Source organism: Arthrobacter sp. 1088, from assembly GCF_031455315.1.
In the GTDB taxonomy this organism is placed as follows: Bacteria; Actinomycetota; Actinomycetes; order Actinomycetales; family Micrococcaceae; genus Arthrobacter.
This window is the reverse complement of record NZ_JAVDSM010000002.1, coordinates 57,672-172,453: the sequence shown is the minus strand read 5'-3', so window position 1 is coordinate 172,453 and position 114,782 is coordinate 57,672. Positions and strand designations below refer to the sequence as shown.

At 62.0% G+C, this 114,782-nt stretch carries 106 protein-coding genes and 1 tRNA gene (2 of these 107 cut by a window edge); 68 read left to right on the top strand and 39 right to left on the bottom strand.

The genetic code is table 11. From position 1 onward, the window contains the following. The 3 genes in view from J2Y41_RS03745 to J2Y41_RS03735 are tightly spaced (at most 39 nt apart) and all read left to right on the top strand, a layout consistent with a single transcriptional unit that may run on beyond the window. Positions 1–917 carry the 3' portion of an FAD-dependent oxidoreductase gene (locus J2Y41_RS03745; protein ID WP_309926245.1) on the top strand. The gene continues 742 nt to the left of window position 1, outside the view, so the window shows 917 of its 1,659 coding nt (coding positions 743–1,659); its start codon lies off the left edge, out of view; its stop codon occupies positions 915–917. Beyond that, a complete protein-coding gene (locus tag J2Y41_RS03740; RefSeq protein ID WP_309926242.1) occupies positions 914–1,204 on the top strand; it encodes a Dabb family protein in 291 nt (96 codons plus the stop codon). Before J2Y41_RS03745 ends, J2Y41_RS03740 begins: the two co-directional genes overlap by 4 nt. Positions 1,205–1,243: 39 nt before the next feature. Next, positions 1,244–2,584, top strand: coding sequence for an MFS transporter (locus J2Y41_RS03735; RefSeq protein WP_309926240.1), 1,341 nt, complete (start codon positions 1,244–1,246; stop codon positions 2,582–2,584). Here the strand turns inward: J2Y41_RS03735 and J2Y41_RS03730 are convergent. From J2Y41_RS03730 to kynA, 3 genes are read right to left on the bottom strand one after another with little or no spacing between them, the layout of a single operon-like run. Beyond that, entirely contained in the window at positions 2,571–3,428 is an 858-nt protein-coding gene (locus J2Y41_RS03730) for a PaaX family transcriptional regulator C-terminal domain-containing protein (protein ID WP_309926238.1), read from the bottom strand. The genes J2Y41_RS03735 and J2Y41_RS03730 overlap by 14 nt on opposite strands. Further along, positions 3,425–4,663 (bottom strand): aminotransferase class V-fold PLP-dependent enzyme, encoded by a 1,239-nt coding sequence (locus tag J2Y41_RS03725; protein ID WP_309926236.1) that lies wholly within the window; start codon positions 4,661–4,663, stop codon positions 3,425–3,427. Before J2Y41_RS03725 ends, J2Y41_RS03730 begins: the two co-directional genes overlap by 4 nt. 36 nt (positions 4,664–4,699) lie before the next feature. Continuing rightward, positions 4,700–5,569, bottom strand: a complete 870-nt coding sequence (kynA, locus tag J2Y41_RS03720) for a tryptophan 2,3-dioxygenase (protein ID WP_224164337.1) — start codon at positions 5,567–5,569, stop codon at positions 4,700–4,702. Positions 5,570–5,700: 131 nt separating this feature from the next. Here kynA and J2Y41_RS03715 point away from each other — a divergent pair, with 131 nt between their 5' ends. From J2Y41_RS03715 to J2Y41_RS03690, 6 genes are all read left to right on the top strand, one after another. After that, positions 5,701–6,207, top strand: coding sequence for an HAD domain-containing protein (locus J2Y41_RS03715; protein WP_224090180.1), 507 nt, complete (start codon positions 5,701–5,703; stop codon positions 6,205–6,207). 179 nt (positions 6,208–6,386) lie between these two features. After that, on the top strand, positions 6,387–7,592 hold the full coding sequence (locus tag J2Y41_RS03710; RefSeq protein WP_224090181.1) for an inorganic phosphate transporter: 1,206 nt from the start codon (positions 6,387–6,389) through the stop codon (positions 7,590–7,592). Beyond that, positions 7,589–7,810 carry a hypothetical protein gene (locus J2Y41_RS03705; RefSeq protein ID WP_216925815.1) on the top strand — a complete coding sequence of 74 codons (222 nt, stop codon included), beginning with the start codon at positions 7,589–7,591 and terminating at the stop codon, positions 7,808–7,810. The genes J2Y41_RS03710 and J2Y41_RS03705 overlap by 4 nt, the downstream gene beginning before the upstream one ends. 92 nt (positions 7,811–7,902) lie before the next feature. After that, complete coding sequence (locus tag J2Y41_RS03700) at positions 7,903–8,901, top strand: hypothetical protein (protein ID WP_309926231.1); 999 nt, start codon at positions 7,903–7,905, stop codon at positions 8,899–8,901. Beyond that, positions 8,898–9,827 carry a hypothetical protein gene (locus tag J2Y41_RS03695; protein WP_309926228.1) on the top strand — a complete coding sequence of 310 codons (930 nt, stop codon included), beginning with the start codon at positions 8,898–8,900 and terminating at the stop codon, positions 9,825–9,827. Before J2Y41_RS03700 ends, J2Y41_RS03695 begins: the two co-directional genes overlap by 4 nt. 13 nt (positions 9,828–9,840) lie before the next feature. Beyond that, positions 9,841–10,386: a dihydrofolate reductase family protein gene (locus J2Y41_RS03690; protein WP_224164342.1), complete on the top strand. Its 546-nt coding sequence runs from the start codon at positions 9,841–9,843 to the stop codon at positions 10,384–10,386. A gap of 22 nt (positions 10,387–10,408) precedes the next feature. Here the strand turns inward: J2Y41_RS03690 and J2Y41_RS03685 are convergent, their stop codons facing one another. Continuing rightward, positions 10,409–10,873: a hotdog fold thioesterase gene (locus tag J2Y41_RS03685; protein ID WP_223932901.1), complete on the bottom strand. Its 465-nt coding sequence runs from the start codon at positions 10,871–10,873 to the stop codon at positions 10,409–10,411. Between the two features lie 160 nt (positions 10,874–11,033). Here J2Y41_RS03685 and polA point away from each other — a divergent pair, with 160 nt between their 5' ends. The 4 genes from polA (at position 11,034) to rpsA (ending at position 17,861) form a co-directional block, all read left to right on the top strand. Continuing rightward, positions 11,034–13,676, top strand: a complete 2,643-nt coding sequence (gene polA, locus J2Y41_RS03680; RefSeq protein WP_309926713.1) for a DNA polymerase I — start codon at positions 11,034–11,036, stop codon at positions 13,674–13,676. An 81-nt stretch (positions 13,677–13,757) separates the two neighbouring features. Further along, complete coding sequence (locus J2Y41_RS03675) at positions 13,758–15,098, top strand: GNAT family N-acetyltransferase (protein ID WP_309926224.1); 1,341 nt, start codon at positions 13,758–13,760, stop codon at positions 15,096–15,098. A 48-nt stretch (positions 15,099–15,146) separates the two neighbouring features. Next, positions 15,147–16,181 carry a polysaccharide deacetylase family protein gene (locus J2Y41_RS03670; protein WP_309926222.1) on the top strand — a complete coding sequence of 345 codons (1,035 nt, stop codon included), beginning with the start codon at positions 15,147–15,149 and terminating at the stop codon, positions 16,179–16,181. Between the two features lie 204 nt (positions 16,182–16,385). Then, on the top strand, positions 16,386–17,861 hold the full coding sequence (rpsA, locus tag J2Y41_RS03665; RefSeq protein ID WP_216925808.1) for a 30S ribosomal protein S1: 1,476 nt from the start codon (positions 16,386–16,388) through the stop codon (positions 17,859–17,861). Positions 17,862–17,973: 112 nt separating this feature from the next. Here the strand turns inward: rpsA and J2Y41_RS03660 are convergent, their stop codons facing one another. Further along, positions 17,974–18,201, bottom strand: coding sequence for a GNAT family N-acetyltransferase (locus tag J2Y41_RS03660; RefSeq protein ID WP_309926220.1), 228 nt, complete (start codon positions 18,199–18,201; stop codon positions 17,974–17,976). Continuing rightward, positions 18,191–18,877, bottom strand: a complete 687-nt coding sequence (locus J2Y41_RS03655) for a YigZ family protein (RefSeq protein WP_309926218.1) — start codon at positions 18,875–18,877, stop codon at positions 18,191–18,193. Before J2Y41_RS03655 ends, J2Y41_RS03660 begins: the two co-directional genes overlap by 11 nt. A gap of 22 nt (positions 18,878–18,899) precedes the next feature. Here J2Y41_RS03655 and coaE point away from each other — a divergent pair, with 22 nt between their 5' ends. The 4 genes from coaE (at position 18,900) to J2Y41_RS03635 (ending at position 24,808) form a co-directional block, all read left to right on the top strand. Continuing rightward, positions 18,900–20,141 carry a dephospho-CoA kinase gene (gene coaE, locus J2Y41_RS03650; protein WP_309926216.1) on the top strand — a complete coding sequence of 414 codons (1,242 nt, stop codon included), beginning with the start codon at positions 18,900–18,902 and terminating at the stop codon, positions 20,139–20,141. A 29-nt stretch (positions 20,142–20,170) separates the two neighbouring features. Next, the gene (uvrB, locus tag J2Y41_RS03645; protein ID WP_224090213.1) at positions 20,171–22,267 is read left to right on the top strand and encodes an excinuclease ABC subunit UvrB; all 2,097 of its coding nucleotides are present in this window, start codon (positions 20,171–20,173) and stop codon (positions 22,265–22,267) included. A gap of 166 nt (positions 22,268–22,433) precedes the next feature. Further along, positions 22,434–23,462 carry a TerC family protein gene (locus J2Y41_RS03640; RefSeq protein WP_224090214.1) on the top strand — a complete coding sequence of 343 codons (1,029 nt, stop codon included), beginning with the start codon at positions 22,434–22,436 and terminating at the stop codon, positions 23,460–23,462. A 29-nt stretch (positions 23,463–23,491) separates the two neighbouring features. Continuing rightward, the gene (locus tag J2Y41_RS03635) at positions 23,492–24,808 is read left to right on the top strand and encodes an MFS transporter (protein ID WP_309926212.1); all 1,317 of its coding nucleotides are present in this window, start codon (positions 23,492–23,494) and stop codon (positions 24,806–24,808) included. A 46-nt stretch (positions 24,809–24,854) separates the two neighbouring features. Here the strand turns inward: J2Y41_RS03635 and J2Y41_RS03630 are convergent, their stop codons facing one another. Genes J2Y41_RS03630 through J2Y41_RS03615 form a run of 4 tightly spaced genes read right to left on the bottom strand, consistent with a single transcriptional unit; the run spans position 24,855 to position 30,701 of the window. After that, positions 24,855–26,204, bottom strand: a complete 1,350-nt coding sequence (locus J2Y41_RS03630) for an alpha/beta fold hydrolase (protein WP_309926210.1) — start codon at positions 26,202–26,204, stop codon at positions 24,855–24,857. Continuing rightward, positions 26,197–26,709, bottom strand: coding sequence for a GNAT family N-acetyltransferase (locus J2Y41_RS03625; protein ID WP_224090217.1), 513 nt, complete (start codon positions 26,707–26,709; stop codon positions 26,197–26,199). Before J2Y41_RS03625 ends, J2Y41_RS03630 begins: the two co-directional genes overlap by 8 nt. 29 nt (positions 26,710–26,738) lie before the next feature. Then, positions 26,739–28,121, bottom strand: a complete 1,383-nt coding sequence (locus J2Y41_RS03620) for a CoA transferase (RefSeq protein ID WP_309926205.1) — start codon at positions 28,119–28,121, stop codon at positions 26,739–26,741. Positions 28,122–28,166: 45 nt separating this feature from the next. Continuing rightward, the gene (locus J2Y41_RS03615; protein ID WP_309926203.1) at positions 28,167–30,701 is read right to left on the bottom strand and encodes a DUF3516 domain-containing protein; all 2,535 of its coding nucleotides are present in this window, start codon (positions 30,699–30,701) and stop codon (positions 28,167–28,169) included. A gap of 70 nt (positions 30,702–30,771) precedes the next feature. Here J2Y41_RS03615 and J2Y41_RS03610 point away from each other — a divergent pair, with 70 nt between their 5' ends. From J2Y41_RS03610 to J2Y41_RS03540, 15 genes are all read left to right on the top strand, one after another. After that, complete coding sequence (locus J2Y41_RS03610; RefSeq protein WP_309926201.1) at positions 30,772–31,551, top strand: trans-aconitate 2-methyltransferase; 780 nt, start codon at positions 30,772–30,774, stop codon at positions 31,549–31,551. Positions 31,552–31,708: 157 nt separating this feature from the next. Then, positions 31,709–32,089 carry a GntR family transcriptional regulator gene (locus J2Y41_RS03605; RefSeq protein WP_216925843.1) on the top strand — a complete coding sequence of 127 codons (381 nt, stop codon included), beginning with the start codon at positions 31,709–31,711 and terminating at the stop codon, positions 32,087–32,089. Between the two features lie 65 nt (positions 32,090–32,154). Then, positions 32,155–35,082, top strand: coding sequence for an excinuclease ABC subunit UvrA (gene uvrA, locus J2Y41_RS03600; protein WP_309926198.1), 2,928 nt, complete (start codon positions 32,155–32,157; stop codon positions 35,080–35,082). Positions 35,083–35,193: 111 nt separating this feature from the next. Then, positions 35,194–35,910, top strand: coding sequence for an HAD hydrolase-like protein (locus J2Y41_RS03595; RefSeq protein ID WP_224090223.1), 717 nt, complete (start codon positions 35,194–35,196; stop codon positions 35,908–35,910). Next, positions 35,897–36,565 (top strand): lysophospholipid acyltransferase family protein, encoded by a 669-nt coding sequence (locus J2Y41_RS03590; protein ID WP_309926194.1) that lies wholly within the window; start codon positions 35,897–35,899, stop codon positions 36,563–36,565. Before J2Y41_RS03595 ends, J2Y41_RS03590 begins: the two co-directional genes overlap by 14 nt. 43 nt (positions 36,566–36,608) lie before the next feature. Continuing rightward, positions 36,609–38,630, top strand: a complete 2,022-nt coding sequence (gene uvrC, locus J2Y41_RS03585) for an excinuclease ABC subunit UvrC (RefSeq protein WP_309926192.1) — start codon at positions 36,609–36,611, stop codon at positions 38,628–38,630. 87 nt (positions 38,631–38,717) lie between these two features. Beyond that, positions 38,718–39,641 (top strand): RNase adapter RapZ, encoded by a 924-nt coding sequence (rapZ, locus tag J2Y41_RS03580; protein ID WP_224164358.1) that lies wholly within the window; start codon positions 38,718–38,720, stop codon positions 39,639–39,641. Next, positions 39,641–40,657, top strand: coding sequence for a uridine diphosphate-N-acetylglucosamine-binding protein YvcK (yvcK, locus tag J2Y41_RS03575; protein WP_309926190.1), 1,017 nt, complete (start codon positions 39,641–39,643; stop codon positions 40,655–40,657). The genes rapZ and yvcK overlap by 1 nt, the downstream gene beginning before the upstream one ends. 13 nt (positions 40,658–40,670) lie before the next feature. Continuing rightward, entirely contained in the window at positions 40,671–41,651 is a 981-nt protein-coding gene (whiA, locus tag J2Y41_RS03570; protein WP_018777554.1) for a DNA-binding protein WhiA, read from the top strand. Positions 41,652–41,826: 175 nt separating this feature from the next. Further along, positions 41,827–42,450 carry a superoxide dismutase gene (locus tag J2Y41_RS03565; protein ID WP_216925790.1) on the top strand — a complete coding sequence of 208 codons (624 nt, stop codon included), beginning with the start codon at positions 41,827–41,829 and terminating at the stop codon, positions 42,448–42,450. A 270-nt stretch (positions 42,451–42,720) separates the two neighbouring features. Next, positions 42,721–43,731: a type I glyceraldehyde-3-phosphate dehydrogenase gene (gene gap, locus J2Y41_RS03560; protein ID WP_224090226.1), complete on the top strand. Its 1,011-nt coding sequence runs from the start codon at positions 42,721–42,723 to the stop codon at positions 43,729–43,731. Positions 43,732–43,740: 9 nt separating this feature from the next. Beyond that, a complete protein-coding gene (locus J2Y41_RS03555) occupies positions 43,741–44,967 on the top strand; it encodes a phosphoglycerate kinase (RefSeq protein ID WP_224164359.1) in 1,227 nt (408 codons plus the stop codon). Between the two features lie 75 nt (positions 44,968–45,042). Further along, entirely contained in the window at positions 45,043–45,858 is an 816-nt protein-coding gene (gene tpiA, locus J2Y41_RS03550; protein WP_224164360.1) for a triose-phosphate isomerase, read from the top strand. A 36-nt stretch (positions 45,859–45,894) separates the two neighbouring features. After that, positions 45,895–46,152: a preprotein translocase subunit SecG gene (secG, locus tag J2Y41_RS03545; RefSeq protein ID WP_216925786.1), complete on the top strand. Its 258-nt coding sequence runs from the start codon at positions 45,895–45,897 to the stop codon at positions 46,150–46,152. Between the two features lie 165 nt (positions 46,153–46,317). Continuing rightward, a complete protein-coding gene (locus tag J2Y41_RS03540; RefSeq protein ID WP_224090228.1) occupies positions 46,318–46,713 on the top strand; it encodes an RNA polymerase-binding protein RbpA in 396 nt (131 codons plus the stop codon). Here J2Y41_RS03540 and pgl read toward each other — a convergent pair. From pgl to tkt, 6 genes are read right to left on the bottom strand one after another with little or no spacing between them, the layout of a single operon-like run. After that, positions 46,666–47,484 (bottom strand): 6-phosphogluconolactonase, encoded by an 819-nt coding sequence (gene pgl / locus J2Y41_RS03535; RefSeq protein WP_309926184.1) that lies wholly within the window; start codon positions 47,482–47,484, stop codon positions 46,666–46,668. The genes J2Y41_RS03540 and pgl overlap by 48 nt on opposite strands. Continuing rightward, positions 47,474–48,415, bottom strand: a complete 942-nt coding sequence (locus J2Y41_RS03530; RefSeq protein WP_224090231.1) for a glucose-6-phosphate dehydrogenase assembly protein OpcA — start codon at positions 48,413–48,415, stop codon at positions 47,474–47,476. The genes pgl and J2Y41_RS03530 overlap by 11 nt, the downstream gene beginning before the upstream one ends. Continuing rightward, positions 48,412–49,968, bottom strand: a complete 1,557-nt coding sequence (gene zwf, locus J2Y41_RS03525; RefSeq protein ID WP_224090233.1) for a glucose-6-phosphate dehydrogenase — start codon at positions 49,966–49,968, stop codon at positions 48,412–48,414. The genes J2Y41_RS03530 and zwf overlap by 4 nt, the downstream gene beginning before the upstream one ends. 15 nt (positions 49,969–49,983) lie before the next feature. Continuing rightward, on the bottom strand, positions 49,984–51,615 hold the full coding sequence (locus J2Y41_RS03520) for a glucose-6-phosphate isomerase (RefSeq protein WP_309926180.1): 1,632 nt from the start codon (positions 51,613–51,615) through the stop codon (positions 49,984–49,986). Positions 51,616–51,621: 6 nt separating this feature from the next. Continuing rightward, positions 51,622–52,740 carry a transaldolase gene (tal, locus tag J2Y41_RS03515; protein ID WP_224164362.1) on the bottom strand — a complete coding sequence of 373 codons (1,119 nt, stop codon included), beginning with the start codon at positions 52,738–52,740 and terminating at the stop codon, positions 51,622–51,624. Between the two features lie 22 nt (positions 52,741–52,762). Beyond that, a complete protein-coding gene (gene tkt, locus J2Y41_RS03510; RefSeq protein WP_309926178.1) occupies positions 52,763–54,889 on the bottom strand; it encodes a transketolase in 2,127 nt (708 codons plus the stop codon). A gap of 430 nt (positions 54,890–55,319) precedes the next feature. Here tkt and J2Y41_RS03505 point away from each other — a divergent pair, with 430 nt between their 5' ends. Continuing rightward, entirely contained in the window at positions 55,320–56,282 is a 963-nt protein-coding gene (locus J2Y41_RS03505) for a heme o synthase (protein WP_224090238.1), read from the top strand. Between the two features lie 706 nt (positions 56,283–56,988). On the opposite strand, the gene J2Y41_RS03500 is transcribed toward J2Y41_RS03505, so the two are convergent. From J2Y41_RS03500 to J2Y41_RS03490, 3 genes are read right to left on the bottom strand one after another with little or no spacing between them, the layout of a single operon-like run. After that, on the bottom strand, positions 56,989–57,933 hold the full coding sequence (locus J2Y41_RS03500) for a COX15/CtaA family protein (RefSeq protein ID WP_309926175.1): 945 nt from the start codon (positions 57,931–57,933) through the stop codon (positions 56,989–56,991). 31 nt (positions 57,934–57,964) lie between these two features. Further along, positions 57,965–58,729: an ABC transporter permease gene (locus tag J2Y41_RS03495; RefSeq protein WP_309926173.1), complete on the bottom strand. Its 765-nt coding sequence runs from the start codon at positions 58,727–58,729 to the stop codon at positions 57,965–57,967. Beyond that, on the bottom strand, positions 58,726–59,691 hold the full coding sequence (locus tag J2Y41_RS03490) for an ABC transporter ATP-binding protein (protein WP_309926171.1): 966 nt from the start codon (positions 59,689–59,691) through the stop codon (positions 58,726–58,728). The genes J2Y41_RS03495 and J2Y41_RS03490 overlap by 4 nt, the downstream gene beginning before the upstream one ends. A gap of 109 nt (positions 59,692–59,800) precedes the next feature. On the opposite strand from J2Y41_RS03490, the gene J2Y41_RS03485 reads away from it, so the two are divergent. The 6 genes from J2Y41_RS03485 to J2Y41_RS03460 are packed head-to-tail and all read left to right on the top strand — an operon-like array spanning position 59,801 to position 64,952. After that, positions 59,801–60,622, top strand: a complete 822-nt coding sequence (locus J2Y41_RS03485; RefSeq protein WP_396133434.1) for a helix-turn-helix transcriptional regulator — start codon at positions 59,801–59,803, stop codon at positions 60,620–60,622. After that, entirely contained in the window at positions 60,622–62,085 is a 1,464-nt protein-coding gene (sufB, locus tag J2Y41_RS03480) for a Fe-S cluster assembly protein SufB (protein WP_223932865.1), read from the top strand. The genes J2Y41_RS03485 and sufB overlap by 1 nt, the downstream gene beginning before the upstream one ends. 2 nt (positions 62,086–62,087) lie before the next feature. Then, positions 62,088–63,401, top strand: a complete 1,314-nt coding sequence (sufD, locus tag J2Y41_RS03475; protein WP_309926168.1) for a Fe-S cluster assembly protein SufD — start codon at positions 62,088–62,090, stop codon at positions 63,399–63,401. 18 nt (positions 63,402–63,419) lie between these two features. Then, the gene (locus tag J2Y41_RS03470; protein WP_216925772.1) at positions 63,420–63,776 is read left to right on the top strand and encodes a non-heme iron oxygenase ferredoxin subunit; all 357 of its coding nucleotides are present in this window, start codon (positions 63,420–63,422) and stop codon (positions 63,774–63,776) included. Between the two features lie 44 nt (positions 63,777–63,820). Continuing rightward, positions 63,821–64,606, top strand: coding sequence for a Fe-S cluster assembly ATPase SufC (gene sufC, locus J2Y41_RS03465; protein WP_224090246.1), 786 nt, complete (start codon positions 63,821–63,823; stop codon positions 64,604–64,606). A 13-nt stretch (positions 64,607–64,619) separates the two neighbouring features. Further along, positions 64,620–64,952 (top strand): metal-sulfur cluster assembly factor, encoded by a 333-nt coding sequence (locus J2Y41_RS03460; RefSeq protein ID WP_224164367.1) that lies wholly within the window; start codon positions 64,620–64,622, stop codon positions 64,950–64,952. Between the two features lie 90 nt (positions 64,953–65,042). Here J2Y41_RS03460 and J2Y41_RS03455 read toward each other — a convergent pair whose 3' ends face one another. Next, positions 65,043–65,942, bottom strand: a complete 900-nt coding sequence (locus tag J2Y41_RS03455; RefSeq protein ID WP_309926164.1) for a neutral zinc metallopeptidase — start codon at positions 65,940–65,942, stop codon at positions 65,043–65,045. A 61-nt stretch (positions 65,943–66,003) separates the two neighbouring features. Here J2Y41_RS03455 and J2Y41_RS03450 point away from each other — a divergent pair, with 61 nt between their 5' ends. Further along, a complete protein-coding gene (locus J2Y41_RS03450) occupies positions 66,004–67,395 on the top strand; it encodes an AMP-binding protein (protein WP_309926161.1) in 1,392 nt (463 codons plus the stop codon). After that, positions 67,367–68,605 carry a thiolase family protein gene (locus tag J2Y41_RS03445; RefSeq protein ID WP_309926159.1) on the top strand — a complete coding sequence of 413 codons (1,239 nt, stop codon included), beginning with the start codon at positions 67,367–67,369 and terminating at the stop codon, positions 68,603–68,605. Before J2Y41_RS03450 ends, J2Y41_RS03445 begins: the two co-directional genes overlap by 29 nt. Before the next feature lie 57 nt (positions 68,606–68,662). Here the strand turns inward: J2Y41_RS03445 and J2Y41_RS03440 are convergent, their stop codons facing one another. The 3 genes from J2Y41_RS03440 to J2Y41_RS03430 are packed head-to-tail and all read right to left on the bottom strand — an operon-like array spanning position 68,663 to position 70,717. Continuing rightward, entirely contained in the window at positions 68,663–69,292 is a 630-nt protein-coding gene (locus J2Y41_RS03440) for an energy-coupling factor transporter transmembrane protein EcfT (protein ID WP_309926157.1), read from the bottom strand. A gap of 24 nt (positions 69,293–69,316) precedes the next feature. Next, positions 69,317–70,069 (bottom strand): ABC transporter ATP-binding protein, encoded by a 753-nt coding sequence (locus tag J2Y41_RS03435; RefSeq protein ID WP_309926155.1) that lies wholly within the window; start codon positions 70,067–70,069, stop codon positions 69,317–69,319. Positions 70,070–70,102: 33 nt separating this feature from the next. Next, positions 70,103–70,717, bottom strand: a complete 615-nt coding sequence (locus tag J2Y41_RS03430; protein WP_223946046.1) for a biotin transporter BioY — start codon at positions 70,715–70,717, stop codon at positions 70,103–70,105. Positions 70,718–70,995: 278 nt separating this feature from the next. Between J2Y41_RS03430 and J2Y41_RS03425 the strand changes: the two genes are divergently transcribed. Then, positions 70,996–72,594, top strand: a complete 1,599-nt coding sequence (locus tag J2Y41_RS03425) for an ABC-F family ATP-binding cassette domain-containing protein (RefSeq protein ID WP_224090256.1) — start codon at positions 70,996–70,998, stop codon at positions 72,592–72,594. Between the two features lie 33 nt (positions 72,595–72,627). Here the strand turns inward: J2Y41_RS03425 and J2Y41_RS03420 are convergent, their stop codons facing one another. The 4 genes from J2Y41_RS03420 to J2Y41_RS03405 are packed head-to-tail and all read right to left on the bottom strand — an operon-like array spanning position 72,628 to position 74,742. Next, positions 72,628–73,113: a YbaK/EbsC family protein gene (locus tag J2Y41_RS03420; RefSeq protein ID WP_309926150.1), complete on the bottom strand. Its 486-nt coding sequence runs from the start codon at positions 73,111–73,113 to the stop codon at positions 72,628–72,630. Beyond that, complete coding sequence (locus tag J2Y41_RS03415; protein ID WP_309926147.1) at positions 73,097–73,969, bottom strand: SURF1 family protein; 873 nt, start codon at positions 73,967–73,969, stop codon at positions 73,097–73,099. Before J2Y41_RS03415 ends, J2Y41_RS03420 begins: the two co-directional genes overlap by 17 nt. Beyond that, positions 73,970–74,245, bottom strand: coding sequence for a hypothetical protein (locus tag J2Y41_RS03410; protein WP_224090264.1), 276 nt, complete (start codon positions 74,243–74,245; stop codon positions 73,970–73,972). Beyond that, positions 74,242–74,742 (bottom strand): DUF3099 domain-containing protein, encoded by a 501-nt coding sequence (locus J2Y41_RS03405; protein WP_309926711.1) that lies wholly within the window; start codon positions 74,740–74,742, stop codon positions 74,242–74,244. Before J2Y41_RS03405 ends, J2Y41_RS03410 begins: the two co-directional genes overlap by 4 nt. Positions 74,743–74,895: 153 nt before the next feature. Here J2Y41_RS03405 and J2Y41_RS03400 point away from each other — a divergent pair, with 153 nt between their 5' ends. The 3 genes from J2Y41_RS03400 (at position 74,896) to J2Y41_RS03390 (ending at position 78,290) form a co-directional block, all read left to right on the top strand. Next, positions 74,896–75,621 carry a beta-ketoacyl-ACP reductase gene (locus J2Y41_RS03400; RefSeq protein WP_309926143.1) on the top strand — a complete coding sequence of 242 codons (726 nt, stop codon included), beginning with the start codon at positions 74,896–74,898 and terminating at the stop codon, positions 75,619–75,621. 125 nt (positions 75,622–75,746) lie between these two features. Continuing rightward, complete coding sequence (locus J2Y41_RS03395; RefSeq protein WP_224164377.1) at positions 75,747–76,499, top strand: SDR family oxidoreductase; 753 nt, start codon at positions 75,747–75,749, stop codon at positions 76,497–76,499. Positions 76,500–76,787: 288 nt separating this feature from the next. Beyond that, entirely contained in the window at positions 76,788–78,290 is a 1,503-nt protein-coding gene (locus J2Y41_RS03390; protein ID WP_309926139.1) for a sugar ABC transporter ATP-binding protein, read from the top strand. Positions 78,291–78,367: 77 nt separating this feature from the next. Here J2Y41_RS03390 and J2Y41_RS03385 read toward each other — a convergent pair whose 3' ends face one another. Next, on the bottom strand, positions 78,368–78,736 hold the full coding sequence (locus J2Y41_RS03385) for a hypothetical protein (RefSeq protein WP_224090277.1): 369 nt from the start codon (positions 78,734–78,736) through the stop codon (positions 78,368–78,370). A gap of 328 nt (positions 78,737–79,064) precedes the next feature. Continuing rightward, positions 79,065–79,514, bottom strand: coding sequence for a hypothetical protein (locus tag J2Y41_RS03380; protein WP_224090279.1), 450 nt, complete (start codon positions 79,512–79,514; stop codon positions 79,065–79,067). A gap of 191 nt (positions 79,515–79,705) precedes the next feature. Here J2Y41_RS03380 and J2Y41_RS03375 point away from each other — a divergent pair, with 191 nt between their 5' ends. Further along, complete coding sequence (locus J2Y41_RS03375; RefSeq protein ID WP_309926134.1) at positions 79,706–81,244, top strand: SpaH/EbpB family LPXTG-anchored major pilin; 1,539 nt, start codon at positions 79,706–79,708, stop codon at positions 81,242–81,244. Positions 81,245–81,249: 5 nt separating this feature from the next. Here the strand turns inward: J2Y41_RS03375 and serB are convergent, their stop codons facing one another. Then, positions 81,250–82,143, bottom strand: a complete 894-nt coding sequence (gene serB / locus J2Y41_RS03370; RefSeq protein ID WP_224090281.1) for a phosphoserine phosphatase SerB — start codon at positions 82,141–82,143, stop codon at positions 81,250–81,252. A 111-nt stretch (positions 82,144–82,254) separates the two neighbouring features. Between serB and J2Y41_RS03365 the strand changes: the two genes are divergently transcribed. Genes J2Y41_RS03365 through J2Y41_RS03355 form a run of 3 tightly spaced genes read left to right on the top strand, consistent with a single transcriptional unit; the run spans position 82,255 to position 84,745 of the window. Continuing rightward, complete coding sequence (locus J2Y41_RS03365) at positions 82,255–83,052, top strand: ABC transporter ATP-binding protein (protein ID WP_224090283.1); 798 nt, start codon at positions 82,255–82,257, stop codon at positions 83,050–83,052. A gap of 6 nt (positions 83,053–83,058) precedes the next feature. Then, complete coding sequence (locus J2Y41_RS03360; RefSeq protein ID WP_224090293.1) at positions 83,059–83,844, top strand: sulfite exporter TauE/SafE family protein; 786 nt, start codon at positions 83,059–83,061, stop codon at positions 83,842–83,844. Between the two features lie 7 nt (positions 83,845–83,851). Continuing rightward, positions 83,852–84,745, top strand: coding sequence for an RNA methyltransferase (locus J2Y41_RS03355; protein ID WP_224090295.1), 894 nt, complete (start codon positions 83,852–83,854; stop codon positions 84,743–84,745). A 36-nt stretch (positions 84,746–84,781) separates the two neighbouring features. Here J2Y41_RS03355 and J2Y41_RS03350 read toward each other — a convergent pair whose 3' ends face one another. Further along, complete coding sequence (locus tag J2Y41_RS03350) at positions 84,782–86,167, bottom strand: NAD(P)-binding protein (protein WP_309926127.1); 1,386 nt, start codon at positions 86,165–86,167, stop codon at positions 84,782–84,784. Between the two features lie 56 nt (positions 86,168–86,223). On the opposite strand from J2Y41_RS03350, the gene J2Y41_RS03345 reads away from it, so the two are divergent. The 3 genes from J2Y41_RS03345 (at position 86,224) to J2Y41_RS03335 (ending at position 87,911) form a co-directional block, all read left to right on the top strand. Then, a complete protein-coding gene (locus tag J2Y41_RS03345) occupies positions 86,224–86,364 on the top strand; it encodes a hypothetical protein (protein WP_309926124.1) in 141 nt (46 codons plus the stop codon). Between the two features lie 83 nt (positions 86,365–86,447). Continuing rightward, positions 86,448–86,705, top strand: a complete 258-nt coding sequence (locus tag J2Y41_RS03340) for a type B 50S ribosomal protein L31 (RefSeq protein ID WP_223932840.1) — start codon at positions 86,448–86,450, stop codon at positions 86,703–86,705. 87 nt (positions 86,706–86,792) lie between these two features. Next, positions 86,793–87,911, top strand: coding sequence for a lipoyl protein ligase domain-containing protein (locus J2Y41_RS03335; RefSeq protein ID WP_396133433.1), 1,119 nt, complete (start codon positions 86,793–86,795; stop codon positions 87,909–87,911). Positions 87,912–87,936: 25 nt separating this feature from the next. Here J2Y41_RS03335 and pepN read toward each other — a convergent pair whose 3' ends face one another. After that, positions 87,937–90,540 (bottom strand): aminopeptidase N, encoded by a 2,604-nt coding sequence (gene pepN, locus J2Y41_RS03330; RefSeq protein ID WP_309926118.1) that lies wholly within the window; start codon positions 90,538–90,540, stop codon positions 87,937–87,939. A 4-nt stretch (positions 90,541–90,544) separates the two neighbouring features. After that, complete coding sequence (locus tag J2Y41_RS03325) at positions 90,545–91,609, bottom strand: putative sulfate exporter family transporter (RefSeq protein ID WP_309926117.1); 1,065 nt, start codon at positions 91,607–91,609, stop codon at positions 90,545–90,547. A gap of 110 nt (positions 91,610–91,719) precedes the next feature. Between J2Y41_RS03325 and J2Y41_RS03320 the strand changes: the two genes are divergently transcribed. From J2Y41_RS03320 to J2Y41_RS03310, 3 genes are all read left to right on the top strand, one after another. After that, positions 91,720–93,276 (top strand): circularly permuted type 2 ATP-grasp protein, encoded by a 1,557-nt coding sequence (locus J2Y41_RS03320; RefSeq protein ID WP_223946004.1) that lies wholly within the window; start codon positions 91,720–91,722, stop codon positions 93,274–93,276. A gap of 70 nt (positions 93,277–93,346) precedes the next feature. Next, the gene (locus J2Y41_RS03315; RefSeq protein WP_216925742.1) at positions 93,347–94,273 is read left to right on the top strand and encodes an alpha-E domain-containing protein; all 927 of its coding nucleotides are present in this window, start codon (positions 93,347–93,349) and stop codon (positions 94,271–94,273) included. After that, positions 94,270–95,121, top strand: a complete 852-nt coding sequence (locus J2Y41_RS03310) for a transglutaminase family protein (protein ID WP_224164385.1) — start codon at positions 94,270–94,272, stop codon at positions 95,119–95,121. The genes J2Y41_RS03315 and J2Y41_RS03310 overlap by 4 nt, the downstream gene beginning before the upstream one ends. 75 nt (positions 95,122–95,196) lie before the next feature. On the opposite strand, the gene J2Y41_RS03305 is transcribed toward J2Y41_RS03310, so the two are convergent. After that, positions 95,197–96,648 (bottom strand): SDR family NAD(P)-dependent oxidoreductase, encoded by a 1,452-nt coding sequence (locus J2Y41_RS03305; RefSeq protein WP_309926111.1) that lies wholly within the window; start codon positions 96,646–96,648, stop codon positions 95,197–95,199. Positions 96,649–96,723: 75 nt separating this feature from the next. Next, on the bottom strand, positions 96,724–98,136 hold the full coding sequence (gene glgC / locus J2Y41_RS03300) for a glucose-1-phosphate adenylyltransferase (RefSeq protein ID WP_309926108.1): 1,413 nt from the start codon (positions 98,134–98,136) through the stop codon (positions 96,724–96,726). Between the two features lie 93 nt (positions 98,137–98,229). On the opposite strand from glgC, the gene glgA reads away from it, so the two are divergent. After that, on the top strand, positions 98,230–99,426 hold the full coding sequence (gene glgA, locus J2Y41_RS03295; protein ID WP_309926106.1) for a glycogen synthase: 1,197 nt from the start codon (positions 98,230–98,232) through the stop codon (positions 99,424–99,426). A 121-nt stretch (positions 99,427–99,547) separates the two neighbouring features. Here glgA and J2Y41_RS03290 read toward each other — a convergent pair whose 3' ends face one another. Together J2Y41_RS03290 and J2Y41_RS03285 are read right to left on the bottom strand one after the other, a co-directional pair. Next, positions 99,548–101,671: an acyl-CoA dehydrogenase gene (locus tag J2Y41_RS03290; RefSeq protein ID WP_309926104.1), complete on the bottom strand. Its 2,124-nt coding sequence runs from the start codon at positions 101,669–101,671 to the stop codon at positions 99,548–99,550. Positions 101,672–101,717: 46 nt separating this feature from the next. After that, the gene (locus J2Y41_RS03285; RefSeq protein ID WP_309926101.1) at positions 101,718–102,518 is read right to left on the bottom strand and encodes a TetR/AcrR family transcriptional regulator; all 801 of its coding nucleotides are present in this window, start codon (positions 102,516–102,518) and stop codon (positions 101,718–101,720) included. Here J2Y41_RS03285 and J2Y41_RS03280 point away from each other — a divergent pair. The 6 genes from J2Y41_RS03280 (at position 102,517) to J2Y41_RS03255 (ending at position 108,037) form a co-directional block, all read left to right on the top strand. Continuing rightward, complete coding sequence (locus tag J2Y41_RS03280; RefSeq protein WP_309926098.1) at positions 102,517–103,923, top strand: acetyl-CoA C-acetyltransferase; 1,407 nt, start codon at positions 102,517–102,519, stop codon at positions 103,921–103,923. The genes J2Y41_RS03285 and J2Y41_RS03280 overlap by 2 nt on opposite strands. A gap of 9 nt (positions 103,924–103,932) precedes the next feature. Further along, positions 103,933–105,273, top strand: coding sequence for a 3-oxoacyl-ACP reductase (locus tag J2Y41_RS03275; protein WP_309926096.1), 1,341 nt, complete (start codon positions 103,933–103,935; stop codon positions 105,271–105,273). Then, positions 105,270–106,196, top strand: a complete 927-nt coding sequence (locus J2Y41_RS03270; protein WP_309926094.1) for a MaoC/PaaZ C-terminal domain-containing protein — start codon at positions 105,270–105,272, stop codon at positions 106,194–106,196. The genes J2Y41_RS03275 and J2Y41_RS03270 overlap by 4 nt, the downstream gene beginning before the upstream one ends. A 71-nt stretch (positions 106,197–106,267) precedes the next feature. Next, complete coding sequence (locus tag J2Y41_RS03265; RefSeq protein WP_309926092.1) at positions 106,268–107,209, top strand: glycosyltransferase; 942 nt, start codon at positions 106,268–106,270, stop codon at positions 107,207–107,209. Positions 107,210–107,243: 34 nt separating this feature from the next. After that, positions 107,244–107,696, top strand: coding sequence for an SRPBCC family protein (locus tag J2Y41_RS03260; protein ID WP_309926090.1), 453 nt, complete (start codon positions 107,244–107,246; stop codon positions 107,694–107,696). A gap of 56 nt (positions 107,697–107,752) precedes the next feature. Next, complete coding sequence (locus J2Y41_RS03255) at positions 107,753–108,037, top strand: hypothetical protein (RefSeq protein ID WP_309926087.1); 285 nt, start codon at positions 107,753–107,755, stop codon at positions 108,035–108,037. Positions 108,038–108,115: 78 nt separating this feature from the next. Here J2Y41_RS03255 and J2Y41_RS03250 read toward each other — a convergent pair. After that, positions 108,116–108,198 (bottom strand) — tRNA-Leu (locus J2Y41_RS03250). Positions 108,199–108,466: 268 nt separating this feature from the next. Here J2Y41_RS03250 and J2Y41_RS03245 point away from each other — a divergent pair. Then, positions 108,467–109,771, top strand: a complete 1,305-nt coding sequence (locus J2Y41_RS03245; protein ID WP_309926085.1) for a M20/M25/M40 family metallo-hydrolase — start codon at positions 108,467–108,469, stop codon at positions 109,769–109,771. Between the two features lie 28 nt (positions 109,772–109,799). Then, a complete protein-coding gene (locus J2Y41_RS03240; RefSeq protein WP_309926083.1) occupies positions 109,800–110,960 on the top strand; it encodes an acyl-CoA dehydrogenase family protein in 1,161 nt (386 codons plus the stop codon). A gap of 17 nt (positions 110,961–110,977) precedes the next feature. Here the strand turns inward: J2Y41_RS03240 and J2Y41_RS03235 are convergent, their stop codons facing one another. Further along, the gene (locus tag J2Y41_RS03235) at positions 110,978–111,211 is read right to left on the bottom strand and encodes a DUF5703 family protein (protein WP_216925728.1); all 234 of its coding nucleotides are present in this window, start codon (positions 111,209–111,211) and stop codon (positions 110,978–110,980) included. A gap of 39 nt (positions 111,212–111,250) precedes the next feature. Between J2Y41_RS03235 and J2Y41_RS03230 the strand changes: the two genes are divergently transcribed. The 4 genes from J2Y41_RS03230 to J2Y41_RS03215 all read left to right on the top strand — a co-directional run. Further along, complete coding sequence (locus J2Y41_RS03230) at positions 111,251–111,508, top strand: hypothetical protein (RefSeq protein ID WP_223932823.1); 258 nt, start codon at positions 111,251–111,253, stop codon at positions 111,506–111,508. Positions 111,509–111,783: 275 nt separating this feature from the next. Then, on the top strand, positions 111,784–113,463 hold the full coding sequence (locus J2Y41_RS03225) for a sugar transferase (RefSeq protein WP_224090328.1): 1,680 nt from the start codon (positions 111,784–111,786) through the stop codon (positions 113,461–113,463). Between the two features lie 103 nt (positions 113,464–113,566). Continuing rightward, complete coding sequence (locus J2Y41_RS03220) at positions 113,567–114,676, top strand: Gfo/Idh/MocA family protein (protein WP_224090338.1); 1,110 nt, start codon at positions 113,567–113,569, stop codon at positions 114,674–114,676. After that, positions 114,673–114,782, top strand: the 5' portion of a protein-coding gene (locus J2Y41_RS03215) for an NAD-dependent epimerase/dehydratase family protein (protein ID WP_224090340.1). 910 nt of this gene lie beyond the right edge of the window; the window shows 110 of its 1,020 coding nt (coding positions 1–110); it begins with the start codon at positions 114,673–114,675; the stop codon falls past the right edge of the window. Before J2Y41_RS03220 ends, J2Y41_RS03215 begins: the two co-directional genes overlap by 4 nt.

The window sequence follows — 114,782 nt, the reverse complement described above, 5'->3', positions numbered from 1 at the left end:
TCCTCGCCACCGGAGGTTTCGAATGGGACAAGGCTTTGGCGGACTCGCTCCTGGCTTCACGCTTGTACATCATGTGCTCGCCGCCCTCCAACACTGGAGACGGCCTAAAAATGGCGCAACGGATCGGTGCCCAGACCAGGGCAACCCGTGAAGCGTGGTGGGCGCCCATGTCCATTACGGGCGACACCCGCGACGGCGCACCCATTGGCACATTGCTCCGGTTTGAACGTCAGGGACCGGGCTCGCTCATGGTCAATCGCCACGGCCGCCGCTTTGCCAACGAATCCCAGAACTACAACGATCTCGCCCGCTGCCTGCAGTCGTGGGATTCGCCCAACAACCAGACCCTGAATACTCCGGCCCACGTGGTCTTCGACTACAGCTACCTGGAACGCTATGGGGTCCTCGCGCACAGGGCGGGCCAGCCCACGCCGAATTACCTGATCGAGGCGCCCACCCTGGAAGAACTGGCATTGAAGATCGGCGTCCCCGCAGGGAACCTGAAGGCGACGGTCGAACGCTTCAATGAGTTCGCAGTCAAGGGAGAGGACCCCGACTTTGGCCGGGGCGAAAGTGCCTACGACAAATACTGGGGAGACGACGATTGCCCCTGGCCAAACCCCTCGCTCGGTCCGCTGCAAACCGGCCCGTTCTACGCGATGGAGGTGGTCAATGGTGCGTTTGGCAGCAATGGTGGCGTGGCGACGGATGGCCTCGCGCGTGTACTGGACGTGGACGGACAACCAATTCCTGGATTGTTCGCCGCAGGAAACACTGCAGAAAATGCCTACGCTGCGGGCTATCCCGGAGCCGGCGCGACCCTGGGACCCATCATGACCATGGGGTACCTGGCAGGCCGGACCCTGGCAGGCCAATCCGCGGAGTATGAGGCTGTCCCGGCGGGGGTGGGCGCATGATCCGCCACACGGTCTTGTTCAAGTTCAAACCGGATTTCCCGCCGATGGACAAAGCAGCCTGGATCGAGGGCCTTGACCGGATGGAGGGCAACATTCCGGGGCTGCTGAAGCTCACCCACGGCTCGGACATCCTCCAGCAAGGGCGCTCTTTCGACTACGCCATTGTTGCCGATTTCAATGCGGTGGAAGAAATCGAGGCCTACAACACCCATCCCCTGCATGAGCCCCTCAAGAAGTATTCGTTCCCCAACAGCGAGCAGATCATCGCCGTCGACTTTCCGCTGTAGCCCTGGCCGCAGCACGTTGCCATTCAAAGGAGAATTGCCATGTTAAGCACCACCCGCCAGCCGCAAAAACTGCAAAAAACACCACGGAAAGCCGCACTTGCCTCGTTTCTGGGCAGCACCCTGGAGTACTACGATTTCTTCATTTACGGTTCCGCTGCCGCGCTGGTCTTCGGTCCGTTGTTTTTTCCGTCCGAGGACCCTGCGGTGGGACTCATAGGCGCGTTCGCCACCTTTGGAGTCGCCTATGTTGCCCGGCCGGTAGGCGGCCTGGTCATGGGCCACTTCGGCGACAAACTGGGCAGGAAGAAGATCCTCCTCATCACGCTGGGCGTCATGGGCACGGCGTCCCTTGGCATCGGGTTCCTGCCCAGTTACAGCCAGATAGGCGTTTGGGCTCCCATCCTGCTGGTGGTCGGCCGCCTGGCGCAAGGCTTCTCGGCGGGTGCAGAGTCCGCGGGCGCATCTACCCTCACCCTGGAGCACTCCCCGGAAGGCCGCCGTGGCTTCTTCACGAGCTTCGTCATGACCGGCTACGCCTCGGGGATGGTCCTCGCAACGCTGGTGTTCATCCCCGTAGCTGCGCTGCCTACCGAAGCACTCATGAGCTGGGGCTGGCGCGTCCCGTTCTGGCTGTCCATCGTGGTGCTGGCAATCGCCTACTGGGTCCGCACGCACTTGGACGAGACGCCGGAATTCGAGGAATCAAAGGCCAGTCAAGTGGTTGCGCCCATGCCACTCCGGGAGGTCCTGCGCTTCCAGTCAGCAGACGTGATCCGGGTGGTGGGCATGTCCATCATGTCCGTCATGCAGACTATTTTCACGGTCTTCGGCCTGTCCTACGCCACAGGAACTGCGGGTTTCGACAAAGCGTCGATCCTCACCGTCAACGCCGTTGCGATTGGTTTGTCCATGTTCGTGATGCCCTTGACTGCAAAGCTCTCCGACAAAGTGGGGCGCAGGCCGCTTCTCCTCACGGCTGCCCTCGGCTGCTCGGTTACGATTTTCGCCTACTTCGGTGCGTTGTCCACGGGCAACATCCTGCTGGTCTTTGCTGCGGCTTTCGCGAACATGACGTTGTTGTATTCCTGCTTCAACGGCATCTGGCCAGCCCACTTTGCCGAGCTGTTTGCGGCTCCGGTCCGCTATTCAGGAATGGCTTTGGGCAACCAGCTGGGCCTGGTGGTGGCTGGATTTGGCCCACTGATCGCAGGCATTCTTTTGGGAAAGGGACACGATGGCTGGCTACCTGTAGCGGGCTTCGCGGTCCTCTGCATGGCGATCGCCGGCGTGGCCGCCTTCTACTCCCGCGAGACGGCACGAACGCCCATCAAGGAGCTCGGCGAGCCATACTGGCGCGGAGTGGCCGCTAGGAAACAGTAACCGCGGTACTTCCCTGCAAGGTGCGGCGCACGAAGTCCGCACTTGGTTGTGCGTAGGCGTCCATAATCTGCTTGAACAACGCAGTTCCTTGGGCCCCGGGCCAGTCTTCGGGCAGGAATGTCCCGGGCAGCCCGGGGTCGAGGTAGGGGATGATCCGCCAGCGGTCAATGCATTGGACATACCTGGCAAAGGCGCCGGCATCGATGCCGGCGCCGTCCCGGGCGGGCACGGCAGACCCGTGCTCGCGGATGAAATCCTTGTAGAGTTCCGCTACCGCGTCCAGATCCCACCACTTCGAGGCGGCATCCTCCAGGCTGCCGCCCACCAGCGGGGTTTTCGTCACGAAGAGGGTGGCCATTCCCCGGAGTTCGAGGTCGGCGAGGATTTCCTCCACCTCGCCGCGAAGGGTATCCGGGCAGATCCACAGGCCGGCGGCCACCGTCCCGCAACCAATCCAGTGGAGCCTGCGCCGCAACTGGTGACGCTTCTCCCGCTCCGTCTCCGGAATCGAAAAGGAAACGAGGCACCACGGATCGGACGGTGACATGCTGGTGGGGTTGTAAATCCTGCGGTCGCCGCGGGCCAGCATGGATGCCGCTCCTTCGGTCAGCGTGAAACCAGGGATCCCGTCGCGCGTCTCCTGAAGGACAACGTCCTTCTTCCGCAGGCGGCCCAGGGCAGTCCGGGTCACTGTTCCGGACGTGCCAAGGGCCTCCATGAGGACGACGATGTCCTTGGCCGACATCCAACCGCCCGCTTCCCGCAGGTACAAGCCGATGACGGTTCGCAGCAACGACGTGGTACTCCCGGGACGGGAGTCCATATCGTCAAGAACGGCACTCACAGCAGTTCGGCGAGGGCGTCGCGGATAGCTGTCACTCCCAGCTCAACCTCGGCGTAGCTCGTGCTCAAGGGAGACAACCCGATGCGCAGGCCATGCGGGGGACGGAAATCTGGAATGACGCCCCGCTCCCACAGCTTCGCCGTCACATCGGCAAACAGTGGGTGGTCCACCGTGACATGCGACCCACGCTCGGCAGCGTCGCGGGGGCTCACGATTTCTACTCCAAGTGGAACCAGGAGCTCGTCCGCGAGGGCGATCGCGTACTCCGTGAGTTTGACCGACTTCTCCCGGACCGAATCCATGCCCACAGAGGCGATCAGCTCCACCATGTCCTTGATCGGCTGCATGGCAAGAACAGGAGGAGTACCCGTGATGAACCGCCGGATTCCCTCGGCGGGACGGTATGAATCCGTCATGCCGAATGGATTGTCCGCGCCCATCCACCCCCAGATGGGCTGCTGGAGAAGGTTCTGCCGTGAGGCGTTGACATACGCGAATGCGGGGGAGCCCGGACCACCGTTGAGGTACTTGTAGGTGCAGCCAACGGCCAGGTCGACGTCCCAGGCATCAAGGTCCAACGGCACGGAACCTACGGAATGGCACAGGTCCCAGAGCATGAGGGCACCTGCGGCATGCACCTTGCCGGTGATTGCCTTCGCGTCTGCAAGGAACCCGGAGCGGTAGGCCACATGGCTAAGAACCACGACGGCGGTCCGCTCGCCAAGGAGCCCGTCAAGGTCCGCCGCACGAACGCCGCTTGCGGGGTTGGTGGCGATCCATTTGATGCTTGCCCCGCGTTCCTTGGCGATCCCTTCGATGATGAAGCGGTCCGTGGGAAAGTTGTCCCTGTCAATGATGATCTCGTCACGGCCAGGCTGGGCATCTACCGCTGCCCGGATCAGCTTGTACAGCATGACCGAGGTGGAGTCGCCCACGGTGACCTGCCCGGGAGCGGCACCAAGCGTCACTTCGCCGATGCGGTCGCCCACGCGCGTAGGCTCATCCATCCACTGTTCGTCCCAGCCGCGGATCAGCCGGCTGCCCCAGGCACCATGGACAAAGGATTGGAGGTTCGCTGCGGTTGCCTTAAGCGGACGTCCGAGCGAGTTGCCGTCGAGATAAGCGGTGAGCTGGCCGGCGTCGGGCGTGTAGAAGGCCTCACGCTGGGCGGCGAGAGGATCTGCGGCGTCCAGCTCGGCCGACGTTGGCCGTTGGGTCTGCTGGGCAGTAGTCATGGTTCCCTCCTTGGGAAAGGCTTGGCGGGTGTTTGCTTAGTTGCCGATCTCAGTACGGACGGCGTACAGCTCGGGGAAGAAGGTGAGGTCAAGGGCGCGTTTGAGGAAGTCGACACCTGAGGAGCCGCCGGTGCCCACCTTGAACCCGATGGTCCGCTGGACGGTGCGCAGATGCCGGAACCGCCAGGCCTGGAAGTTGTCTTCGATGTCCACGAGGTCTTCGCAGGCCTCGTACAGTCCCCACTGGGTATCGTCCGATTCGTAGATCTTCTGGAAGACCGGAACCAGATCCTTTCGGAACGTCCAAGGCTCACTGGTGTCCCGCTCCAAAATGTCGGCCGGGATGTCGTATCCGGCCCGGGCGAGAACCGCCAGGAAGGCGTCGTACAGGGTGGGTTCATCCAGGAGCCGGCTGAGCAGCGCATGTGCTTCGGGGTCGCTTTCGAAAACGCGCAGCATGCCCCTGTTTTTGTTGCCCAGCAGGAATTCAACCCCGCGGTATTGATACGACTGGAAACCTGAGGAACTACCCAGGAATCCGCGGAACTGTGCATACTCGCGGGGCGTGAGCGTGCCCAGGACCGACCACTGTTCTGTCATGGTGCGCTGGATGGCCTTGACGCGGGCGATGCATTTGAGCGCCTTGCCAAGGTTGTCCTGGTCAAAAAGCCTGCGGGCTTCCAGGAGCTCATGCAGGACGAGTTTGAGCCACAGCTCACTGGTTTGGTGCTGGATGATGAACAGCAGTTCGTCGTGGTGCTCAGGCTGGCTGAGCGGATGCTGCGAGTTGAGCAGGTGGTCCAGGTCCAGATAACCGCCATAGGACATTGCGTGACGGAAATCGGTGCGCACTGAATCTTCTATGTGGCGGACACTTTGGGGGGAATGGACTGGGGGCTTTTCCATATCTTCGAGATTATCACTTCCATGACGAACGTCAAGAAAATGATTTCGCCCGCACGTTCTTTCCCCTGACGTTCGCCCCTGTGCCGTACGCTGGGCTTGATAGACCGGAACGCGGGGAAGGGAGGACGGCCATGGCCTCCAACATGCCGGTGTCCATATATTTGGACGTCGACGGCGTGGTGAACCCGTTCGGCCCCCAGGGCGTCACTGATTGGGGTGGTGAATGGAAAATCGCCGACGCCGGCATCCTTGACGTCGCGTTCGCGCCCGAGGCAGTGGCCGAACTCAACGAGCTGGCAGAGCATCCCTTCGCCCGCTTTGTATGGCTCACCACCTGGGAACGCCTTGCCCCGGAGTTTCTCTGTCCTGCCATTGGACTGAAGGGCGAGGATTGGCCTGTCCTTACCAGCCAGGGGTGGGACCAAAGCGCGGAATGGTGGAAACTCGGGGCGCTCCAGAAGGACCTGGCCGCGATGGGAGCCGAGCGCTTCGTGTGGCTGGACGACCAACTTGGCCAGGAGTCAGACGCCCGTTCCTGGGCTGAATACCACCAGGACCGTGTGCTTTGCATCTCACCGGATCCACGCAAGGGACTCTCCCGCCGCGATCTTGCCGCCGTCCGTACCTTCCTCGGTTGACCGAAGCGACGGTACCTGTTTGGCCGCTCGGTGGTTGGCACGTAGGATTCTTAAGGTTTCAAGCCCGCCGGATAGAGTGCGGCAAGTCCAGTCAGGTGAACAATGGCTGAACTATGCTGTGCATGGCAGGTATGGGGAAGTGGAACTGCTGAACGTCGACTCTGCAGATTGGGCAACAGGTGGAAATCACCTTCATGGTCGCGCTTGTCATAGCGTTGGCCCTATTCTTTGACTTCACCAACGGCTTTCACGACACAGCCAATGCGATGGCTACGCCTATCGCTACGGGGGCGATCAAGCCCAAGACGGCGGTTGCCCTGGCAGCCGTGCTCAACCTTGTTGGGGCGTTCCTTTCAACCGAAGTGGCAAAAACCATTTCCGGGGGACTCATCCGGGAAGGCTCGGACGGTATTCACATCACACCGGACATCATCTTCGCCGGCCTGATGGGTGCAATCCTCTGGAACATGGTCACGTGGCTCAAAGGCCTGCCCTCCAGTTCCTCGCACGCATTGTTCGGCGGCCTCATCGGCGCCGCGGTGGTGGGTATCGGACTTCACTCCATCAACTTTGAAACAGTGCTGCAGAAGGTGATCCTGCCAGCTGTCTTTGCACCCCTCATCGCCGGGGCCGTGGCGTACCTCTGCACCCGCCTGGCCTACGCGCTGACCTCCCGGCACGACCCCGAAACGGGTGACAAGCTCACGCAGAAGCGCGGTGGTTTCCGGACCGGCCAGATCTTCACGTCCAGCCTCGTAGCCCTCGCACACGGCACCAACGATGCCCAGAAGACCATGGGCATCATCACCCTGGTCCTCATTGCGGGAGGCACGCAGGCTCCGGGATCCGGTCCGCAGTTCTGGGTCGTGGCTGCTTGTGCTTTGGCCATCGCCATCGGCACTTATGCTGGCGGCTGGCGCATCATCCGCACCATGGGTTCAGGCCTGACCGAAGTAAAGCCGGCGCAAGGCTTCTCGGCCGAGACCAGCACGGCCTCAGCCATCCTGGCTTCTTCCCACCTGGGTTTCGCGCTCTCCACCACGCAGGTCGCCTCCGGTTCCGTCATTGGCTCAGGTCTGGGCCGAAAGGGCACCTCCGTTCGCTGGGGCACTGCCGGCAAGATCGCTTTGGGTTGGCTGTTTACCCTGCCGGCGTCGGCCATCGTGGGCGGGCTTACCGCGCTCCTGGTGAACATCGGTGTCGTGGGCGTCGTCATTGCCGCGGTCGTCGGTAGCGCCGCCGTCGTCTTCATGTTTGTTGCGTCGCGTAAATCGCATGTTGGCCACCACAACGCAGTGGAAGTCGAAGAGGCCGGCCACGCCGTGAAGTTCAGCAAGAAAAAGAAATCCCGAAAGTCCGTCAACAACAAGGATGTGCAGCGATGAAGTGGCTGGAATTGCTTCAGGTTGCCGGCGTCACGCTCGTTGCTGCTGTGACCCTGGTGGTTCTCTACTCCCTTGGAGTACGCCTCACCGCAATTGCGGGTGACGCCCAGCAGAAGTCGCCCGGACTCGTTCGCTCCCTGGCGGCCGTATGCTTTGGCATCTGCGGACTCGCCGTCCTGTTCGGCATCTACTTGATCGTGCCCTACTTCGGAAAGTAACCGCCTCTCTGGCAGCAAAGTCCATTCGGGAGAATAATCAGCAGTGAAGTTACATCACTGCGTGGTCGTGATCCGGCAGATGTGGGGCTGTCATGAAGTGCCATTCCCGAAGACATCGCATCGGACTGGCACTCGTTCCGGTCCTGGTGCTGGCACTTTCTGCGTGCGTTCCCAACAACACCCCACAAGGCAGTCCATCTCCCAATCCGGCTCCGCCCGTCACCAACGCAACATCACCAGCGGTTCCCACCGCCGTCGCTCCCACCGCCGGGCAGCCCGCAGGTCCGGCCGGACCGGGAGCACCCCAGGCAGAAGCGCCGGTGGTGCGCTGGGTACCCATAGGGCCAGTAGGCCCCAACGATCCCACGGCCGGTCAACGCTATCTCCTGCTGCAGCAATTCCAATGCGATGCGCTGGCCAAGAGCCTGGAAGGCGCCGAAGATGTTGCCGTGTGGCAAGCGGCCGCCGCTGTCTGCAAGGCACTGCAAAGTGGTGTGCAGCAGGACTGGCAGCGCGCTTCGAATGCCGTTGCAGCTACACCGCGTATACCGCAGACCCAGTGTCTTGAGTTCACCGTCGCCGCAACGTCAGCTTCTGCGGTCGCCCAACACCGCAGCAACCCGGGAGTCCAACTAAAGCCTGAAACCGCCCCGGGTGAAGCTTGCCCGCGGCACTTGAGCGGCCTCACGGTAGTAGACAACGACCTGAGGCCAGTGGCAGGCACAGCGCGTGCCTCCGGCCCCCGGTCAGGCGGCACTGTGGTCAGGCTGGATGGCTATTACGTCAGGGTCGGGGACATCCTGTTCGACGGCGTCCCCGCAGCTCCCGAAATAGTTGCCGGAGGAGGGGACTACGAAACGCTGTATCTGAGGATGCCGCCGTCCGATGGCCGCGCCTCCGTCCGTATTTCCATTACGGACACCGTGGACATCAGCGGAACAGTGACGTTTTTCTATGATGATTCCGCACCCAAGAGCACGGGCCCGGGTGGAACGCCCGAAACCAATGGAACCCCGCCAAGCGCCAAGCCCCCGCGGAGTGTACCGCCAGCCATCCCTTCTGTCGGCGCGTCCCCCACGGCAACTCCATGAGCGTCGCCCAGGAGCCCACTGCCTCACAAGAATCCGCTGCCTCTCAAGAATCCGCTGAGCGGAGCCTGGTCAACAACCGCTGGCAGCGGACCCTGGACGTCCTCTCCGTCATAGGTCCGCCCCTGACCGTGGCCACGGCGTTGTTGGTCTACTTCGGCTGGGCGCGTACGGATGCCCAGGCGAAGGCCATGGGCCTGGACGTCAGCCTGTTTGGTTATACCGTGCAGGACTTTATTCTGCGGAGTATCCAGTCGCTCTTCCAGCCGCTGGCCTGGCTCGTGGTGATCGGGTTGTTGTGGCTCATGGTGGACCGGCTCGTTTCCCGGCTCCTGGGCGCCGCACGCCACCGGACGCTTCTGCGAAGGGCCGCCCTGGTGGTGCTGATTCTTGGTTTCGCCTACGCGGCGGTGATGTGGGTGGCGATCGTGACCCAGCCGGGACGGATCCTGCTCTACGCACCCTTCCTCATCGCCGCCGGCTTGCTCGTGGGGGCATGGGGACTGAGCGTGCGTCGGCGGGCCGCTGATCCGGCCCAGCGGATCCTCCGCGCCACCACTCCGCGCTCACTCGAAAGGTCCCTTGTGTTCGTCCTGGTCACCCTGCTCCTTTTCTGGGGTACCTCCGATTACGCGCAGGCCCTTGGGCGGGGCGCGGCCATCGATTACCAGGAAAGATCCAGCCTGCTGCCAACGGCCGTGGTCTACAGCAAGGAGCGGTTGGCCGTGACAGCGCCCAACGTCCATGAGGACTCGGCTGGTACGGACGCTGAGCCGTTGTACCGGTACACGGGCCTGCGGCTGCTGGTGGTCAGTGGAGGAAGGATCTTCCTGCTGAACGATGGATGGACGCTTGCCCAGGGCCGGGTGGTGGTACTGCGTGATGATGGCAGTGTGCGTGTGGAGTATGGGAACGCCAGCGCCAACTGACTAGTGTGGGGCCATGTCGATCTTCCAGTATTACGTGGCGTCCACCGTGGACGGTTTCATTGCTTCCGAGGATGACGATCTCGGCTGGCTCCTGCAATTCGACCAGGTTGAAGGCGTGAGCGGCAGCTATGAGTCCTTCTTCGCAGGTGTGGGTTGTGTCGCCATGGGCGGCGGGACCTACCGTTGGCTCATGGAGCACGAGCCCGGCAAGTGGCCGTACCCGGACATCCCCTGTTGGGTGTTCACGCATCATGAGTACTCGGCTCCGGCCGGTTCCAATGTCACGTTCGTCCGTGGGGACGTGCGCGAGTTCGCACCGGATCTCCTCGCCGACGCCGGAGACAAGAACGTCTGGCTGGTGGGCGGCGGCGACCTCGTGGCCCAGTTCGCCAACGCCGGCTTGCTCCACGAGATGATCGTCACCATCATCCCGGTTGTCCTTGGCGCCGGTAAGCGGCTGCTGCCGCTGAAGGGCCCGACGGCGCCACTTGAGTTGCTCTCCTCGCGCATCCTTGGCGGGGCCGCGGCTGAACTGCACTACCGTATGCCGCCACGGTAGCTGTTAGGCAGCAACTCCCGGATCAGTGGCGGTTGTTCCGGATCATGTTGGTAATCCGGGCAGTCGAAAGCCTTCTGCCCTTTTCATCGGTGATAACGATCTCGTGGGTGGCCAATGTCCCGCCCAGGTGGATCGCCGTACATGTGCCGGTTACCGTGCCGCTGGCAATGGAGCGGTGGTGCGTTGCGCCAACTTCGATTCCTACGGCGTGCCGTCCCCTGCCGGCGTGAAGCGAGGCAGCAAATGAACCCAGGGTTTCGGCGAGGACCACGTGGGCTCCGCCGTGAAGGATGCCGGCTACCTGTGTGTTCCCTTCCACTGGCATGGTTGCCACAGTCCGCTCGGCACTGAGCTCGGTAAACCGGATCCCCATTTTCACCACAAGGGAGCCGACGCCGTGCCCCGAAAGCCAATCATGGAACTCTTCGGGCACACCTGCCTCGTTCAGTTCGTCGACAAACCGGTTCGGCGTGAAATTGTCCATCATGCCAACTAGGCTGGCACCTGTGAGTGAAACAACCAAACCGGACCAGGTTCCAACGGCCCAAGCTGCTGCCATTGCAACAGCACCCACCCCCTCTTCCACCGCTTCATCCAGCACCACGGGGGAGGGCCGGCCCAGGTTGCTGGTCCTGGATGGCCATTCCATGGCATTCCGGGCCTTCTACGCCCTTCCTGCTGAAAACTTCTCTACCGCCAGAGGCCAGCACACCAACGCCGTGCATGGATTCACCTCCATGCTCATCAACCTGATCAAGGACCAGAAGCCAACGCACGTCGCCGTGGCGTTCGACGTCTCTGACGACACCACCTTCCGCAAGGCCGAGTACAGCGAGTACAAGGGTGGCCGCAACGCGACGCCTGCGGAGTTCCAAGGCCAGATCGCCCTCATCGCCAGGGTCATGGAGGCCTGGGGTATCAAGACCATCGCACTGCCCGGCTACGAGGCTGATGACATCCTGGCCACCCTAGCTGCCCAGGCGGATGCCGCCGGCTTTGAGGTCCTCCTGGTCTCGGGGGACAGGGACTCCTTCCAGCTCATCAATGACAACGTGTTTGTGCTCTACCCCAAACAGGGCGTGAGCAACATCCCCAAGCTGGATGCGGCGGCCATTGAGGAGAAGTACTTCGTCAAGCCTGCCCTGTATTCGGACCTCGCCGCATTGGTGGGCGAATCCGCGGACAACCTTCCGGGCGTACCGGGCGTGGGGCCAAAGACCGCCGCCAAATGGATCAACCTCTACGGTGGCCTGGATGGCATCCTGGAGAACCTGGACGCCATCGGCGGCAAGGTGGGCGGAGCACTCAAGGAGAACCTGGAGAACGTCAAACGTAACCGCAGGCTGAACCAGCTGCTGACGGACCTCGAACTGCCCGTCGGGCTGGAGGACCTCCACGAGCCGCGCCCCGACCGGCAGGCCATCGAGGAACTGTTCGAGGAACTGGAATTCCGCACCCTGCGCGCCCGGTTGTTCGATCTGTACGGTGACGACACCACTGGTGCCGCCCCGGACACCATCGAAGCCCCTGAGTTTGCCACGCTCAAGGACGCCGCTGAGTTGGAGGCCTTCTTCAGCGCCGGCTCCGGCACACGTTCCGCGATTGCCATCCAGCCCGTCCAGGGCCGCATAGGCGAGGATGCCAACGCGTTGGCAGTGGTCCGGAACAATGGCGCTGCCTATATCGACCTCACGGAGTTGGATTCAGCAGCCGAGCCGGTGCTGGCCAACTGGCTCCGGGATCCTGAAGAAGCCAAGGTGGTGCACGAGTTCAAGGCCGCCCTCAAGGCCCTGCACAACCGTGGCCTGGGACTGGAAGGCGTGGTTGATGACACCTCGGTTTCCGGATATCTGATCCAGCCTGACCGCCGCAGCTACGACCTCCCTGAACTCGCGCAGGTCCACCTCAAGATTTCCCTGGGCGTCGTAACTGCGTCGGCCGGGCAGTTGGAGCTGGACCTCATGGGAGGCAGCGACCAAGCCGCAGCCGCAGCGCTCGTCCAGCAGGCCGCCGTCGTGCATGCCCTCAGCAAGCACTTCGAGAAGGAACTCGCCGACCGCAAGGCCGACGCCCTGCTGACCACGCTGGAGCTCCCTGTGTCCCGCGTCCTGGCACAGATGGAACTGACTGGTATCTACGTCTCCATGGACCGCATGAACGAGCAGCTTGCGGACCTCACCAAGGTGATCGAGAACGCCCAGGAGCAGGCCTTCGCCGCGATCGGGCACGAGGTAAACCTGGGTTCGCCCAAGCAGCTGCAGACCGTCCTTTTCGAGGAACTCGGCCTCCCGAAGACCAAGAAAATCAAGTCCGGCTACACCACGGATGCGGCATCGTTGAAGGCCCTGCTGGAGAAGACCGGCCATGAATTCCTGGTGCAGCTTATGGCGCACCGGGAATCGTCCAAGCTCGCCCAGATGGTGGAGACGCTCAAGAAGTCCGTGGCGGACGATGGCCGCATCCACACCACCTACGCGCAGAACATTGCTGCCACGGGCAGGATCTCCTCGAACAACCCCAACCTGCAAAATATCCCGGTCCGCAGCGAAGAAGGTCGCCGTGTCCGCGGGATCTTCGTGGTCAGCGAAGGGTATGAATGCCTCCTGTCCGCTGACTACTCACAGATCGAAATGCGCATCATGGCCCACCTCTCCGGTGACGAAGCACTGATCCAGGCATACAGGGACGGGGAGGACCTGCACCGCTTCGTGGGCTCGCGGATCTTCAACGTCGCTCCTGCCGAGGTCACCAGCGCGATGCGATCCAAAGTGAAGGCCATGTCCTATGGCCTGGCTTACGGGCTGACCTCGTTCGGCCTCTCAAAGCAGCTGGAAATTTCCGTGGACGAGGCACGGACGCTGATGAAGGACTACTTCGATCGCTTCGGCGGCGTGCGTGACTATCTCAGGGGCGTTGTGGACCAGGCGAGGGTGGACGGTTACACGGCCACCATTGAGGGTCGTCGCCGTTACCTCCCGGACCTCACCAGCACCAATCGCCAGGCCCGGGAAGCAGCCGAGCGAATTGCCCTTAATTCGCCCATCCAGGGTTCCGCCGCCGATATCATCAAGCGGGCCATGTTGGGTGTTTCGGCCGAACTTGCGGGCCAGGGCTTGAAATCGCGGATGCTCCTCCAGGTCCATGATGAACTCGTCCTTGAGGTCGCACCGGGAGAGCGCGAGGCTGTCGAGAAACTCGTGGTGGAGCAAATGGGGGCTGCTGCTGAGCTGTCAGTCCCGTTGGACGTCCAGCTCGGCGTGGGCTCCAGCTGGTATGAGGCCGGCCACTAGCCGCCAGACGTTCCAAGGATCGCCGGAGGGCGCGCCGCCTGAATGGTGGCGCGCCCTCCGGCGTCTGGCTAGGCTCGGGGCGTGGCTGATCCCAATGAAAGATATTCCGAAACGAATTCCGCCGAAAAATATGCCGGGAAATACAGGGTTCAACAATTCCCTGCCGTAGCTGATCGCGAGGACCCCGCCTACTCCCGCTGTGCCGCGTGGGTCCAGGCAGTCTCGCACGGCTTCCACCAGCACAGACGCGACGACGACTACATCGCCAAGACCCTGCGCGCTTACCGCACGGACCGCCGCGAATTGACCGGGGTCTACATCAACGGAGACGTTCCCCAGCACGCTCTGGGCGCGGAGGTTCCGGTGGCCACGTACGGCACCATGCGCAAATCCCTGAACATCGGGTTTGGCCGGCAACTGGAATCAAACCTGGTGACCGCGGTGACCGTACGTGGAACGCACCGGCGCAAAGGACTGCTCCGGGGCATGATCACCGCTGACCTTGCCGGCGCAAAGGACGATGGCCTCGCCATGGCAGCGCTCACGGCCTCGGAGGGGTCCATCTACGGCCGCTTCGGTTTTGGCGTGGCTACTTTTGAGCGCAGCATCAAGGTCGATACCGGCCCTCGTTTCCGCCTCAAGGGGCAAGCGACGGGAACGGTAGAGGTGGCTGATCCGGCAGTTCTGCTGGACGTTGCGCCACAGGTCTTCGAGCACGTCCAGCGGGTAACTCCTGGCTCAGTAGACCGTCAAGAGTACTATCGCTTGCTGGCTTCCGGAGCGATCGGCCATGACGGGAAGCCAGACACCGGGGTAAGAAGCGCCCTGCACTACGACTCCTCCGGGACACCGGACGGCTACGTTTCCTATCGCTTCAAGGGCTGGGACGCCAAGCCGTACACCATGGAAATCGTGGACCTCGTTGCTGGTACCAATGCGGCCTACCTCGATCTCTGGCGCTTCCTTGGGAGCATCGATCTCATTGACCAGGTGACGTGGGCCGAGGCCCCCGTGGATGATCCGTTGACGTGGGCCCTGGAAGATCCCAGATGCTTGGATTCCTCGGACGTGCGGGACATGTTGTGGTTACGGATCCTGGACGTTCCGGCAGCACTGTCCGCCCGCCGGTACCCGGCTGCCGGAAAGCTGGTCATGGAAGTCTCGGATACCCTTGGCATGGCTGGTGGCACGTGGGCGTTGGAGTCCGACGGCGGTGCTGCCGCGACCGTCACCGAGGCATCCGGCCAGGAACCGGATCTCTGGATGGATGTCGCCGATCTCGCGTCCATCTATCTTGGTGCTGTGTCCCCGGTGACGCTCACTGCTGCAGGGCGGATGCGTGAAGGCAAGCCCGGTGCCGCATTCGCAGCCCAACAGCTTTTTGCTGTGGAACGGCCAGCACACTGCCTCACCCATTTCTAGAAATACACTTCTACAAAGAGCTCACACACCCAATAGACAAGGACATCCATGGGGGATTCCAAGCGGCGGCCGCTGGCCGGCCGGCGATCAGTGCTGCTTGGAATGGCGGGACTGGCATCTGCTGCTCTGGCGGCTTGCGCGGACAACGGGAGGCCGGCATTCCCGGACGGCGCGGGAGCAGGGCCGGCGTCGCCTGTCACCCAGCCAAGCGCACCGGGTGCCGGCCCTGCGACGCCACCGCCTTCGATCGCTGCACTCTCAAGCGAGCAGGCCACCGCGGCCATCGCCGCCAAACCCGGCGGCGGTGAAGGAGGCAGCGGTGAGGGAGGCGACAGCACTGTAGCTCCGCCGTCGAGCGTTCCTGCATCGCCAGCCACAATCCCAGGCAAGCCGCAGATCCTGGCGGAATTTGGTCCCCTGCGGCCCCAGGAGTGGGGCCTTCACGTTACGGGTGTGGTGAACAATTCTGCCTCGCAGCATGTGGCCCTGACCTTCGACGCCTGCGGTGGCCCCGGCGGAACCGGCTGTGACCACAAATTGCTGAAGTCGCTCCGCAGCCTCAACGTCCCGGCCACGCTTTTCATCAACAGCCGCTGGATTGCCGCCAACAGGTCACTTGCCGCGGAACTGGCCGCCGAGCCTCTCTTCGAGCTCGCGAACCACGGGACACTGCACCTGCCCTTGTCAGTTAACGGCAGGTCCGCCTACGGCATTGCCGGAACGGCAAACCCGGCCGCAGTGTACGAGGAATTAATGGGCAACCAAGCCCTGATGCTTGAGTTGACCGGTGTTTCGCCTCGCTTCTTCAGGCCGGGAACGGCGTTCTACGACGAAGTCGCTGCGAGCATGACCCGCAGGTTGGGGATGCTCCCGGTCAACTTCACCGTGAACGGCGACGGCGGAGCCACTTTCTCGCCGGTAACCGTCGCCGGGGAAGTGGCCAAGGTTGCTGCGGGGGACATCGTGATTTCGCATTTCAACAGGCCGGCCTCGGGAACTGCCGAGGGTTATGCGAAGGCTTTGCCTCGCTTGCTGGACCGCGGGGTTACGTTCGCGCGGCTCGGAGACGTCCTGCCTGTGTGAAGGCCTTCGTAGTCCTGCCGGGGTCCTTTTGACCCTGCTTTGCAGATACGACTAGAATAAACGGGCGTGTACTACGTGCATGCGTCCATTTTGTATTAATCCACAAATCAGGATGACCCGGTATTTTGCCGTGTTCTGCCGTCCGGACCCGGGCGGCAGCGGTTTGCCTGACCGACACACTATCCACAACGGAGCCCCTACTACATGACCATCACCTCCACCGAGAAGCCCGGTACCCCCGTAGTCGCCATTAACGACATCGGTACCGCTGAGGACTTCCTCGCAGCTGTCGACGCCACCATCAAGTACTTCAACGACGGCGACCTCGTCGAAGGTACCGTCGTCAAGGTCGACCGCGACGAAGTCCTGCTCGACATCGGTTACAAGACCGAAGGTGTCATCCCTTCCCGCGAGCTTTCCATCAAGCACGACGTTGACCCCGGCGAAGTTGTTGCCGTTGGCGATCAGGTCGAAGCTTTGGTTCTCACCAAGGAAGACAAAGAAGGCCGTCTGATCCTCTCCAAGAAGCGTGCTCAGTACGAGCGCGCCTGGGGCGACATCGAGAAGGTCAAGGAAGAAGACGGCGTCGTTACCGGTACCGTCATCGAGGTTGTCAAGGGTGGCCTCATCCTGGACATCGGCCTGCGCGGCTTCCTGCCCGCATCCCTCGTCGAGATGCGTCGTGTCCGCGACCTCGCTCCGTACATCGGTCAGCAGATCGAAGCCAAGATCATCGAGCTGGACAAGAACCGCAACAACGTTGTGCTGTCCCGCCGTGCATGGCTCGAGCAGACCCAGTCCGAGGTCCGCTCCACGTTCCTCAACAAGCTGGAAAAGGGCCAGGTTCGTCCCGGCGTCGTTTCCTCCATCGTCAACTTCGGTGCATTCGTGGACCTTGGCGGCGTAGACGGCCTCGTTCACGTTTCCGAGCTCTCCTGGAAGCACATCGACCACCCGTCCGAGGTTGTCGAGGTTGGCCAGGAAGTCACCGTCGAGGTCCTCGAAGTGGATCTGGACCGCGAGCGTGTCTCCCTGTCGCTCAAGGCTACGCAGGAAGATCCGTGGCAGACCTTCGCCCGCACCCACGCCCTCGGCCAGGTTGTTCCGGGTAAGGTCACCAAGCTGGTTCCGTTCGGTGCGTTCGTTCGCGTCGAAGACGGCATCGAAGGCCTCGTTCACATCTCCGAGCTGGCTGTCCGCCACGTGGAGCTCGCCGAGCAGGTTGTCTCCGTTGGCGACGAACTGTTCGTCAAGGTCATCGACATCGACCTCGAGCGTCGTCGCATCTCCCTCTCCCTCAAGCAGGCTAACGAGGGCGTTGACGCTGACAGCACCGAGTTCGATCCCGCTCTGTACGGTATGGCCGCTGAGTACGACGAAGAGGGCAACTACAAGTACCCCGAGGGCTTCGACCCCGAGTCGAACGAATGGCTCGAAGGCTACGAGACCCAGCGCGCCGCTTGGGAGCAGCAGTACGCTGACGCCCAGACCCGTTGGGAAGCCCACAAGAAGCAGGTTGCACAGCACGCTGCTGACGACGCTGCCGCTGCAACGTCCGGTGAGAGCGATTCCGGCACCACCAGCTACTCCTCGGAGCCGGCTGCTGCTGAGTCCAACGCCGGTACCCTGGCGTCCGACGAAGCTCTCGCAGCACTGCGTGAGAAGCTGACCGGCAACTAATTCCGCCACCCCTCACGGGATGCGCTGAATAGCCAAAGAAGGACCCCTGCCTTGCGGCAGGGGTCCTTCTGCTTAAGTCAGGCGCGATGGGCACAAGTGAAAAGAGCACTGCCTATCGGAGCGCCAGCCGCGCTTCCACTGAAGCGGCCTCGACTATGAGTTCGGCACCGAGGGAAGACAGCAGGGCTTGTGCAGCCTTGTTTCCTGGCGTCGTAGAGGCTTGCAGGACGGCGAAGCCCCGAGTACGCGCTTCGTCTGCCACCAGGTGGAGGGCCAGGCGGCCAAGGCCTTGGCCGTCGGCCAGTGCCACGCGGGGTGCCACAGTTGATTCAGGGCACATCGATCCATTCCGTTCCTTCCGGCTGGAGCACCGCAGACCCGGCGGTTAGCGCCGCGAGCCGTGCACCGGCGTCGGCCATTGCTGCCGGCTCATCGGGGAGCGCCAATCGCAGGACCGTCTCGTTGGCTCCGTAGCCGGTCTCCGCCATTACGTACCCGGCCGAGCGGAGGTCATTTTCCAGTCGCCCGGCGGCGGCATGCGGAACGCTGACGGCGTGTAGCCGCAGCCTGCGGCGCTGCACCAGCGGGGCGGCATCAAGGGCAGCCGAGACCGACTCCGAATAGGCGCGGACCAGCCCGCCGGCGCCCAGGAGAATCCCACCAAAATAGCGCACGACGACGGCGCTCACGTCGCTCAGATCAGTCACCCCGGGTGCTGTCTCACGCTTGAGCAGTGCCTCCAGCATGGGGATACCAGCCGTGCCGGAAGGTTCGCCGTCATCACTGGATCGTTGAACCATCCTGTCCGGACCTACAACGAAAGCCGAACAGTGGTGCCGTGCGTCATGGAACTCGCGCCGCAGCGCAGCCACAAGTGAGCGTGCCGTATCTTCGTCAGGAGAGCGGCGGAGGACGGTGATGAAGCGGGAGCGGCGGATCTCCAGCTCGTGACGGAAATCAGGACCCTCGGCCAGCGTTGTGTAGGCCGTCGCGCGGCTGTCATCCTCAATTTCCACCGCTTCAGTCTAGTGTGGAGGGGTGTTGAAGATCGGGCTGACGGGCGGCATCGCCTCGGGAAAATCGCTGGTGGCGGCCAGGCTGCAAGAGCTGGGGGCTGTGCTCATTGATGCTGACGTCATTGCCAGGCAAGTGGTGGAGCCGGGAACTCCGGGCCTGGCCCGTGTAGTAGAGGCTTTTGGGCCGGAGATCCTGGACCCTCAGGGGAGGCTGGACCGGCCCGCCCTTGGCGCCATAGTTTTCCAGGATCCCGCTCGGCGGGAAGTGCTCAATGGCATCATCCATCCGTTGGTCCGGGAGTCCGCAGCGGCAATCGTCGCCGAAGCTACGGATGAAGACATTCTGGTCCAGGACATTCCCTTGTTGGTTGAGACAGGGCAGGGGAGCGCTTTCCATCTGGTAATCGTGGTGGACGCCCCGGATGATGTGCGGATTCAACGGATGGTCGGCCTTCGCGGAATGACCCATGAGGACGCGCGTTCCCGAATGGCGGCCCAAGCCAGCCAGGAGGCAAGAATCGCTGCAGCGGACATCGTCCTGGAAAATTCCGGTAGCCGGGAGGAACTGCTCGCCAAAGTGGATGACTTGTGGTTCGGGCGGTTGGTGCCCTTCGCTGAGAATTGCAGGCGTGGGGTTCGTGCCCGGCGGACAAATGGTCCGGTCCTGTCCGCCCCGCGAACCGACTGGGGCCTGCAAGCGGCCCGGCTCTCCTCGCGCATCCGAGCGGCAGCACCGGATGACATCCTCGCCGTGGACCACATTGGGTCTACGTCCGTGCCCGGACTGGCCGCCAAGGATGTTATCGACCTTCAAGTGACTGTTGCGGACCTTGACGCAGCGGATCGGATCGCACCGCGTCTGGCCGCTGCTGGATACCCACGTGTTCCTGGCGTGACCGCGGACACCCCGAAGCCGTCACACCCTGATCCGGCCCAATGGCAAAAGCGCTTCCATGCCAATGCTGATCCGGGACGCCCAACCAACCTTCATGTGCGCGTTGCCGGCACGCCGGGTTGGAGATACGCGCTGCTGTTCCGCGACTGGTTGAGGGCGGAACCTTCTGCTCTTGCCGTGTACGAGGCGCACAAACGCGAAGTGGCTGCACAGCATGCCACCGACCCCGGCACCGCTGGATACGCCGACGCCAAAGAACCCTGGTTCACGGAGGTGGCCTGGCCGCTGATGGATGAGTGGGCCAGCCGCACCGGCTGGCAACCGCCGTCGTATTCTTCCGTTGCAGCGGGACATAAAGCAGGACAATAACTGTCGGGGTGCAGGGGTAGATTGGTGTCATGAGTCTTGCCCAGGAGATCAACCGTGTCGTCGCGCCCTTCGAAGTCGTCAGCGACTACAAACCCGCCGGAGACCAGCCGGCGGCAATTGCGGAACTGACGGAACGCATCAAGAACGGCGAGAAGGACGTCGTACTTCTTGGCGCAACGGGCACGGGCAAGAGCGCCACCACTGCGTGGCTCATTGAGCAGGTGCAGCGCCCCACGTTGGTCATGGTTCAAAACAAGACCCTGGCAGCCCAGCTCGCCAACGAGTTCAGGGAACTCCTGCCCAACAATGCGGTGGAGTACTTTGTTTCGTACTACGACTACTACCAACCGGAAGCCTACGTACCCCAGACGGATACGTTCATCGAAAAGGACTCCTCGGTCAATGAGGAAGTTGAGCGCCTTCGGCACTCGGCCACCAATGCACTGCTGACCCGGCGTGACGTCATCGTGGTGGCCACAGTCTCCTGCATTTACGGCCTGGGAACGCCCGAAGAATACATCGCGGGCATGGTGACGCTCACCAAGGGCGCTGAAATGAACCGCGACCACCTCCTTCGCAAATTCGTTTCCATGCAGTACACGCGAAACGACATGGACTTCCACCGCGGCACCTTCCGCGTCCGCGGAGACACCGTAGAGATCATTCCCATGTACGAGGAACTCGCACTCAGGATCGAATTTTTCGGCGATGAAATCGAGAACATCTACACACTGCATCCAGTCACCGGCGAGGTCATCCGCGAGGAAACCGAGATGTACGTCTTCCCGGCTTCCCACTACGTGGCAGGGCCGGAACGAATGGGCCGGGCGATCACAGCCATCGAAGACGAACTCGCCGAACGCCTGAAGGTGCTGGAGAGCCAGAACAAGCTGGTGGAAGCCCAGCGCCTGCGGATGCGGACCACCTACGATCTCGAAATGATGCAGCAGATGGGTTTCTGCAACGGCATCGAGAATTACTCCCGGCACATTGACGGCCGCGCCGGCGGTACGGCACCGCACTGCCTGTTGGACTACTTCCCTGATGACTTCCTCCTGGTAATCGACGAATCCCACGTCACCGTCCCGCAAATCGGCGCTATGTATGAAGGGGACATGTCCCGCAAGCGCACGCTGGTGGACCACGGCTTCCGGCTGCCCTCCGCCATGGACAACCGGCCCTTGAAGTGGGACGAGTTCCTTGAACGCATCGGGCAGACCGTGTACTTGTCGGCCACGCCCGGAAAGTACGAGCTCGGGAAGGCAGACGGATATGTCCAGCAGATCATCCGGCCCACCGGCCTGATCGACCCCGAAGTGATCGTGAAGCCCACCAAGGGACAAATCGATGACCTCCTGGGTGAAATCCGCCAACGTACTGAACGCGATGAACGTGTCCTGGTCACCACGTTGACCAAGCGGATGGCCGAAGACCTCACAGACTACCTCCTGGGCCATGGAGTCAAGGTCCAGTACCTCCACTCCGACGTCGATACTCTTCGCCGGGTGGAACTGCTGCGCGAGCTGCGGATGGGGGTCTTTGACGTCCTGGTCGGCATCAACCTCCTGCGTGAAGGCCTGGACCTGCCTGAAGTCTCACTCGTAAGCATCCTGGATGCGGACAAGGAAGGCTTCCTGCGTTCCTCTACCTCCCTGATCCAGACGATTGGCCGTGCCGCTCGAAATGTGTCCGGCCAGGTCCACATGTACGCGGACAGGATCACGGACTCCATGGCCCACGCCATCGAGGAAACCAACCGGCGCCGCGCCATCCAGGTCAAGTACAACACCGACAACGGGGTTGACCCCCAGCCGCTTCGCAAGAAGATCGCTGACATCACAGACCAGTTGGCACGCGAAGATGCCGATACCCAGGAGCTCCTGAACAACAACAGGCTGGCCAAGGGTGCCAAACGTACGTCCGGCGCCAAAGGTGCAGCCACCGTCCGGAAGGACGGGCTGGCCGCAGCTCCAGCGGAAGACCTGGTTGGCCTCATCGAACAACTCACGGAACAGATGCATGGCGCCGCTGCCGAACTGCAATTCGAGGTGGCGGCCCGTATCCGTGACGAAGTGGGGGAGTTGAAGCGGGAATTGCGTCAAATGCAGTCTGCAGGGCACGCCTAAGGTAAGGTTATGGTCACGTAGGGGAGTATCCCAAGCGCTACGTCCGTCAGCACGCAAGGCACAGATGCCTCGCCGGACTTAGTGGGCCGCTGAACGTGCATTCACCGCACTGGCAGGCCGGAGAGACTTACACCGCTTTCCCGTACCCTGCGAAAGGCCCGCATTAATGGAGCTTCCAATCTGGTTTGAGGTCGGCTCGTTTGTCGCCCTCGGAATTATCCTGCTGATCGACCTCCTCCTGGTCGTCAAGCGTCCCCACGAACCAACAATGAAGGAAGCCGGCCTCTGGGTCGCCTTCTACGTTGCCTTGGCCCTGGTCTTTGCCGGTGCCATGTTCTACTTCACTGGCCCCGAATACGGCAGCCAGTTCGTCGCTGGCTGGGTCACGGAATACAGCCTGAGCATCGACAACCTGTTCGTCTTTATCATCATCATGGCCCGCTTCTCGGTGCCGCGGAAATACCAGCAGGAAGTGCTGATGGTGGGCATCATCATCGCACTGGTCCTTCGCGGCATTTTCATCGCCTTGGGCGCAGTAGTCATCGAGCAATTCAGCTGGATCTTCTACATCTTCGGCGCGTTCCTGCTGTGGACTGCCTGGAAGCAGGCCACGGATTCCGGTGAAGACGAAGAAGAAGGTGCCGAAAACCCCCTGGTTGCCCGGCTGCGCAAGGTCCTGCCGATGTCTGAAAAGTTCGACGGCGGCAAGCTGCGGACCACGGTGGACGGCAAGAAGGTCTTCACCCCGATGCTGATCGTTTTCGTGACCATCGGCATGACAGACCTCCTGTTCGCGGTGGACTCCATTCCCGCGATCTTCGGCCTGACCCAGAGTGCCTTCATCGTCTTCACGGCCAACATCTTCGCGCTCATGGGCCTGCGCCAGCTGTACTTCCTGCTGGGCGGACTGATGAGCCGCTTGATCTACTTGAAGCACGCCCTGTCAGTCATTCTTGCCTTCATTGGCGTCAAGCTCGTCCTGCACGCAATGCACGTCAACGAGCTTCCCTTCATCAACAACGGCCACCACATCGAGTGGGCTCCGGAGATTCCCACCTTCGTTTCGTTGGCGGTCATTATCGGCACGATCGTCGTAGCCGTCGTGGCCAGCTTGCTTAGCCCGGCCGCCCGCCAGTCCAAGCTGGACGCGCGGTTGGAAGAAGACGCGAAGAAGAGCTTGAGCGAAGCAGAGTAACCGGGCTGTGAAGGTTGTAGTCTCGTGAAGTGACTACCACTTCTACTACGGCGCTGGACCCCCAACGGGTTCAGCGCCGTACTGTTTTCCTGCTCAGCTCGGCCCAGCTCCTGAGCGGAATCGGTAACGGCGCCACGTTATCCATTGGATCGCTCCTGGCCGTGGACCTGTCCGGATCCGAGGCGTGGGCTGGATCCATCACTACTGTCCTGACCCTCGCTGCAGCCCTGACTGCCCTACCGCTGGCACGTCTCGCGGAAGCACGCGGACGCCGGGTTGGCCTCGTCTCCGGTTTGGTCGCTGCCATGATCGGGGCGCTCCTGGTGATGGCATCCGTGGTGGTCGGATCCTTCCCGCTGCTCCTGCTCGCTGCCGGTTTCCTCGGTCTTGGTACAGCCGCCAACCTTCAGGCGAGGTTCGCCGCCGTCGACCTCGCCCACGCTGAGCACCGCGGCAGGTCACTGTCCACTGTTGTTTGGGCCATCACGATTGGGGCTGTCGCGGGGCCGAACCTCATCCAGCCCGGCGCCGCAGTGGGGGCCGCCTTGGGCCTGCCGCCGATTGCCGGACCGTTTGTCTTCTCGGCCGCAGGGCTGTTCCTGGCGGCGGTGCTGCTGTTTGCCGGTTTGCGGCCCGACCCGCTGCTGCTGGCACGGCGCTTGGCCTCGGAATCCGCAGGCGCCGGGACCCTGCCTGTCAGGGGCACCATCCGTTCCGGCCTGCAGGCTGTTCGTTCCTCGCCCCGGGCCATCCTTGGGCTTGCGGCCGTGGTCGCAGCACACGGCGTCATGGTGGCGATCATGTCCATGACACCCTTGCACCTGCAGCAGCTGGTTGGCGGTTCACATGCCGGCCATCACGGCGGAACAACTGACAGCACGGATGCCCTGGTAGTTATTGGGCTGACCATTTCGCTGCATATCGCCGGCATGTTCGCCCTATCGCCACTTTGGGGTTGGCTGACGGACAAAGCCGGCCGCATCCAAACCATCGCCATGGGCCACGGGCTTCTGCTGGTCGCAGTGCTGATCGCAGGAATCGGCCAGCAAGAGCCGGTGTTGGTCACCGCCGGGCTGATCATCCTTGGCCTTGGCTGGTCCGCCGCGACCATTGCCGGATCCACCCTCCTTGCGGAGAGCGTCGCCGAAGAACAGAGGGTAACCGTGCAGGGCGTTTCCGATACGCTCATGGGCGCGGCGGGTGCAACGGGCGGCGCGACGTCCGGACTCGTCCTCGCCTGGCTCGGCTACGAAGGACTGAACATAGCCGCTGGCGTGCTGGCCGCCGTCATGCTGGCCTTAACGGCCGCCACCGCTGCCCGGGTGCGCCGTTCACTCCCCGCATAGGAAGAATCCCTGTGCGGGAACAATCCCTGCGCTGGAAACAGGTGGGCTAGCGGGAACCCCGCACAAGCCCGAAGAGCCGCCTGAAGATGCCTTCGCCGTCTTCCCCTATGCCGTCATGGTGGAAGTCGTCCGTGACCCAGGTTTGAAGCCCACGGACTGCCTCGGCGGTTTCCATTGAGAGGTCATGGTCCACGTAGATATCGTTTTTGTAGACGGCGGCTGCTACTGGAACCTTGTTGACCGCCAACTGCTGGTGGTCGTAGAGGGGACACCAGTCCGACTTGGCTGCCAGCAAGTCGGCTACGTCGCGAAGCGGGATCAGTGCCGGATCCTGTTCGAAGTACCAGGGGTAGACCATTTCGCCCGTGAGCAGGGGGGCTTCTGCTTCGGGTTTGAACTCCGGGAATTCTTCCAGCACGCGCCATGCTGCCCAGTCCGTGGCCTGCCCCTGCCCGTAGATCGATTCATGGAGGACCGCGTACAGAGGGTTCCCGGCCCGGCTCACCAGGGTCCGGACTTGCTCAAGGAACACCTCCGACAGGCGTTCGCCCAAAGGCGTTTCGATGAAAGCGTCCTCCAGGAGGTAGTGCAGGGAGTCCACCCGGGTGTTGCCGCCGAGGAACGATCCCACCATCTGGAACCGCTCGGGCGTCAGCCGTTCTCCGCTGGCCAGGAATTCCTCATGCTGCCCGAGGTGGCGGACGATCCTGGTGACAGTTTCGCGGTCTTCCGGATACCAGGCGAAGTACTCCGCGTTCCGCTCCGCCACCCGGCGGAATGTGGCGCGGTACACGCGCTCTGCGGGGCCGTGCAGCGGGGCAAGTCCTCCCGTGATGAGAACCTCCCGCAGCCCCTTGGGGGCGAACGACAAATAGGTCAACGCACAGAATCCACCAAAGCTCTGGCCCAGCACTGACCATGGGCCGGAATCCAGGGCATGCCGGATGAACTCGGCGTCAGCCACGATCGAATCGGCCCGGAAGTGCGTCAGGTAGTCAGCCTGGGCTGCGGCGTCACCCCGTAGCTCCAATGACTGCCGCTCCACCGGAGTGGAAAGGCCTGTGCCGCGCTGGTCCAGCATCAGGATCCGAAAATCCTTGGCCGCTGCCTTCATCCAACCTGAGAGGGAAGTGACGCGGTTCCCGCGTCCGCCGGGTCCACCCTGGAGGAACAGCAGCCACGGAAGTTTGGCGGCCTCCTCCGCGGAGTACTCCGTGGAGGAATACTCCCGCGCGAATACAGTGATCGTTTCGCCGGTCGTCTGGCCGTCCACAGCAGATGTGGCCAAACCGTGGTCCAGGGGGACCGTGAAGTAGTGCTCAGCGGTTCGGAGGCCTCGGAATTCGTGCCGGGCGCGGATGCGGTGTGCGTCGGCCACGGCTTGCAGTTCAGCCATGGGCAAGAGCCTTGCTTCCGTTGGTGGCACCTGCCCCGAACGTTTCCAGCGCCTCGCCGGTCAGCCTGAACGTCGACCATTCATCCATGGGGAGGGCGCCAAGGTTCTTATAGAACTTGATGGACGGTTCGTTCCAGTCCAGGACGCTCCACTCCACCCGGGCATAGCCGCGTTCGACGGCGGTCGCGGCCAGATGCTGCAGGAGCGCCTTGCCATGGCCCTCGCCACGCGCTTCCGGAATAACGTAAAGGTCCTCCAGGTAGATGCCGTGGACACCCTCCCACGTTGAGTAGTTCAGGAACCACAGGGCGAAACCTTGCACTGTCCCAGCGGCATTCGCGGCCATGGTGGCGTACACCCGGGGGTTCTCTCCGAAGAGCACCTCGGTCAGGAGCTCCGGGGTGTTCCTGACGGCGTCGGGTTCCTTTTCGTAGATCGCAAGATCGTGGATCATACGCAGGATGGCGGGAACGTCTTCAACGGTGGCAGGGCGGATTACACTCATGCTTCCGAGCTTACTAGGGCCCGGGTCGCCTACCGCCAGCGCAGGGCGGAGGACCCGTACGTGACAGGAGGTTCTTGATAACCAACGGGAACACCATCCACCGTGATGGGTGGGCCGACGTACCGGAGACGGCCGTAGGGGCTGTCCAACTCGTGGAAATCGGGCTCTGGCAGCTCGACTTCAGTCGCCGTGCCCGTCGAAAGGAGAAGTAACTCTTCCGCTGTCCGGGCCAGCGAAAGCCGGGCCGCTCCGCCACGTCCCGTACCCAGTCGCTGGACCAGCAAAGCGAACACTGCCGCCGCAAGGCCATAACCCGTGGCGTGATCCAGTGCCTGCACCGGTAGCGCCCCAGGCCTCCACCCGCCGTCGCCGGACTGGCCATATCGATCAGCTATCCCGCATGCTGCCTGCACGAGGCTGTCAAAACCTCGTCGCGCCTGCCAGGGACCGCCGTGGCCCCATGCGCCCAAGGCAACTACGACGAGGTCGGCGCGGCGCCGCAGCAGCGCGTCGGGGGTCAATCCAAAACGATCCAGCCCGCCGCCGCGATACCCCACCACCACAACGTCTGCCGTCTCCAGGAGGTCCATGACCGCAGCCAGATCATCGGGATTCCGGAAGTCTGCTTCGGCGCTGTGCTTGTCAAAGCCGGAGTCAATGAAGGCATCTGTCAGCTCCGGAAGGTGCGGAGGGTCTATCCGGAGGACGTCCGCGCCCAAGGCTCCAAGGAGCCGGGTTGCCACGGGGCCGGCAATGACGCGGGTCAGGTCAAGGACTTTGAGACCTGCCAAAGGACGTTCCGGTTCCGCGGCAGGAACCCACGACGACGGGCGGCTTGCTTCAGCGGATTGTCCCGGTTGATCGAAAGTGATCCACGGCCCCTCACTGGCCGCTTCAAACATAGGGGCGGCTACCCACTCTTCCCTGGTACGGACAGCGGCCGCTACGCCGTCGTTTCCCGCAATAAGGTGTTCGGCTTCCAAAGCCGTCATTGCCAGTAGTGCGCGGTCCACGTCGGCAGGTTCGCTGGCCGAGACCGCTTCCATGAGCCGGGCGGCGTGGTGTGGATAGTTTGCGTGGAGGCGGATCCAGCCATCAGCGGTTTTTCGAAAACCGGACAAGGGAGCGAACCCTTCAGCTTTCCGGCCACCTACGCGCAGGTGCCCCAGGGAATCGAACGCAGCCGCAGTGGGCCCCGCTGCCACAGAATACCGGTGCGTCGTTCCCATCAAGGCATTCAGGGCCGTAGCTGCAGCCCGCACCGCGCCCAAAGCCAGCCCTTCCACGTCCAGTGCAGGAACGCCATCTGCGCAGGGCCACCATCGTCGCGATCCGGTCCAGGGAGCAGCAGGTTGTGCGCTCATTACCTCCAGCGCCCGCAAGCTGCTGCCGAGATCGGGGACGGATTCCATGGGACTTCCTTAAGCCGGTTGAGCTGGACCTGGGAGCCTGTTGGCTTAGAGCCGGTTGACGTTCGTCACGCGAACCACGGCTGTGCCCGTCTCATCGGAAGCCGCGAGATCCACATCGGCGGAGATGCCCCAGTCGTGGTTTCCGGCGGGGTCATCGAAGATCTGGCGGACCCGCCACGTGCCGGGTTCTTCGGTGATGATGAGCAATCCGGGTCCGCGGGCATCAGGTCCCGTGCCGATGTCATCGTGTTCATCGAAGTAGTCGTCCAGAACCTCTTCCCAGCGCTCGGCGTCCCAGCCGGCGTCGGCGTCCAGCTCACCCAGGGCGGCAGAGTCTTCGTCCGCAAACAGCTCCACCCTGCGGAACATTTCGTTCCGGACCATGACCCGGAAAGCCCTGATGTTCGTGGTCAATAGCGGCGGCGGAGGTGGGGGAGCGTCATGCGGTGTTGGCATGAGCCCTGAGGTTAGCTCCTCCCACTCGTCTAGGAGGCTGGAGTCCACTTGCCGGACAAGTTCACCCAGCCAGGCGATGAGGTCTTCGAGGTCCTCGCGCAGCAAGTCCTGGGGCACAGTCTGCCTGAGTGCACGGAATCCATCCGCCAAGTAGCGCAGGACGATGCCTTCGGAGCGGGCCAGACCGTAGAACTGCACGAACTCCCCGAAGTTCATGGCACGTTCATACATGTCGCGGATAATTGACTTGGGCGCCAGCTCGAAGTCGCCCACCCATGGTGCAGCCTTTCGGTACACCTCGAAGGCTTGGCCAAGAATCTCCGCCAAGGGCATCGGGTACGTGACTTCATCGAGCATGGCCATCCGCTGCTCATATTCGATGCCGTCGGCCTTCATGGCGGCAACCGCCTCGCCACGGGCCTTCTTCTGCTGCGCAGAGAGAATCTGGCGCGGCTTCTCCAATGTGGCCTCGATAACCGAAACAACGTCCAGCGCATACGACGGCGACTCTGGATCCAGCAGTTCCAGCGCGGCAAGGGCAAACGGTGAAAGCGGTTGATTGAGGGCGAAGTTGGCCTGCAGGTGGACCGTCAAGCGGACAGAACGGCCTTCGGATTGTTGTTCATCTTCGGGAATGCGTTCAACCACACCCGCGGCCAGCAGTTCACGGTAGATGCCCAGCGCTTTTTTCATGAGTTTCAACTGCGCCGGGCGGTTCTCGTGGTTTTCACTGAGCAAGCGCCGGGTTGCCTGGAACGGATCTCCTGGGCGTTCCATGAGGTTGAGGAGCATCGCGTGGGTGACCGTAAAGCTGGAACCCAAAGGCTCCGGAACCGAATCCACCAGCCGTTTGAAGGTTGATTCACCCCAGGAAACGAAACCTTCCGGTGGCTTCTTCTTGACCACTTGGCGAAGCTTCTTCTGGTCGTCGCCGAACTTTGCCGTGGCCTTTGCCATGGCCTTGGCATTCTCCACTACGTGATCCGGAGCCTGCACCACCACGGTGCCGGCGGTGTCATACCCTGCGCGACCCGCGCGGCCGGCAATCTGGTGGAACTCACGTGAGTTGAGCACCCGGGTGCGTACGCCGTCGTATTTGCTCAACGCCGTCAACAGAACCGTGCGGATGGGAACGTTGATGCCCACGCCCAGCGTGTCCGTGCCGCATATAACCTTCAGGAGCCCGGCTTGTGCGAGTTGCTCCACCAGGCGGCGGTACTTGGGCAGCATGCCGGCGTGATGGACGCCGATGCCATGGCGGACCAGCCGGTTGAGTGTCTTTCCGAAGCCCGCGGCGAACCGGAAGCCTGCGATGAGCTCAGCGATGCGGTCCTTTTCCTCCCGGCTGCACATGTTGATGCTCATCAGGTTCTGGGCACGCTCGATCGCTTCTGCCTGGCTGAAGTGCACAACGTACACCGGGACCTGCTTGGTGGAGAGCAGTTCTTCCAGGGTCTCGTGGACCGGAGTGAGGTGGTAGTAGTAATGCAGTGGAATCGGACGCTCGGCAGAGCTAACGGTAGTGGTGGGCCGCCCGGTCAGTTCGGTGAGGCCGGCTTCGAAACGGCTGACGTCGCCCAGCGTCGCGGACATGAGCAGGAACTGGGCCTGCGGCAGCTCAAGCAGGGGAACCTGCCAGGCCCATCCGCGCTGGGGATCGGAGTAGAAGTGGAATTCATCCATGATCACGGTGCCAAGTTCCGCGGAAGCTCCCTCGCGGAGGGCAATATTGGCCAGGATCTCAGCGGTGCAGCAAATTATCGGCGCATCCTGGTTTACGCCGGAGTCGCCCGTAATCATGCCAACGTTTTCGGCACCGAAGATGTCGCAGAGGGCGAAGAACTTCTCCGAGACCAAAGCCTTGATGGGAGCGGTGTAGTAACTGCGCTGGCCACGGGCCATGGCCTCGAAGTGGGCTGCAATGGCGACCAGCGATTTACCCGACCCGGTGGGTGTAGCCAGGATGACGTTGGCTCCGGAGGCGAGCTCCATGATGGCTTCGTCCTGGGCAGCGTACAACTGCAAGCCGCGGCCTTCTGTCCACTCAACGAACCGTGTATAGATCTCGTCCGGACCCAACGGGTTGGAGGGGGTGGAACCAGGGAGCTGCTCAAGAAGTTTCATTGGTTTCCAGCTTAGTCCCCGGACGGTTTAGGCTCGCCCCAGCACTGTTGCCCAACGCCAGGAGGCTTATATGAGGTGGGATCCGTCCAAGTATGTGGAGTTCGGCAATCACAGGGACAGGCCGTTCCATGACTTGGTGGCCAGGATCCAGGCTGAATCGCCGCGGAAAGTGGTGGATCTTGGATGCGGCCCCGGCAACCTCACAGCCACACTGGCTGTCCGCTGGCCCGATGCGCGCGTGGTCGGCCTCGATTCCTCCGGCGACATGCTTGCGAAGGCAGATGGAGAGGCCCGGAAATTCGCCAACCTGGAATTCGAGCAGTCAGATATTGCTGGCTGGCAGCCTGACCAGGAGACAGACGTCGTAGTAACCAACGCCGCACTCCAGTGGGTTCCCGGGCACCAGGCCATGCTCGGTCACTGGCTGCGTGCACTTAAACCAGGCGCCTGGTTCGCGCTCCAGGTCCCGGGGAACTTCACATCCCCTTCGCACACCCTGATGAGGGAGCTTGCCGCGTCACCCAAATGGTCCTCCCGCCTTGGCGGCGTCCTTCGGCATGATGGAGTTGTGGGCAGTCCTGCGGACTACCTGGGTATTATGCTCGACGCCGGCTGCGCAGCTGACGCCTGGGAAACCACCTACCAGCAGCTGTTGCCGGGCAAGGACCCCGTCCTTGAGTGGGTGCGCGGCACAGGACTGCGGCCGGTACTGGCAGCGCTGTCTCCTGCAGATGCCGCCGAATTCGAGCAGGAATACTCCGCTTTGCTGCGCGAGGCATATCCGCCTACGGGCCACGGGACGGTGTTCCCGTTCCGTCGTATCTTCGCGGTGGCCCGGAAAGACAAATGAGCCGGCAGGACCTGTTGCCGGACGTAGCAATTAAGTTTCCTGCCGCCCGTGGCTTGTACCCTTTCCGCGTCGCTGGTCTAATTCTCGGCATGGACCATGGACGCTTCATTGAGCAGCAAACGCCCGAATGGCTTCCGGTACCCGGCCGGTTTTCGCGATGACTGCCATGGACGGCTTTCCCGGGAACTGGCGGCCCAACACCAGCAGCGGAGTTGCCCTTTTTGAGCAGCTGAGGCTGCGCATCATCGAACTCGCAGACTCCGGCGTCCTCGCAGTTGGAGCGAAGCTCCCGCCGGTGCGCAACCTGGCGGGTGTGTTGGATGTAGCCCCACATACAGTGGCCCGCGCCTATAAGGAACTGGAGGCTGCCGGCGTCGTCGCCACGAGGGGACGCAACGGCACCATCGTGTGTGCACGGGATGACCGCTGGGGCGCGCTTGCGGAAGTTGCCGCCCAGTATGCTGCTGCGGCAAAGGCCCAAGGAGCCTCATTCGCGGAGGCTGTACAGCTTCTTGCGGCCGCATATGACGCTGATTGATACCGATCGGTAGCATGTGAGGCACGACATGGAAATTCGAAGAAGTTTTCGATTAGCATTGGTAGGTGCCCAAAGCCTTAGCTGAAGATGCAGCCATCGATGCCCTGAAGAGTGTAGCCGTCGTCCCCGAAACCAAGCCCACCCGGCCGGACCTGTCCCGGCTGGTAGTCAAGGGCGCGCGGGAACACAACCTGCGCAATGTAGACCTGGACCTCCCCAGGGATGCGATGATCGTGTTCACGGGCCTTTCAGGCTCGGGCAAGTCCTCCTTGGCATTCGATACGATCTTTGCCGAGGGGCAGCGTCGGTACGTGGAATCGTTGTCCGCCTACGCCCGCCAGTTCCTCGGCCAGGTGGATAAGCCGGACGTGGACTTCATCGAGGGCCTGTCGCCCGCGGTGTCGATCGACCAGAAATCCACCAGCAAGAACCCTCGCTCCACCGTGGGCACCATCACCGAAATTTACGACTACATGCGCCTGCTCTGGGCGCGTGTAGGCCGTCCGCACTGCCCGGTTTGTGGCGAGCCCATCGCCCGGCAAACCCCGCAGCAGATCGTTGACCAGCTGTTGGAACTGGAAAAGGGCACACGATTCCAGGTTCTCGCTCCTGTGGTTCGCGGGCGCAAGGGCGAGTTCGTGGACCTCTTCAAGGAACTCACGGCCAAAGGCTATTCGCGCGCACGGGTGGACGGCGAACTGGTACAACTCAGCGAGCCGCCCAAGCTTGGCAAACAGTTCAAGCACACCATCGAGGTGGTAGTGGACCGCTTGGTGGTTAAGGAAGAGATCAGCCAACGGCTCACAGATTCCATAGAAACTGCCTTGGGCTTGGCAGAAGGCCGGGTGCTGATTGAGTTCGTGGACCTTGACGCAGGGGACCCCGCACGTATCCGTGCTTTCTCCGAGAACCTCGCATGCCCCAACGAGCACCCCCTGGCCCTCGATGAAATCGAACCACGCTCTTTCTCGTTCAACAACCCCTTTGGCGCCTGCTCGGCGTGCAGTGGCATCGGAACCAGGCTTGAAGTGGACGAGGAACTGATTGTTCCCAATCCGGAGCTTTCCCTGGCACAAGGCGCCATCGCCCCCTGGTCCCTGGGCACCGCCACCACGGAGTACTGGAACCGCCTCCTGGAGGGCCTGGCCCATGAGCTCGGCTTCTCCATGGACACTTCGTGGGAAAAACTCCCCAAGGATGTCCGGAACACCGTGCTGCACGGCAAGGACCACAAGGTTGTGGTCCAGTATCGCAACCGGTTCGGCCGGGAACGCAAGTACAGCACCGGCTTTGAGGGCGCCATCCAATATGTTCACCGCAAACACGGCGAAACTGACTCGGATTGGGCACGGGACAGGTACGAAGAGTACATGCGCCAGATTCCCTGCCCCGAGTGCAACGGTGCCCGGCTCAATCCTGCCTCGTTGTCGGTGTTGATCAATGGGAAGTCGATCGCTGAAGTCGCGGCCCTTCCCATGCGTGAATGTGCGTCGTTCCTGGGCAGCCTGACCCTGACCGACCGCGAGGCACAGATTGCCCACCAGGTCCTTAAGGAAATCCAGGCCCGGTTGACGTTCCTTTTGGACGTGGGACTTGAATACTTGAACCTGGAACGTCCTTCCGGGACCTTGTCCGGCGGTGAAGCCCAACGTATCCGCCTGGCCACGCAAATTGGTTCCGGCCTGGTGGGAGTCCTCTACGTCCTTGACGAGCCTTCCATCGGTCTGCACCAGCGCGACAACCGCCGCTTGATCGAGACGCTGACCCGCCTGCGGGATCTCGGCAACACACTGATCGTGGTGGAGCATGACGAGGACACCATCCATGAAGCGGACTGGGTGGTTGACATTGGACCCGGCGCCGGGGAGCACGGCGGGCAAGTGGTCCATTCAGGTACCTACAAGGAGCTCTTGGAAAACAAGGACTCCCTCACTGGCGACTACCTGTCCGGCCGCCGCAAGATCGATGTCCCGGCCAAGCGCCGCAAGTACGACAAAAAACGTGAACTAAAGGTCATCGGTGCCAGGGAAAACAACCTGGACAATGTGGATGCCACGTTCCCCCTGGGGCTCTTCACGGCAGTGACGGGTGTCAGCGGTTCGGGCAAGTCCACGCTGGTGAACGAGATCCTTTACAAGGTCCTCGCCAATAAGCTCAATGGCGCCAAGCAGGTTGCCGGGCGGCACCGCAGCGTGAATGGATTGGAGCACCTGGATAAGGTGGTCCACGTCGATCAAAGCCCCATCGGGCGCACACCGCGCTCCAACCCGGCAACGTACACAGGCGTGTTCGACAACATCCGGAAACTGTTTGCCGAAACCACCGAAGCAAAGGTCCGCGGTTACCAGCCCGGCCGCTTCTCGTTCAACGTCAAGGGCGGCCGCTGCGAAGCGTGCTCCGGAGATGGCACATTGAAGATCGAAATGAACTTCCTGCCTGACGTCTACGTTCCGTGTGAGGTGTGCCATGGCGCCCGTTACAACCGGGAAACCCTTGAAGTGCATTACAAGGGAAAGACCATTGCCGATGTCCTTAACATGCCCATCGAGGAAGGCGCTGAATTCTTTGCCGCCTTCACCCCTATCGCGCGGCATCTGAACACCTTGGTGGACGTGGGACTGGGCTATGTCAGGCTGGGCCAGCCGGCCACAACCCTGTCCGGTGGCGAAGCGCAGCGCGTGAAGTTGGCTGCAGAACTCCAGAAGCGGTCCAACGGACGCAGCATCTACGTTCTGGACGAACCCACTACCGGCCTGCACTTCGAGGACATCCGGAAGCTGCTCATGGTCCTTCAGGGACTGGTGGACAAGGGCAACACCGTGATCACCATTGAGCACAACCTGGACGTCATCAAGTCCGCGGACTGGATTGTGGACCTCGGGCCGAACGGTGGTTCAGGTGGCGGCAAGATCGTCGCAACGGGCACGCCTGAGCAGGTAGCCAAGTCCACTGACAGCCACACCGCAACGTTCCTTGCGGAAATTCTGCGCTAACAGCCCGGATCGCCTTCCTGGACGCCTAAAGAATATCCTCAGCGGGGCAGAAGTATTCCGGTAGCGGCATGCGAGTTTCAGGCATGCCGCTACTCGTGAGAAACTAACCCGGTGACTCAAACAACGGTGCCCGTAATTTTCGATCTGGACGGCACCCTTGTCGATCCAGCCGGCGGTATCACAGGAGGAATATCCGCGGCCCTGCGCGAAATGGACCTCCCGGTCCCGGAACAGGCCGTGCTGAATGCCATGGTTGGCCCCAAGCTCAGCGATGCCCTTCTGCATTTGGCGAATGTTCCGACCGAATTGGTCGATGAAACCATTTCCCGTTACCGGCGGCATTACAGGGAAACCGGTATTGGCCAGAGCAAGTTGTATCCGGGAATCTTCGACCTCCTTGAATTCTTTGCCGAAACGGGGCGGGCCGTCGCCGTTGCAACCCAGAAGCCTCAAGGTATTGCCCGGATTGTCCTTGAGCATCACGGTATTGCGGATTTCTTTGTCTCCATTAGGGGAGCTTCCGACGACGAATCGCTGGCAGCCAATTCCGCGTCCGGAAAGATCGGGATTGTTGGCGCGGCCTTGGCTGATCTCCACTCCCAGCCTGCTGTGATGGTGGGGGACCGGCACCAGGACGTTGCCGGAGCAATGGCCAATGGCCTGGATTGCATTGGTGTTGGCTGGGGCTTCGCTTCGGACGGCGAACTGGAGGAAGCCGGTGCGGTCGCCGTGGTCGGCAGCACCCTTGAGTTGCGAACCAAAATTGAAGAACTTGACGCTGTCCGCGCGGCGGCCCTGAGCGAGGTACAAAACGATGGCAGTCTTTGATGCGATCCGCTGGACAACGCGTGGACTGATCTCCACCACGTGCCGGCCCACGGTCATTGGACTGGAGAACGTGCCAACAGAAGGCCCGTTCATCGTGGCGCCAAACCATCTCTCTTTCCTGGACAGCGTCATTGTCCAGGCGCTCATGCCCCGTCCAGTAGCGTTCTTCGCCAAGGCGGAGTATTTCACCACCAAAGGCGTTAAGGGCGCGGTGATGAAGTCCTTCTTCGAAGCCGTCGGTTCCATCCCGGTGGAACGCGGTGAACAGGCTGCCAGCGTGCAGGCCCTGAAAACCCTTCTGGACATCCTGGAGTCCGGCAAGGGCATTGGAATTTACCCGGAGGGCACCCGCTCCCGCGACGGCATCCTTTACCGCGGCCGGACCGGCGTGGGTTGGTTGGCGCTCACCACTGGTGCCCCAGTGATCCCCGTGGGGCTTATAGGCACGGAGAAACTACAGCCCGCGGACAAGAATGCCGTCCGTCCCCAACACTTCACTATGAAAGTTGGCGAGCCGCTCTACTTCGACAAGACGGGCCCGGACCATTCCCTCCCTGCGCGCCGGCAGGTTACGGACAAGATCATGGATGCCATCGCTGCGCTGAGCGGACAGGAACGTTCCACAAGCTACAACCAGAGTAAGTCGGTGGACTAAGCGGCTGGCGTTGGCTGTCGGTCCTGTTCACTAGACTGGAATCGTGGCAAATCCAGCAAGTTACCGGCCCCAGACGGGTGAAATTCCCACCACGCCGGGCGTCTACCGTTTCCGCGACCCCCACGGTCGCGTCATCTACGTGGGCAAAGCCAAGAACCTCCGCTCCAGGCTGAATTCCTACTTTGCGAATCCCTCCGGGCTGCTACCCAAGACGCATGCGATGGTGTATGCCGCGAGCAGCGTGGAGTGGACGGTGGTGGGCAGCGAGCTGGAGTCGCTACAGCTGGAGTACACCTGGATCAAGGAATTCAAGCCGCGTTTCAACGTGGTCTTCAGGGACGACAAGACGTATCCCTACCTGGCCGTCACCATGGGGGAGAAGTACCCCAGGGTGCAGGTCATGCGTGGCGAACGCAAGAAGGGCACCAGGTATTTTGGCCCCTATACCGCGGGCGCTATCCGGGAAACCATGGACACCCTCCTTCGCGTGTTCCCGGTCCGCAGCTGCAGCGCGGGCGTTTTCAAGCGCGCACAAGCCAGTGGGCGCCCTTGCCTTCTTGGCTACATCGACAAATGCGCAGCACCCTGTGTTGGCCGCGTGACGCCGGAGGAGCACCGTGAACTTGCGGAGGACTTCTGCGCCTTCATGGGCGGGGAAACCAAACGCTTCATCAACCGGCTGGAAAAGGATATGGCGGCCGCCGTCGCAGAACTCGACTATGAGCGCGCCGCACGGCTCAGGGACGACATCATCGCTTTGCGCAAGGTCTTCGAACGCAACGCCGTAGTCCTCGCCGAGGATACGGACGCCGACGTCTTCGCGCTGCATGAAGACGAGCTCGAGGCGTCCGTGCAGGTGTTCCACGTCCGCGGCGGCCGGGTCCGTGGACAGCGTGGCTGGGTGGTGGAGAAAGTCGAAGACGCCACGACGCCGGAACTCATCGAGCACCTGCTGCAACAGGTTTACGGGGAAGACAGCGAGGTCCAGGGCCGCATTCCCCGGGAAGTACTCGTTCCGGAGAATCCGAGCAACCACGCCGAGCTGAGTGAATGGCTGGGCGGACTCCGCGGAGCAAAAGTGGATATCCGCGTGCCCCAGCGAGGTGACAAGGCTGCGCTCATGTCAACGGTCCGCGAGAACGCCGAGCAGGCGCTGAAGCTGCACAAGACGCGCCGCGCCGGGGACATCACCGTTCGCTCGCTGGCCCTTCAGGAGCTACAGGAGGCCCTTGAGCTTCCGGTTCCGCTGCTTCGGATCGAATGCTTCGATATCTCGCACGTCCAAGGAACCAACGTGGTGGCGTCCATGGTGGTGGTGGAAGACGGCCTGCCCAAGAAGTCCGATTACCGCAAGTTCTCCATCACGGGAGCGGCGGCAACCGACGACACCGCCGCCATGCACGATGTCTTAACGCGCCGCTTCCGCCACTACCTCACCGACAAGGCCGCCCAGGTGCCCGTCTCCGGTGAAATCATCAATCCAACCCGTGCGGGCACCGCCGCGGCTGCCCCGGGAACTGAAACGCCGCCGTCGGACCCCACCATGCCGGCCCCCAAAGCCAAGTTCGCGTACCCGCCCAACCTGGTGGTGGTGGACGGCGGGCAGCCGCAGGTCAACGCTGCAGCGCGTGCCTTGGCCGGGTTGGGCATCGACGACGTCTACGTGGTTGGCCTGGCAAAGCGCCTTGAAGAGGTCTGGCTCCCCGACAGCGACTTCCCGGTGATCCTTCCCCGGACGTCGCAGGGCCTGTACCTGCTCCAGCGCATCCGCGATGAAGCCCACCGCTTTGCCATCACGTACCACCGGCAAAAGCGCGGCAAGGCCATGACAGTGTCTGCCCTGGACGGCGTTCCGGGCCTGGGAGAAGCCAAACGCAAGGCCTTGGTGGCACATTTTGGGTCCCTCAAGAAGATCAGGGCGGCCAGTGTGGAGGAACTCACCTCCGCCAAGGGCATCGGTCCGGCGTTGGCAGCTGCAGTCGTGCAGCATCTGGGTTCCAGCGAAGACGCAGGTGAAACCGCTCCTGCCATGAACATGACCACCGGCGAAATCCTCGAATCTTAGCTAGGGTAAGAACTTGACCGGTGGCCGCAACTGCGATGCCACCGGTCAGGCCGTAACAACCACTTGTCGAGGAAACGGGGACCACTGATGGATGAGGCAACGGCAGGAGCCGGCGCGGAGCAGGACGGACTAACGCCCGTCAAGCCGGCGGAGGCGGAACTGCTGGTGGTTACCGGCATGTCGGGGGCGGGCCGCAGTACCGCTTCGGACGCCTTGGAGGACCACGGCTGGTACGTTGTGGACAACCTTCCTCCCCAGATGCTTGGCACCCTGGCGGAAATTGTCTCGCACGCGCCCAAATCCATCCCGAAGCTGGCCGTAGTGGTGGATGTCCGAAGCAAGGACCTCTTTACCGACATCCAGACCGCTCTGGGGGCCTTGAGCGCCACCGGCATCACGTTCCGGGTGTTGTTCCTCGATGCCAGCGACGAAGTCCTGGTCCGGCGGTTCGAACAGGGCCGGCGGCCGCATCCGCTGCAGGGCGGGGGACGGATCCTTGACGGAATCGGCATAGAGCGTGAAGTCCTGCGCGAACTGCGGGAGCATGCCGACGTTGTCCTGGACACCAGTGAGTTCAACGTGCACGGCCTTGCAACAGCCATCACTGAATTGTTCAGCGATACCGGACCTGTGACGCTCCGGCTGAATGTCATGAGTTTCGGGTTCAAGTACGGCTTGCCTGTTGACGCCAACTTCGTGGCCGACGCCCGTTTCATTCCCAACCCGCACTGGGTGCCCCAACTTCGTCCCCACACAGGATTGGATGAGGACGTCAGCGACTACGTGCTCTCTGCCGATGGGGTGCAGGATTTTGTCGACCGTTACGTCAAGGCCCTGGAGCCGGTCCTGGACGGTTACCGCCAGGAGAACAAGCACTACGCCACCCTGGCCGTGGGATGCACCGGTGGCAAGCACCGTTCGGTGGCAGTCGCCGTCGAGCTCTCCAAACGCCTCGCGCAATATCCGCGCGTTACCGTGACAACCACCCACCGCGACCTGGGGCGTGAGTAATGGGAGTCCTCACAGGTCCGTTGCCCCTCATCCCGCCAAAGGGCGTTCCGGGCAGCCAGCAAGACAAAAGTCCTTCCGTCGTGGCCCTCGGCGGCGGACACGGACTGGCGGCGTCGCTCTCCGCACTTCGTTTGTTGACGTCGGAATTGACGGCGATCGTCACGGTAGCTGACGACGGCGGCTCCTCCGGGCGTCTGAGGGACGAGTACGGCGTCCTCCCGCCCGGCGACCTGCGGATGGCACTGAGCGCGCTATGCGACGACACCGACTGGGGGCGGACATGGCGGGACGTCATGCAGCACCGCTTCGCTGCCGGCACTGCCAAGGGCGGTTCGCTGGACCACCACGCCATGGGCAACCTGCTCATTGTCACGCTCTGGGAGCTGCTGGGGGATACCGTGGCCGGCCTCAAATGGGCCGGGGCGTTGTTGGGCGCGCGGGGCCAGGTGCTGCCCATGTCCAGTGTTCCCCTGACCATTGAGGGCCAAGCCCGGGTGGAACTGCCCGGCGGTGGATATGAACTGCAGACCGTCAGCGGCCAGGCAAAGTGCGCCGTTGCGGGAAAACTGGACGAAGTGCGGCTGCTGCCCGAGGACGCCCGGGCCTGCACCGAGGCGCTCACCGCGATCGAGCTCGCCGATTGGGTCATCCTCGGACCAGGGTCCTGGTACACCTCGGTATTGCCCCATTTGCTGCTCCCCGAGCTTCGGCAGGCCTTGGGCGATACTGCTGCCAAGCGCTGCCTCACCATGAATCTTGACGTCGAAACCAAGGAAACGTCCGGCATGACGGCGGCCGACCACCTTGATGTCCTTCGACGCTACGCGCCGGAGTTCAGCGTCGACGTCGTACTCGCCGATCCCTCTGCGATCCAGGACCTGAAGGCCTTTGAGAAAGCAGCGGGGATGATCGGTGCGGAGGTCGTGTTGGGTAGAGTAGGGGCTTCGAGGCGCCGCCCTGTCCATGATCCACTGCTCCTGGCAGCGGCGTACCACGATATTTTCGGGAACAGTTAGGAATACACACGCGATGGCACTTACCGCGTCGGTCAAGGACGAACTGTCCCGGCTGGACATCAAGAAATCTTCAGTCCGCAAAGCTGAGGTTTCGGCGATGCTCCGCTTTGCAGGGGGCTTGCATATTATCTCGGGACGAATCGTTATCGAGGCTGAGGTGGACCTGGCTTCCACCGCTCGGCGGCTGCGTGCCGCGATTGCAGAGGTGTACGGGCACCAGAGCGAGATCATCGTGGTTTCAGGTGGCGGCCTGCGCCGGGGGAGCCGCTACGTGGTCAGGGTTGTCCGCGACGGCGAAGCCCTTGCCCGCCAGACAGGTCTGCTGGACGGTCGCGGCCGCCCGGTGCGCGGCCTGCCTTCCGTAGTTGTCAATGGGTCCGCGGCCGATGCGGAAGCCGTCTGGCGCGGAGCTTTCCTTGCCCATGGCTCCCTCACCGAACCGGGTCGTTCGTCGTCCCTGGAAGTAACCTGCCCCGGACCGGAGTCCGCGCTGGCACTGGTGGGTGCCGCTCGCCGTCTGGGCATACAGGCCAAGGCCCGGGAAGTCCGCGGCGTAGACCGCGTGGTCATCCGCGACGGTGACACTATTGCCGCGCTCCTCACCCGGATGGGCGCACATGACGCCCTGATGGTCTGGGAGGAGCGGCGCATGCGCAAGGAAGTCCGGGCTACTGCCAACAGGCTGGCCAACTTTGATGACGCCAACCTGCGCCGCTCGGCGCAGGCCGCCGTAGCGGCCGGCGCCAGGGTTGACCGGGCACTTGAAATCCTGGGCGATGATGTTCCGGACCACCTGAAGTACGCAGGCGAACTCCGGGTCGCCCACAAGCAGGCCAGCCTGGACGAACTGGGCCGCCTTGCCGATCCGCCCATGACCAAGGACGCCATTGCAGGCCGGATCCGTCGCTTGCTCGCGATGGCTGACAAACGCGCGCTTGATCTCGGAATTCCGGGTACGGAAGCAAATGTGACTCCGGAAATGATGGACGAATAGTTCCCGCCCATAGAATCGAGATCGTGTGGAGGAAATACTGCGAGGGCGCGGCGGGTTGTTCCCGTTGGTGGCAGGAGCGGGCTTCTTCCCCAGAGATTTCCGGCTGGCCTGCCGGCCGGATGAACACAACGAGAGTTACCAAACCGGACTTCGGTCCATTACATTGGAGGATTTCGTGACAGAGTACGTTCTGCCCGAGCTCGGCTACGACTACGCAGCTCTTGAGCCGCACATTTCGGCGAAGATCATGGAGCTGCACCACAGCAAGCACCACGCCGCCTACGTTGCAGGTGCCAACAACGCCCTCAAGCAGCTCGCTGAAGCCCGCGAATCGGGCGACTTCGCCAACATCAACCGCCTCTCCAAGGACCTCGCGTTCCACACCGGCGGCCACATCAACCACTCCGTGTTCTGGAACAACATCTCCCCGGACGGCGGCGACAAGCCTGAAGGCGAACTCGCAGCAGCCATCGAGGACGCTTTCGGTTCGTTTGACGCTTTCCGTGCCCAGTTCACCGCTGCCGCACTGGGCCTGCAGGGTTCCGGTTGGGCCTTCCTGGCCTACGAGCCCATCGGTGGCAACCTCGTCATCGAGCAGCTCTACGATCAGCAGGGCAACGTCGCCGTTGGCACCACCCCGCTGCTCATGCTGGACATGTGGGAGCACGCGTTCTACCTGGACTACGTCAACGTCAAGGCTGACTACGTCAAGGCATTCTGGAACATCGCGAACTGGGCAGACGTCGCCAAGCGCTTCGAAGCAGCCCGCGCCAACGCTACGGGCCTCATCGTTCTGTAGCTGGTGAGGCCCGGTTCACGCTGATGTAACAAAAGTCACATTAACGGTGAAATGGGACCAAATACTGGAAAGCCTGCCCCCGCAGTTGCGGGGGCAGGCTTAGTTAAACGTAAGATGGGTCACGGAAGGCGGTTAGCCTTCAGCAACGTGGCTGGTCGCCCTCCGATCTGATAATCACCTCTGCCCAATGACGTGCGGGGTCTGTTAGTTGGAAATATTGATCCGACTCACTAGGCGTGCTTGCAAGAGCACCAAGGAGATTGACACATAGTGACCACCCGTATTGGTATCAACGGCTTCGGCCGCATCGGCCGTAACTACTTCCGCGCAGCACTGGCCCAGGGCGCAGACCTTGAGATCGTCGCAGTCAACGACCTCACCAGCCCCGAGACCCTCGCCCACCTCCTGAAGTACGACTCCGTCGGTGGCCGTCTGACCCAGTCCGTGGAAGTCAAAGAGGGCAACCTCGTTGTTAATGGCGAGTCCATCACGGTTCTTGCTGAACGCGATCCCGCGAACCTTCCCTGGGGCGAGCTCGGTGTTGACATCGTCATCGAATCCACCGGGTTCTTCACCAAGGCAGCAGCTGCGCAGAAGCACATCGACGCCGGCGCCAAGAAGGTGCTCATCTCGGCACCTGCCAGCGATGAAGACATCACCATCGTCATGGGCGTGAACCACGAGCTCTACGATCCTGCGGCACACCACATCATTTCCAACGCATCCTGCACCACCAACTGCCTTGGGCCGCTGGCCAAGGTAGTCAACGACGCCTTCGGCATCGAGCGTGGCCTGATGACCACGGTCCACGCCTACACGGCCGACCAGAACCTGCAGGACGGCCCCCACGGAGACCTCCGCCGTGCGCGCGCTGCCGCCATCAACATGGTTCCTACCTCCACCGGTGCCGCAAAGGCCATCGGCCTGGTCCTGCCGGAGCTCAAGGGCAAGCTGGATGGCTATGCGATCCGCGTCCCGGTCCCCACCGGTTCCGCCACGGACCTCACGGTCACTGTTTCCCGCGAAGTTACGGTTCAGGAAGTTAATGCCGCGGTCAAGGCCGCTGCTGAGTCCGATCAGTTCGCCGGGATCCTGAGCTACACGGATGCCCCTATCGTCTCCTCGGACATCGTCGGCGACCCCGCTTCCTCGATCTTCGACTCCGGCCTGACCAAGGTCATCGGCAACCAGGTCAAGGTTGTTTCCTGGTATGACAACGAGTGGGGCTACTCCAACCGCCTCGTCGACCTCACGGAGCTCGTCGCATCCAAGCTGGGCTAGGGTAGACACATGACATCTCACACCCTCAACGAACTCATCGCTGAAGGTGTCCGCGGGCGGTACATTCTGGTCAGAAGTGACCTTAATGTGCCGCTCGACGGCTCTACAGTGACCGACGACGGCCGCATCAAGGCCTCCCTCCCGGTCCTTAAGAAGCTCTCGGACGCCGGTGCCCGTGTGCTCGTAACCGCCCACCTCGGCCGCCCCAAAGGGGCCCCTGAGGAAAAGTACTCTTTGAAGCCCGCAGCAGCCCGCCTCGCGGAACTTGCGGACTTCAACGTCCAATTGGCTGCCGACACAGTGGGTGACTCCGCCAAGGAGTTGGCAGCCGCACTGCAGGACGGCGAAGTACTCATCTTGGAAAACGTCCGCTTTGACGCCCGCGAGACCAGCAAGGACGACGCCGAGCGCGGCGCATTCGCTGACGAGCTGGTTGCCCTGACGGGCGACAACGGCGCGTTCGTGGATGACGCCTTCGGCGCAGTCCACCGCAAGCACGCCAGCGTTTACGACGTCGCAACGCGGCTGCCGTCTTACCTCGGCGACCTCGTGCACACCGAGGTGGAAGTTCTCCGGAAGCTCACCGCGGACACCCAGAGGCCTTACGTCGTTGTCCTGGGCGGTTCCAAAGTCTCGGACAAGCTGGCAGTCATCGACAACCTTCTTGGCAAGGCAGATACCATCCTGGTTGGTGGCGGCATGCTGTTCACCTTCCTGGCCGCCGAAGGCCACAAGGTTGCCGGCAGCCTCCTGGAAGAAGACCAGATTCCGGTGGTCCAGGACTACCTCAAGCGCGCGGCTGATGCCGGTACTTCGTTCGTGATTCCCACGGACGTTGTGGTTGCAAGCCGTTTCGCGGCGGATGCCGAGCATGAAGTCGTCCGGGCGGATGCCATTGAGGAAAGCTCCTTTGGGGCCACCGGCATCGGGCTGGACATTGGGCCCGAATCCGCGTCTGCATTTGCAGCGCAGATTGAAGGAGCCAAGACCGTCTTCTGGAACGGCCCCATGGGCGTCTTCGAATTCGAAGCATTCTCCAGCGGCACGCGGGCTATCGCGCAGGCACTCACCGACACTGTGGCCTTCACAGTGGTCGGTGGCGGCGACTCCGCCGCAGCAGTAAGGACCCTCGGCTTCGAGGATTCCCAGTTTGGCCACATCTCTACCGGTGGCGGGGCAAGCCTGGAATACCTTGAAGGCAAGGAACTTCCAGGCCTCAGCGTCCTGGACCGCTAAACAGCAATCCGGCCGGCAGGACGCCCACGCGTCCTGCCGGCTGTTTCCATTTATCAACGCATTCTTGGAGTTCATGTGACTACCTCTGCCAACGGCAACTTTGTCCGAAAGCCCTTCATCGCAGGCAACTGGAAGATGAACATGGACCATGTCCAGGGCATCACCTTGCTACAGAAGCTCGCCTGGACCCTCTCTGACGCCAAGCATGATTACAACCGTGTAGAGGTTGCCGTCTTCCCTCCGTTCACTGATCTCCGCGGCGTGCAGACGCTTGTGCAGGGCGACGAACTTGACGTTGTTTACGGCGGACAGGATCTGTCCCAGTTCGACTCCGGAGCCTATACCGGTGACATCTCCGGACAGTTCCTCAGCAAGCTGGGCTGCACCTACGTACTGGTAGGGCACAGTGAACGCCGGACCATCCACAACGAGTCCGACGACGTCCTGAACGCAAAGGTCAAAGCCGCGTTCCGCCACGGTGTCACACCGGTCCTTTGTGTCGGTGAAGGCCTCGAAATCCGTCAGGCCGGAACGCACGTGGAGCACACGCTGGCGCAGCTGCGCGCCGGTGTCGAAGGCCTCACTCCGGAACAGGCCGCTGAGCTTGTGGTCGCCTATGAGCCTGTGTGGGCTATCGGAACAGGTGAAGTTGCAGGTCCGGACGACGCACAGGAAATGTGTGCAGCTATCCGCGCCGAACTTGCCAAGCTCTTCGACGAGGGCGTAGCTGAGAAGACGCGCCTTCTGTACGGAGGCTCCGTCAAGGCCAACAACGCTGCCGCCATCATGGCGGAAAACGATGTTGACGGCCTGCTTGTGGGTGGCGCCAGTTTGGACCCAGCTGAGTTTGCTAACATTGTCAGGTTCGAGAGCCACCTCGTCACGGACTAGTCCGGCTCCCGATTTCCGCTTCTTCGAAAGGCCGTCGTGGACGTTCTTCATGTCATTCTGCAGATCCTGCTGGGCGTAACCAGCCTTCTGCTGACGCTGCTCATTCTTCTCCACAAGGGACGTGGAGGCGGTTTGTCCGACATGTTCGGTGGGGGCATGAGCTCCGGATTGAGCTCCTCCGGTGTCGCTGAGCGGAACCTGAACCGCTTCACCATCATTCTTGGCGTTACCTGGGGAGTCGTCATCATCGGCCTTGGCCTGATCATGCGCTTCACTTCGGGTGGCGATTCTTAAAAGTTCGTGTGGGAAGGCTCCTGCAAGGGAGCCTTCCCGTCACTTCCGGATCATTCGGCACCAAACACCAGTGCCGCCGTCGTACCCCTCGCATTAGACTGGCCCTGTTGGCCGTAAGGCCTACGGGCCGTGACGGCCAACCACCGAGTCGCTAGGGGTTCGAAAATGGTTCATGGCACGCCTGGTTACCGGGGCACCCGTGTTGGTGTGGCACTGGGATCTGCCCCTCGACATCAAAGCGACCACGGCGATGGAGAACAACTGCCGCGTATTCGTGTCCCATATTGGTGCGCCAAGGGACACGAGACGCGGCTTGTTTTTCTTAAGCTGCCGGACGAACAAATACCTAAGACTTGGGACTGCCCCAAATGCGGCCTTGTGGCATCCAGAGACCCGGGCCAGGTTACGGAAGCCCGGCCGGACGACGACCTGTTCAAGTCCCACCTGGATTACGTTAAAGAACGACGCTCCAGCCAGGACGCCGAAATCGTCCTGGCTGGAGCGTTGGAGCGGTTACGAGCCCGCGGGGTCCTTCCGGACCAACTGCTGGGGGACACGTGACGCAGCGTTCTCGTCAATGAGCCACAGGGTCCTGGAGCGCCCCACGGGGCCCGCTGCGGGGACCTGAACAGGATTGGCACCTGCCAAGGCAAGGCCCACAGCACCGGCCTTGTCTTCACCCGCTACGACCATCCAGATTTCCTGCGCCGTGTTGATGGCGGGCAAGGTCAGGGAAATGCGCGACGGCGGCGGCTTGGGTGAGTTTTCAACGCCCACCACTGTCCGGTTCTTCTCCCTGATGGCAGCCTGTTCCGGGAAGAGGGACGCGACATGGGCGTCCGGACCTACACCGAGCAGGAGTACGTCGAACCGAGGAAGGACACCGGGCTCCTCCGGGCGGGTATCGGACATGTCAGCTGCGTGCTCTGCCTCAGCTGCTGCCTTCAGCCTGTCGGCATAGTCAGCCGCAGCGTCGTCAGCTGAAACGAACTCGTCCGAGGAACCGGGCTCGTGGACCCGGGCAGGGTCAACCGGCAGGTGAGCGAGCAGGGCCTGATGTGCCTGGCGGGTGTTGCGGTCATCGCTGTCTGCTGCGACAAAGCGCTCATCACCCCACCAGAAGTTCACCTTTGACCAGTCGACAGCTGGTGCCGCGGCCGAGTCCGCCACCGCTTTCAGGGTGCCGATCCCGACAGTTCCTCCTGTCAGGACCACCGTGGCCTCACCGTGCTTGTCCTGGACATCCACAAGCTTGGTGATAAGGCGGGCCGCAATGGCCGCCATGAGCACCTTGGAATCGGGGTGGATGCTTACTCTGGGCTCAGCGTGCACTGGTCTGGACTCTCCTCTGACTGGTTAATGGCAGTCCCATCGTAATCACTTCACCGAAGACTTCGTCGGGGTCCAGCCGGCGGAGTTCTTCGGCGAGGCAATCCTTCAGGCTGCGTCGGGGGAGGGTGATGCGCTGCGCGGGCTGACCCGGCTGCGTTAGCTCTGCCACGGACAATCCCGGGCGGAAAAGCTGAACGTCACCGCTGGCACGCGTCATGCGGACGCGGCGGATTCCCGTACCGGCCGGATCGGCAACGATCGTTACGGGCGCCTGCAGGGCAAGGCTCAACCAGGCTGCCAGTAGCAGGGTACTCGGAGAGTCCGAAGCACCTTCCACCGCAACGGCCGAGACAGGATCGCCGTCCACTTGGTCGAACACGGCAGCAAGCTGCATGCGCCAGTTCGTCAGGCGGGTCCATGCGAGATCGGTGTCGCCTGCCTTGTAAGTCCGCCGAATGTTCTCCAGCGCCTGGGCGGGGTCGGGCTCATTCGCGGAGTCCGTGATGCGACGGTGTGCAATACGACCGATGGACGTCTCGCAGGCACTTTCCGGTGCGCCGTGGGGCCACCACGCCACAATCGGTGCGTCCGGAAGCAGGAGGCCTGATACCAGGGACTCGCTTTCGTGGGCCATGTGGCCGAATCCCCGGAGAACGATGACTTCGGAAGCACCGGCGTCGCCGCCAACGCGGATCTGCGCGTCGAGGCGGTCCGGTGCTTCTGCCCCGGCATCGGCAAGCACGATGATGCGGCAGGGGTGTTCGCGGCTGGCCTCGTTGGCTGCCTCGATGGCGTCTTCTTCCTGTCCGGACTTCGTGACGACCACCAGGGTCAGGACCCGGCCCAGGGCGATCACGCCGCCCTGTTCCCGCAGGGACATGATCTTTTTGGAGATCTTGGAGGTGGTTGTGTCGGGAAGATCTACGATCATGGCCTTCTCCAGGTTCGTCCGTCGCGGGCCAGGAGCTCATCGGCTGAAGCCGGCCCCCAGCTGCCCGGTGCATAGGGTTGCGGTTGTTCGTCCAGGCCCGCCCAGTACTCTTCGAACGGGTCCAGGATCTTCCAGGACAGCTCAACTTCCTGATGGCGCGGGAACAGCGGCGGTTCGCCCAGGAGTACGTCCAGGATGAGCCGTTCGTAGGCTTCGGGGCTGGACTCGGTAAACGAGTGGCCGTAGCCGAAGTCCATCGTGACGTCGCGGACCTCCATTTGCGTGCCCGGGACTTTGGAACCGAAACGGATCGTGGCGCCCTCATCAGGCTGGACACGGATCACCACGGCGTTCTGGCCGAAGTCGTCATCGTTGTGATCCCGGAACAGCAGGTTGGGCGCACGCTTGAAGACAACCGCAATTTCGGTCACGCGGCGGCCCAGGCGCTTCCCGGCACGTAGATAGAACGGCACCCCGGCCCAGCGGCGCGTGTTGATATCCACACGGATCGCGGCGTACGTTTCGGTTTTGGAATCAGCAGGAATGCCGTCCTCGTCCAGGTAGCCAAGGACTTCCTCGCCACCCTGCCAGCCGCCGGTGAACTGTCCGCGGGCGGAGTGGGTGGAGAGGTCATCCGGCAGCTTGACGGCGGCCAGGACCTTTTCCTTCTCGGCCCGCAGGTCATCGGCGTTGAAGGAAATGGGCTCCTCCATTGCCGTAAGCGCCAGCAGTTGCAGCAAGTGGTTCTGGATGACGTCGCGGGCAGCACCCACGCCGTCGTAATAGCCTGCGCGGCCACCCGTGCCGATGTCCTCGGCCATGGTGATCTGGACGTGGTCAACGTAGTTGGCGTTCCAGAGGGGCTCGAACAGCTGGTTCGCGAAGCGCAGCGCCAGGATGTTCTGGACCGTCTCCTTGCCGAGGTAATGGTCGATCCGGAACACCGCATCCTGCGGGAACACAGACTCCACGATGTCGTTCAGCTGACGGGCAGACTCGAGGTCGTGGCCGAACGGCTTTTCGATAACTACACGCCGCCATTGCCCGGGCTTCGCTTGGGCCAGGCCATGCTTGGACAGCTGGCGACAGACCTGCTCGAACGCCTTGGGCGGGATGGAGAGGTAGAAGCCGTGGTTGCCACGCGTGCCGCGGGTTTCATCCAGTTCCTCCAACACGTCGCCGAGGCGCTCAAAGGCGTCGTCGTCGTCGAATTCGCCCTGAACGAAGCGGATGCCCGAAGCCAACTGTTCCCAGACAGCTTCGTCAAACTTGGTCCGTGCATGGGCCTTGACGTTCTCCTTCACCTCTGCGGCGAAGTCGGCGTTATCCCACTCACGGCGTCCGAATCCAACCAAGGCAAAGCTGGGCGGAAGCAGGCCGCGGTTCGCGAGGTCATAGACCGCTGGCATGAGTTTCTTACGGGCGAGGTCCCCGGTGACTCCGAAGAACACCAACGACGACGGCCCGGCGATGCGGTTCAGGCGCCGGTCCCGCGGATCCCGCAAGGGATTCCGCAGGCCGGCGTTCTTCCTGCCGTTTTCAGTTTCTGGCATGTTTGGTTTTGTGCCTTAGCTTTCGAGTGCGCTGGCCTGGCCGGCCAGAGCAGCGACGACTTCCTGGAGTTGGGCTACGCCGGCAGCACGCTCGGTGAGGTGCAAGCGCAACACAGGACGGCCATGGCCTTCCAGGACCTGGGCATCCCCGGAGGCCTGTGCAGCAATGAGCTCCCCGAATGTGAAGGGGCGGTCCGGGATTTCCAGATCCAGGGACGACGCTGCGGTGATCTGGAGGAACACACCAATAGCCGGACCGCCCTTGTGGAATTGTCCCGTGGAATGCAGGAACCGCGGACCCCATCCGAACGTCACCGGACGGCGGGAGACTGCGGCGAGTTCGTCGCGGATGCCTTCAAGGGGTGCGTGGGAGATGCGGTCCAGGTAAGCCTGGACACTGAGGTAGCCATCCGTGCCGAGCTGGGCCAGAAGGGCCTGCACGGCTTCAGGTGTCGTGGACGCACTACCGAGCCAATCTCCGCCGCGAACCTCTACGACGCCGTCAGTGAAAGCCGCGGGCGTGGGCTCAGGGCGGGCATCCAGAAGGCCGCGCGCGGCCACCTTGGCAGCCTCGACGTCGGGCTGGTCAAACGGGTTAATGCCCAGGAGGCGTCCAGCTACGGCGGTGGCGAATTCCCAGAGGAACATCTGGGAAGCGAGACCACCAGCGATGGCTACTTCGTTTTCACGAAGTTCGACGTCGGCGTCCGCGCTGACCAGCCGGACCACCAGGACATCCTCGGCCCCGTTGAGGGCCTCGGGGGAATCAGGTCCTGCAACAACAGGCAACACACCCGTGCCCAGCTTGCCCGTGGATTCAGCGATGAGCTGCTCGGCCCAGTCGGCGAAGCCGACGATGCCGGAACCATCCTCGGCAATGACGATCTTGTTGCGCAGAGGATTGGTACCACCCAGGGCAATGCCCAAAGCAAGACCAATGTTGTCCTCCGAATCCTCATTGAGGATCTCGGCAGCCTCCTCAGCCTCGTCCAGGAAAGCCTGGATGTCCACGCCAGCAAGGCCACACGGGACAAGCCCGAACGCCGTGAGCGCAGAGAACCGGCCGCCGACGTTGGGATCGGCGTTGAAGACTGCACGGTAGCCGGCTTCGCGGGAAGCCTTGTCCAGCGGAGAACCCGGATCAGTGACGATGATGATCCGGCTCTTTGCATCGATACCGGCGTCGTTGAACGCCTTCTCGAACACCCTGCGCTGGGAGTCAGTCTCAACGGTTGAACCTGACTTGGAGGAAACCACAATCGCGGTCTGCGCCAACCGGTCCGTCAAAGCAGCGTTGACCTGCTCAGGGTCTGTGCTGTCCAGCACAGTCAGCTCGACACCGGCGGTGCCGGCAATGACCTCGGGAGCCAAGGAGGAGCCGCCCATGCCACAGAGGACAATACGGGAGACGCCCTCGGCGCGGAGAGCATCGCGAAGTTCGAGAATGCTCTCCACCAAAGGTTGCGATACGGCGGCAGCCTCAACCCAGCCCATGCGGATGGCCGACTCGGACTCCGCTTCAGGACCCCACAGCGTATGGTCTTTGGCGAAAATCCGTGTGGCGACCTTGTCGTCTACCAGGCTGGAGATGTTCTGGGCGATGGCCTGCTGCGCGGCACCGCTGGCGTCGTAGCTGATTGTGCTCATGGTTGGTTAGGAAGCCTTCCGTGCGGTTGCGAGGGCGCCTTCAACGTCGGCCAGGAGTTCCTTCCAGCTGGCCACGAACTTCTCGAGGCCTTCGGTCTCAAGGACGGCTACGACGTCGTTGTAGGAGACGCCGAGTGCTTCGAGTGCGTCGAGGGTCTGGTTCGCTTCTGCGTAAGTGCCGGTGATGGTGTCTCCGGTGACTACGCCGTGGTCGAACGTTGCATCGAGTGTCTTTTCCGGCATGGTGTTGACCACGCCGGCGGCGACGAGTTCGGTGACGTAGAGGGTGTCCGGGTAGGCCGGATCCTTGACGCCCGTCGAAGCCCAGAGCGGACGCTGGGGGAGCGCGCCGGCTTCTGCGAGCAAGGCCCAGCGTTCGGTGGAGAACAGCTCTTCGTAGACCTGGTAGGCGAGGCGTGCGTTGGCGACGCCTGCCTTGCCCTTGAGGGCCTTGGCTTCATCGGTGCCAATGGCGTCCAGGCGCTTGTCGATCTCGGTGTCCACGCGGGAAACGAAGAAGGATGCCACGGAGTGGATCTTGGAGAGGTCGTGGCCGTTGTCCTTGGCCTGCTCCAGGCCCGTCTGGAAGGCGTTGATGACGGCGCGGTAGCGCTCCAGGGAGAAGATCAGGGTCACGTTGACGCTGATGCCCTCGGCCAGGGTAGCCGTGATGGCCTCCAGGCCTTCCAGGGTTGCCGGGATCTTGATGTGGACGTTGGCCTTGTTGACCTTGCCGTACAGGTGCTTGGCTTCGGCAATGGTGGCTTGGGTGTCCCAGGCCAGGCGGGGATCCACTTCGATGGACACGCGACCGTCCACGCCGTTGGTGGCGGCAGCGATCGGTGCGAACAGATCGCAGGCGTCTGCGACGTCCGTGGTGGTGATCTCGAAGATGGTTTCTTCCACGCTTGCACCCGCCGCGGCCTGCGCGGCGATCGTGGCGTCATAGTCCGTGCCCGTGGTGATGGCGGCGTGGAAGATGGACGGGTTGGTGGTTACACCGACGACGTTCTTTTCGTCGATGAGCTTCTGCAACGTACCCGTTTCGAGGCGGTTGCGGGAAAGGTCATCGAGCCAGATGGAAACGCCGGCGTCGGAGAGTTGCTGCGTGGGGGTGCTGGTCATTGTTTTCTCCTTGATAGAGGTATCAGGCGCTCAGGCCTGCGAGGGAGTCTTTTGCGGCGGCGGCAACGGCTTCGGCAGTGATGCCGAATTCCTGGAACAACCGCTTGTAGTCTGCCGAGGCACCGAAGTGCTCCAGGGAGACCGAACGGCCGGCGTCACCGACGAATTCCTTCCAGCCCAGTGCGAGGCCGGCTTCAACGGAAACGCGTGCCTTCACATCGGCCGGGAGCACGGACTCGCGGTAAGCCTCGTCCTGCTTGTTGAACCATTCCACGCACGGCATGGAGACAACGCGGGTGGCGATGCCTTCAGCCTGGAGTGCTTCGCGGGCTGCAACGGCGAGCTGGACTTCGGAGCCGGTGCCGATCAGGATGACCTGAGCGTCAACGGTTTCGCCGTCCCTGGAGGCTTCGGCCAGGACGTAACCGCCCTTTGCCACACCAGCGGTGGAACCGAAGGTGTCACCTTCTGCAGTGCCTTCGCCGCGGGCGTAGGTGGGGATGTTCTGGCGGGTCAGGACAATACCTGCGGGGTTCTCGTGGTTCTCCAGCATGGCCTTCCATGCTGCGGAGACCTCGTTCGCATCACCAGGCCGGACAACGTCCAGGCCCGGGATGGCGCGCAGGGAAGCGAGCTGCTCCACGGGCTGGTGGGTGGGACCGTCTTCGCCCAGGCCGATGGAGTCGTGCGTCCAGACGTACAGGGACGGGACGCCCATTAGCGCACCGAGGCGGATGGCCGGGCGCTGGTAATCCGAGAAGATCAGGAACGTACCGGAGAACGCGCGGGTACGTCCATGCAGGGAGATACCGTTCACGATCGATGCAGCTGCGTGCTCACGGATACCGAAGTGCAGCACCCGGCCGTAGGGGTTGCCCTTCCAGGCTTCGGTGGAACGCGAGGCCGGAATGAACGACGGCGAGCCTTCGATCGTGGTGTTGTTGGACTCGGCGAGGTCGGCCGAGCCACCCCACAACTCCGGCAGGACAGGTCCGATCGCGTTCAGGACCTTGCCCGAGGCCGCACGGGTGGAGACGTCCTTGCCGGCCTCGAAGACCGGCAGTGCAGCGTCGATGCCGACGGGAAGCTTCTTGGCTTCGACACGCTCCAGCAGGGCAGCGGCGTCAGGGTTGGCGGACTGCCATGCCTCGAACGAGGACTGCCAGGCGGCGCGGGACTCGGCGCCGCGGTCCAGGACCTTGCGGGCGTGTGCCAGGACCTCTTCGTCAACATCGAAGGACTTCGCGGGGTCGAAACCGAGCACGGTCTTCAGTGCTGCGACTTCCTCGGCGCCCAGGGCCGAACCGTGGATCTTGCCGGTGTTCTGCTTCTTCGGGGCCGGGTAGCCAATGATAGTCCGCAGCGAAATGATGGACGGCTTGTTCGTCTCAGCCTTCGCAGCCAACAGTGCCGAGTAGAGTTCCTGGACGTCCTCGACGTACTCCCCGGTCCTGGTCCAGTCCACACGCTGGGTGTGCCAGCCGTAAGCTTCGTAGCGCTTCAGGACATCTTCAGTGAACGCGATGTCGGTGTCGTCTTCAATGGAAATGTGGTTCTCGTCGTAGATCACTACGAGGTTGCCCAGTTCCTGGTGGCCGGCAAGCGAGGACGCCTCTGAGGTCACGCCCTCCTGCAGGTCGCCGTCGGAAGCGATAACCCAGATCGTGTGGTCGAACGGCGACTCGCCAGCGGGAGCATCGGCGTCGAACAGGCCACGCTGGCGGCGCTGGGAGTAAGCGAAGCCAACAGCCGAAGCCAGGCCCTGGCCCAACGGGCCAGTAGTGATTTCCACACCCGCGGTGTGCTTGTACTCGGGGTGTCCCGGAGTCAGCGAACCCCAGGTACGCAGTGCCTCGAGGTCCTTCAGCTCCAGGCCGTATCCGGAGAGGAACAGCTGGATGTAAAGCGTCAGTGACGTGTGGCCGGGGGACAGGACGAACCGGTCACGCCCAATCCAGTCAGGGTTCTTCGGGTCATGGCGCATCAGCTTCTGGAACAGCAAGTATGCTGCCGGAGCCAAGCTCATAGCCGTGCCAGGGTGGCCATTTCCGACCTTCTCCACGGCATCAGCGGCCAACACGCGAACGGTGTCAACAGCCTTCTTGTCCAGATCGGTCCATGACAGTTCTTGCTCTTCCAAATGTGGCACGAAAACCGAGCCCCTCTCTGTGCTGACGGCAGGTGTAAGGACACGGCACGCAGGAAGCACAGGATGGCGCCCGCTGCAATGTGTCTACCAGCCGTTCACCATTGAAACGTTGATCCTTCATCCAGACGCACGGCTCCTCCGAGAATACGGTTTCCCGGATTGTCAACGTGTGCTGATCTGCTCAACAGCTTAGCCCCAAACGTGTCCTGAGACTCAGGGAATCCCACTAACTGGACAGAATTTCCCTTATATGAATCACGATGGCGCCCCCGCAGAGTGAACTTTCCGAAACATTGGCGTATTTTGCGGACATGGACGCACTTCCAGCCACGGTATGATATCTGGAGGCCACCAGCGGTTCATGCGCCTGCGGTTCCTCCTCGGAAACCCGGACTGCGACCGCTGCGAGAACCCCAGAGCATAGAACAGAGTGACTGCCGCCGTGAGCACAACTGATACGCCCCTCAACGCGTCCCCGGCCCGGGGAAGCATCGGAATCTCCCGTAAGTTAAAGGCGTATCTGGCTCTCACCAAGCCGCGTGTCATCGAGCTGCTCCTGGTCAGCACGCTCCCCACCATGATCTTCGCCCAGCGCGGCTTCCCGTCCATCGGGCTGATTCTGGCCACTCTCGTTGGCGGCGCTTTCGCGGCGGGCAGCGCCGGCGTGTTCAACTGCTACATCGACCGCGACATCGACAAACTGATGCACCGCACCGAGAAGCGCCCGCTCGTAACCGGCGAAGTCTCCCCGCGGGAGGCTTTGGTATTCGCCTGGATTCTCGGAGCCGCGTCGATCGCAATCCTGTGGTTCGGTGCGAATCCCTTGTCCGCATGGCTTGGGTTGGGTGCCATCGTTTTCTACGTGGTCATCTACACCATGATCCTCAAGCGCCGCACCGCACAGAACATCGTTTGGGGCGGGGCTGCCGGCTGCTTCCCGGTACTTATCGCCTGGGCCGCGGTCACCAACACCGTTGAATGGCCTGCCATTGTGCTGTTCATGGTCATTTTCCTCTGGACGCCGCCGCACTACTGGCCGCTGTCCATGCGCTACGGCGAGGATTACCGCAACGCCAAGGTGCCCATGCTCGGCGCGATCGCCGGCGCCAAGGTTGTTTCCGTGCAGGTGGTCTTGTACGCCTGGGCCATGGTTGCCTGCTCCCTGCTCATGATTCCCGTTGGCGGCGCCGGCTGGGTCTATACAGTTGCCGCTGTCGCTGCTGGCGCCTGGTTCCTGTACGAAAGCCACGCCCTCTACAAGCGCGCACAGGGCGGCGATGTCTCCAACAAGGGCGCCATGAAGGTCTTCCACGGCTCCATCAGCTACCTGACGCTGCTCTTCATCGCGCTGGCCGTGGACCCGTTCATCGGATCACCAATCATCGGCGGCTAACCTCCGCGACCGCTTCAACAAAGAAGGCACGACGCCGGAACCCACCCGAGTTCCGGCGTGGTGCCTTCTCGCTTCCCCAGCGATGTTCTCTCACATCCTGCCCGTTTTCGGCGGACGCTCTCTCACATCCGGCCGGTCCAAAGCGGATCTTCTCTCACATCCGGCCGGTCCAAAGCGGATCTTCTCTCACATCCTGCCCGTTTTTGGCCGGATCCTCTCGCACATCCTGCCCGTTTTTGGCCGGATCCTCTCGCACATCCCACCGGTTTTGGCCGGATCTTCTCGCACATCCCACCGGTCCAAAGCGGATGTTTTCATAGGGCACCTATGCATGCGCGTCGTCCGCACCGGGACGTGGCGGTGTTGTAGATAGCGAACAGCCTCTACACGATCTGCGACAGCACCCGACCCACACCCCACGATCTGATAGAGCACCCGGCCCCACACCCACACGAGCTGATAGAGCACCCGGCCCAGGGCCGCAACGATCTGAAAGAGCACCCGGCCCAGGGCCGCAACGATCTGAAAGAGCACCCGGCCCAGGGCCGCACGATCTGATAGAGCACCCGGCCCAGGGCCGCAAACGATCTGATAGAGCACCCGGCCCAGGGCCGCACGATCTGATAGAGCACCCGGCCCAGGGGCGCACGATCTGATAGAGCACCCGGCCCAGGGGCGCAGGATGTGAGCGAGCGTGTTTGGGGTGCTACTTGGAGGGGCTGTACTTGGCGATATCAGCCGCGTTGGTCGATGCACTCATCAGCAGGGCTGCCCCCAGCATGTGTGCGCCCACGAGAACGGCGGGAATTCCGTTGTAGTACTGGGTGAACCCGATGACGGCTTGTAGCAACGTCACGGCGAGCAGCAGGAAAGAAGCAGTTCGGAACGGGCCGCCGATCCTATGCCGTACAACAAGGTACACAGCCAATAGTGTCCCGGCCGTAATCAGGTAAGCGGGCACAGCGTGAATGTGTGAGAAAAGGTCCCAGTCCAGATCATTGCGTGGCGCATCCGCATCGCCTGCATGCGGACCGGCGCCTGTGACTACCACGCCAAGCATGACCGCTATTGCAGAGAAGACGGCGACAGCCAGCATAACGGGGCGGGCAACCACAGGCAGGGCAGGCAGTACCTGCTTCATGAATCGGCCGGTGCGGCCGAAGGCGCGGTTCACGAGCAGGGTCGCGAAGACAACCAAGGCCATGGATACCAGGAAGTGCAGGCCCACGACCCAGGGGTTGAGGTTGGACAGGACGGTGATTCCGCCGATGATGGCCTGGGCAGGGATGCTCGCCAGGAGGCCAAGAGCGAGCATGAAGAGGTCCCGACGTTCTTTGCGGAGATTCCACAAGTAGACCAGCATGAGTGCTGCAACCGCCGCCAGCGCGAACGTGAGCATACGGTTGCCGAATTCGATAAAACCGTGAATGCCCATTTCAGGCGTGTTGACGAGCGATTCGTTGGTGCATCGAGGCCACGTGGGGCAGCCGAGGCCCGAAGCCGTAAGGCGAACTGCACCACCGGTCACCACGAGTACCGTCTGTCCGATCAGGGAAAGGACCGATAGCCGGCGGATAGTGCGGTTTACCTGCGTCGGCAGCTTGGTGGTGAATCGCTGGACGGATTTAGGGAGGCGCGATGCCGTGCTCACAGTTTGCTCAACTCTCAGTTCTGCTTTGTTGTCAGTTCCACTTGAACCAGCGAATGGCTGCGGCGCCGGCCAGCAATGTCCACACCAGGAGGACCAGGACGGCGGGGAAGGGCACAATGCCCAGTAGGAACGCGTCCCGCAATGCCTGGCCCAGGGCGCCGGAGGGCAGGAAGTGCACGATGCCCTGGGCAACCGCGGGAAGCCGTTCTGCCGGGACAACGATCCCGCCCAGCGCTCCGAGGAGGATCCACAGAAGATTGGTGATGGCCAGGGTGGCTTCCGGTCGCACGGTTCCCGCGACGAGGAGTCCCAGCGCAGTGAACGCAGCCGCACCAAGCACAAGGATGCCAAGGCCCGGAAGCCATGCCTCCGGCCGCGGCTGCCAGCCCAGGAGTCCAGCGACTACCCCGACTACCAGTACTTGAAGGAAGAGGACGACAAGCACGGCGAGTATCTTGCCGGCAATCAGCCCACCCCGCCCCAGCGGGGTGGTCGAGAGAAAGCGAAGAACGCCGTAACGCCGGTCAAAACCCGTGGCAATGCCTTGGCCAGTGAACGCGGTGGACATGGCACATAAGGCGAGAATGCCCGGCGTGGCTACGTCGACACGAGAGCCTCCGAGCCCATCCAGCAGGGGAGTGACAGTCAGCCCGGCCAACGCAAGAAGCGGCAGGACAACGGCAAGAATCAGTTGCTCACCGTTCCGCAGCATCGTGATGGTCTCGTAGCGGCCTTGCTGCAGAATACGGCGTGGCAGGGAAGCGGGTCCGGCGTTGGGGGACAGTAACTTGCTCATCGGAGGTCCCTTCCGGAAATGTCCAGGAAAACGTCCTCGAGGCTCCGCGCCTCGAGTCTTAGTGACGCGGGCATAATGTTCCGTGCGGCCCACCAGGCGGTCAGGGCGGCAAGGTCGTCGGGTCCCAGGGCGCCGGTAATCGAGTAGCTGCCGGCCCGGGTTTCAAGGACTTTCAGGCCTGCTCCCAGGACGTCTTTGAACTCGAGCCCCGGCGGCGCATCGAAGAAGAGGGTCCGGTCAGTGATTGCGGTGTCGGCGGAATGATCGTGCCGCAGGAGGTCGGCGACCGTTCCCTCCGCGACGTTGTGGCCGCCGTCGATGATGTAAACGTAGTCAGCCAAGCGCTCGGCGTCATCCATCAGGTGGGTCGTGAGGATGATGCCCATGCCGGCGTCGCGCAGTTCCGCAATGAGGTCGAAAACCACTTGCCGCGAATGCGGATCCAATCCAGCGCTGGGTTCATCGAGGAAGAGGACCTCGGGGTTGCCAATCAATGCCGCAGCCAAGGCCACCCGCTGCTTCTGGCCACCTGAGAGGCGCCGCACGCTGGTGCGGCTGAACTGGGCAATGCCCAGGCGGTCCACGAGGGCATCGACGTCCATGGGGTTGCGGTACATACCGGCAACATGACGCAACAGGGGGATGGGACGGGCCGACGGCGGGAGGCCGCCATCCTGGAGCATGACACCTACCCGGGACCTCAAGTCAGCGCCGGCAGTATCCGGGTCTTCCCCCAGAAGTGAAATGGTTCCACCGGTCCGTCCCTGCAAACCCTGGGCACATTCAAGGGTGGTGGTCTTGCCGGCGCCGTTGGCTCCAAGGAGCGCGGTAATCCGGCCCCGCTCAGCCACCATGGACAGCCCACTGACAACCCGGAGCATTTTGGCGTCAAGGGAGGCCAGGGGCCCTACATCCTTAATGAGTCCGTCTATAGTGAGGACAGGGGAATCGGTGGATCGCACCAGAGTATTCTACGTGAAGTAGTACGGTCGCACCTGGCGGGTGACTAAGGTCAGTCTTGCCTTACTGGATGCATGAAACAAATTACGACATGATTGTGTTGTGTATTCCATGAGCAGTCCAATTTCCATGCCCTCACGGCGGCATGCTGCAGCGGCGGAGGCCTTCGCGCCTTCGTCTGCGCTGCCGGACGCGGAAGACCGCACAAGGGACCGCGTTCTGGGTGCCGTGTTGGAGCACGGCCCCGTGAGTGCTGCCGAGTTGGGTGACCTCCTTGGCTTCACGCCTGCAGCAGTCCGCCGGCATCTGGATCACTTGGAGCGCAATGGCGTTATCGAAGTCAAGCGCGTCGCCAAGGCTGGAGCCGGTGCGGGACGCCCTGCGCGCCGCTATGTCCTGAGTTCGCAAGGGCAATCCAAACTTGGCGATGACTACTTGAACATCGCCAGCTCCGCACTCCGTCGACTCCAGGAAATTGCCGGTGAGGATGCAGTCCGCGAATATGCGGAAGAGCGCTTCTCTGAAATGGAGCGCCGCTATGCCCCCGAAGTTGCGGCCGCCGGGCAGGACATCGCCGCCCGCGCCTTGGCCTTGTCCAAGGCCCTCAGCCGGGACGGCTACGTAGCCTCTGCCCATTCCATTGAGGCCAAAGCCCCTCTGCCGGCAGAATTTTCCAGTGTCCAGCTGTGCCAGGGACATTGCCCCATCCAGCAGCTCGCAGCCGAATTCCCGGTTTTTTGTGACAGCGAAACCAAAGTCTTTTCCCGCTTGGTGGGCGTCGACGTCCGGCGTCTTTCTACCCTGGCGCAAGGCGGGCACGTCTGCACCACCCATATACCTACCGGGCGACCAGCTGCCACGGTGCCCCACAGCACCGCAGAGCAGTCCGGGAACCCGTACCAGGAATCAAACAACCAGCAAGAAAGGCCGTGATGACGGACCAACTAGCAGAGAAAGCGGTAGCTGACGGCACTGTGATCTCGGAGATTCTGGAGAAGAATCCCGAACTGCACGGTATCGGAAACTACGAGTACGGCTGGGCCGACAAGAACGACGTAGGCGCAAACGCCCGTCGTGGCCTCGACGAGGAGGTTGTCCGCGACATCTCCTCGAAGAAGAACGAGCCCGAATGGATGCTCGATCTGCGCCTCAAGGGCCTGAAGTACTTTGACCGCAAGCCCATGCCTACGTGGGGCGCAGACCTCTCGGGCATCGACTTCGACAACATCAAGTACTTCGTGCGTTCCACTGAGAAGCAGGCGGCAACGTGGGAAGATCTGCCGGAAGACATCCGGAACACCTACGAAAAGCTCGGCATCCCGGAAGCTGAGCGCAGCCGGCTCGTTTCCGGCGTCGCCGCCCAGTACGAATCCGAAGTTGTCTACCACCAGATCCGCGAGGACCTCGAGGCCCAGGGCGTTATCTTCCTGGACACGGACACCGCCCTGCGGGAACACCCGGAGATCTTCCAGGAGTACTTCGGCACCATCATCCCCGTGGGCGACAACAAGTTCGCTTCCCTCAACACGGCAGTATGGTCCGGTGGATCGTTCGTGTACGTGCCCAAGGGCGTGCACGTGGACATCCCGCTCCAGGCTTACTTCCGTATCAACACGGAGAACATGGGCCAGTTCGAGCGCACCCTGATCATCGCCGATGAGGACTCCTACGTTCACTACATCGAGGGTTGCACGGCTCCGATCTACACCTCGGATTCCCTGCACTCCGCCGTTGTGGAGATCATCGTGAAGAAGGGCGCCCGCGTCCGCTACACGACCATCCAGAACTGGTCCAACAACGTGTACAACCTCGTCACCAAGCGTGCCATCTGCGAAGAGGGCGCCACCATGGAGTGGATCGATGGCAACATCGGTTCCAAGGTGACCATGAAGTACCCGGCTGTTTACCTGGTAGGCGAGCACGCCAAGGGTGAAACCCTGTCCATCGCTTTTGCCGGCGAGGGCCAGCACCAGGACACCGGCTCCAAGATGGTGCACATCGCACCTAACACCAAGAGCTCCATCATTTCCAAGTCCGTGGCGCGCGGCGGTGGCCGTGCGGCTTACCGCGGCTTGGTCCAGGTCCGCGAAGGTGCCAAGCACTCGGCCAACACGGTCCGTTGCGATGCCCTTCTGGTGGATACCATTTCCCGCTCGGACACGTACCCGTACATCGACATCCGTGAGGACGACGTCGTTATGGGTCACGAGGCCACCGTTTCCCGCGTCAGCGAAGAGCAGCTCTTCTATCTGATGTCCCGCGGTATGCCTGAGGACGAGGCCATGGCCATGATCGTGCGCGGCTTCATCGAGCCGATCGCCCGTGAACTGCCCATGGAATATGCCCTTGAGCTGAACCGCTTGATTGAACTGCAGATGGAAGGGTCCGTCGGTTAACAATGACTGATATCACTACTGAAAAGGCACGCATCGGCGCGCCCTCGGCCCAGCCGTTTATCGACGGCTTCACCGAGGAAGGCGAAAACCTTTCGCCCGTAAACACCGGAACAAACACCAGCACGACGTCGGAGCAGCCTGCTGCTGGTCCGCTCGGCGGCGCATCGGTAAAGAGCCACTCGCATGGCGGCGGCGTCGGTATTCCGGACAGCTCCCGCGCCGGACGCCTCACGTCCTACAAGCTGGAGGACTTCAAGCCCCTGACCGGTCTTGAAGAAGACTGGCGTTTCACTCCGCTGAAGCGCCTGCGCGGCCTCCACACCGAGGTCCTTGACGGTGCAGCTCCCGCTGTCAGCGTGACTGCACCTTCCGGCGTCGTTGTCGAAACGGTTGGCCGCGAGGATCAGCGGATCGGCCAGGCAGCAATTCCCGAAGACCGCGTATCGGCCAACGGTTGGGAGAACTTCACCGAGGCTACCGTTGTCACGGTTCCGGCTGAGCTCCAGGCCGAAGGCGAAGTTTCCGTCCTGATCACCGGATCCGGCGAGGCTCCGGCTGCCCAGCACATCGTGATTGTGGCAGAGCGTTTCTCCAAGGCTGTTGTTGTGTTGGACCACCAGGGCACCGCGGTCGTTTCCGAGAACGTTGAAATCATCGTCGAGGATGGCGCTGAACTGACTGTCGTGTCCTTGCAGGAATGGGACGACAAAGCAGTACATGCTTCATCGCAACAGGCCAAGATCGGCCGCGACGCGAAGTTCAAGCACATTGTGGTCAGCCTTGGCGGCGACGTTGTTCGCGTTACGCCGTCCACCCGTTTCACGGCCCCTGGTGCCGACGTCGAGATGTTCGGCCTGTACTTCGCCGATGCCGGTCAGCACCTTGAGCAGCGCCTGTTTGTTGACCACGCAGTGGCCAACTGCAAGTCGCGTGTGCTGTACAAGGGCGCGCTGCAGGGCCGCAACGCCCACACTGTGTGGGTAGGCGACGTCCTGATCCGTAAGGAAGCCGAAGGCACCGACACCTATGAGGCCAACCGCAACCTGGTCCTCACGGACGGTGCACGTGCGGACTCTGTGCCGAACCTGGAAATCGAGACGGGACTCATCGAGGGTGCCGGCCACGCCAGCGCTACCGGCCGTTTCGACGACGAGCACCTGTTCTACCTCATGGCACGCGGCATTCCGGAAAAGGTTGCCCGCCGCCTGGTGGTTCGAGGCTTCCTCAACGAGATCATCCAGCAGATCAACGTCCCGGCAATCGAAGAACGCCTGACCGCAGCTGTTGAGCGCGAACTCGCCGCGACCGACAACTAGCAGACCAGGCAGGCAACCATGAGTGAACAAACCAAGGGCGAACTGGTATGCAACGCCAATGACATCCAGGTCAAGCAGGCGCTGCGCGTCCTGATCGATGACTATCCCGTAGCCATCGTGAGGGACTCGATGGGTGAGATCCATGCCATCGGCGATACCTGCTCGCACGCGGACATCTCGTTGTCCGAAGGCGAGATTGACGGCTGTGCGATTGAGTGCTGGGGGCACGGTTCCCAGTTCGACCTCCGCAGCGGACAGCCTCTCCAGCTGCCTGCCTACGACCCCGTTCCCGTTTTCGCCGTCACCATCGATGGTGACGACGTCTACGTGGACGTGACCAACGTTGTGAACGGTGCTTCGGTAGATAACTACTGAGCGCCCGGTATCACCAGACTTACGAACGGAAAAGAAAGAAGAGCATGTCTACTCTTGAGATCAAGGACCTGCACGTCAGCATCGAGACGGAGCAGGGCACCAAGGAGATCCTGAAGGGCGTCAGCCTCACCATCAAGACCGGTGAAACGCACGCCATCATGGGCCCCAACGGCTCGGGCAAGTCCACCCTCGCTTCCACCATTGCCGGCCACCCCCGTTACACGGTGACCAGCGGCACTATCACCCTCGATGGCGAAAACGTCCTCGAAATGAGCGTTGACGAGCGCGCCCGTGCAGGCGTCTTCCTCGCCATGCAGTACCCGGTTGAGGTTCCCGGCGTCACCATGACGAACTTCCTGCGGACCGCCAAGACGGCGATCGACGGCGAAGCACCCGCCCTTCGCACGTGGACCAAGGACGTCAAGGCTGCCATGCAGCAGCTGCGCATCGACGCCGACTTCGCACAGCGCAACGTCAACGAAGGCTTCTCCGGTGGTGAGAAGAAGCGCGTCGAGATCCTTCAGCTCGAGCTCTTCAAGCCGAAGTTCGCGGTTCTGGATGAGACCGACTCAGGCCTGGACGTCGACGCCCTCAAGGTAGTTTCCGAAGGCGTCAACCGCGCACACGCAGAGGGCAACATGGGCACGCTGCTCATCACCCACTACACCCGCATCCTGCGCTACATCAAGCCGGACTTCGTCCACGTCTTCGTTGACGGCAAGGTAGTTGAAGAGGGCGGCCCCGAGCTCGCTGACCGCCTTGAAGAAGAAGGCTACGACCGCTACGCCGCTGGCGCCGGCGTTGCCGTTGCTCCTGCCGTACAGGCCTAGTTAGGATCGTTCCATGACCGAAATCAACGCGGCGCGCACCAGCCTCGAGGACGTCGAGGAAGCGCTCAAGGATGTCATTGACCCGGAACTCGGTGTCAATGTCGTTGACTTGGGCCTCCTCTATGGTCTGAAGTACTCAGAAGAGGACGGCGCACTCCTCATCGACATGACGCTGACCACTGCGGCCTGCCCGCTGACTGACGTCCTGGAGGAGCAGGTGGGCAAGTCCCTCGACGGAATCGTCGATGACTGGCGCCTCAACTGGGTATGGATGCCGCCATGGGGTCCTGAGCGGATCACCGACGACGGCAAGGACCAGATGCGGGCCCTCGGCTTCAACATCTGATCAGCAGTTTTCGCCTTTCAAGGGCAAATAGAAATGGTTCCGGGCCAATTGGCCCGGAACCATTTCTGCATTTAACCGACAGTCCAGCAGCTACGGTGCTGCAACACCAAAGGTGTCGCATTTGTTGATGTCGCCTGTGGCGTACCCCTGGTAGAACCACTTCTGCCGCTGTTCGCTTGAGCCGTGGGTCCAGGACTCCGGCGAGACCCGTCCGGTTGCGGCTTCCTGGATGCGGTCATCGCCGACGGCGGACGCGGCGGACAGCGCGTCCTGCAGGTCCTGCTCGGTGAGGGGGTCAAGGAACGGCTTGCCCGTTGCAGGGTCCTTCTGGGTGGTGGCGTGGCGAACCCATAGTCCGGCGTAGCAGTCCGCCTGCAGTTCGACACGGACTGCACCGGATTGTGGTCCTTGGGGATCCTGTTGTGCCCGGTCCAGGTTGCCCAGGATGTTTTGGATGTGGTGGCCGAATTCGTGGGCCACCACATACTCCTGCGCCAGTGGACCCCCTGATGAACCGAAACGGGTCACGAGATCATCGAAGAACCCGGGGTCGAAGTATGCCTTGGTGTCCGCCGGGCAATAGAAGGGTCCTACTGCCGTGGTGGCAGGGCCACATCCCGTATTGGTTCCCTGGTCGAAGATGACCGTTCCGGGCCGGGAGTACTGCACGTTGTATTGGGCGAGGTATTCCGGCCAGAAGGCATTAAGGCTGTTGACCGTGCCTGTGATCCGGCAGTCGAGTCGTTTGTCCGCGTCAGCGCCCGTCTGGCACTCCTGCACACCGCCGCTCCCGCCTTCCACGGCGGGCGGCTGCGTTCCGCCGCCTGTAAGATCGCCAAGGATGTTGGGGTTGATTCCGAAGAGGGCCAGAAGCAGCACGACGATGCCACCACCAATCCCGCCACCTATCTTCGTCCCACGGCCCATGCCTCCGCCGCGTCGGTCTTCTACCTGGGATGGGTCAAGCTGCGCACCGTCATTGAAACTCATACAGTCAGAATAGACGTCACTGTTGGTGCCGTAGGGAGAACACTGCCGTAAAATTGCGGGGATGCCTTTCCTGGACAAAATTCAGCTCTGGGCCGATGAGCGTCCCCACGACACCGCCGTCGTTGTGGGGCGCAGCCGGCTCAACTGGGCCGAGCTCCGCGACGCCGCGGCGGGCCTGCTTGGCCATGCGATGGCCACTACTGTGCTTGCCGAGCCCAACTCCACTGACTTCATCGCCAAGTTCGCGGCGGCGGTGGCGGGGGAGCGCCGCTGTGCCGTGCTGGACCCACAGTGGCCCGCAGCAATGGTGGATGAAGTGACGTCCCGGATCGTCGACTCTTCCGACGCATCCGGCGTCGAACTCATTGACGGGGATCCCTCCACGACGTTCCTGATTGGGCTTACGTCCGGCACCACTTCGGTGCCGAAGGCGTTCACGCGGTCCCGCCGTTCCTGGCAGGTTTCCTTCGAGGCATCGATCGAGTTCTTTGGGCTCTCGCAGGACGACCGGACCCTGGCAGCAGGTCCGCTCTCCTCCAGCTTGAACCTCTACGCCCTGTCCGAGTGCCTGTACGCGGGCTCCGCATTCCACACGCTGGAGTCCTTCGACGTGGGTGACGCCCACGCTTCGATCAGCCATGACAACATCACAAGGCTGGTTCTTACGCCCACCATGCTTCGTTTGCTGAGTGAACGGGGCCTGGCTGGAGACGTGGATGCTTCGGGCATCCGCAGCATTGTCTGCGCGGGTTCCAAGCTCGATGGCCGTACGTTGGAAGCGGCGCGCCGCTGGGCCCCGCATGCTGCCATCTTTGAATACTACGGAGCCTCCGAATTGAGCTTCGTTTCCGGCACACGGTTGGCCGCGGGGGAACCCCTTGACGTCGGGGGTACGGGGATTGGCCGGCCTTTTCCTGGCGTGGAATTGCGGATCCTGGACGACACCGGCCAGAAACTTCCGGACGGGGAGCACGGCAACATCAGCGTCCGCAGTGGGATGGTCAGCAACGGCTACCTCTGGGGTGACGACGGCCAGGCCCTCCGCTGCTTGGACGGCTGGTACACCGTGGGGGACCAAGGCTATCTCGCCGACGGGACCCTGCACATTCTGGGACGTCGTTCGGACATGATCATCACTGCGGGGAAGAACGTGTATCCGCACGAGGTGGAACTCGCCCTCGCCTCCGTTCCGGGCATCGAAGTTGCGGTTGCAGCCGGCGCTCCGGATGACGTCCGCGGTCAAAAGGTGATTGCCGGCGTCGTTCCCGCCTACGGTGCCGTCACGGCGACGCAGCTCCGCACCGGCCTTGATGGCCTTCTCGCGCGGGACAAGTGGCCACTGCAGTACTACGTCCTGTCCGAGTTACCCATCACGGATCGCGGTAAGGTCAGCCGGATGGTGCTACTCGACTGGATCAAAAACCATGATGCCCGGGCGCGTCCCCTTGGGTAGCGGCGTCCCCTTGGGTAGCGGCCATTCAATGCAGGAGGTGGATGAGTCCCGCCAGCCGGTCATCATCGCGGCGTTGCGGACTCCGATCTGCCGTGCCAACGGGCAGCTGAAGCGTTTCCGGGCGCCGGACCTCTTGGCACCGGTCATCCGTTCCCTCGTCGAGTCGGCAGGCATTGATCCGGCAGGGGTGAACGACGTCATCGTGGGCAATGCTGTTGGTGGTGGTGGAAACGTGGCGCGATTCGCTGCGCTGCAGGCCGGCCTGCCCATCACGGTGCCCGGGCTCACGGTTGATCGGCAGTGTGGTTCCGGATTGGATGCCATTGCACTTGCTGCGCGTCTGGTTGGCGCCGGTGGAGATCCGCTGTATGTGGCCGGCGGAGTGGAAAGCATTAGTACCGCTCCAGCACGGGCCAACAGGACCGACGACGGCGGCCTGGACTTTTACTCGCGGGCCACGTTTGTGCCGCCCGGGTTTGGTGACCCCGACATGGGTGTTGCTGCGGAAAATGTGGCGCGCACGTTTGGTATCAGTCGTGAGCGGCAGGATGAGTACGCACTCCGCAGCCATCGGCGGGCACTTGAGGCTGCTGCAGCGGGCAAGCTCGCACGCGAAATCGTGCCGCTGGAAAATGCCGGGACGGTCGTCGAGGCCGACGACGGCCCCAAGCGTTCGTTGCGCGCTCCGCTGATGTCACGATTCCCGGCAGTTTTCGTCCCTGACGGAACTGTCACGGCAGCCAACTCATGTTTCGATGCCGACGCGGCTGCCGCCGTCGTTATAACGTCCCTGAAGCGTGCCCGGGAGATGGGCGCGGTTGACGGCTTGCTGGTTTTGGGTTGTGAAACGACTGGGGTGCATCCGGAGTTGCTCGGCATCGGGGCCGCGCATGCTGCGGAACGGTTGTTGGCTCAGCACGGCGTGGCTGCCGCTGACGTTGACCTCATAGAATTCAATGAAGCTTTTGCTTCCCAGGCCATCGCCTGCCTTGTTCATTTGGGCATCGATCCCGGGAAGGCCAATGCGGAGGGCGGAGCGCTGGCGCTTGGCCACGGCTACGGCGCTTCGGGGGCTGTCCTGGTGACGCGCCTGTTCACCCAGGCGCGCAGCCTCTCCGAAAACTCCGGACCCGCACCGCTGGCCTTGGCGATGATCAGCATTGCGGGGGGCATGGGCACGGCAGCACTCCTGCGCTACGCCCGGCTCTGACCCAACTGAGTCGCATTAGAGCGCGTTTAGAGCCGTCAAAACGCGCTCAGCTGCGACCTAGTTGGGTTCGTTCGGTTCCCCGAGTCCCCGGGCGGCCAAAGCGTCGCCGGTTTGCCGCGCATAAGCGACCGTCGAGATAAAGACGGGGAGTATCAGTGCCCTTGGATTGCGTTCAAGTCCGCGGGCGCGGGCCGCATCCCTGACGTCCGAAAAGGCTCCCGCGATGAACGGGATGCTCCTGAGCATCACGGCGATGGTCAGCGCGAAACGCTCGGGATCGGCACCGAAGCGCTGGAACGGTTTGGCGAGGGAGACAACGCCGTCCAAGAGGTCCTGCACGGGTGTGGTGGCAGTTAGAACCGAGGCTGCGACGACGCACACCAGGACGTTCAGGACGATGCGTGCAGCCGTGGGGGCACCCAATTGCCACCATTGAAACAAGCCGATCACCACAAGGATGGGCGTAACCGTCCATATGGCACGCATCAGTCGGCGCAAACCGGCCCCACCGAGCAGGAACAAGCCGCACATCAGGGCGAAGACCATCAGCGACACCGCCCAGTCCACGATCAGGAAGGACGCCGTTCCGCATGCTGCCACTACCAGGAACTTCAGCCACAGCGGAGTGCGGTGGATGAGCGAGTTACCTGGCACATAGTTTGCGATCAGGAAGCCATGGCCCCTCATAGCTTGCCCCTCATAACCGGCACCTCATGACTGGCCTCTCCCCGGACGTTCGCCAAAGCCCGGGACCTCGTCGAGGGCAGTTGCGCACAGCTCCCGGTACCTTGCGACGCCTTCAGCCGGCCCGCCGTCGAAGATGATGCGCCCTGAGTTCACCACCAGGATGCGGTCCATATCCAGGGCGAGGTCGAGGTCGTGCGTGGACATCATCACTTGCTGGTCCAAGCCCGCCACCGTGCGGCGAAGGAGTTCGCGGTTACGCAGATCAAGCAAGGTGGAGGGCTCATCGAGGACCAGCACTTTGGGGTCGACGGCGAGGACCGCAGCCAGGGCCAGCAACTGACGCTCGCCACCGGAGAGCTCATAGATGCTCTGGTCTGCCAAGGGCAGCAGGCCAAACCGGTCAAGAACCGCCTCGGCGCGCGTGGCCCGTTCGCGCGCGTTTTTGATGGTGCGGCGGAGCGAGAGTTCGACGTCTTCCCGCCCGGTAGGCATCACCAATTGCGACAAGGGATCTGTGAAGACGAAGCCGACGTTCGCACGAACCCTGCGCACAGCTTTGACTGTGTCATCGCCGTGGACTTCAACAGTTCCGTCGCTGGGCTCCACCAGGCCGTTCACCAGCCGCAACAGTGTGGACTTTCCGGAACCGTTTGCCCCAATGACGCCGATGCGCCGCTCCGTAAGGCTCAAGGAAACATCCTCCAGCAGGGTCTTGGACGTGCTGGTGCCGTCAATGGCCACACGAACCGAGACCCTGCTGAAGCTGATGGAGTTCATAGAGATATTGTTTCCGACTTTGCGTGCCGCAGGCTATTTGACCCTGCGGACCAGGACATCGGGGAAGGCTTTGTGAATAGCCACAGCAATGATCACTGCAAGGACATTCTTGAGGATGTCCCCGGGGTAGAACGCCAGATCGGCAATGAAGGCTTTGGTGAAGTCCAGTTTGCCGTTGACCATCATGCCCAGGACGCCCAGGCCGTGGATGAGGACGATGCTGCTGACCATAGCTGCAGCAAACAGGAGCAGGGAGCGGTTCCGCACCGTCTTACGGATAATCAGCGCGGCCAGATAGCCCGTGGCGGCCGCCGCGAGGGGGAAGGCAATGATGTAGCCTGCCGAAGCTGTAGCGAGGATGCCCAGTCCGCTGCGGCCGCCGCTGAAGATCGGCAGCCCGGCGAGCCCAAGGAGGACATAAAGCCCGACGGCGGCGAATCCCCGCCCGGGGCCAAGCACCAGGCCGCTAAGCATCACAGTGAGGGTCACCAGGGTGATCGGCACGCCAAGGGCGCCAACCGGAATGCCGGGAACGATCGCGGATGCGGCCACAAGGGCTGCGAAGACGGCAATGAGGCCGAGGTCTGTGGCGGTCCATCGCTTACGCGAAGAGTTGCGTTCCACAGAGGCGGAGGTGGTTTGGCTCATGACGGGTCCTATCAGGAAATGCTGTGGGTGCGAGGTTTTCGTTTATTTCCCCCAACAGTGAGGATACGGAGCTTGGGAACGGCCTTTATTGGAGCCTCTCCACAACCGTGGGTCTAAATTCTGTACGAGATGGCACAACGTGCCGACCGGGCAATGTGAGGTCCGGGGGAGGGCATGGTGCCGGTAGACTTGAACAGGCTGTTCTCACAGCCGTCCCCGCCGCAACTACCGGGCCAACCGGTCACGCAGGCGTTCCCCATTGAAAGGCATCACCCGAATTGATTACCGTCCAGGAACTCGAACTCCGCGCCGGCGCACGCCTGCTCATGGACAAGGTCAACTTCAGGGTGGACAAAGGCGACAAAATCGGCCTTGTTGGGCGCAACGGCGCCGGCAAGACCACTTTGACCCGCGTCCTCGCGGGCGAAGGCCTCCCGGCTGGCGGCAAAGTGACCCGGAGCGGTGAGATCGGCTATCTGCCGCAGGATCCCCGCACCCCGGACATGGAACAGCTCGCCCGTGATCGCATCCTTTCTGCACGTGGCTTGGACGTGGTGGTAGGGAAACTGAAGAAGGCGCAGGCTGAGATGGCCAGCGAGGATGACGCCATCCAGCGCAAGGCCATGAACCGCTACGATCGCTTGGAAGCTGAGTTCCTGGCTGGCGGCGGATACGCCGCTGAAGCTGAGGCAGCCGCGATCTCCTCCAACCTTGCGCTCCCGGAACGCATCCTTAACCAGCCGCTGAAGACCCTCTCCGGTGGTCAGCGCCGTCGCGTGGAACTCGCCCGTATTCTTTATTCCTCGGCAGAAACCCTGCTCCTTGATGAACCAACCAACCACCTCGACGCCGACTCCATCACCTGGCTGCGCGACTTCCTCAAGGACCACCAGGGTGGGTTGATCGTGATCAGCCACGATGTTGAATTGTTGGAGGCCACGGTCAACAAGGTCTACCACCTTGACGCGAACAGAGCCCAGATCGACTACTACAACATGGGCTGGAAGCGCTATCTCCAGCAGCGCGAAACGGATGAAAGGGCCCGAAAGCGCGAACGGGCCAATGCGGAAAAGAAGGCCCAGGTCCTCATCGACCAGGCCAACAAGATGCGCGCCAAGGCAACCAAAGCCGTCGCAGCACAGAACATGGCAAAGCGTGCAGAGCGTCTCCTTGGCGGTTTGGAAGCCGTTCGTGAAAACGATCGCGTCGCCGCCCTGCGGTTCCCGGATCCGTCACCCTGCGGCAAGACCCCGCTGACTGCCGAAGGTCTCAGCAAGTCCTACGGCTCACTGGAGATTTTCACTGACGTGGACCTGGCGATCGACCGCGGTTCCAAAGTGGTGATCCTTGGCCTCAACGGTGCGGGCAAGACCACCCTCCTGCGAATGCTTGCAGGCGTGGACAAGCCGGATACCGGCGACATCATCCCGGGGCACGGATTGAAGGTGGGCTACTACGCCCAGGAACACGAAACCCTGGACCACGATCGCACCGTCCTTGAAAACATGCGTTCCTCCGCACCTGACATGAAGGACGCCGAAGTCCGCGGCATTCTGGGTTCGTTCCTGTTCTCGGGTGACGATGTCGAAAAGCCGGCGGGTGTTTTGTCCGGTGGCGAGAAGACCCGGCTAGCCCTTGCAACCATCGTGGCCTCCAGCGCCAACGTGCTGCTCCTCGACGAGCCCACCAACAACCTGGACCCCGCCAGCCGCGCGGAAATCCTTGGTGCACTGAAGAACTACAGTGGCGCTGTCGTCATGGTCAGCCACGATGAGGGCGCCGTATCGGCCCTGAATCCCGAGCGCGTGGTGCTGCTTCCGGACGGTGTCGAAGACCACTGGAACGAGGACTACCTGGACCTGATCACGCTGGCGTAGGGACCGTTCACTTCTGCGTCCGCTTCGCGGGCGCTAGCGGACCTGCAACGCCTCGGCGTTCGTTATCCTTTGCAGCTGGTCGTATGTGATGGAGAACATTGAATTGTGGTCTCCGGCGCCGGCCCATAGGACGGGGTGTTGCTTCAGCGAGACATCCAGAATCGTGCGGATGTGGTTGGGGTGACCTACCGGAGCGACACCTCCCACCTCCTGGCCGGTGTGTTTGAGCACGAAATCATGCTTCGCCCGGCGGATCTTTCCGGTGCCGAGCAGGTTGGCCACCAGTGCTGTGTCTACTCTCGCGGCTCCGCTGGCGAGGATCAGCAGAGGTTTGCCGTCGAGGTCGAAAATCAGGCTGTTGGTGATAGCTGCAACCTCGCATCCAAGGACAGAGGCGGCCGATGCGGCCGTGGGCACCTTGGCCGTGAAGATCCGGACGGTGTCTTCAACGCCGGCCGCTGTGAGGGCCGACTTCACGTTGAGCACCGGGTCCGGAATAGCTTCAGTAACCTTGGGCATCCAGGATTGCGTCTTCCTCTTCTTCTGACGTGGGGCGCTTGTTCTTTCGGTTTGCGGGCGCACGACGCTTGGGTGGGCTACTGACGGCGATGACTTCGTCCTCGCCTTCTTCTTCCTCTTCCGCGTCGATGGCAGCGTTACGGGCCTGCTGTCGGGCTGCGTAACCGAAGCCAATGAACATCAGGACGCCGAAGGCAAACCACTGCAGGGAGTAGGAGAGGTGTGTGCCCTCTTCCGTGGCTGGTTTGGGGAAGGGCGTTGGCATGGGCTGGACGGCGGGGTCCTCGCTGGCCAGCTGCCCATAGGCGCCCGTCGCGATGGGGTAGGGGAGTTCGCTCGCGAAGCTGGCAAGGTCAATGGATGGCAGTTGTCCGTCCACCGCACCACGGTCCAGCTTCGGTTCCGTTGGCTTGAGGCGGGCAACCACGGTGACCTCACCCACGGGAGGTGCCGGAACGACGTCGGGACGGCCGGGAGTGTTGTTGCCAATTGGCAACCAGCCGCGGTCGATCACCACCGCTTCGCCGGTGCTGAGGCGGAAAGGAACCACGACGTCGTAACCTGGCTGCCCATTCAATGGACGGTTTCGTACAACGCGCTGGCCGTTCAGGTCATAGCTACCCCGCAGCTCTACCTGGGTCCATTCGCGCTCGGGGTCCAAGGTGTGGAACTGGTCTTTGATGTCAGCGAAGGGGACTGGCGTCGCGGAGTAATTGCTGACTACGCGGTTGATCTCAGCCAGCGTCTCCGCCCGCCGATCCATTTGCCAACGGCCGAGGAACACGCATGCTGTGGCGAAGATAACGGCCAGAACGAAGTAACCCAGCCACTTGCTGGAGAACAGGAAACGATACATTCAGCGGGCCTCGCCAACGGCAGCGTCATCTGCCTCGAAAGGGATGGTCTCTTTCCAGAGGCCCCGGGTTTGAAGGTAGTCCTCAAGCCAATCGCGGTGCTCGTCGCACGAAAGCCAAACCTTCCGCCGGTCAGGGGTGTGGATGCGCGGGTTGTTCCACAGGAGTTGCCAGGCAGCGCCCTCCCGGCACCCTTTACGGGAGCAGAGGGCGGGGCCGGTGGCGCGATCGGACTCCTGGCTGCCCAAACCGGTGCCGCCAAGGTTGAAGATGTTCATGAAGCCGCCCGTTCGTTGCCGGCATCCCCGGTCTTGGGTGTGTGGGTCGCGTCAGGCTCTGTTCGCTGACCTGCTGGCTCGTCGTCTACCAGTTCGCCTTTGAGCACAGTGATGTTGTCTGTCGATTCGTCGTCGGTGGACTGGGGCAAGCCCTCGATTTCCGCTGCTGCCACATAATCCAGGAGGGAATCGCTGTGGTCCTCGGCTTTATCGCTACCGTTCGCGATGACAACGGCTATCCAAGGAAGGAACACGGCGCCGGCCACGGCGATGATCTTGAACCAGCCGTCCACCACGAAGATCAGGATGATGCAGACCATGCGAATACCCATGGCCACTGCGTACTTGATCATGCGTTCCCGCATGTCTTCCGAGTGGGCAGCAGCGGCATCGGTGATGCTGTGGACTTCGGGGTCGCCGGAGACAGCGTCCGGATCCCCGGGCACCTGCTGCAGGGGACTGTTTTCTCGTGTCACAGCTGAATCATCACGCTCCAAAGGCTTCACTCAATTCTCTCACCAAGGCGGTAGCCGCCCAAACCGCGGGACGGGCCGGTTACCCGCGGGTTGGAGCAGGTGCCCGATAAGATCGAGGCAGGAAATCCCCTCTTCACCGCAGCACACCCATGCCGCAGAACCTGGAGCGAAAGTATGTCTGAAGCAGTATCCACCGGCCGCAGCGTCCTCATTACCGGCGGCAACAGGGGCATCGGTCTGGCCATTGCCGAGTCCTTCCTCGCAAACGGTGACAAGGTGGCAGTGACTTATCGAAGCGAATCAGAACTGCCTGAAGGCATCCTGGGAGTCAAAGCCGACGTCACGGACGAAGCCTCGATTGATGCCGCCTTCAAGACAGTAGAGGAAGCGCACGGCCCCGTGGAGGTTCTGGTTGCCAATGCTGGCATCACCAAGGACACGCTGCTCCTGCGCATGAGTGAGGACGACTTCACCTCTGTGCTGGACACGAACCTCACCGGAGCGTTCCGCGTCATTAAGCGTGCTTCCAAGGGCATGATCCGGCTCCGCAAGGGCCGCGTAGTCCTCATCTCATCGGTGTCCGGCCTGTATGGAGCTCCGGGCCAGATCAACTACTCCGCATCGAAGGCGGGCATGGTGGGCATCGCACGCTCGCTGACCCGCGAACTGGGCAGCCGGGGCATCACGGCCAACGTGGTAGCTCCCGGATTCATCAATACGGACATGACGGCAGAACTACCCGAGGAAACCCAGAAGTCGTATCTGGCAAACGTGCCGGCGGGCCGTTTCGCCGAGGCTTCCGAGGTAGCCAACGTTGTGCGTTGGGTAGCCAGCGATGAGGCCGCCTACATTTCAGGCGCTGTGATTCCGGTTGACGGCGGCCTCGGGATGGGCCACTAAAGCGGCACGCTCTGAGGCCATCAGCCAGTTTTTGTCGCGACCCGACAAAGGCGTTCGAGCCCACCACTGGCATGATGGAACCCAGGCCCGCACATTTTTAGCTGAAGTGAACAAAAGGAGCACGAATGGGAATGCTGGATAACAAGACCGCGATCGTCACGGGGTCTTCCCGTGGTATCGGTGCTGAAGTCGCCAAGATCCTCGCGGGTGAGGGTGCCGCCGTCGTTGTCAACTACCGTCAGAAGGCACCGCGCGCCAACAAGGTAGTTGCTGAAATCCAGGCAGCGGGCGGCCGCGCTGCGGCTGTCGGCGCAGACCTCACTACCGATGAAGGCGTACACGCGCTTGCCAGCACCGCCATGGAACAGTTCGGTTCGCTGGATGTCCTGGTCCTGAATGCTTCCGGAGGCATGGAGTCCGGAATGGAGGAGGGTTACGCCCTCAAACTGAACCGCGATGCCCAGATCAACATGCTCAATGCGGCTGTTCCCCTCATGCGCGAAGGTTCGCGCGTCGTTTTCGTGACCAGCCACCAGGCTCATTTCGTGGAGACCGTCCCCACCATGCCTGAATACGAGCCGGTGGCAAAGAGCAAGCGGGCCGGCGAGGACGCCCTGCGTGCACTCCTGCCCGACCTTGCCGCCAAAGGCATCTCCCTGGTGGTTGTTTCCGGTGACATGATCGAGGGCACCGTCACGGCCACGTTGCTTGACCGCTCCAACCCGGGCGCCATCGAAGCCCGCCGTGCAGAAGCCGGCAAGTTGTATTCGGTTGAAGAATTTGCGGCCGAGGTCGCCAAGATGGTGACGGCCGACGTCGAATCCGGCCACACCGAATACGTGGGTGGGGCAGACTACTTCGGCAAATCCGCCGAGTAGGCATCCTGCCAAAATTTACTGTGGCCCGGACACGCGTCCGGGCCACAACTGTTTAATCGTTCAAATGACAACCAAAGGTGGGTGATGACAATTTCATAAATTGTTCAGCTTTCTGCGACACGAAATTCGATTAGTTGTTTCAAGTTCGAGCTTTTGCATTTAAGGAATCCATCTGATTGAATCTCCAAGGCGTCATCGTCCCTAAGGTAAGCAAACTGTATTAGGCCAAGGCAGGAACTTTATGGCAGTGTCCAGGGTCGAACCCACTACTGTGAACTAGGAGCATCTTTGGACCTGTTACTGCATGCTGATGATATTCACGCGTCCTACGATCAAAGACGCATCCTCAAAGGTGTTGGACTTTCACTCCACCGCGGCGAGATCCTGGGATTAATCGGAACCAACGGCGCCGGCAAAACCACCCTCATGGGCGTATTGGCCGGATCCCATAAGCACGATGGCGGGCACATCACGCTGGCTGGCGAGAAATATGGACCGGATTCGATGGAGGAAGCCCAGGCTTGCGGCGTAGGCCTCATCCCGCAGAACTTCCGGCTCGACTCTGACCTGACCGTAGCCGAGGCAATTTTCCGGCGAACGTTTCAAGCCAATCGATCCCATGATGAACTCCGGGGTCAAGCAATCAAACTCATTCAGGACATCGGAATCACCTTGGATCCCGATGTGAAGGTGGGCACTTTGATTCGTGCCGAGCAGACCCTCGTGGAAGTTCTGAGAATGGTTGCCGAGGAAGCCCAACTCGTGATCATGGACGAGGTTGCTGCGTCGCTGCCGGATCATGACGTCGCCGTCCTGCATCAAGTCCTGCGGATGCTGGTCGGGCAGGGACGTGCCATCATCTACATCACCCACCGCCTTGATGAGGTCCGGTCCATAGCCCACCGCATCGCCGTCATGCGGGATGGAAGGGTCCACAAAATCCTGGAAGCCAGCCGGACCGACGTCGACGAGCTCGCCTTCCTCTTGCTTCAGCACGAGCTGGCCAACAACTCCAGGCCCACGGATCCGGCACCCGGAGATGAGGCCATTCGGGTGGTGGAGCTCACTGTCGAAGACAGTATCCGCGATATTTCCTTCAGCGTGTCCAAGGGTGAGATTTTCGGTTTGGCCGGAACACATCGCTCAGGCATTTATCAATTGCTCGAAGCGCTGGTAGGTATCCACCCGAGTACCTCGGGCCAGATTTTCATACAAGGGAAACCTGTACAGATCCAGGGGCTGCAGGATGCCCTGCGTTTGAAGATCGGTTACTTGTCAGACACCGCAGACACCCTGGAATCAGCAAGCGGAATCGTTGAAGGCCTCCAGCGTACTGACGATGCTGCGGGCGCGAATTTGCAGGATGAGATCACCCAGCTTCGTGGCGTGATCGAACTGGTTCGCCGCATGCGCATCAACACGACGAACATTCATGGCGCCATCACCACTCTTTCGGGCGGCGATCGCCAGAAGGTGCAGCTTGCCAAATGGATGACCAGTGACTGCGATGTGTTGATTCTTAGCCACCCCAGCCGCGGTATAGATGTTGGGGCCAAAGAGACCGTGTACAGGATGCTCCAGGAGCTCAGCCGCACGGGGGTTGCGATCATCCTCTTGTCGTCGGATTTGTCGGAACTGGTCAGCTGGTGCCATCGGATTGGCGTGATGCGCAACGGCGAAATGGTGGCCATCGAGGCCAATGCCAATACCAACGAAGACGCCTTGGTGCACCATATGCTGGGCGAGAAGTTCACTTCCGGCAGTGGGGAAGCCCGCCGGGTGAAGAGTTGACGGCCCTCTCTTCCTGACGCGAACCGAAAGGGGCGACCGCGAATGCGCGGCCGCCCCTTTCACTGTTCCGGGGAAGATCAGACGGTAATTCCCTTGGCCAGGTTGTTGAGCTTGTGGCGCGCCAGCGCAAGGTTTGCGTACGTTCGATCCAGCACCAAGTAGACAAACAGGCCCTTGGAACCGCCTGCGTTCAGGACGTTAATCAGGTGGTACTGCGAACCGAGGGTGATGAGGATATCTTCGATATCACTGTCCACGTGGAGGTCCGCCATGGTGCGGAGTTTTGCACTGACAACATTTGAGTTGCCGGCAGCTGCCACACCCAGGTCAAAGCCAGGGTTTCCACCCTGGGCCAAAGCCATTCCGCTGGAGTAGTCCACGACGGCCGCGCCCGTTGCGCCCTCTATGGACAGCAACTGCTTTATGGATTCGTCAAGCGTGCTCATATTATGTTCTTCCTTTTCTTTTTTATCATCACCGATATGTGTGAAGTAGTCCGTCCGGATCTCTTGGTACACCGGCGCATTGGGAAGTGATTCATCCTCATTGGCAAGCACTCCAGCAGATACAGACTTTTCCTGACGTTTCCACCATCTCCGTGCGTGCCGCGAACGATTCACTTTCTGCCCCTGCTGGTATTGATCCCCGGCTGCCTAATGCATCACGGCTCCGTCTTGGAGTTTCCAACTTTACACATTGGGAACACACTGGAATGCACTGTCTCAACAAGTGAACCAGTTAGTGACGATCGCATAAATTATTCCGAAGTTGGCGTCACGAAATACGTTCATGAGTTTCAGGGGCGTTTATGTTCATCGCCTTTCGATTAATGAAGGCAACGTTAATAATGTGGTCCCCACCGGCCTCCACCGTGTTCTGGAAGATCACTTGATAGGGCGTGTGCCCAATCAACAGGGCTATTCCGTCAGGTGCCCTGTCAGGCGTTCGCGACGCATGTGCGAGCATGCTCCGAAAACCCGGATGGTTCTCCACGTGCCCACGGATCCCCGAATGATCAAAGGATGCCAAGGTAGACAGCCAGACAGTTCCATCTGCCTCGACCACCCCGTGGGCCGGGTACACGATGTGGCCGGTTTCGGTGGCGAAGCCGGATTCTGTTGGAAAGATCTTGAACCGCGCACACCAGGACGTGAAGTGCTTCCTCAGCACACCGTCAGGGTCAGCCGAAACAACAGACTTGCACAGGGTTTCATGCTCCAGCAACGCATCTCCTTCGGATCGGCAAGGCGACGTGCGCCAACCGGCAAGCGCCACATCTGATGAGTGTCCTGAAAGCGCAAATCGTTTCGCTGAAAGGTCGTGGAATCCGCAACATGAACACCGTCCCAGCGCTACTCGAATGGTGGAGGCCCTCGGCCAAGTGTCCTGGGCACCATCAATCGAAGGGGAAAAGTGTGATCAATCAACGCGCCTCACGACATTGGCGAGCCGCCACTGCCGCCTTGGCAGGGGCAGTGCTGTCTGTGTCACTCTCCGTCGCGCCGGCCTCGGCAGCCCCGGTGATCAATAGTGACCAGACCGGTTCCATCACCGTTCACAAGTTCGAGAAGCCCATCCCTGGTGGCAGTGGCGGCGGTGGCCACGGCGGGGGTGGCAATGGCAGCGGCCACGGCGGGGGAGGCAATAACTTTTCCCGCGTCGTTCCGGACACCACGGGCCTGACGCCCTTGCCTGGTATTGAATTCACGATCCAGCAGGTCAATACGATTGACCTATCCAGCAATGCAGGCTGGGACGCGGCACACAACCTTAGCAATGTCTTTGTGCCGTCTGACCCCTCCGGTTCCATTACTGGCGCTGGATACACCCTGGGTGCCAGCCAGGTGCAGGTCACTGCTGCCGACGGCACTGCCGTCTTTGCCGACCTGCCCATTGGCGTGTATCTAGTGACCGAGACGAACTATCCGGCCGGTGTCACCCCATCGGCTCCGTTCCTTATCTCGGTGCCGACAACTGATCCGGATAACCTTGACAACTGGATCTACGACGTCGACGTGTACCCGAAGAACTCCGTCTCCGGTGCGGAGAAGACGGTCACTGATGCTCCCGACGTCAAGCTCGGCGATCAGGTCGATTGGACGATCACCGCTGATATCCCCAACGAGGCCGTGATCGACGGTTACAAAGTGGTGGATCAGCTCGACACCAAACTGACGTATGTTGGTGCCACCGCCTTGCTGGAGGATGGGACCGCACTTGCGGAAGGTGCCGATTATGTTGTGAGCTTCGATGCCACAACCAACACTGTCTCGGTGGTCTTCACCGATGACGGCCGTGCCTTCCTGGCCGCCCGCACCGATACCCGTGTGCAGATAGTTGTGAGCACCAAGGTCAACACCATAGGTGAGATTGAAAACGTCGCACTTGCCTACCCGAACGCTGCGAGCTTCACCATCACCCCCGGCCAGCCCGGCGGCCCGGTAGTAACGCCGCCCGTCGTTACCAAGTGGGGCGGGATGACGTTGCAGAAGGTAGACGAGAATGCTGCCGCCCTGGCTGGCGCTTCTTTCTCGGTCTACACCAATGAGGCCGATGCCAACGCAGGCACCAACCCTGTGGATATTGACGGCCAGACTGTCTTCACCGTTGGCGGCGATGGAACCTTGACCATTTCAGGGCTGCGCTACTCGGATTGGGCCAACGGTGCGGCCGTTGCCCCTGGGGACCTGGACTACCGCACCTACTACCTGGTGGAGACCACGGCGCCGGCAGGCTACGAGTTGCTTGCTGAACCTTTGTCCTTCCTGATCAACTCCACAACCACAACCGTTGGCGTTGACCTGAGCGTGAAGAACATGCGGTCCAACGCCGGGTTCGAGCTGCCTCTGACGGGAGGAGTGGGAACCGGTCTGCTTTATGGAGCCGGCGCTTTCCTGGTCATTGGTGCCGGCCTGCTGTTTGTCCGCAACCGCAGGGCAGGTAGCAACAGCTAGGGGGTTCAGACGTTGGCGATGTGCCGCACCGCATCAAGGTAGGGCATGTTGATGACGGCGTCTGCCACTGCACGGACGGCCGGTTTGGCGTTAAAGGCAACGCCAATTCCGGCCGCTCCCAGCATGTCGAGGTCGTTGGCGCCGTCGCCCACTGCGATGGTGTGCTGAAGGTCGATCCCCTCGGCAGCTGCCCACTTGCGCAGGTACTTCTCCTTCGCTGCGCGGTCGATGACGTCGCCCAGCACCCTGCCCGTCAAAGCGCCATCGACGATTTCCAGCTCGTTGGCAATCCAGTAATCCAAGCCGAGTTCTTCGGCTATGGGCCCGAGGATCTGGTTAAAGCCACCGGAAACCACAGCCACCGCGTGGCCCGCTTCCTTGAAGGCAGCCACCAGTTCTGCTGCGCCAAGGCTGAGGCGCACCTCCGCGCGTACAGAATCGACGACGGCGGCCGGCAGCCCTGCGAGGACCTCAACGCGGGCGTAGAGGCTCTGTGCGAAATCAAGTTCCCCACGCATGGCGGCTTCGGTTACGGCTGCAACTTCGTCGCGCTTGCCTGCATAAGCGGCAAGCAACTCAATGACTTCCTGTTGGATCAGCGTGGAATCCACATCCATGATGAGGAGCTTCCGTGGAGCCTGGCGAAGGTCCTCCGGAACGATCGCAGTATCCACGCCGGCATCCGCGGCCTCAGCCACCCGCCGTCGAATACTTGTCAGGGCTTCGGGCGTGATGGCATCAACGGCAAGACCGGCCGTGTGAACACGAAAGCGGTGGTCCCCCGATTGTGATTCCGATGACACTTCGGCGCCGGCATCAGCCAGCACTTTGCGCACGTTATCAAGCGATTCAGGGGACAAATTCACGCCATAGCTGACCGCAGCCAAGTTCGAAGTCATGGTCCCAATCCTACTGAGCGTGCTACCTCCACCCGAATTCGTTTCTCCGCAGCAGCCAGCACGTACGCCCGGTTATCAGTCATCTGTATTTTTGTCCTAGTGTCTACTGCTATGAGTGATGTTCTGGAATTGGCTTCCGTCAGCGTTGTCCGAGGCAAGAAGACCCTGCTGGACAAGGTTGACTGGCAGGTCAACGAAGGCGAACGCTGGGTCATTCTTGGCCCCAACGGCGCAGGCAAAACGACGCTTCTCCAGATTGCTGCAGCCCGCATGCACCCGACCAGCGGAAGGGCAGGGATCCTTGACGAAACCCTGGGCCGGGTTGACGTCTTTGAACTGCGCCCCCGCATCGGCCTTTCCTCGGCCGCACTGGCTACCCAGATCCCGGAACACGAGAACGTCCTCAACGTCGTAGTGACCGCGGCATACGGCGTCACCGGCCGCTGGCGTGAAGGATACGAGCGCGACGACGAGCGTCGTGCCTTTGGCCTCCTGAATGACTGGGGGATGGGACCGCTGCTCAACCGCACGTTTGCCACGCTTTCCGAAGGTGAGCGGAAGCGGGTGCAGATCGCACGCGCACTCATGACCGATCCCGAACTCCTGCTCCTGGATGAACCGGCCGCCGGACTCGATCTTGGGGGGCGCGAAGAGCTCGTGCACAAACTCGGTGAACTTGCCAAGGACGAGGCAGCTCCGGCGATGGTCCTGGTGACCCACCACCTTGAGGAAGTTCCCCCGGGATTCACCCACGCCATGCTGCTGCGCGAAGGTGGAGTAGTGGCAGCCGGTGCCATTAAGGACGTACTCACGGACGAGCACCTGAGCAACACTTTCGGCCTGGCCCTGGACGTCACGGAAAACGCCGGCCGTTACACGGCAACCGCCCGCCGCCAGGCGGGCCAGTAGTCGACGGTGGAGATTCTTAGCAGCATCCTGATCTTTTTCGCGGGCTTGTGGGCCGGCACCATCAATGCGGTGGTCGGCTCCGGCACCCTCGTGACTTTTCCTGTGCTCATCGCGCTGGGCGTGACTCCGGTGGTTGCCTCCATGAGCAATGCCATGGGCCTGGTGGCTGGCACTGCCGCCGGAGCCTGGGGGTATCGCCGCGAACTCGCGGGCCGCGGCAGGCAGTTGATGAAGCTGCTTCCGGCCTCTCTGCTGGGCGGTATCACGGGGGCTTGGCTGCTGCTTCATCTGCCGGACAAAGTCTTCCACTTTGTGGCCCCCGTCCTGCTGGTACTGGCGCTGCTGATGGTGATGTTCCAGCCTCGTCTCCAAGCCTCGGTGCGAAACCGTGAACAAAATCCGGAACATGCCCTCAGGGACCGGAGCCACGGAGTCCTCCTCGTGGTCCTTGTTTACCTCGCCGGCGTTTACGGCGGCTATTTCGTAGCGGCCCAAGGGATTTTGCTTGTAGGAATCCTGGGCGTGTTCCTCACAGGGACCATGCAGAACGCCAATGCCATGAAGAACATCCTGGTGCTCGGCGTCAACATGGTGGCTGCTGTGTCTTACCTGATCTTCGCCTTCGATCGAATCAACTGGCTCGTGGTCCTGCTGATCGGCGTGAGTTCAACCATTGGCGGCCTGGTCGGATCCAAGGTTGGCCGCAAGCTTTCGCCACGCGTCTTGAGGGCGGTCATCTTTACGCTTGGGATCGTGGCCCTTGGCTTTATGATCGCCAATCTGCTGAAATAATCGGCCGGTGACGTTTCACTATCTTGAGTCCGCCGATGATCCCCGCGTGACCGACTACACCACGCTGACGGATGTGCACCTTCGCAAGGTTCGCGAGCCGGAGGAAGGCATGTACATTGCCGAATCCTCCAAGGTCCTCCGCCGTGCATTGGCAGCAGGTCATCAGCCACGCTCGTTCTTCCTGGCGGAGAAGTGGCTGGAAGACCTCGACGACGTCTTCCAGGCTTATCCCGACGTCCCGGTGTTCGTTGGCAAAGCCAAGCTGCTGGAAGAAATCACGGGTTTCCATCTGCACCGCGGAGCGATGGCAGCCATGCACCGTCCGGCACCTGTGCCGCTCTCGCAGCTGCTGGCGGATGCGCGCCGGGTTGCCGTGCTGGAAGACAGCGTGGACCACCCCGACGTCGGTGGTTCCAAAGTGCAAGGGGACGAAACCGCTCCTCTTCGAGGACGATCGAGGATCGCGGTCCTTGAAAACCTAACCGACCATACGAACGTAGGGGCGATCTTCCGCAGCGCGGCAGCCATCGGTGTCGACGCTGTACTGGTCTCGCCCCAGTGCGCCGACCCGCTGTACCGACGCTCCATCCGGGTGTCGATGGGCACCGTGTTCCAGGTGCCGTGGACGCGGATCGAGTCGTGGCCTGGAGACCTTGGAGTCCTTAAGGATGCAGGTTACTTCGTTGCCGGCATGTCGCTTGGCGAAGGGGCCATAACACTCGATGAGCTGGTCGCCCAGGACCATCCGAACCTCGCGCTGGTCTTCGGCACCGAGGGTGAGGGATTGAAGCCTGAGACCGACCAAGTGCTCGACGCGCGCGTAACAATTCCGATGATGAATGGCGTGGATTCGCTGAATGTTGCCGCGGCATCCGCTGTGGCGTTCTACGCGACGAAGTAGTGGCCCCCCAGCGATCGCGGCCCGACGATGGCCGGGTCACGCCGATGCGATGAGGCGGGGGAGGTTGGAGAGCGCTCCGGCGGCATGGGCCCGGCTGCGCTCCTGAGCCTCGGCGATGCGTGGGTCGTCGGCGTAACGCTCCAGCTCGGCGAAAGGATACAGCCGGCTCGTGCGCGACCATGCGGACACGGCCGGATGCTGGCCGCGTGCCCGGGAGTTCGCCATCAGCGCGGCGTAGGCGATGAGGAAGTCGACATTCCGATCCCAGAGGTGCAGCGGGCGGCACAGCTTGTTCTTCTGGTCGTCGTCGTGGAGTTCGGCTTCGACGACGCCAAGCATCGCGTACTGGAACGAGACGGTGCCCCAGAACATCGGCTGAAGCGTGATGCGGCCAGGTTCGAAGATCGGACGAAGTGGAGGCCGGACGAGCCCCGTCGCCGCGCAGTGGACGTGCAGCGTTTCGCTTGTCGTGGGGATGACGCCGTCGTCGAGGATGATGCGGTCGCGCTCTACACTACGCACGTGGCCGAGGCGGACGACATCCTCGATTTGCCGGAGGAGGGCGATCTCGGCTTCTCCGACGATCGCGCCGTGGAACATCGTGGGTGGCACCGAGGGATCAACCCGTAGCAGGATTCCCTGTTCGTCGAGCCGTGCGAAGAGATCGTCAACCGTCGTTGCTTGGGCCATGGCCTCGATCTGTGCGGCGTTCGCGACGTACTGGTCGACGACCAGGTCGTGCGGCTGCAGGTAGCGTCTATTCGGCCACCAGCCCTCGCGCGGTTTGATCCACGTGAGGTCGGCGGGATCCACACCCCGCTCGAGAAGCCACACGCATGTGTCGAGGGCGGTCTTTCCTGCGCCGATCACGGTGAAGCGTCCGGCCGGGTCGGCGAGTCGGGCGAGCCCACCGGTTGGGATGCAGCGGACTCCATCGCCCACGGCGAACGGCGGGGCGGAGGTGGCGGGGATGCGCCCCTCGAGGTACCTGGCATCTACCACGCGGCGGCGCACGGTGACGGGCACCGAGCGGCCGTCCAGGCGGGAGACGATCCGGTCCTCGTCAACGAACTCGCACCCGGGCAGGTACATTACACGACCGGTCGGCAGGAAGACCCGCGTCATCGCCTCTTCGAAATGCGCGCAGATCTCGCTCGGGCCGGCCAGTTCGTACATGCCTGCGTTCGTGCCACTCACGTCGCGCCTGCTGGCTCCGAATGGCACGGATTCCACGCCATAGAGGTTCGCGGGCTGGTGCAGCCGAACGAACGGATATGCGTCCTGCCAGTGTCCCCCGGGCGCGTGCCGACGATCTACGATCGCGACCGTGGCATCCGAATGCGCGAGGATCCGGTCGGTGAAGACCATCCCCGCTGTCCCAGCGCCGACCACCAGATAGTCGGCTTCGATGCGCCCGCGCATGCACTTACAGTAAACCCGGCCGTCTGCGCAGGGGAAAGGGCTTCACTGTTGCCGCCATGGAATTGACCGAAGACGCCATTGATCGTGACGAACTCGCTGCCCGCAACATACCCAAACCCGGCTTCGCCCGCAGGATTGAGGCTGGTTCGTGCACCCGGCTGGTTTCGGCTATGATTGATTGTTGGCCCGGCCGCTGAAATTTCTACCTGCAGCAGGCGGACCACCTCCATTCATACCTGGCAGCTGGCAAAATCCAGTTGCGTGAACAAAAGGTCCCATTATGAAGTCTGATATCCACCCGAAGTACGAAGCTGTTGTTTTCAACGACCTGGCTTCCGGCACGAAGTTCCTGACCAAGTCGACTGTGTCTTCCTCGAAGACCATCGAATGGGAAGACGGAAACACCTACCCGGTTATCGACGTCGAAATCTCTTCGGAGTCCCACCCGTTCTACACGGGCAAGCAGCGCATCATGGACTCCGCTGGCCGCGTCGAGCGCTTCAACGCTCGCTTCAAGGGCTTCGGCGGCTCGAAGTAACCACTTCACCCCAAGGCTTTTCGAAGGCCCGCATCGCTGGAATTTCCGGCAGTGCGGGCCTTTTCGTTTTCCGGCAAGATGGAACGCATGACGTCCCAGCCCGCACCCGAAGAACACCTTAACGACATTCACGACAATTACGACGGCGTCACCCGCCTTCACGGGGAGTATAAAGTTCCCGGGGGCAAACTCGTGGTGGTGGACCTGGATGTCCGGGATGGCCGGCTGGCCAACGTTTCGCTGAGCGGGGACTTCTTCCTGGAGCCCGACGAAGCCCTGCAGGACATCAATGCCGCTCTGACTGGCCTGCCCGTGACGACTCCGGCTGCAGACATCGCTGCGGCTGTCTCACAAGGGTTGCCCCCGGAGTCCGTACTGTTTGGATTCTCTGCAGAGGCGGTTGCCGTGACTGTCCGCCGTGCGCTGTCCAAAGCCACGGGCTGGTCCGACCACCAATGGGAAGTTATACCGCCGTCGGTCCTGCCCACCCACGTCAACGTGGCACTGGACGAAGTACTCACCGAGGCGGTGGGAGCAGGCCGTAGAAATCCCACCCTGCGGTTCTGGGACTGGGAAGAACCTTCAGTGGTCATCGGGAGTTTCCAGTCAGTCCGGAACGAGGTCGATCCTGAAGGCGTGTCCAGGCATGGCATCACGGTGGTTCGCCGTATCAGTGGTGGCGGTGCAATGTTCATGGAAGCAGGCAACTGCATCACCTACTCCCTTTACGTACCGCAGACGTTGGTGGATGGCATCAGTTTCGCTGATTCCTACGCCTTCCTTGATGCATGGGTCATGGCGGCGCTGGAGAAGCTTGGCATCACGGCTTTCTACGTTCCCCTCAATGACATCGCCACCGAGCAGGGCAAGATCGGGGGTGCGGCCCAGAAACGGCTGGCCAACGGAGGGATGCTGCACCACGTGACCATGAGCTATGACATCGACGCCGACAAGATGGTGGAGGTCCTGCGCATCGGCAAGGAAAAGCTCTCAGACAAGGGCACGCGCAGCGCCAAGAAGCGAGTGGACCCGTTGCGCCGTCAGACCGGCGTGGCCCGCGCCGCCATCATTGAGGCCATGCAGGAAGTTTTTGTGGAACGCTACGGCGCAGTTGAATCCCGCCTCTCAGACGATGAACTTTCGGAAGCCAGGAAGCGGGTGGAGACGAAGTTCGGCACGGAGGAGTGGTTGAACCGGGTTCCTTAAAACAGGGTTCCTTAGGCATGGTTCCTTACCCGGCTGCCTGTGCAGTCAGCGCCCGCAGCAGGTGGCTACGCTGTTCGATGATGATGCGGCGCAAAGCACGGGGTGCGTCGCTATGTTCATGCAGCCACCGGTCGGTCGTCACCAGCACTGGATGGGCGACCGGCTCCATTCCGGCCGACAAATCCTGGGCGCCGGGGTAGAGACCCCTGACGATCCTGCCTGCAATTTCGATACTGCGCTCAGCCCAGACACGTTCCAGGCATTCGAAGTAGGGCTCAATGTATGGCTGCAGGAGCTCTCTGGGGGCAATGGTGAAACCCGTAATTGTTGCACTGAGGATCTCGTTGGATAGCCCGGTAGTGTTGACGGCTGCGTCCCACGCTGCCGCCTTTATGGAGACGTCAGGACGGGCCGAGGAGGCTACTGCATGGCCTTCCCGGCCGGAGGCCGTCTTGTCGGCCTCAAGTTCAGCATCCAGCTCGCGCTGCATGGCTTGTCCGTGGGCGGCGAGGGCCTGCCAGAAACTCCAGCGCAGTTCAGCGTCGACGGCCAGGCCGTCAATGACCGTGGCGCCTTCCAGGATGGCCCGCAGCAGGGGAAGTTCGCTGTCGCCGTGCCTGGAAACATCGGCCAGGGTTCTGGCCCAGGCAAGCTGGTGGTCGGATCCAGGGGCTGCGGATTGCAATTGGGCCGCGGCGACCGCCAGAAAGTCCTTACGCACGCCTTCCCGCATGACCGCGGGGACATAACGTTCGATAGCCGTGGCTGCATTGCCCAGCACGTTCAGGAGGACGCCGATGCCGGTTTCGGTGGGTGCGAACTGTTCGACGGCGGCAACGTACCGTACCGCTGGGGTTGCGCCGTCGCGAGCCGAATCCCACAGTGCGGTCCAGCACAGCGCACGTGCCATGGGGTCCTGGATGGTGCCCAGGGAACTCCGGACTGTGTGCTCCGAAAGGGCGTCCAGACGCACCTTCGCGTAGCTGAGGTCCTCATCGTTGACCAGCAACAGGGCGGGCCGGGGCTTTCCTGCAAGTTCGGCCACCAACGTGCTCGGGCCGGAGACGTCCAGCTCGATGCTCTCGCTCCGGACGAGGTGGCCGGAGGAATCGGGGTCGTACAGGCCCAGCCGGAGTCGGTGGGGCCGCAACTCCTGCTTGCCCGTCAGGGGGTCGGTCGCATCCTGTTGGAGCGTCACGGCGCCCATGATCCCGTTGTCATCCACAATGTCTGCCGTGATGGTGGAAATGCCTGATGTCTGCAGCCACTGGCGCGCCCAGCCGGCAAGGTCCCTTCCCGACGCGACGGTGAGCGCTTGCAGAAGGTCCTCTAGCGAGGTGTTGCCGAACCCGTGGTCCCGGAAATACTGGCGGGACCCGGCGATAAAGTCGTCAAAGCCTACGTAGGACACCAGCTGCTTCAGAACAGAGGCCCCTTTGGCATACGTGATTCCATCAAAGTTCTGCTTGGCCGCTTCGAGGTCCGGAATGTCGGCAACGATGGGGTGTGTGGTAGGCAGCTGGTCCTGTACATAGGCCCAGGCTTTGCGTTTGCTGGCGAAGTTCACCCATGCCGTATCCCAGTCAGTGGCCCGGTCCACGCCAAGTGTCCCCATGTAGTCGGCAAAGGACTCCTTCAGCCAGAGGTCGTCCCACCAGGTCATGGTGACGAGGTCACCGAACCACATGTGGGCCATCTCGTGCATCAGTGTGTTGGCGCGCGCCTGGTACTGGGCGTCTGTTGCCCGGGAAGCGTAGACGTACTTCTCGGTGAACGTCACCAGCCCCGGGTTTTCCATGGCGCCGAGGTTGTACTCGGGCACGAACGCCTGATCGTATTTGCCCCAAGGATAGGGGTAGTCGAAAAGTTCGTTGAAGAACGCCAGCCCGTTCTTGGTCAGCCGGAAGAGTTCATCGGCATCGAACGACTCCGCCAAAGACGCCCGGCAGTAGAGGGCCAGTGGGACGTCAAGGCGGCTGCCGTCGTCGAGCGTTGCTCCCCAATGGTCAGTGGCCTTGAAGTAGGGCCCGGCAAGGATTGTGGTGATGTAGGTGGACATCCGCTTGGTGGTGGCAAAATCCCAGTTCCAGGCTGCGGCATCATCCGCCAGGGGCGTTCGGGCGGTCTCTACGCCATTGGAGGCAACTTCCCAGCCTGCCGGAGCTATCACGTGGAAAATGAATTCGGCTTTGAGGTCGGGCTGCTCAAAGTTGGCGAAGACGCGGCGGCTGTCGGCCGGTTCGTACTGGGTGTAGAGATAGCACTGGCCATCGGCGGGGTCGACGAAACGGTGCATGCCCTCTCCGGAGCGGCTGTAGAGCGCGGTTCCTGTCACGGTGACCGTGTTTTCGGCGGCCAGATCCTCCAGGATGATCCTGTCCCGGTCCACCACCCGGTCAACGTCCAGGGCCTTGCCGTTCAGCATCACGGACTTCACTCCGCCGCTGATGAAATCCAGGAAAGTAGCTGAGCCGGGATTGGCAGAAAACCTGATGGTGCTGGTGCTCGGGTAGCCGGCGGTTGCGGGATCTGCCGCGTCGCGGACATCGAGGGTGACGTCGTAGCTATGGGTGGTGATCAGGGCTGAACGTGTTGCGGCTTCGTCGCGCGAGAGATTGTGATTCGACACACAGCTATCTAATCATGATCCATACGGCGCCCAGGCCCAGCGTTGCGATCAGCAGACACGATCCCAGCGCCACAGCAACGGCACGCCCCCCGGTATTAACGAGGGTGCGTACACGCACCGCGGAACCGAGCCCAAACAGGGCGGTCGCGAGCAGGATGTCCTGCACACCGGCGGCGGCTTCCAGAACTGCCGGGGGCGCCCAACCCAAGGTGCGAACGCCCACCATCGCGATGAAGCCGAGGACAAAAAGAGGGACAATCGGCGGAAACCGGCCATCGCCGTCGTGCGTTCCGGCTTGGCCTGATTCAGTGTTCGCCCGCCGCCGTACGTGCATCACCCGCTGGTGCAGCCCTGCTGCCGCGGCGATCGGCGCCAAGAGGACCACGCGCGTCAATTTGACGACGACGGCGACAGCCAGCGCCGCTGTCCCCGCAGTCTGGGCCGTGGCAACCACTTGGCCGACATCATGCACGGACGCACCGGTCCACGCTCCGAATTGTTCCGGGTTCAAACCCAAGGGGTGCATGAGCAGGGGGAGCACCCCAATCGCCAGGGTGCCACACAAGGTCACCAGCGCCACCGGAAGTACGGTGTCCTGGTGCTTGACCCGCCTTACCGCTGCCATGGCACCGATGGCCGACGCACCGCATATGGAGAACCCGGTGGCGATCAGGAGTGCCGCCTCGTCAGGAAGGCGGAGCATCTTGGCGAGTCCATAGGTCCCCGCGAAACTCAGCAACACCACGGCTGCAATCAGAAGCAGTGACAACCACCCCAACCCGAGGACATCGCCCATGCTGACCTTGAGTCCAAGCAGGACGATCCCTGCACGCATCAGGTGCTTCCCGGCGAAGTCCAGGCCCGGCCGGGCGCGCCCCGCCGCCCAGACAGCAGTGCCCGGTATATTTGCAGAGAGCAGGCCCAGTGCGACAGCGAGCGTCATGACGGGAATAACCCCCAATGCCGGAAACACCGCGTGGACGGTGAAGGCAACCCCCGTCGCGGCAATACTCAGGACCAGCCCCGGCCCCAGCCGGGACAGGTGGGGCGCAAGACTGTTCAAGGGCATGCCTCAACCCTGCCGGATGGGGCACCGAAAGGCGAACCGGGAGCCTCCGGAAACCGCGACACAATCAGTGCGAAATGCGCTTGACTCAAAAAGGTGATTGTCTAATTCCCATGTCTGACCTATTTCAGGATTATTCCGAGGCCGCTGCGCGCAGCGGCGCCTACGACGAGATGTTCGCCCCCGGCCACGTCGCCAGAAAATCCTACGGTCAGGTTGCCGGTGCACTGCGCGAGCTTTCCCTGGCCGATGTCACCGCCCGCGCCGACTCCATGGCACGCACGTTCCTGGACCGCGGCGTGACGTTCGACTACGCGGGGGAGGAGCGGCCGTTCCCGCTGGACATCGTCCCGCGGGTTATCCCCGCTGACGAATGGGATGTCCTTGAGCGCGGCGTGGCACAGCGGGTCAAAGCCCTTGAAGCGTTCCTCAACGATGTATACGGCCGGATGGCCGTGGTGGCTGACGGCGTCATTCCCCGGCAACTTGTCACCACAAGCGCCCATTTCCACCGAGCCGTTCACGGCTTCGAACCCTCCGGCGGCGTCCGAGTCCACGTCTCCGGCATCGACGTCGTTCGTGATGCGGAAGGCACCTTCCGTGTCCTCGAGGACAATGTCCGCGTGCCCTCCGGCGTGAGCTATGTACTGGAGAACCGCCGCGCCATGGCCAAGGGCCTGCCCGAGGCATTCGGCCAGCAGCACATTCGGCCGGTGGAAGAGTACCCCCGCAGGCTCCTCTCAGCGCTGCGCAAGACCGCACCGGCCGGCGTCGACGATCCCACGGTTGTGGTCCTGACACCGGGCGTCTTCAACAGCGCATATTTTGAACACACCCTCCTTGCCGGACTCATGGGCGTGGAATTGGTGGAAGGCCGGGACCTGATCTGCCGCGGTAACCGTGTGTATATGCGGACCACAGCCGGCGAACAGCGCGTGGATGTCATTTACAAGCGCATCGACGACGACTTCCTGGATCCCCTGCAGTTCCGTTCCGATTCCATGCTCGGTTGCCCTGGCCTGGTCAACGCCGCCCGTGCTGGAGGCGTAACCATCGCCAACGCGGTGGGCAACGGCGTAGCCGACGACAAGCTCGTGTACAGTTACGTGCCTGACCTGATCCGGTACTACCTTCACGAAGAGCCGATCATTGCCAACGTCGACACTTTCCGGCTCGAGGAAAAGGAAGCCAGGGAACATGTTCTGGACCGCTTGGAGGAACTGGTGGTCAAGCCCGTCGATGGTTCAGGCGGCAAGGGCCTGGTCATCGGCCCGGATGCTTCCAAGGACGAGCTTGACGCTTTGCGGAAGCGCGTGATTGCAGATCCGCGTGGCTGGATCGCACAGCCCGTCCTACAACTCTCCACGGTGCCCACGCTCTCCGGAGACAAATTCGGCCCGCGGCACGTGGACCTCCGCCCCTTTGCAGTCAACGACGGCGACGACGTCTGGGTCCTTCCCGGCGGCCTGACCCGGGTGGCACTCAAGGAAGGTTCCCTGATTGTGAATTCCAGCCAGGGCGGCGGTTCCAAGGACACCTGGGTCTTGGCCAATTCGCCACAAATGCCTGCCGAGATCATTCCGCGCCAGTCCGTGACGGTCCGCGAGCAGGTTTCCGTGTGGCCCGTGGAAAGCAATTGGCGGGACCGCCAGACGGAGCAGCAGCAGTGAACCGGATCGGGACCACCGCTGAATTGACCCCTGAACTTCGACAAGCACCACGCGAAGGAGGCGCAGTTTCATGCTGAGCCGTATTGCCGAGTCACTTTTCTGGATCGGACGCTATGTAGAGCGCGCCGACGGCACTGCCAGGATCCTGGACGTACACCTGGAGCGCTTGAACCACCTGCCCCTTGAAGAGCAACGCAGTGTGGCCCGCGAACTCCTCGCCGTCATGGGTGCGAAACCTCAAAGCGAAGACTTCGGCCTGCCCGAGCTGCTGCATGCACTTGCCTATGACAAGCAGAGCGCGTCCTCCATTGCCGGCTCGCTTGGCGCCGCCCGCGAGAACGCCCGCAGGGCCCGGGAGACCGTCTCGCAGTCACTCTGGGAAAGCCTCAACACCACCTATTACGGCCTGAGCCAGCATCGCAAGGACGTCGTGGGAACCTACCGTTTCTGCAATTGGGTCCTTGAGAGGACCGCCATGGTGCGCGGACTGGCGGATACCACCGTCAGCCATGATGAGAGCTGGCTGTTCATGGTTCTCGGGCGTTCGCTTGAACGTGCGGACATGACAGCACGCATGTTGTCCACGCGGGATGTGCAGTCCGCGGGAATGTCCTGGGTGAACATGCTGCGGTGTGCTGGCGCGTACGAGTCCTTCATCCGGACCCGTAGGGCCGCATTTGGCGACCAGCACGCGGCCGAGTTCCTGCTTCTGGACCGGTTGTTCCCCCGCTCGATCGTCTATGCCCTGCGCGACGCGGACGAGTGCCTGGCAAAGCTGGATCCTTCAGCACAGCGGGTTGGCTTCATCAACGATGCCCGTCGGATTGTTGGGCAGGCCAGAACGTTCCTTGAGTTCCACAGGACGGATGACCTGATGTCCGAATTGCCGGAGCATATGGAACGTGTGCAGAAGGCTGTAACCCAGGCTTCGGACGCGATTTCCCGTAAGTACTTCAATCAGGCTGATGAGCACGCCTGGGTGGGAGAAGTTTCATGACCCGGCTTAGCATCGTCCACAAGACGGCCTACAAATACAACCGACGCGTGACGTTGTCCTACAACGAGGCGCGGATGACTCCATTGACCGACGGCCAGCAGGTGGTCCTGGAATCCTCGCTGAAGGTTTCACCCAATCAGGCCTCGGTCAGCACCTACCGCGACTACTGGGGCACGCGCGTCACTGCCTTCGATATGCAGATGCCCCACGAGAGCCTTGAGGTCCTTGCCACGGCCACAGTGGAAGTGCACCGGACCGAACGTGTGGCATCCGAGGACGACATCGTGGGCTGGGACGTCATCGCCTCGGAAAAGATCCAGGACGAATTCAGCGATTGGCTGCCCCAGTCCCGGTTGAGCGGCCCGGGTGAGGAAGTCCTCGGCATCATTCCAGGCGTGGTGGACGGCAAGAACCCCCATGAGGCGGCGTTGGCCATCTTTTCGTGGATGGCCGGCGAGATGACGTACATGAAGGGCACCACAGGTGTAACGACGAATGCCGAACAGGCGTGGACGCAACGCCAGGGTGTGTGCCAGGACCTTGCGCATTTGGCCATTGGCGCCTTGCGTAGCCGCGGCATTCCAGCGCGCTACGTTTCGGGCTACATCCATCCGCGGTCCTCCGCTGACATCGGCGAAACGGTTGCCGGGCAGTCCCACGCATGGCTGGAGTGGTGGGACGGCGAATGGCGCAGCTGGGATCCCACCAACCATAAGCCTGCCGGTGACTACCACGTGACCGTGGCGAGGGGCCGGGACTACCGGGATGTTCCGCCGCTGAAAGGCATTCTTTCCGGTGGCGGAGGTTCGGGGCTATCCGTTTCCGTGGAGATCACCCGCCTCGCGTAAGTAGTCAGTGTACAGATATGGCCCCCAGGAAGGACTTGGGGGCCATATCTGTAAGCACACTCGACGACTTTGGATTTACCAGGGGGAGGGCTTGTAGTCCTTGAGGAATACCCCGTACTGGTCCTCGCCGTTCTCGCCCATCACGATGGGGTCGTACACGCGGGCAGCACCGTCCACCAGGTCCAAGGGCGCGTGGAATCCTTCTTCCATGAGCCGCACCTTGGTGTAATGCGGGCGTTCATCCGTGATCCAACCGGTGTCCACGGCGGTCATGAGGATGCCATCGGAATCCAACATCTCCTGGGCGCTGGTGCGCGTCATCATGTTCAGGGCGGCTTTGGCCATGTTGGTGTGAGGATGTCCCGGACCCTTGTAGGCACGGGAGAACTGCCCTTCCATGGCCGAAACGTTCACGATGTACTTTCGGCGTGCCGTTGAGCGTTTCATGGCATCGCGCAGGCGGCTGACCAGCAGGAACGGAGCCGTGACGTTGCATAGCTGCACTTCGAGCATTTCGAGCGGATCCACTTCGTCCACTACCTGCGTCCAGCTGTTGATGGTGGCGAGGTCGGGGACCAGCCCACCGGCGTCGATAGCCGTTCCGGATTCGATCCGGGCCAAAGACGCCGAACCAGTAGAAAGCGCCAGGGAAGTGATGGCGTCTCCGGCAAGGACAGGATGTTCGGTGACGCTGCTGGCCAGTGCCAGTGGATGCTTGTCATGGGCGTGGCCGAACGTGACCAGTTCGGGGCCTCCGTTGGCAGCGTCCAATGCGGCCGGCAAGGGCTCGTCCTCGGCGTCAACCAAGGGTTTGTAGGCGTTGCCGGAGCGTCGCACGGTTTGCGCGGCATTGTTGATGATGATGTCCAGCGGGCCGGCCTTGTTCAGGGAGTCCGTCAGGGCCATCACCTGGGCGGGATCACGGAGGTCGATGCCAACGATCCTCAGGCGGTGCAGCCAATCCGCGCTGTCTTCCATGGCGGCAAACCGACGTGCCGCGTCTTTGGGGAAGCGTGTTGTGATGGTGGTGTGGGCGCCATCCCTGAGCAGCCGGAGCGCAATGTACATACCGATCTTGGCGCGGCCACCGGTCAACAGGGCATTGCGGCCGGTCAGGTCCGTGTGGGCATCGCGTTTACTGTGGCTGAAGGCAGCGCACTCGGGGCATAGCTGGTGGTAGAACGCATCCACCTGCGTGTAGTGCTGCTTGCAGATGTAGCAGGGACGTGAGCGGATCAGATGGCCCGCGACCTCGCCGGTGGCTGAAGGAGCAAGCTTGTTACCGCGGGTTTCATCATCGATGCGGTCCGGCGCAGCCGTTGCAGTGAGGGCAATGACTGCACGGTCCGCTTCCGCAATCAGGTCCCGCTTGGTGACGCGGCGGTGCCGCTTGACTGCTTTGAACATCTTGCCCGTTGCACGACGGACCGCGACGTAGTCCGGGTGCTCCTCGTCATAGACGTGGATTGTGGTCAGAACCTTGAGGCAGGCCTGGATCTCTTCAGGCGTCAGATCGGTGGAGCTCATTGACCTGATTTTACAGCCTTGGGAGCCTGGGGCCTGCCTCGGGTTCTACCAGCACAGCCGGTGATGGACGGAAGCCTAGCGGCCTGCGCCCTGTGATGCTGTGTCCGCTACCCGGGACTGGATGCCGGCAGCTACCTTTTCCGCAGAATCCCGGATATCGGGGTCATCCTGCGTGGCAGCCTTAACGGCTTCCGGCAGGCTCCGCCGGTACTCCGCGGACAACGCGAGCTCCTCTTCGCCGGGTTCAGGAACAAGCTGTCCCTTGGCAAGGACGGTGATCCCGGATTCGGTGACCTTGTAGCCACGGGCCTTGTCCAACGCCGGGTCCAGTCCGATCGCGGCGCCGGCAGGGACCTTGACGTTCTTGTCCAGGATGGCCCTCTTGATCACTGCACCTTCGCCGACGCGGACCTTATCCATCAGTACTGAGTCCTGGACACGGCTGCCAGCCTCCACGAAGACGTCGTTGGAGAGCACGGAACCTTCAACGATGCCGCCTGAGATGACCACACCACTGGCCACGATGGAGTCCAGGGCGGTACCCACCGTGCTGTTGCCGCCGCGGACGAACTTGGCGGGAGGCGAGATGCTCTGGCGGGTGTAGATGGGCCATTCGGAGTTGTAGAGGTTGAAGATGGGAACGGGGGAGATGAGGTCAACGTGGGCGTCGTAGAAGGAGTCGATGGTGCCAACGTCCCGCCAGTACGTACGGTCACGTTCGGTGGCACCAGGGATGTCATTCAGTGTGAAGTCATAGACCCCGGCCTCACCCTTGTCCACGAAGTAGGGAATGATGTCCCCGCCCATGTCGTGTTTTGTATCCAGTCGCTCGGCGTCAACGTGAAGCGCTTCAACGAGGGCGTCGGCGTTGAAGACGTAGTTGCCCATGGAGGCGAGGAACTGGGTGGGATCGGCCGCAAGCCCGGGCGTGCTGGCCGGCTTCTCCACGAATGCCGCGATCTTCTGGGGATCGTTCTGGTCAACTTCAATCACACCGAATTGGTTGGCCATGTTCAGCGGCTGCCGCACGGCTGCTACGGTAGCCTTCGCGCCGCTGGCAATGTGCTGTTCCACCATTTGTGAGAAGTCCATGCGGTAGACGTGGTCTGCGCCGACCACAACCACAATGTCCGGAGCGTCATCGTGAATAAGGTTCAGGGACTGGTAGATGGCGTTGGCGCTGCCAAGGAACCAGCTCTTGCCGACGCGCTGTTGCGCGGGTACGGAAGCTACGTAGCGGCCCAACTGTGTGGACATGCGCCAGGTCTCGGAGATATGGCGGTCAAGGCTGTGCGATTTGTACTGCGTCAGAACCACGATTTTCAAATATCCCGAATTGACCAGATTCGATAGTGCAAAGTCAATAAGCCTGTAGCCTCCCGCAAACGGAACCGCTGGCTTCGCCCTGTCCGCCGTCAAAGGCATGAGGCGATTGCCTTCGCCGCCAGCCAACACGATTGCCAATACTTTCTTCAACGCCATGGTCATAGCTCCCCGTACGTCTTCGTAGCCCCCAAAAGTCCGATTTTCCGGACCCTTTCACACTAGAACACATAAGCCGGAACGACTACGTTGGGTAACGTGCGAATAGACATTGTGACTAAAGAATTCCCTCCGGAAATTTATGGCGGTGCCGGTGTCCACGTTGCCGAGCTCAGCCGTGTGCTGGCGAAGCACGTGGATCTTCATGTCCGGGCGTTTGGCGCCCCGCGTGAGGCCGACTACCACGGGGCCACCGTGGACTCCTACGCCACACCCCAGGACCTCGGCGACGCCAATGCTGCCCTCCAGACGCTGGGCGTGGATCTTCGGATCGTTCCGGATATTGCGGGAGCGGATCTCGTCCACTCGCACACCTGGTACGCGAACATGGCAGGACACCTCGCTTCGCTCTTGCATGGCATTCCCCATGTACTGAGCGCCCACAGCCTGGAACCGTTGCGTCCGTGGAAGGCCGAACAGCTCGGCGGTGGCTACGCGTTGTCCTCATGGGTGGAGAAGACAGCCTACGAAGCTGCCGCGGCGATCATCGCCGTATCCGATGGAATGCGGCAGGACATCCTGCGCAGCTACCCTGACGTTGATCCCAACAAAGTCCGGGTGGTACATAACGGGATCGACGTTTCCCTGTGGGAACGGGACGAAGAGGACGACGCCATCCGCGCGTTGGGCATGGATCCCGCCAAGCCAAGTGTGGTGTTCGTTGGCCGGAACACGCGCCAAAAGGGGGTCCCCTACCTGTTGCGCGCCGCTTCCAGCCTTCCCGCCGATGTTCAACTGGTCCTCTGCCTTGGTGCAGCTGACACTCCCGAATTGGCAGCTGAGACAGCGCGCCTCATTGAGGAGCTCCAAAGCAAGCGTGAGGGCGTGATCCTCATTGAGCGGATGCTGCCACGCCGGGAACTCATCCAGGTCCTGAGCCATGCAACAGCATTCGCCTGCCCCTCCATTTACGAACCGCTGGGCATCGTGAACCTTGAAGCCATGGCTTGCGGCGCCGCAGTGGTGGCAAGTGCTACGGGCGGCATTCCAGAGGTTGTCCAGCACGGCGAGACCGGCCTCCTGGTTCCCTTGGAGCAGGTCACTGACGGCACGGGAACACCGCTTGATCCTGAAAAATTCGTGGCCGATTTCGCTGCAGCCCTGAACGATGTAGTTGCGGATCCAGCGCGCGCCCGCAAGATGGGCATTGCTGGCCGGCGACGCGCCGAAGAGCATTTCTCGTGGGAGTCCATCACCGAAACCACGCTTGAGGTCTACCGGTCAGTGCTTGGCTGAGCAGCTGGCCGTCCTGGAAAGCAGGCAAAACGACGACGGCGCCGCCCCCTTGAGTGGGGACGGCGCCGTCGCGCTTTGGCGAAACTTCCAAAAAAGTTCACCGTTCGGAAATCACATCCTGCTACCGGGACTTTGACCCTTTCAGGGCCAGTAACGACTTCTCGTCGGCCGGCGCGGAGCCGCTGGCGCGCTGCTTACGGAAGTGGGTGCTGGCCTCATCCTGGCGGCGTGCTTCGGCGCCGGTCGCGATTGACGCGCGCAAGTGCTCGGGTCCGTACCCAAAGGCGTCCACGAGGTCCAGCGCATGGGGGCGGATCTTGACCAGCAGCCGGTTGATGTACGTCCCTACGGTCCGGCCGCGTTGCATCGACAGCCGGCCGTTCATGAGATACCACGACAAGTGCTTCTCGATGAGCGAAAGCCCGAACAGATCCCTCAGCCAGGTGAGGACCCGCTTGGTTCCCTCATCGGAAACCTCCGCCAACGCCTCCGTGAAGGCTTCCCACTGGAGGAGCTCGGCATGGGCTTGAGCGGCTTCGATGAGTTCATGCTGGTGCTGATTGAACAGGGCTGCCGCCTGGTGCTGCGGCAGCTTATTGGCACCCTTCAGCGCAGCACCTACTTCGGCCACCATGGACTGCACGCGGTCGGTCAGCAGGGTCCGCTGGCCTTCCTCGTCGCGCAAAGCCAGTGCTGCTTTCTGCACCGAGCCCGTGTCAGCTACGAACTGGGCAACTTGGCGCAGGCCCGTCCTGTGCAAGGCGACACCTGCGGCCTGGTCCACGACATAGCGCGCAAGCACGCCGAAGTCGGCACTGCGGAATTCCTTGGCGTAGTCAGCCAGAAGCCGCTTGGCCACCAACTGCAGCAGTACTGTGTTGTCGCCTTCAAAAGTCACGTAAACGTCAAGGTCCGCGCGCAGCGAGGCAAAGCGGTTCTCGATCAGGAAGCCCGCGCCACCACAGGCTTCGCGGCATTCCTGCAGGGTATCCAGAGCATGCCAGGTGCTGAGGGGCTTCAGCGCGGCCGCCAAGGTTTCCAGATCCTGGCGGTCGGCGTCGGTGTCATGGGCACCGGAGAAGACGTCGTCGAACTTTTGCAGGAGTTGCTCGTGGGCAAAACCCGCGGCGTAGGTCGTTGCAAGCCGTGTGAACAGGCGCCGCTGGTGACGCTGATAGTCCAGCAGGACTTCCTCGTCGGTGGGGGAGGAAGCGTTGAACTGACGGCGCTCGGTGGCGTACTGGATGGCTGTTTTGAGTGCCACCTTGCTGGCCGCCACGGCTGCCCCGTCCAAAGAGACCCGGCCCTGGACCAGGGTTCCGAGCATCGTGAAGAAGCGGCGGCCCGGGCTCTCGATGGTTGATGAATACGTGCCATCCACAGCTACGTCGCCGTAGCGGTTCAGGAGGTTGGTGCGGGGGATACGGACATCGGTGAAATGGAGCCTGCCGTTGTCGATGCCGTTCAGGCCACCCTTGATGCCGTCATCCTCCCCGCCGATGCCTGGCAGAAATTCTTTGGTGGTGGGGTCGCGAAGCTCTACATAGAAGGCGTGGACGCCGTGGTTAACGTTTTTGGTTACCAGCTGCGCAAACACGACGGCGGCAAGGCCATCGTTTGCTGCGTTGCCGATGTAGTCCTTCCAGGCTGCCCGGAAGGGGGTGTTGATGACGAACTCCTGGTTCGCTTCGTCATAGGTGGCCGTCGTGGCGATGCTTGCGACGTCGGAGCCGTGGCCCGTCTCCGTCATCGCGAAACAGCCCGGAATGGCCAGGCTCATGATGCCGGGGAGCCATTTGTCGTGGTGCTCCGGGGTACCAAGGTGCATGACGGCAGAGCCAAAGAGGCCCCATTGAACACCAGCCTTGATCTGGAGGGAGGGATCGGCCGTGACGAGTTCTTCGAACCCGGCAATGTTGCCGCCGTGGTCATCGGAGCCACCCAGGCGGGTAGGAAACGCCCGGTGCACAGCATTGTTATCCACCAGGAACTTCAACTGTTCAAACACGCGGGACCGGTGTTCGGTGTGATGGAGGCCTTCAATTTTCCGGACGTCAGGATGACCTGCTATTTGACGGGCCTGGCGCCGGATGTGGGCCCACTTGCCCAAGAGCTGTTCACCCAGTGCCGCGACATCCACCACCGGGTCCCCACCCTGCTGGCTGGAGCCGCTGGTGTGCATGGCCGCATCCTCGCGGCCGGATGGTTGATGGGCTGATAGCGCCCGGTCCACTACTTCAGTCATGTTGATTCCTTCTTTGGTTCTTACAACTGATGGATCATTGCTCATGTCAGTTGGCTGCTTTGAGTTCAGGAGCGATGCCCAGGCATAGCCAGTCCGTGATGTGCCCGGCCATGGTGGCCTGGTTCGGTTTACTGTCGGAGGCAGGGCTTCCCAGCCACATTTCACCGGCATTCCGAACGAGGCCGATGGCTGCAGTTGGCCAGTACTCGATCAAAGCCTCTTTCTCTGCACCGAGGTACTGCCGCATGGGCGTGGCGATCATGTCGGTGATCTGTTCGAAGAAGTTTCCCAGCGCGCCCGACGCGGCAATGGCATCCTGCGAGGAAGCTTCCCCGGGCGTCAACCGGGTGATGAACGCATAAACGTTGGGGCTGGATTCCGCCATTTGCAGGTAGGCCGAAACCATGGCGTAGAGGCCTTCGCGTGGTGTCTGCGCCGATTGGGCCGCTTCTTTCATGCGGCGTTGCATTTGCCCCAGAACCACTTCACCCATGGCCTGTTGAAGGCCTGCCTTATCGCCGAAATAGCGGTAGTACACCGACTTTGACGTGCCCGCGGCACCGGCGATGTCTTCCATGGACGCCTCGCTGCCCAAGGCATGCACGGCCCTGCGTGCTGCCTTGATGAGCTCGCGCCGACGCTCCTCGCGATGGCTCTGCCATCTGGCGGCACGCCCATCTACCGCAGGGTCCGGGTTGGCGTTGCCGGACTCCGTGGCGGCATCAACAGCACCAGCTTGGGAAGGGGCAGGTGCGTTCGGAAAATCTGTACGGCGACGGTTCACGATACCCAGCGTATCAGGTACGCTGGGTATCAGTAACTGGTATTGATCGAAGGAGTCAAGCATGGCTGCAGCAGACGCACCCGCGGGCACGAACACAGGCACTGCCGGGACTGGTACCGCGGGAACAGGTACAGACGGCTTCGCAAGCGCAGAGCAGGGCAAGGGCATACAAGGCACGCGTTCTGCCGTGATCGTTGGGGGAAACCGCATCCCGTTTGCCCGCACAGGCGGCGCTTATGTGAAGTCCTCCAACCAGGACATGCTTACTGCTGCGCTGGATGGACTGATCGCGCGCTTCGGGTTGCAGGATGAACGGATCGGTGAAGTAGCGGCCGGAGCCGTGCTGAAGCATTCCCGCGACTTCAACCTCACCCGTGAGGCTGTACTGGGTTCGGCGTTATCTCCGGAGACACCCGCGTACGACCTTCAGCAGGCATGTGCCACGGGACTGGAAACCGTGCTTGGGCTTGCCAACAAGATCAAGCTGGGCCAGATCGAATCCGCGATCGCCGGTGGCGTTGACTCCGCGTCCGATGCCCCGATCGCCGTCAGCGAGGGGCTGCGGGAAATCCTGCTGGACCTCAACCGCGCAAAGACCTCCGTCCAAAAGCTGAAGGTCCTGGCGCGCATCCGCCCAAAGGACCTGGCCCCGGATGCTCCCAACACCGGCGAACCACGCACCGGCCTGTCCATGGGCGAACATCAAGCCCTCACTACGGCACAGTGGAAGATCAGCCGGGAGGCACAGGACGAACTGGCCTTTAACAGCCACCGCAACCTCGCCGACGCGTACGAGCGCGGCTTCTTCGAGGACCTCATTACTCCGTACCGCGGCCTCAACCGGGACTCGAATCTTCGCGCAGACACCACGTTGGAGAAGCTCTCCACACTGAAGCCTGTCTTTGGCAGGAACCTGGGATCCGAGGCCACCATGACCGCCGGCAATTCGACGCCGCTGACCGATGGTGCCGCAACGGTCTTGCTTGCCACCGAGGAGTGGGCGGACAGCCGGGGCCTGCCCAAGCTCGCCACCGTCCTGGACGGTGAGGCAGCCGCCGTCGACTTTGTCCACGGCAAGGACGGACTTCTGATGGCGCCGGTCTTTGCCGTACCGCGCCTCCTCGCCCGCCATGGGCTGACCCTTGAGGACTTCGACTTCTTCGAAATCCATGAGGCCTTCGCCGGGACCGTCCTCAGCACCCTGGCCGCCTGGGAAGATGAAGACTTCGGACGAACGCGGCTGGGGCTGGACGGCGCGCTGGGGAAGGTGGACCGCACCAAGCTCAACGTCAACGGTTCGTCACTTGCTGCCGGGCACCCATTTGCAGCAACCGGTGGCAGGATCGTGGCCTCGCTGGCAAAGATACTCCATGAAAAAGGAGCTGTGGATGGAAGGCCGGCACGTGGCCTGATTTCCGTGTGTGCTGCCGGTGGGCAGGGCGTTGTTGCCATTCTGGAAGCAGCCTAGGGGAGCGTGATGACAGACAAATACGCCAAAATCGTCAGCAAAGGACTGGGAAAGGACGTCGCCAAAAGGCTCGGCCTGCCGCAGCCGGTTGAACTCCGCCGACACCAGCCAGGCGCACCGCTTATCGCTGGGCCGGTGCTGGTAAACGGCGACAGCCTGGGCGCAGATGACCTTGCCACCACGCTTCTTGGTTGGGGCCTGGACATTCGCCGTCATGCATTGCCGAAGGAAAAGCTCGGGGCCATCATCGTTGTCCTCGACGCCGTGCAGCACCCGGAGGACCTGGGCAAGCCAATGCTGACACTTGGCTCTTCCTTACGGGACCTCTCGCCCAACGGACGCGTCATTACGCTCTCAAGAACAGCCCAGTCGGCACCAGCGCCCGCTGCGGCGGCGGCCCGGCAGGGCATCGACGGCCTGCTGCGTTCACTGGCCAAGGAATTGCGCGCCGGTGCCACCGCCAATGGCATTCTCCTCGATGAGGATCTAGCCACCACAAGCCCGTCAGCCCTGGGAGCCCTCCGGTTCTTCCTTTCAGGCCGTTCCGCCTATGTGGATGGCCAGTTCCTCACGATCAGCTCCTCCTCCGGCAGCCTGCCCTTTGACGCCGGGAAGCCCCTCGCCGGAAAAGTAGCCGTCGTCACTGGTGCAGCGCGGGGCATCGGTGCCGCGATCGCCCGGACGCTCCACCGTGACGGGGCAAAGGTGGTGCTGGTGGATGTCCCTGCCGCGGGGGATCATTTGGCGGCAGTGGCCAACGAGGTCCGTGGGACTGCCCTCCAACTCGACATCACCCGTGACGACGCCGGTCACCGGATGATCGACCACGCAGTGGAACGCCACGGCAGGCTCGACATCGTAGTCCATAATGCCGGCATCACGCGCGACCGGCTCCTGGCGAACATGGATGAGGGCCGCTGGCAGTCTGTCATCGCCGTCAACATCGCCGCGCAACTGAGGATCAATGAGGCCCTCATGGCATCGGAGCACTTCAAGGAAAAGCCGCGCATCGTTGCGGTGGCATCCACCAGCGGCATTGCCGGCAACAGGGGCCAAACCAACTATGCCGCGTCCAAGGGTGGCGTGATTGGAATGGTGCGCTCAACAGCGCCGCTCATGGAGTCCTTCGGGGGGACGATCAACGCTGTAGCACCAGGGTTTATTGAGACAGAGATGACCGCCCGGATGCCATTCGTCATACGGGAAGCAGCGCGAAGGGCCAATTCCCTCAGGCAGGGTGGCCAGCCGCAGGACGTGGCGGAGGCCATCGCTTTCCTTGCGAGCGATGCCGCGGGAGGAATCTCCGGCGAAGTCCTTCGCGTGTGTGGACAGCAACTGGTGGGAGCATGAACAAACCGCAGCCGGTCATCCTTGGGGAGCTGCCGTCGCTGCCCAAGCTCTACATGAATGCGGCGGCAACTGCCGCCCGCCGCCGCATCCTGGGGTCATCGGCGGGGCAGGCGACATTGCCGGCCGTTAGCCACGAGGTCATGGGAGTCCAGGCGGATGTCGCCAACCTGACCGCCTACCAGCACCTTTTGGGGGAGACCGCCAGTGACATCCTGCCAGCAGGATTCGTGCACGCGCTGGCCTTTCCGGTGTCCATGAGCGTGATGAACCGGGATGATTTTCCGTTGCCGTTGCTCGGGATGATCCACCTCAGGAACCATGTAGAGCAGCAGGTTCCCATTCAGTTCACAGAAGCCCTGGACATCAGGTCCTGGTCAGAGAACCTTTCGGGTCATCGGGCGGGTACGCAAGTGGATGTCATCGCCGAAGTCCGCTCCAGCTCCTCAGGCGAACTGCTGTGGCGGGGAGTATCCACATACCTTGCGAAAGGAGTCTTCCTGCCTGGTATCGACAAGCCCGGAAACTCAAGCGGCTCCGGGGACAATGGCAATTTTTCCCCTCCGGACCCCACGGCCCTGTGGCAACTGGACCTGGACATCGGACGCAGTTATGCCGCCGTGTCGGGCGATTTCAATCCCATCCATCTGAGCGTCCTATCGGCCAAAGCATTGGGCCTGAGGGGATCCATTGCCCACGGCATGTACCTTGCCTCCCGGGCGTTGGCAGATGTCGGAGCGGTCAAGTCTGATGCCTTCGCCTGGGACGTGACGTTTGAAGCGCCGGTATTCCTGCCGGCCCGGGTGGCGCTGGACATCTCCACCATCCAGGCGGAATCCGGGGCTTGGCAGCATTCGGACTACGTGGCGTGGAACCCGCGCAGCGGCCGGCGTCACTTCAGGGGCAGCGTGGCTCCCTTGTCTTAGGCCCTCCTTAAATCCTTGGGGGCGGGATATTCTCTTCAGACGGACAGCCCGCAGGAGGAGAGTCTTGCCACATGAACCAGATAAGTTTGTGCGTCTCGACCTACAACCGAGTTGATGACCTGAAGAGGCTGCTCTCGAGCGCCCTCGCCCAGGAACCCGCAATTCCCATCATCGTCTATGACGATGCATCCTCGGACGGCACTTCAGAGGTGGTTCGAGAGCAGTTTCCCGCCGTCGACCTTATTACGGGTCAGGAGAATGTCGGTTTGATAGCTGCCCGGAACATCTGTATCCGGGCAGCATCAACTCCACTCGTCCTCATCCTCGATGATGACGCGTACTTCACATCTGCCTCCACGGCCCGGCAAACGGTGGCCGATTTCTCGTCGCCTGCGATTGCCGCAGTTGCAGTCCCCTTTGCCGAGAACGGCGCCCTCATGCAGGGCGACCAATCCAGCGGTACCGTTCAGCTTGCCCGTAGCTTTATCGGCGCGGCGCATGCTCTGCGCCGCGATGCTGTGCTTGCCTGCGGTGGTTTGCGTGAGTCCTATAGGTTCTATTGCGAAGAATCGGATTTATCGATTCGACTGTTGGCTTCGGGCCTCGTAGTCAGGCACGGAACTTCGGATCCGGTGCAGCACTGCCCGAATGCTGACCGCCAACCTCTGCGTAGGCGCCAACTGCGCTGGCGTAGCGAACTTCGCTTCAAGTGGTGCCACACGCCAGCTCTGTTTCTGATGCCGGTGCTCGTAGGTCATGTGGGTCTTCTGCTGGTGAGGTCGGCGCAATTTGGTGGTCTTCGGGAATCCCTTCGACTGTGCTACTCATCCTGCAGGGACGTCTTCATGTCGCGGTTCGAACGCAACGGTGTGGATGTCCGGATCTACCTTCTGTGGAGAAGACTTGCCAAGCTTCCCCGTTTGACGCTGGACGCGGCCGACCCCGTTCTTGCAGTTCGACGTAGTCCGCAGGAGCGGCACGTTCAGGGGCGCGGCATATCGCTCAAGCGATGAGCCAGGCAATTTCCATTGGCGCGGAGTGATGATCATGAGGGAACGCCATCTGACCGTACGGCGACAAGCAGCTGCAACCAGTGACTCCATCTGGGCTGTTTTAGCGGATTTCGGCAACCTCGCTGACGTCTGGAACGGCCTAAGGGCATCACAAACCATCGGTAACAGGACCCAAGGGCTGGGTGCCCGCCGTCGGGTACATTTGTCGCCCGTCGGCTCGATGATCGAAACCGTCACCGAATGGGAGGAAGGCCGCTCCCTGGCAACGAGGAACGAGCCATCGGCGCTGGTGCCCTTCAAAGAAGCCGACTCCAGGCTCGTCCTCCAGCCAGATGGCGAAGGGACGGTGCTCACCTTTGACTACCGCTATGTGCCCAGAGGTGGGCCCTTCGGCCGCCTGACGGGTCCTTTGATTGACCGAATGCTGAGGGCGACCTTCGAAAGTATGCTGGCAGCGGTCGAGAAAGCTGCCAGCCAAGGCAATTGAGAGGGGCCCTGGGCAAACGGTCGGCCGCATTCGAACATATGTTCTATTCTTGGTTTATGAGACCCAAGCAAGACTCCAAAGCTTTCGCCCGCATGATGTTGCAGACCGAGGCGGAGGCCAACCACCCGAAGCCTGACGATGGCAAGATCATGGAGCTTGAGCCGGCCGCCCAACCGCTTGTCCGTGTTAGTGAGGTGTATGGAAGGGCCATCAAGTACACACGGACCTACGGCCTTGTGGAATGGGTGGATGATCGGCGGGACTATCATGTGGAATGGTTTCCCGCCGGACAGATCAAACGGGTGGCCTTGGAGTCATGGAGGGGCTGGCCGTTGGCTTAGTAAACACCACCCATGATTGCGATGGGCCCAGCATGGTTGAGGGCACAAAAAAACCCCGGTTTCCCGGGGCCTTCTTTGTGCGCGGAGGGGGACTTGAACCCCCACCCCCTTTCGAGGACTAGCACCTCAAGCTAGCGCGTCTGCCATTCCGCCACCCGCGCAGGTGGTGTTCAGAGAAGCCGTTCTGCACCTTCCGGTACTTCACTTTCCTCCGAAGCAGCGAGAAAAACTCTAACACGGTTTGAAGCAACTAAAAAATCGGTGCTGGTCAGGACGGCCTGGAGGCTTTCAACGCGTGGCGGCGCCCGGAATTGCTCAACTGAGGGCGCTTGCGGTGAGTAGGCTGGTGGAACACGGGACGGTAGAGCTGCGGGGTCCGCAGTGCGCGTCGCCGGCACCTGCAGCCCAGCCAACGCAAGGAGAATTTCCATGTCTGTCATCCGCCCCGAAGACGAAGTTGTCCGGATCTGCCAGGAGCTCATCCGGATCGACTCCTCCAACTTCGGCGACGACACCGGACCGGGCGAACGTGCTGCTGCGGAGTACACAGCTGGCCTGATCACGGAAGTGGGCCTTGAGGCCGAGATTTTCGAGTCCGCACCGGGACGTGCCAACGTCGTCACGCGCATGGCGGGGGAGGACCCTTCAGCTGACGCGTTGGTGGTCCACGGACACTTGGACGTTGTACCGGCCCTGAAGGATCAGTGGAGCGTTGACCCCTTCAGCGGTGAACTGAAGGATGGACTGATCTGGGGTCGCGGTGCCGTGGACATGAAGGACATGGATGCCATGATCCTTTCAGTAATGCGGGACTTCGCCAGGACTGGCCGCAGGCCCAAGCGGGACATCATTTTCGCCTTCTTCGCGGACGAGGAAGCTGGCGGCACCTATGGCGCCCGGTATGCCGTGGAGCACCGCCGCGAATTGTTCGATGGCGCCACCGAGGCCATCTCCGAAGTGGGCGGATTCTCCGCGACTATCGGTGGCCAGCGCACGTACCTGCTTCAAACTGCCGAAAAGGGCTTGTCCTGGTTGCGGCTGGTTGCCCATGGACGGGCCGGCCACGGCTCGCAAATCAATACGGACAACGCGATCACCCGGCTCGCGGCGGCCGTCACCAGAATCGGCGAGTACAAGTGGCCTGTGGAACTGACTCCCACCACCAGGCAGTTCCTGGACGGCGTCACCGAACTCACTGGCGTGGAGTTTGACGCCGACAACCCGGACATCCTGCTCAAGGAGCTTGGCACCGTCGCCCGTTTCGTGGGAGCAACGCTGCAAAATACCTCCAACCCCACCCTGCTCCGCTCGGGCTACAAGCACAACGTCATCCCGGAATCGGCCGAGGCCTTCGTGGATTGCCGAACGCTGCCGGGCCAGCAGGAACTGGTGTTCGAAACCATCAAGGAGCTTGCCGGGGATGGTATCGAGATCAGCTACGTCAACAAGGATGTCTCCCTGGAGGTGCCGTTTGCCGGCAACCTCGTTGACTCCATGATCGACGCCTTGCACTCCGAGGACCCGGGCGCCAAGGTGCTTCCCTACACCCTCTCGGGAGGGACAGACAACAAGTCCTTGAGCAAGATCGGCATCACCGGCTACGGCTTCGCTCCACTGATGCTGCCCCACGAGCTTGATTTCACGGGCATGTTCCACGGGGTGGACGAGCGGGTTCCGGCAGAGTCCCTGCAGTTCGGCGCGCGAGTCCTCAACAAGCTGCTGAGCAACTACTAAACGCAATCTTCAGGAAAGACGGTGGGCTATGAATCCAGAGGAAATCCTTCCGGATGCGCTGTTGGAGCGGCTCCGCGGGCGGGCGGCTGGATATGACCACGACAATCTCTTCTTCCACGAAGACCTCGAAGAGCTGGCTGCCGCCGGTTACCTGAAACTGTTCGTGCCAGTCGCCGACGGCGGTATGGGACTTGGTCTGGAAGCGGTAGCTGCGTTGCAGCAGCGCCTCGCCACGGCAGCCCCGGCCACAGCACTGGCAGTCAACATGCACCTGGTCTGGACCGGCGTCGCGCATGTCATGGCTGCAAGGGGGGACGACTCGCTGGACTTCGTGCTGAAGGAAGCCGGCAAGGGGGAAGTGTTCGCTTTCGGAATTTCGGAAGCGGGCAACGATTCAATGCTGTTCGATTCCACCACCCTTGCGGAGCCGTTGCCCGACGGTGGTTATCGATTCACCGGACGGAAGATCTTCACGAGCCTCTCCCGTGGTTGGACCCGTCTGGGAACGTTCGGCAAGGACGCAAACGCCAGAAACGGAGAGGGCGAGTTGGTTTTCGGATTCATCCATCGTGATGAACCCGGGCACGAAACCCTCAACGATTGGGACACCCTGGGCATGCGGGCCAGTGCCTCGAACACCACCCTGTTGAAGGGAGCGGCGGTTCCATCGGAGCGGATCTTCCGTAAACTGCCTGTCGGGCCTAACCAGGACTTACTGATATTCGCGATTTTTGCCTGCTTTGAGACCTTGTTGGCAGCGGTCTACACCGGGTTGGCGGAGCGTGCGTTTATGCTGGGCATTGAAAGCGTCAAGCGAAGGGTCTCGGCGAAACACGGAGGACGCAGTTTCGCCCAGGACCCGGACATCCGTTGGAAAGTTGCCGACGCGGCCCTGGCCATGGACGGCATTTATCCCCAGTTGTCGACCGTTGCCCGCGACATCGACAACCTGGTGGACCATGGAGCCCAGTGGTTCCCCAAGCTTGTTGGACTAAAGTCGCGTGCCACAGAAAATGCCCGTTACGTGGTGGATCTGGCGATCAGGGTCACGGGAGGATCCAGCTACTTCCGCGGCTCGGAACTGGAACGCCTCTACCGGGACGTACTCGCTGGAATTTTCCACCCGTCCAATGACGAATCGGCGCACAACACAGTGGCGAGCGCCTGGCTTGGGCCCCTGGACGGCTGAGGAAACGGGACAGCTGACTAGACCGTGCGCTGCACGGAATAGACTTTTCGGCGCAACCAGAAGCGTCTGCCGCCGCCGAGGTATAGCCGGCTGCGTTCCAGCTCCCACTTCCCGTACTCTGAGTGCTCTGCGAGCCGACGCCGGGCTTCGGGCAGTGAATCGTCAGGTCCTACCGTCAGTACGAGGTACTCGTACTGACGTGCATAGTCACGTTGGCGCTCTTCGGAGCTGCCTCGAAATTGTTCCTTCATCCCTCTCCATTTTCGTCCTTTTCGGGCTAACGTGAAGTCATGAGCATCGATCCGCGTGTCGCGCTTCAGTCATTGACTGCTGCCCTGGAAGAGCACTTGGCCGCCGCTTCAGCCCGCCGGGGCGAGGGTGACCCCAACGTCGAGGCGGCGTTCTTCGCCGTCGCAGATGCCTTCGAGGTTTACGAAGACGCCCTGTACGAGGCATATTCCGAGGTTACTCCGCTCCAGGTGTTTGATGACGAGGAAGAGGACGATGATGAGGTCCTGGACGAAGACCTCGAAAGCCTGGAGGACTAGGAGCCTTCCGTAACAAGCAACAACCGGCCACCTGCGGTGGCCGGTTTTTTGTGTCGTTTCGCGCCCTGTTTGTCCTGCTTGCAGCCCGGAATGTAGCGGTTTTCGCTGGTTTCGTGACGCTTGGAGCACGTAGTCCTGCATCAGCCAGGTAGGTACTCGCACGTAGGAGCCATGGGTAAAGCTGCGCAAACTTGAGTACAGACTACTGGTGCGCCTCCTGACCGCCGCCGCTTCACTGGGTTGTAGGCAATGGCAGGTCTGCGAAGAAGGCTGACATGGTAAAGGTTCCGGTCTTGCGTTCGGGCAAGGTAGGGGCACCACAGGGTGCACACCCCTTTTCCTTGGGCGCGGCGTTCACAGCCAAACCTGCCGTCGCCGATGTCAATCCGCCGGTGTCTCCCTGGATTGACAAGTCCGTTGCTGCACAACGGACTGAAAAGGCGGGACTGGCGGCATTGAGGGCAGATGTCACCCTGGATCTCAAGCCGCCAGTCACCCACCGCCACTCCCGCAGCACCTCCGCCCTGGCCCGCCGGTATGGCTGGACACGGTTGCTCACCAACAGTCTTCGATTGGCAGACAGCGCCCTGGTAGCGGCAGCAGTCACGTCAGGTTTCCTTCTGAACACTGACGGCCTTGCCGTTGCGGCGGGCGGCGCGGGACACGAGCGCCAGCTTATGCTCGGCTTCATACTTGGCATTGCCTGGCTGGGAGCACTGGAGGTCTACCGGACACGGGATCCGAAAGTACTCGGCGTGGGGCCCGAAGAATACAAGCGGGTCCTGTCCGCAAGCCTGCGCGTTTTCGGCTTTCTGGGGCTCGTGGCAGTCGTATTCCGGCTGGAGTCCGCAAGCTCCTTCGTCCTGGTGTCCCTGCCCGTGGGCTTGGTGTCCCTGACAGGCAGCCGGTGGATGTTCCGCCGCTGGCTAACGTTCGAAAAGTCGCGCGGCCGCTGCCTCTCCCGTGCCATTGTGGTGGGGGAGCCACAGGACGTCAGATACGTCATCAAGCAAATCAACCGGAAGTCCGGTGCCGCGTACAACATCCTGGGGGCGTGCCTTCCAGGGGCCCGGCGTGGCGCCGTCCTGGTGGTGGATAACGTGCGGGTCCCCGTCTTGTCGTCGATTTACGGCATTGCCCATACTGTGCGTCAGACGGGCGCCAACGCGGTGATCGTTGCCGGTCCGGTCCCTGGCGGCAACCAGTTCATCCAGGAGTTGGGCTGGCGCCTGGAAGAAGATGCCGCCGAACTCGTCCTGGCAGCAACGCTGACCAACGTGGCTGGCCCACGTATCCACTGGCGCCCCGTTGAGGGCCTGCCCCTGATGCACGTGGATATTCCGCACTACTCCGGTGGCAAACACACGCTCAAGCGCCTCATGGACATTGTGGTTTCGGCTACTGCTTTGCTTTGCCTGGCGCCCCTGCTGGCTGTTTTGGCGCTGATAGTCAGGCTGGACAGCCCGGGTCCAGTGCTTTTCCGGCAGGAACGGATCGGTAGGCGAGGCACCACCTTCCAGATGCTGAAGTTCCGTTCCATGGTGGTCGATGCCGAAGCGCGGCTGGAAGAACTCAGCGGAAAGGACCAGGGAGCAGGCGTCCTCTTCAAGATGCGTGATGATCCCCGGGTCACCAAGTGCGGCCGTTGGATGCGCAAGTACTCCTTGGACGAGCTACCCCAGTTCTGGAATGTGCTGGCCGGGAACATGAGCTTGGTGGGCCCCCGTCCGCCGCTCCTTCGCGAAGTCAGTGGCTACGAACGGCATACCCATCGCCGGCTGCTAATCAAACCCGGAATTACCGGCTTGTGGCAGATCAATGGACGATCGGACCTTCCCTGGGATGAAGCCGTCCGGCTGGACCTGTATTACGTCGAAAACTGGTCGATAGCAGGCGACCTGATGATCATGTGGCGCACCTTCAGGGCCATGATCCAGCCCTCCGGCGCCTATTGAACGACCTGCTGGAACTTACTGACCGACACGAGACACGCCGAGCAACACAACAAGCATTACCTGAGAAAGAACCGAGCTATCCAACACAGAATCCGAGTGGAAAATGAGCATAGGAACTATTCCATCAGGCCACCTTAACGGCCACGGGATGACCCCGAAATTGCGGATCGCCGTGGTCGGAGCGGGATATTGGGGCCCGAACCTCGCCAGGAACCTTAAAGCCAGCCCGGACTGGGAACTTGTGGCAATTTGCGATCTTGACGTGGAGCGCGGACTTCGGCTGGCCGAAACAGTAGGCGGCGTCGCCGTCGTCGAGTCCTTGGACGAACTCCTGGACACCTACAACCTGGACGCCGTCGCCGTGGCGACCCCGGCGCACACGCATCACGGAGTAGTGATGACTGCATTGCGGGCCGGCATGCACGTGCTCGTCGAGAAGCCACTCGCGGATAGCCGTGCCAAGGGCCTGGAAATGGTGGAGGAAGCCAAAGCCCGCGGCCTCGTCCTCATGGCAGACCATACCTATTGCTTCACTCCCGCGGTTTTGAAGATCCAGGAACTCGTATCAAGTGGGGCATTGGGCGACATCCTGTACGTCGACTCCGTGCGCATCAACCTCGGACTTGTCCAACCGGACGTCAATGTGTTCTGGGATCTTGCACCCCACGATCTCTCGATCCTGGACTTCGTCCTGCCGGGAGGCCTGCACCCCACCGAGATCTCTGCCCACGGCGCGGATCCGCTGGGTACGGGCCGCGACTGTGTAGGCCACCTGACCTTCGGCCTGCCAAACGACGCCATGGTGCATATCCACGTGAACTGGCTCAGTCCCACCAAAATCCGCCAGATGATCATTGGCGGCTCAAAGAGGACGTTGGTCTGGGACGACCTGAACCCGCAACAGCGGCTCAGCGTCTACGATCGCGGCGTCAGCCTGGAACAACAGCCGCGGTCCGCGGCGGACAAAAAGAACTCTGCCATCTCGTATCGACTGGGCGACACGTGGTCACCGGCGTTGCAGGAACGCGAACCATTGGGCCAGGTCGTCGCCGAGCTGGCCGGCTCCATCAGGAACCACACCATACCGCGCACCAGCGGCGAATCCGGGCTCAGGGTCCTCTCTGTATTGGAAGCCGTCACCCAAAGCCTTGGAACAGACGGCCAGTCAACCATCGTTGCCGGCAACGAGGTCGCCCTCCAGGTCGCACAGTGAACAAGCTGCTCGGCGCCAACGTCCTGGTCACCGGAGGCGCCGGAACCATCGGATCCACCTTGGTAGACCAACTGCTCGACGCCGGTGCGGCGCACGTGGACGTCCT

Bases quoted from the DNA above. Each gene is read 5' to 3' on its own strand.
- J2Y41_RS03395 (WP_224164377.1), top strand. From the start codon at position 75,747: ATGGGAATGCTGGATAACAAGACCGCGATCGTCACGGGGTCTTCCCGT.
- J2Y41_RS03520 (WP_309926180.1), bottom strand. From the start codon at position 51,615: ATGAGCACAATCAGCTACGACGCCAGCGGTGCCGCGCAGCAGGCCATC.
- J2Y41_RS03245 (WP_309926085.1), top strand. From the start codon at position 108,467: ATGTCTGTCATCCGCCCCGAAGACGAAGTTGTCCGGATCTGCCAGGAG.
- rapZ (WP_224164358.1), top strand. From the start codon at position 38,718: ATGGATGAGGCAACGGCAGGAGCCGGCGCGGAGCAGGACGGACTAACG.
- J2Y41_RS03615 (WP_309926203.1), bottom strand. From the start codon at position 30,701: ATGAAACTTCTTGAGCAGCTCCCTGGTTCCACCCCCTCCAACCCGTTG.
- J2Y41_RS03285 (WP_309926101.1), bottom strand. From the start codon at position 102,518: ATGCTTGACTCCTTCGATCAATACCAGTTACTGATACCCAGCGTACCT.
- glgC (WP_309926108.1), bottom strand. From the start codon at position 98,136: ATGACCATGGCGTTGAAGAAAGTATTGGCAATCGTGTTGGCTGGCGGC.
- J2Y41_RS03495 (WP_309926173.1), bottom strand. From the start codon at position 58,729: ATGAGCAAGTTACTGTCCCCCAACGCCGGACCCGCTTCCCTGCCACGC.
- J2Y41_RS03590 (WP_309926194.1), top strand. From the start codon at position 35,897: ATGGCAGTCTTTGATGCGATCCGCTGGACAACGCGTGGACTGATCTCC.
- J2Y41_RS03735 (WP_309926240.1), top strand. From the start codon at position 1,244: ATGTTAAGCACCACCCGCCAGCCGCAAAAACTGCAAAAAACACCACGG.
- J2Y41_RS03630 (WP_309926210.1), bottom strand. From the start codon at position 26,204: ATGGCTGAACTGCAAGCCGTGGCCGACGCACACCGCATCCGCGCCCGG.
- J2Y41_RS03225 (WP_224090328.1), top strand. From the start codon at position 111,784: ATGGTAAAGGTTCCGGTCTTGCGTTCGGGCAAGGTAGGGGCACCACAG.
- J2Y41_RS03715 (WP_224090180.1), top strand. From the start codon at position 5,701: ATGGCCTCCAACATGCCGGTGTCCATATATTTGGACGTCGACGGCGTG.
- J2Y41_RS03740 (WP_309926242.1), top strand. From the start codon at position 914: ATGATCCGCCACACGGTCTTGTTCAAGTTCAAACCGGATTTCCCGCCG.
- J2Y41_RS03240 (WP_309926083.1), top strand. From the start codon at position 109,800: ATGAATCCAGAGGAAATCCTTCCGGATGCGCTGTTGGAGCGGCTCCGC.
- J2Y41_RS03485 (WP_396133434.1), top strand. From the start codon at position 59,801: ATGAGCAGTCCAATTTCCATGCCCTCACGGCGGCATGCTGCAGCGGCG.
- J2Y41_RS03415 (WP_309926147.1), bottom strand. From the start codon at position 73,969: ATGTATCGTTTCCTGTTCTCCAGCAAGTGGCTGGGTTACTTCGTTCTG.
- sufD (WP_309926168.1), top strand. From the start codon at position 62,088: ATGACTGATATCACTACTGAAAAGGCACGCATCGGCGCGCCCTCGGCC.
- polA (WP_309926713.1), top strand. From the start codon at position 11,034: ATGGCATTCCGGGCCTTCTACGCCCTTCCTGCTGAAAACTTCTCTACC.
- J2Y41_RS03270 (WP_309926094.1), top strand. From the start codon at position 105,270: ATGAACAAACCGCAGCCGGTCATCCTTGGGGAGCTGCCGTCGCTGCCC.
- J2Y41_RS03340 (WP_223932840.1), top strand. From the start codon at position 86,448: ATGAAGTCTGATATCCACCCGAAGTACGAAGCTGTTGTTTTCAACGAC.
- J2Y41_RS03320 (WP_223946004.1), top strand. From the start codon at position 91,720: ATGTCTGACCTATTTCAGGATTATTCCGAGGCCGCTGCGCGCAGCGGC.
- J2Y41_RS03280 (WP_309926098.1), top strand. From the start codon at position 102,517: ATGGCTGCAGCAGACGCACCCGCGGGCACGAACACAGGCACTGCCGGG.
- kynA (WP_224164337.1), bottom strand. From the start codon at position 5,569: ATGGAAAAGCCCCCAGTCCATTCCCCCCAAAGTGTCCGCCACATAGAA.
- J2Y41_RS03555 (WP_224164359.1), top strand. From the start codon at position 43,741: ATGACATCTCACACCCTCAACGAACTCATCGCTGAAGGTGTCCGCGGG.
- J2Y41_RS03540 (WP_224090228.1), top strand. From the start codon at position 46,318: ATGGTTCATGGCACGCCTGGTTACCGGGGCACCCGTGTTGGTGTGGCA.
- J2Y41_RS03310 (WP_224164385.1), top strand. From the start codon at position 94,270: ATGACCCGGCTTAGCATCGTCCACAAGACGGCCTACAAATACAACCGA.
- J2Y41_RS03660 (WP_309926220.1), bottom strand. From the start codon at position 18,201: ATGTGCCCTGAATCAACTGTGGCACCCCGCGTGGCACTGGCCGACGGC.
- J2Y41_RS03610 (WP_309926201.1), top strand. From the start codon at position 30,772: ATGAGGTGGGATCCGTCCAAGTATGTGGAGTTCGGCAATCACAGGGAC.
- sufC (WP_224090246.1), top strand. From the start codon at position 63,821: ATGTCTACTCTTGAGATCAAGGACCTGCACGTCAGCATCGAGACGGAG.
- J2Y41_RS03350 (WP_309926127.1), bottom strand. From the start codon at position 86,167: ATGCGCGGGCGCATCGAAGCCGACTATCTGGTGGTCGGCGCTGGGACA.
- J2Y41_RS03255 (WP_309926087.1), top strand. From the start codon at position 107,753: ATGAGACCCAAGCAAGACTCCAAAGCTTTCGCCCGCATGATGTTGCAG.
- J2Y41_RS03700 (WP_309926231.1), top strand. From the start codon at position 7,903: ATGAAGTGCCATTCCCGAAGACATCGCATCGGACTGGCACTCGTTCCG.
- J2Y41_RS03260 (WP_309926090.1), top strand. From the start codon at position 107,244: ATGAGGGAACGCCATCTGACCGTACGGCGACAAGCAGCTGCAACCAGT.
- J2Y41_RS03445 (WP_309926159.1), top strand. From the start codon at position 67,367: ATGATGCCCGGGCGCGTCCCCTTGGGTAGCGGCGTCCCCTTGGGTAGC.
- J2Y41_RS03605 (WP_216925843.1), top strand. From the start codon at position 31,709: ATGACTGCCATGGACGGCTTTCCCGGGAACTGGCGGCCCAACACCAGC.
- J2Y41_RS03705 (WP_216925815.1), top strand. From the start codon at position 7,589: ATGAAGTGGCTGGAATTGCTTCAGGTTGCCGGCGTCACGCTCGTTGCT.
- J2Y41_RS03530 (WP_224090231.1), bottom strand. From the start codon at position 48,415: ATGATCGTAGATCTTCCCGACACAACCACCTCCAAGATCTCCAAAAAG.
- serB (WP_224090281.1), bottom strand. From the start codon at position 82,143: ATGACTTCGAACTTGGCTGCGGTCAGCTATGGCGTGAATTTGTCCCCT.
- J2Y41_RS03440 (WP_309926157.1), bottom strand. From the start codon at position 69,292: ATGAGGGGCCATGGCTTCCTGATCGCAAACTATGTGCCAGGTAACTCG.
- J2Y41_RS03690 (WP_224164342.1), top strand. From the start codon at position 9,841: ATGTCGATCTTCCAGTATTACGTGGCGTCCACCGTGGACGGTTTCATT.
- J2Y41_RS03345 (WP_309926124.1), top strand. From the start codon at position 86,224: ATGGAATTGACCGAAGACGCCATTGATCGTGACGAACTCGCTGCCCGC.
- J2Y41_RS03325 (WP_309926117.1), bottom strand. From the start codon at position 91,609: ATGCCCTTGAACAGTCTTGCGCCCCACCTGTCCCGGCTGGGGCCGGGG.
- J2Y41_RS03305 (WP_309926111.1), bottom strand. From the start codon at position 96,648: ATGAGCTCCACCGATCTGACGCCTGAAGAGATCCAGGCCTGCCTCAAG.
- J2Y41_RS03640 (WP_224090214.1), top strand. From the start codon at position 22,434: ATGGAGCTTCCAATCTGGTTTGAGGTCGGCTCGTTTGTCGCCCTCGGA.
- J2Y41_RS03725 (WP_309926236.1), bottom strand. From the start codon at position 4,663: ATGACTACTGCCCAGCAGACCCAACGGCCAACGTCGGCCGAGCTGGAC.
- tal (WP_224164362.1), bottom strand. From the start codon at position 52,740: ATGACCAGCACCCCCACGCAGCAACTCTCCGACGCCGGCGTTTCCATC.
- sufB (WP_223932865.1), top strand. From the start codon at position 60,622: ATGACGGACCAACTAGCAGAGAAAGCGGTAGCTGACGGCACTGTGATC.
- J2Y41_RS03365 (WP_224090283.1), top strand. From the start codon at position 82,255: ATGAGTGATGTTCTGGAATTGGCTTCCGTCAGCGTTGTCCGAGGCAAG.
- J2Y41_RS03430 (WP_223946046.1), bottom strand. From the start codon at position 70,717: ATGAGCCAAACCACCTCCGCCTCTGTGGAACGCAACTCTTCGCGTAAG.
- J2Y41_RS03420 (WP_309926150.1), bottom strand. From the start codon at position 73,113: ATGCCCAAGGTTACTGAAGCTATTCCGGACCCGGTGCTCAACGTGAAG.
- J2Y41_RS03385 (WP_224090277.1), bottom strand. From the start codon at position 78,736: ATGAGCACGCTTGACGAATCCATAAAGCAGTTGCTGTCCATAGAGGGC.
- rpsA (WP_216925808.1), top strand. From the start codon at position 16,386: ATGACCATCACCTCCACCGAGAAGCCCGGTACCCCCGTAGTCGCCATT.
- J2Y41_RS03450 (WP_309926161.1), top strand. From the start codon at position 66,004: ATGCCTTTCCTGGACAAAATTCAGCTCTGGGCCGATGAGCGTCCCCAC.
- J2Y41_RS03460 (WP_224164367.1), top strand. From the start codon at position 64,620: ATGACCGAAATCAACGCGGCGCGCACCAGCCTCGAGGACGTCGAGGAA.
- yvcK (WP_309926190.1), top strand. From the start codon at position 39,641: ATGGGAGTCCTCACAGGTCCGTTGCCCCTCATCCCGCCAAAGGGCGTT.
- J2Y41_RS03625 (WP_224090217.1), bottom strand. From the start codon at position 26,709: ATGAGTGTAATCCGCCCTGCCACCGTTGAAGACGTTCCCGCCATCCTG.
- J2Y41_RS03230 (WP_223932823.1), top strand. From the start codon at position 111,251: ATGAGCATCGATCCGCGTGTCGCGCTTCAGTCATTGACTGCTGCCCTG.
- J2Y41_RS03265 (WP_309926092.1), top strand. From the start codon at position 106,268: ATGAACCAGATAAGTTTGTGCGTCTCGACCTACAACCGAGTTGATGAC.
- J2Y41_RS03315 (WP_216925742.1), top strand. From the start codon at position 93,347: ATGCTGAGCCGTATTGCCGAGTCACTTTTCTGGATCGGACGCTATGTA.
- J2Y41_RS03670 (WP_309926222.1), top strand. From the start codon at position 15,147: ATGGGGGATTCCAAGCGGCGGCCGCTGGCCGGCCGGCGATCAGTGCTG.
- J2Y41_RS03455 (WP_309926164.1), bottom strand. From the start codon at position 65,942: ATGAGTTTCAATGACGGTGCGCAGCTTGACCCATCCCAGGTAGAAGAC.
- J2Y41_RS03400 (WP_309926143.1), top strand. From the start codon at position 74,896: ATGTCTGAAGCAGTATCCACCGGCCGCAGCGTCCTCATTACCGGCGGC.
- J2Y41_RS03235 (WP_216925728.1), bottom strand. From the start codon at position 111,211: ATGAAGGAACAATTTCGAGGCAGCTCCGAAGAGCGCCAACGTGACTAT.
- whiA (WP_018777554.1), top strand. From the start codon at position 40,671: ATGGCACTTACCGCGTCGGTCAAGGACGAACTGTCCCGGCTGGACATC.
- uvrB (WP_224090213.1), top strand. From the start codon at position 20,171: ATGAGTCTTGCCCAGGAGATCAACCGTGTCGTCGCGCCCTTCGAAGTC.
- J2Y41_RS03410 (WP_224090264.1), bottom strand. From the start codon at position 74,245: ATGAACATCTTCAACCTTGGCGGCACCGGTTTGGGCAGCCAGGAGTCC.
- J2Y41_RS03470 (WP_216925772.1), top strand. From the start codon at position 63,420: ATGAGTGAACAAACCAAGGGCGAACTGGTATGCAACGCCAATGACATC.
- J2Y41_RS03620 (WP_309926205.1), bottom strand. From the start codon at position 28,121: ATGGAATCCGTCCCCGATCTCGGCAGCAGCTTGCGGGCGCTGGAGGTA.
- J2Y41_RS03220 (WP_224090338.1), top strand. From the start codon at position 113,567: ATGAGCATAGGAACTATTCCATCAGGCCACCTTAACGGCCACGGGATG.
- J2Y41_RS03435 (WP_309926155.1), bottom strand. From the start codon at position 70,069: ATGAACTCCATCAGCTTCAGCAGGGTCTCGGTTCGTGTGGCCATTGAC.
- J2Y41_RS03290 (WP_309926104.1), bottom strand. From the start codon at position 101,671: ATGACTGAAGTAGTGGACCGGGCGCTATCAGCCCATCAACCATCCGGC.
- J2Y41_RS03275 (WP_309926096.1), top strand. From the start codon at position 103,933: ATGACAGACAAATACGCCAAAATCGTCAGCAAAGGACTGGGAAAGGAC.
- J2Y41_RS03335 (WP_396133433.1), top strand. From the start codon at position 86,793: ATGACGTCCCAGCCCGCACCCGAAGAACACCTTAACGACATTCACGAC.
- zwf (WP_224090233.1), bottom strand. From the start codon at position 49,968: ATGCCAGAAACTGAAAACGGCAGGAAGAACGCCGGCCTGCGGAATCCC.
- J2Y41_RS03685 (WP_223932901.1), bottom strand. From the start codon at position 10,873: ATGATGGACAATTTCACGCCGAACCGGTTTGTCGACGAACTGAACGAG.
- J2Y41_RS03695 (WP_309926228.1), top strand. From the start codon at position 8,898: ATGAGCGTCGCCCAGGAGCCCACTGCCTCACAAGAATCCGCTGCCTCT.